The sequence below is a fragment of the Acinetobacter sp. UBA991 genome, assembly GCF_002292065.1.
Classification (GTDB): Bacteria; Pseudomonadota; Gammaproteobacteria; order Pseudomonadales; family Moraxellaceae; genus Acinetobacter; species Acinetobacter higginsii.
Map to the genome: position 1 here is coordinate 1 of NZ_DBBF01000012.1, position 103,477 is coordinate 103,477.

General features: G+C 40.5%; 97 protein-coding genes and 4 pseudogenes. 43 read left to right on the forward strand and 58 right to left on the reverse strand.

Annotation, left to right across the window (positions count from 1 at the left end; genetic code table 11):
- Positions 1-52 precede the first annotated feature (52 nt).
- From B2727_RS04430 to B2727_RS04440, 3 genes and pseudogenes are all read left to right on the forward strand, one after another.
- A pseudogene (locus B2727_RS04430) lies at positions 53-370 on the forward strand (SDR family oxidoreductase); the annotation flags it as partial.
- A gap of 81 nt (positions 371-451) precedes the next feature.
- Positions 452-1,450: a zinc-binding alcohol dehydrogenase family protein gene (locus tag B2727_RS04435; protein WP_005206904.1), complete on the forward strand. Its 999-nt coding sequence runs from the start codon at positions 452-454 to the stop codon at positions 1,448-1,450.
- A gap of 20 nt (positions 1,451-1,470) precedes the next feature.
- Positions 1,471-1,755, forward strand: a complete 285-nt coding sequence (locus tag B2727_RS04440) for a putative quinol monooxygenase (RefSeq protein ID WP_005206902.1) — start codon at positions 1,471-1,473, stop codon at positions 1,753-1,755.
- On the opposite strand, the pseudogene B2727_RS04445 reads toward B2727_RS04440, so the two are convergent.
- The 10 genes and pseudogenes from B2727_RS04445 to B2727_RS04490 form a co-directional block, all read right to left on the reverse strand.
- Positions 1,745-2,047: pseudogene (locus B2727_RS04445) on the reverse strand (hydrolase or metal-binding protein); the annotation flags it as partial. The gene B2727_RS04440 and the pseudogene B2727_RS04445 sit on opposite strands and share 11 nt — an antisense overlap.
- A 25-nt stretch (positions 2,048-2,072) precedes the next feature.
- Positions 2,073-3,101, reverse strand: a complete 1,029-nt coding sequence (locus B2727_RS04450) for a Fic family protein (RefSeq protein ID WP_005312115.1) — start codon at positions 3,099-3,101, stop codon at positions 2,073-2,075.
- Between the two features lies 1 nt (position 3,102).
- Positions 3,103-6,201, reverse strand: coding sequence for an HsdR family type I site-specific deoxyribonuclease (locus tag B2727_RS04455; protein WP_005312113.1), 3,099 nt, complete (start codon positions 6,199-6,201; stop codon positions 3,103-3,105).
- A gap of 60 nt (positions 6,202-6,261) precedes the next feature.
- Positions 6,262-6,822, reverse strand: coding sequence for a hypothetical protein (locus B2727_RS04460; protein WP_005206896.1), 561 nt, complete (start codon positions 6,820-6,822; stop codon positions 6,262-6,264).
- Between the two features lie 18 nt (positions 6,823-6,840).
- A complete protein-coding gene (locus tag B2727_RS04465; RefSeq protein ID WP_291348201.1) occupies positions 6,841-8,244 on the reverse strand; it encodes a restriction endonuclease subunit S in 1,404 nt (467 codons plus the stop codon).
- Positions 8,241-9,794 carry a type I restriction-modification system subunit M gene (locus B2727_RS04470; protein WP_005206893.1) on the reverse strand — a complete coding sequence of 518 codons (1,554 nt, stop codon included), beginning with the start codon at positions 9,792-9,794 and terminating at the stop codon, positions 8,241-8,243. The genes B2727_RS04465 and B2727_RS04470 overlap by 4 nt, the downstream gene beginning before the upstream one ends.
- Positions 9,795-9,981: 187 nt before the next feature.
- The gene (locus B2727_RS04475; RefSeq protein ID WP_005206892.1) at positions 9,982-10,884 is read right to left on the reverse strand and encodes a hypothetical protein; all 903 of its coding nucleotides are present in this window, start codon (positions 10,882-10,884) and stop codon (positions 9,982-9,984) included.
- Between the two features lie 182 nt (positions 10,885-11,066).
- Positions 11,067-12,107 (reverse strand): YqaJ viral recombinase family protein, encoded by a 1,041-nt coding sequence (locus B2727_RS04480; RefSeq protein WP_033133796.1) that lies wholly within the window; start codon positions 12,105-12,107, stop codon positions 11,067-11,069.
- A 177-nt stretch (positions 12,108-12,284) separates the two neighbouring features.
- A complete protein-coding gene (locus B2727_RS04485; RefSeq protein WP_005206890.1) occupies positions 12,285-13,328 on the reverse strand; it encodes a DUF932 domain-containing protein in 1,044 nt (347 codons plus the stop codon).
- Positions 13,329-13,387: 59 nt separating this feature from the next.
- The gene (locus B2727_RS04490) at positions 13,388-13,675 is read right to left on the reverse strand and encodes a hypothetical protein (protein WP_081400810.1); all 288 of its coding nucleotides are present in this window, start codon (positions 13,673-13,675) and stop codon (positions 13,388-13,390) included.
- A gap of 244 nt (positions 13,676-13,919) precedes the next feature.
- Between B2727_RS04490 and B2727_RS04495 the strand changes: the two genes are divergently transcribed.
- From B2727_RS04495 to B2727_RS04530, 8 genes are all read left to right on the forward strand, one after another.
- The gene (locus B2727_RS04495; protein WP_005206888.1) at positions 13,920-14,072 is read left to right on the forward strand and encodes a hypothetical protein; all 153 of its coding nucleotides are present in this window, start codon (positions 13,920-13,922) and stop codon (positions 14,070-14,072) included.
- Positions 14,056-14,274 carry a hypothetical protein gene (locus B2727_RS04500; RefSeq protein ID WP_225761790.1) on the forward strand — a complete coding sequence of 73 codons (219 nt, stop codon included), beginning with the start codon at positions 14,056-14,058 and terminating at the stop codon, positions 14,272-14,274. The genes B2727_RS04495 and B2727_RS04500 overlap by 17 nt, the downstream gene beginning before the upstream one ends.
- Before the next feature lies 1 nt (position 14,275).
- Positions 14,276-16,480, forward strand: a complete 2,205-nt coding sequence (locus B2727_RS04505; protein WP_016653071.1) for an ankyrin repeat domain-containing protein — start codon at positions 14,276-14,278, stop codon at positions 16,478-16,480.
- A gap of 186 nt (positions 16,481-16,666) precedes the next feature.
- Entirely contained in the window at positions 16,667-17,128 is a 462-nt protein-coding gene (locus B2727_RS04510) for a hypothetical protein (RefSeq protein WP_005206884.1), read from the forward strand.
- Positions 17,129-17,684: 556 nt separating this feature from the next.
- Positions 17,685-17,939, forward strand: a complete 255-nt coding sequence (locus B2727_RS04515; protein ID WP_017402032.1) for a hypothetical protein — start codon at positions 17,685-17,687, stop codon at positions 17,937-17,939.
- A 2-nt stretch (positions 17,940-17,941) separates the two neighbouring features.
- Entirely contained in the window at positions 17,942-18,070 is a 129-nt protein-coding gene (locus tag B2727_RS04520; RefSeq protein WP_005206880.1) for a hypothetical protein, read from the forward strand.
- Positions 18,071-18,298, forward strand: a complete 228-nt coding sequence (locus B2727_RS04525) for a hypothetical protein (RefSeq protein ID WP_005206878.1) — start codon at positions 18,071-18,073, stop codon at positions 18,296-18,298.
- Positions 18,299-18,310: 12 nt separating this feature from the next.
- Entirely contained in the window at positions 18,311-18,979 is a 669-nt protein-coding gene (locus B2727_RS04530) for a hypothetical protein (protein WP_005206876.1), read from the forward strand.
- A gap of 83 nt (positions 18,980-19,062) precedes the next feature.
- Here B2727_RS04530 and B2727_RS04535 read toward each other — a convergent pair whose 3' ends face one another.
- The 5 genes and pseudogenes from B2727_RS04535 to B2727_RS04550 form a co-directional block, all read right to left on the reverse strand.
- Positions 19,063-19,866 carry a GIY-YIG nuclease family protein gene (locus B2727_RS04535; protein ID WP_032811740.1) on the reverse strand — a complete coding sequence of 268 codons (804 nt, stop codon included), beginning with the start codon at positions 19,864-19,866 and terminating at the stop codon, positions 19,063-19,065.
- Between the two features lie 33 nt (positions 19,867-19,899).
- A pseudogene (locus B2727_RS19985) lies at positions 19,900-20,199 on the reverse strand (DUF6508 domain-containing protein); the annotation flags it as partial.
- Between the two features lie 182 nt (positions 20,200-20,381).
- Complete coding sequence (locus B2727_RS04540; RefSeq protein ID WP_033133795.1) at positions 20,382-21,326, reverse strand: YagK/YfjJ domain-containing protein; 945 nt, start codon at positions 21,324-21,326, stop codon at positions 20,382-20,384.
- A gap of 383 nt (positions 21,327-21,709) precedes the next feature.
- Entirely contained in the window at positions 21,710-24,154 is a 2,445-nt protein-coding gene (locus tag B2727_RS04545; protein ID WP_033133794.1) for a hypothetical protein, read from the reverse strand.
- Between the two features lie 323 nt (positions 24,155-24,477).
- Positions 24,478-25,374 carry a hypothetical protein gene (locus tag B2727_RS04550; protein ID WP_033133793.1) on the reverse strand — a complete coding sequence of 299 codons (897 nt, stop codon included), beginning with the start codon at positions 25,372-25,374 and terminating at the stop codon, positions 24,478-24,480.
- Positions 25,375-25,588: 214 nt separating this feature from the next.
- Between B2727_RS04550 and B2727_RS04555 the strand changes: the two genes are divergently transcribed.
- The gene (locus B2727_RS04555) at positions 25,589-25,810 is read left to right on the forward strand and encodes a hypothetical protein (RefSeq protein ID WP_005206861.1); all 222 of its coding nucleotides are present in this window, start codon (positions 25,589-25,591) and stop codon (positions 25,808-25,810) included.
- On the opposite strand, the gene B2727_RS04560 is transcribed toward B2727_RS04555, so the two are convergent.
- From B2727_RS04560 to B2727_RS04575, 5 genes and pseudogenes are all read right to left on the reverse strand, one after another.
- Positions 25,803-27,002: a tyrosine-type recombinase/integrase gene (locus B2727_RS04560; RefSeq protein ID WP_004890115.1), complete on the reverse strand. Its 1,200-nt coding sequence runs from the start codon at positions 27,000-27,002 to the stop codon at positions 25,803-25,805. The genes B2727_RS04555 and B2727_RS04560 overlap by 8 nt on opposite strands.
- A 220-nt stretch (positions 27,003-27,222) precedes the next feature.
- Positions 27,223-27,291, reverse strand: a pseudogene (locus tag B2727_RS20025) (hypothetical protein); the annotation flags it as partial.
- 234 nt (positions 27,292-27,525) lie between these two features.
- Complete coding sequence (locus tag B2727_RS04565; protein WP_033133792.1) at positions 27,526-28,398, reverse strand: hypothetical protein; 873 nt, start codon at positions 28,396-28,398, stop codon at positions 27,526-27,528.
- 298 nt (positions 28,399-28,696) lie between these two features.
- Complete coding sequence (locus B2727_RS04570; protein ID WP_033133791.1) at positions 28,697-30,550, reverse strand: YadA-like family protein; 1,854 nt, start codon at positions 30,548-30,550, stop codon at positions 28,697-28,699.
- Positions 30,551-30,606: 56 nt separating this feature from the next.
- A complete protein-coding gene (locus B2727_RS04575; RefSeq protein ID WP_033133790.1) occupies positions 30,607-32,340 on the reverse strand; it encodes a YadA-like family protein in 1,734 nt (577 codons plus the stop codon).
- A gap of 421 nt (positions 32,341-32,761) precedes the next feature.
- Between B2727_RS04575 and B2727_RS04580 the strand changes: the two genes are divergently transcribed.
- Positions 32,762-33,115: a transposase gene (locus tag B2727_RS04580; RefSeq protein WP_033133789.1), complete on the forward strand. Its 354-nt coding sequence runs from the start codon at positions 32,762-32,764 to the stop codon at positions 33,113-33,115.
- Positions 33,116-33,138: 23 nt separating this feature from the next.
- Here the strand turns inward: B2727_RS04580 and B2727_RS04585 are convergent, their stop codons facing one another.
- On the reverse strand, positions 33,139-33,963 hold the full coding sequence (locus B2727_RS04585) for a hypothetical protein (RefSeq protein ID WP_033133788.1): 825 nt from the start codon (positions 33,961-33,963) through the stop codon (positions 33,139-33,141).
- A 488-nt stretch (positions 33,964-34,451) separates the two neighbouring features.
- Between B2727_RS04585 and B2727_RS04590 the strand changes: the two genes are divergently transcribed.
- On the forward strand, positions 34,452-34,835 hold the full coding sequence (locus B2727_RS04590; protein ID WP_033133787.1) for a carboxymuconolactone decarboxylase family protein: 384 nt from the start codon (positions 34,452-34,454) through the stop codon (positions 34,833-34,835).
- A gap of 123 nt (positions 34,836-34,958) precedes the next feature.
- On the opposite strand, the gene B2727_RS04595 is transcribed toward B2727_RS04590, so the two are convergent.
- Genes B2727_RS04595 through B2727_RS04605 form a run of 3 tightly spaced genes read right to left on the reverse strand, consistent with a single transcriptional unit; the run spans position 34,959 to position 37,255 of the window.
- Entirely contained in the window at positions 34,959-35,369 is a 411-nt protein-coding gene (locus tag B2727_RS04595) for an SRPBCC family protein (RefSeq protein WP_033133786.1), read from the reverse strand.
- 38 nt (positions 35,370-35,407) lie between these two features.
- On the reverse strand, positions 35,408-36,202 hold the full coding sequence (locus B2727_RS04600; protein WP_291348227.1) for an SDR family NAD(P)-dependent oxidoreductase: 795 nt from the start codon (positions 36,200-36,202) through the stop codon (positions 35,408-35,410).
- Positions 36,203-36,244: 42 nt separating this feature from the next.
- Positions 36,245-37,255, reverse strand: a complete 1,011-nt coding sequence (locus B2727_RS04605; RefSeq protein WP_005205364.1) for an aldo/keto reductase — start codon at positions 37,253-37,255, stop codon at positions 36,245-36,247.
- 157 nt (positions 37,256-37,412) lie between these two features.
- Here B2727_RS04605 and B2727_RS04610 point away from each other — a divergent pair, with 157 nt between their 5' ends.
- The gene (locus B2727_RS04610; RefSeq protein WP_033133784.1) at positions 37,413-38,324 is read left to right on the forward strand and encodes a LysR substrate-binding domain-containing protein; all 912 of its coding nucleotides are present in this window, start codon (positions 37,413-37,415) and stop codon (positions 38,322-38,324) included.
- Positions 38,325-38,341: 17 nt separating this feature from the next.
- Here the strand turns inward: B2727_RS04610 and B2727_RS04615 are convergent, their stop codons facing one another.
- The 5 genes from B2727_RS04615 to B2727_RS04635 form a co-directional block, all read right to left on the reverse strand.
- Entirely contained in the window at positions 38,342-39,226 is an 885-nt protein-coding gene (locus B2727_RS04615; RefSeq protein WP_005312104.1) for a LysR family transcriptional regulator, read from the reverse strand.
- A gap of 21 nt (positions 39,227-39,247) precedes the next feature.
- The gene (locus B2727_RS04620) at positions 39,248-39,973 is read right to left on the reverse strand and encodes a helix-turn-helix domain-containing protein (RefSeq protein ID WP_033133783.1); all 726 of its coding nucleotides are present in this window, start codon (positions 39,971-39,973) and stop codon (positions 39,248-39,250) included.
- Between the two features lie 192 nt (positions 39,974-40,165).
- A complete protein-coding gene (locus B2727_RS04625; RefSeq protein ID WP_005312102.1) occupies positions 40,166-40,555 on the reverse strand; it encodes an outer membrane protein assembly factor BamE in 390 nt (129 codons plus the stop codon).
- A 70-nt stretch (positions 40,556-40,625) separates the two neighbouring features.
- Entirely contained in the window at positions 40,626-41,144 is a 519-nt protein-coding gene (locus B2727_RS04630; protein WP_050511468.1) for a YadA-like family protein, read from the reverse strand.
- A complete protein-coding gene (locus tag B2727_RS04635) occupies positions 41,104-48,318 on the reverse strand; it encodes an ESPR-type extended signal peptide-containing protein (protein WP_050511467.1) in 7,215 nt (2,404 codons plus the stop codon). Before B2727_RS04635 ends, B2727_RS04630 begins: the two co-directional genes overlap by 41 nt.
- A 263-nt stretch (positions 48,319-48,581) precedes the next feature.
- On the opposite strand from B2727_RS04635, the gene B2727_RS04640 reads away from it, so the two are divergent.
- On the forward strand, positions 48,582-49,676 hold the full coding sequence (locus B2727_RS04640) for an AraC family transcriptional regulator (protein ID WP_033133782.1): 1,095 nt from the start codon (positions 48,582-48,584) through the stop codon (positions 49,674-49,676).
- A 325-nt stretch (positions 49,677-50,001) separates the two neighbouring features.
- Here B2727_RS04640 and arsH read toward each other — a convergent pair whose 3' ends face one another.
- The 5 genes from arsH to B2727_RS04665 all read right to left on the reverse strand — a co-directional run bounded on the left by arsH (position 50,002) and on the right by B2727_RS04665 (position 52,960).
- Positions 50,002-50,706 (reverse strand): arsenical resistance protein ArsH, encoded by a 705-nt coding sequence (gene arsH, locus B2727_RS04645; RefSeq protein ID WP_033133781.1) that lies wholly within the window; start codon positions 50,704-50,706, stop codon positions 50,002-50,004.
- A gap of 15 nt (positions 50,707-50,721) precedes the next feature.
- Positions 50,722-51,747: an ACR3 family arsenite efflux transporter gene (gene arsB / locus B2727_RS04650; protein ID WP_005319279.1), complete on the reverse strand. Its 1,026-nt coding sequence runs from the start codon at positions 51,745-51,747 to the stop codon at positions 50,722-50,724.
- Positions 51,748-51,753: 6 nt separating this feature from the next.
- Positions 51,754-52,074: a metalloregulator ArsR/SmtB family transcription factor gene (locus B2727_RS04655; protein WP_005206842.1), complete on the reverse strand. Its 321-nt coding sequence runs from the start codon at positions 52,072-52,074 to the stop codon at positions 51,754-51,756.
- A 40-nt stretch (positions 52,075-52,114) separates the two neighbouring features.
- Positions 52,115-52,540 (reverse strand): arsenate reductase (glutaredoxin), encoded by a 426-nt coding sequence (gene arsC / locus B2727_RS04660; RefSeq protein ID WP_033133780.1) that lies wholly within the window; start codon positions 52,538-52,540, stop codon positions 52,115-52,117.
- Positions 52,541-52,732: 192 nt separating this feature from the next.
- Positions 52,733-52,960 (reverse strand): hypothetical protein, encoded by a 228-nt coding sequence (locus tag B2727_RS04665; RefSeq protein WP_005206838.1) that lies wholly within the window; start codon positions 52,958-52,960, stop codon positions 52,733-52,735.
- A 237-nt stretch (positions 52,961-53,197) separates the two neighbouring features.
- Between B2727_RS04665 and B2727_RS04670 the strand changes: the two genes are divergently transcribed.
- Positions 53,198-53,431: a hypothetical protein gene (locus B2727_RS04670; protein ID WP_004804338.1), complete on the forward strand. Its 234-nt coding sequence runs from the start codon at positions 53,198-53,200 to the stop codon at positions 53,429-53,431.
- A gap of 110 nt (positions 53,432-53,541) precedes the next feature.
- Positions 53,542-53,973, forward strand: coding sequence for a GNAT family N-acetyltransferase (locus B2727_RS04675; protein ID WP_033133779.1), 432 nt, complete (start codon positions 53,542-53,544; stop codon positions 53,971-53,973).
- 11 nt (positions 53,974-53,984) lie between these two features.
- Here the strand turns inward: B2727_RS04675 and B2727_RS04680 are convergent, their stop codons facing one another.
- Positions 53,985-54,188 (reverse strand): helix-turn-helix transcriptional regulator, encoded by a 204-nt coding sequence (locus B2727_RS04680; RefSeq protein ID WP_005206827.1) that lies wholly within the window; start codon positions 54,186-54,188, stop codon positions 53,985-53,987.
- The gene (locus tag B2727_RS04685) at positions 54,185-54,559 is read right to left on the reverse strand and encodes a hypothetical protein (RefSeq protein ID WP_005184912.1); all 375 of its coding nucleotides are present in this window, start codon (positions 54,557-54,559) and stop codon (positions 54,185-54,187) included. Before B2727_RS04685 ends, B2727_RS04680 begins: the two co-directional genes overlap by 4 nt.
- A gap of 221 nt (positions 54,560-54,780) precedes the next feature.
- Between B2727_RS04685 and B2727_RS04690 the strand changes: the two genes are divergently transcribed.
- Positions 54,781-55,926, forward strand: a complete 1,146-nt coding sequence (locus B2727_RS04690; protein ID WP_033133778.1) for an alpha/beta fold hydrolase — start codon at positions 54,781-54,783, stop codon at positions 55,924-55,926.
- A 66-nt stretch (positions 55,927-55,992) separates the two neighbouring features.
- Here the strand turns inward: B2727_RS04690 and B2727_RS04695 are convergent, their stop codons facing one another.
- From B2727_RS04695 to B2727_RS04710, 4 genes are all read right to left on the reverse strand, one after another.
- Entirely contained in the window at positions 55,993-58,056 is a 2,064-nt protein-coding gene (locus B2727_RS04695) for a putative bifunctional diguanylate cyclase/phosphodiesterase (protein WP_033133777.1), read from the reverse strand.
- Between the two features lie 486 nt (positions 58,057-58,542).
- Complete coding sequence (ilvC, locus tag B2727_RS04700; protein WP_004655853.1) at positions 58,543-59,559, reverse strand: ketol-acid reductoisomerase; 1,017 nt, start codon at positions 59,557-59,559, stop codon at positions 58,543-58,545.
- Positions 59,560-59,681: 122 nt separating this feature from the next.
- A complete protein-coding gene (gene ilvN, locus B2727_RS04705) occupies positions 59,682-60,173 on the reverse strand; it encodes an acetolactate synthase small subunit (RefSeq protein WP_004804329.1) in 492 nt (163 codons plus the stop codon).
- Positions 60,173-61,897, reverse strand: a complete 1,725-nt coding sequence (locus B2727_RS04710) for an acetolactate synthase 3 large subunit (protein WP_004804328.1) — start codon at positions 61,895-61,897, stop codon at positions 60,173-60,175. Before B2727_RS04710 ends, ilvN begins: the two co-directional genes overlap by 1 nt.
- Positions 61,898-62,405: 508 nt before the next feature.
- On the opposite strand from B2727_RS04710, the gene B2727_RS04715 reads away from it, so the two are divergent.
- From B2727_RS04715 to B2727_RS04750, 8 genes are all read left to right on the forward strand, one after another.
- Positions 62,406-62,753, forward strand: coding sequence for a DUF4124 domain-containing protein (locus B2727_RS04715; protein WP_033133776.1), 348 nt, complete (start codon positions 62,406-62,408; stop codon positions 62,751-62,753).
- Positions 62,754-62,896: 143 nt separating this feature from the next.
- Positions 62,897-65,521, forward strand: a complete 2,625-nt coding sequence (leuS, locus tag B2727_RS04720) for a leucine--tRNA ligase (RefSeq protein WP_033133775.1) — start codon at positions 62,897-62,899, stop codon at positions 65,519-65,521.
- A gap of 87 nt (positions 65,522-65,608) precedes the next feature.
- Positions 65,609-66,118 carry an LPS assembly lipoprotein LptE gene (lptE, locus tag B2727_RS04725; RefSeq protein WP_004804322.1) on the forward strand — a complete coding sequence of 170 codons (510 nt, stop codon included), beginning with the start codon at positions 65,609-65,611 and terminating at the stop codon, positions 66,116-66,118.
- Between the two features lie 9 nt (positions 66,119-66,127).
- Entirely contained in the window at positions 66,128-67,123 is a 996-nt protein-coding gene (gene holA / locus B2727_RS04730; RefSeq protein WP_033133774.1) for a DNA polymerase III subunit delta, read from the forward strand.
- A gap of 42 nt (positions 67,124-67,165) precedes the next feature.
- A complete protein-coding gene (locus tag B2727_RS04735; RefSeq protein ID WP_033133773.1) occupies positions 67,166-67,996 on the forward strand; it encodes an SIR2 family NAD-dependent protein deacylase in 831 nt (276 codons plus the stop codon).
- Positions 67,997-68,104: 108 nt separating this feature from the next.
- Positions 68,105-69,448: a MacA family efflux pump subunit gene (locus B2727_RS04740; RefSeq protein WP_033133772.1), complete on the forward strand. Its 1,344-nt coding sequence runs from the start codon at positions 68,105-68,107 to the stop codon at positions 69,446-69,448.
- Position 69,449: 1 nt separating this feature from the next.
- Positions 69,450-71,441 carry a MacB family efflux pump subunit gene (locus B2727_RS04745; RefSeq protein ID WP_033133771.1) on the forward strand — a complete coding sequence of 664 codons (1,992 nt, stop codon included), beginning with the start codon at positions 69,450-69,452 and terminating at the stop codon, positions 71,439-71,441.
- A gap of 11 nt (positions 71,442-71,452) precedes the next feature.
- The gene (locus B2727_RS04750; protein ID WP_033133770.1) at positions 71,453-72,841 is read left to right on the forward strand and encodes an efflux transporter outer membrane subunit; all 1,389 of its coding nucleotides are present in this window, start codon (positions 71,453-71,455) and stop codon (positions 72,839-72,841) included.
- A 57-nt stretch (positions 72,842-72,898) separates the two neighbouring features.
- Here B2727_RS04750 and B2727_RS04755 read toward each other — a convergent pair whose 3' ends face one another.
- The 4 genes from B2727_RS04755 to orn form a co-directional block, all read right to left on the reverse strand.
- Positions 72,899-74,665 (reverse strand): tetratricopeptide repeat protein, encoded by a 1,767-nt coding sequence (locus B2727_RS04755; protein WP_033133769.1) that lies wholly within the window; start codon positions 74,663-74,665, stop codon positions 72,899-72,901.
- A gap of 322 nt (positions 74,666-74,987) precedes the next feature.
- Positions 74,988-75,791 carry an enoyl-ACP reductase FabI gene (locus B2727_RS04760; RefSeq protein WP_241345574.1) on the reverse strand — a complete coding sequence of 268 codons (804 nt, stop codon included), beginning with the start codon at positions 75,789-75,791 and terminating at the stop codon, positions 74,988-74,990.
- A gap of 143 nt (positions 75,792-75,934) precedes the next feature.
- Positions 75,935-76,669, reverse strand: coding sequence for a Bax inhibitor-1/YccA family protein (locus B2727_RS04765; RefSeq protein ID WP_004804311.1), 735 nt, complete (start codon positions 76,667-76,669; stop codon positions 75,935-75,937).
- Between the two features lie 125 nt (positions 76,670-76,794).
- On the reverse strand, positions 76,795-77,355 hold the full coding sequence (gene orn / locus B2727_RS04770) for an oligoribonuclease (RefSeq protein WP_005184949.1): 561 nt from the start codon (positions 77,353-77,355) through the stop codon (positions 76,795-76,797).
- A gap of 124 nt (positions 77,356-77,479) precedes the next feature.
- Between orn and rsgA the strand changes: the two genes are divergently transcribed.
- From rsgA to B2727_RS04795, 5 genes are all read left to right on the forward strand, one after another.
- Positions 77,480-78,538, forward strand: coding sequence for a ribosome small subunit-dependent GTPase A (gene rsgA / locus B2727_RS04775; protein WP_005319238.1), 1,059 nt, complete (start codon positions 77,480-77,482; stop codon positions 78,536-78,538).
- Positions 78,539-78,632: 94 nt separating this feature from the next.
- Positions 78,633-79,049 carry a rhodanese-like domain-containing protein gene (locus tag B2727_RS04780; protein WP_005319236.1) on the forward strand — a complete coding sequence of 139 codons (417 nt, stop codon included), beginning with the start codon at positions 78,633-78,635 and terminating at the stop codon, positions 79,047-79,049.
- An 11-nt stretch (positions 79,050-79,060) separates the two neighbouring features.
- A complete protein-coding gene (gene grxC, locus B2727_RS04785; RefSeq protein ID WP_004804307.1) occupies positions 79,061-79,321 on the forward strand; it encodes a glutaredoxin 3 in 261 nt (86 codons plus the stop codon).
- Between the two features lie 32 nt (positions 79,322-79,353).
- Positions 79,354-79,812 (forward strand): protein-export chaperone SecB, encoded by a 459-nt coding sequence (secB, locus tag B2727_RS04790; RefSeq protein WP_004655889.1) that lies wholly within the window; start codon positions 79,354-79,356, stop codon positions 79,810-79,812.
- 88 nt (positions 79,813-79,900) lie between these two features.
- Positions 79,901-80,389: a hypothetical protein gene (locus tag B2727_RS04795; RefSeq protein ID WP_005319232.1), complete on the forward strand. Its 489-nt coding sequence runs from the start codon at positions 79,901-79,903 to the stop codon at positions 80,387-80,389.
- Positions 80,390-80,401: 12 nt separating this feature from the next.
- Here the strand turns inward: B2727_RS04795 and B2727_RS04800 are convergent, their stop codons facing one another.
- The 6 genes from B2727_RS04800 to coaBC form a co-directional block, all read right to left on the reverse strand.
- Positions 80,402-81,010 (reverse strand): alpha-ketoglutarate-dependent dioxygenase AlkB family protein, encoded by a 609-nt coding sequence (locus B2727_RS04800; protein WP_033133767.1) that lies wholly within the window; start codon positions 81,008-81,010, stop codon positions 80,402-80,404.
- Positions 80,997-81,242 carry an Ada metal-binding domain-containing protein gene (locus B2727_RS04805; RefSeq protein ID WP_033133766.1) on the reverse strand — a complete coding sequence of 82 codons (246 nt, stop codon included), beginning with the start codon at positions 81,240-81,242 and terminating at the stop codon, positions 80,997-80,999. Before B2727_RS04805 ends, B2727_RS04800 begins: the two co-directional genes overlap by 14 nt.
- 4 nt (positions 81,243-81,246) lie before the next feature.
- Positions 81,247-81,984, reverse strand: a complete 738-nt coding sequence (locus B2727_RS04810; RefSeq protein WP_033133765.1) for a 2OG-Fe(II) oxygenase — start codon at positions 81,982-81,984, stop codon at positions 81,247-81,249.
- Positions 81,971-82,816: a methylated-DNA--[protein]-cysteine S-methyltransferase gene (locus B2727_RS04815; protein WP_033133798.1), complete on the reverse strand. Its 846-nt coding sequence runs from the start codon at positions 82,814-82,816 to the stop codon at positions 81,971-81,973. The genes B2727_RS04810 and B2727_RS04815 overlap by 14 nt, the downstream gene beginning before the upstream one ends.
- A gap of 169 nt (positions 82,817-82,985) precedes the next feature.
- Positions 82,986-83,363, reverse strand: coding sequence for a cytochrome b562 (locus B2727_RS04820; protein WP_033133764.1), 378 nt, complete (start codon positions 83,361-83,363; stop codon positions 82,986-82,988).
- Between the two features lie 154 nt (positions 83,364-83,517).
- Positions 83,518-84,774, reverse strand: coding sequence for a bifunctional phosphopantothenoylcysteine decarboxylase/phosphopantothenate--cysteine ligase CoaBC (gene coaBC, locus B2727_RS04825; RefSeq protein WP_016543077.1), 1,257 nt, complete (start codon positions 84,772-84,774; stop codon positions 83,518-83,520).
- A 196-nt stretch (positions 84,775-84,970) separates the two neighbouring features.
- On the opposite strand from coaBC, the gene radC reads away from it, so the two are divergent.
- Positions 84,971-85,693, forward strand: a complete 723-nt coding sequence (radC, locus tag B2727_RS04830) for a RadC family protein (RefSeq protein ID WP_033133763.1) — start codon at positions 84,971-84,973, stop codon at positions 85,691-85,693.
- A gap of 44 nt (positions 85,694-85,737) precedes the next feature.
- Positions 85,738-86,649, forward strand: coding sequence for a bestrophin family protein (locus B2727_RS04835; protein WP_004655906.1), 912 nt, complete (start codon positions 85,738-85,740; stop codon positions 86,647-86,649).
- 43 nt (positions 86,650-86,692) lie between these two features.
- On the opposite strand, the gene B2727_RS04840 is transcribed toward B2727_RS04835, so the two are convergent.
- A complete protein-coding gene (locus B2727_RS04840) occupies positions 86,693-87,739 on the reverse strand; it encodes an aldo/keto reductase (protein ID WP_033133762.1) in 1,047 nt (348 codons plus the stop codon).
- 103 nt (positions 87,740-87,842) lie between these two features.
- Between B2727_RS04840 and B2727_RS04845 the strand changes: the two genes are divergently transcribed.
- Positions 87,843-88,736, forward strand: a complete 894-nt coding sequence (locus tag B2727_RS04845; protein ID WP_033133761.1) for a LysR family transcriptional regulator — start codon at positions 87,843-87,845, stop codon at positions 88,734-88,736.
- Between the two features lie 136 nt (positions 88,737-88,872).
- Here the strand turns inward: B2727_RS04845 and B2727_RS04850 are convergent, their stop codons facing one another.
- A complete protein-coding gene (locus B2727_RS04850) occupies positions 88,873-89,736 on the reverse strand; it encodes a PHP domain-containing protein (protein ID WP_005184985.1) in 864 nt (287 codons plus the stop codon).
- A 45-nt stretch (positions 89,737-89,781) separates the two neighbouring features.
- Here B2727_RS04850 and B2727_RS04855 point away from each other — a divergent pair, with 45 nt between their 5' ends.
- Genes B2727_RS04855 through mnmC form a run of 4 tightly spaced genes read left to right on the forward strand, consistent with a single transcriptional unit; the run spans position 89,782 to position 93,110 of the window.
- Positions 89,782-90,393 carry a septation protein IspZ gene (locus B2727_RS04855; RefSeq protein ID WP_004804291.1) on the forward strand — a complete coding sequence of 204 codons (612 nt, stop codon included), beginning with the start codon at positions 89,782-89,784 and terminating at the stop codon, positions 90,391-90,393.
- Positions 90,394-90,417: 24 nt separating this feature from the next.
- Positions 90,418-90,720, forward strand: coding sequence for a YciI family protein (locus B2727_RS04860; RefSeq protein ID WP_033133760.1), 303 nt, complete (start codon positions 90,418-90,420; stop codon positions 90,718-90,720).
- Positions 90,721-90,723: 3 nt separating this feature from the next.
- A complete protein-coding gene (locus B2727_RS04865) occupies positions 90,724-91,182 on the forward strand; it encodes a hypothetical protein (protein ID WP_005184992.1) in 459 nt (152 codons plus the stop codon).
- 17 nt (positions 91,183-91,199) lie between these two features.
- Positions 91,200-93,110, forward strand: a complete 1,911-nt coding sequence (mnmC, locus tag B2727_RS04870) for an FAD-dependent 5-carboxymethylaminomethyl-2-thiouridine(34) oxidoreductase MnmC (protein ID WP_033133759.1) — start codon at positions 91,200-91,202, stop codon at positions 93,108-93,110.
- 85 nt (positions 93,111-93,195) lie between these two features.
- Here the strand turns inward: mnmC and B2727_RS04875 are convergent, their stop codons facing one another.
- The gene (locus B2727_RS04875; RefSeq protein ID WP_004804287.1) at positions 93,196-93,510 is read right to left on the reverse strand and encodes a rhodanese-like domain-containing protein; all 315 of its coding nucleotides are present in this window, start codon (positions 93,508-93,510) and stop codon (positions 93,196-93,198) included.
- A gap of 90 nt (positions 93,511-93,600) precedes the next feature.
- Here B2727_RS04875 and B2727_RS04880 point away from each other — a divergent pair, with 90 nt between their 5' ends.
- The 3 genes from B2727_RS04880 (at position 93,601) to B2727_RS04890 (ending at position 95,169) form a co-directional block, all read left to right on the forward strand.
- A complete protein-coding gene (locus B2727_RS04880; protein ID WP_004655922.1) occupies positions 93,601-94,089 on the forward strand; it encodes a YajQ family cyclic di-GMP-binding protein in 489 nt (162 codons plus the stop codon).
- Between the two features lie 14 nt (positions 94,090-94,103).
- A complete protein-coding gene (locus B2727_RS04885) occupies positions 94,104-94,598 on the forward strand; it encodes a DUF4442 domain-containing protein (protein WP_005206791.1) in 495 nt (164 codons plus the stop codon).
- Between the two features lie 67 nt (positions 94,599-94,665).
- Positions 94,666-95,169, forward strand: a complete 504-nt coding sequence (locus tag B2727_RS04890) for a nuclear transport factor 2 family protein (protein WP_033133758.1) — start codon at positions 94,666-94,668, stop codon at positions 95,167-95,169.
- A gap of 54 nt (positions 95,170-95,223) precedes the next feature.
- On the opposite strand, the gene B2727_RS04895 is transcribed toward B2727_RS04890, so the two are convergent.
- From B2727_RS04895 to B2727_RS04910, 4 genes are read right to left on the reverse strand one after another with little or no spacing between them, the layout of a single operon-like run.
- The gene (locus tag B2727_RS04895) at positions 95,224-95,703 is read right to left on the reverse strand and encodes a GAF domain-containing protein (RefSeq protein ID WP_033133757.1); all 480 of its coding nucleotides are present in this window, start codon (positions 95,701-95,703) and stop codon (positions 95,224-95,226) included.
- Between the two features lie 54 nt (positions 95,704-95,757).
- The gene (locus tag B2727_RS04900) at positions 95,758-96,171 is read right to left on the reverse strand and encodes an acyl-CoA thioesterase (RefSeq protein WP_004655929.1); all 414 of its coding nucleotides are present in this window, start codon (positions 96,169-96,171) and stop codon (positions 95,758-95,760) included.
- A gap of 1 nt (position 96,172) precedes the next feature.
- Entirely contained in the window at positions 96,173-96,610 is a 438-nt protein-coding gene (gene trxC, locus B2727_RS04905) for a thioredoxin TrxC (RefSeq protein ID WP_004655931.1), read from the reverse strand.
- Positions 96,611-97,507, reverse strand: a complete 897-nt coding sequence (locus B2727_RS04910; RefSeq protein WP_033133756.1) for an alpha/beta hydrolase — start codon at positions 97,505-97,507, stop codon at positions 96,611-96,613.
- A 122-nt stretch (positions 97,508-97,629) separates the two neighbouring features.
- On the opposite strand from B2727_RS04910, the gene B2727_RS04915 reads away from it, so the two are divergent.
- Positions 97,630-97,965, forward strand: coding sequence for a TIGR01244 family sulfur transferase (locus B2727_RS04915; RefSeq protein ID WP_004804274.1), 336 nt, complete (start codon positions 97,630-97,632; stop codon positions 97,963-97,965).
- Positions 97,966-98,194: 229 nt separating this feature from the next.
- Here B2727_RS04915 and B2727_RS04920 read toward each other — a convergent pair whose 3' ends face one another.
- On the reverse strand, positions 98,195-103,297 hold the full coding sequence (locus B2727_RS04920; RefSeq protein ID WP_033133754.1) for an Ig-like domain-containing protein: 5,103 nt from the start codon (positions 103,295-103,297) through the stop codon (positions 98,195-98,197).
- Positions 103,298-103,477: the final 180 nt, after the last annotated feature.

A 103,477-nucleotide genomic window follows, 5' to 3' on the forward strand; every position in this document is an offset into this window, starting at 1 on the left:
GGGTGTACTTGGTGCTAGACGTAATGAAAAATTAGAGGCTAGTGTTGAAGACATTCGTACTGAAGGTGGGCAAACTGAATTTATTGGTATGGATATAACCAAACCACATGAAGTACAAGCACTTATTGAAAAGGCATTAAGCGCATTTGGTCAAATCGATGTATTGGTAAACAATGCTGGATTAATGTCTATTGCACCATTAAGTGAGCTAAAAGTTGATGAATGGGATCGTATGATCGACATTAATATTAAAGGTGTTCTTTATGGTATAGCAGCTACCCTACCTGTTTTCCAAAAACAAAACTTTGGACACTTTATTAATCTCGCATCTGTTGCAGGGATAAAAGTATTTAGTCCAGGAGGTACTGTTTATAGCGGTACTAAGTTTGCTGTAAGAGCCATCTCAGAAGGACTTCGTCATGAAGTTGGGGGAACNNTTAAGGACAAATCTATGAAAGCCGTATCGTATGTTATAAATAACCATGATGATTTTAAAAATTCATTGGTAGATATTGAAAAAGCAAAGCCTACGCTTAAGGAGCGTGATGTACTGGTAAAAGTTCAGGCAATCTCTGTGAATCCAGTTGATACCAAAGTGAGAAAAAATTCGTCTGAAGCAAATAATCGTATTTTAGGTTGGGATGCCGTTGGGGAAATTATCGAAGTTGGCTCAAAAGTTACCTCGTTTAAAGTAGGAGATTCTGTTTGGTATGCTGGCGATTTAACCCGAGATGGTAGTAATGCTGAGTTTCAAGCAGTCGATGAACGAATTATCAGTCTTAAACCAATTACAGTATCTAATGCAGAAGCAGCAGCATTGCCATTAACTGCAATAACGGCATGGGAAATGCTTTTTGATCGGTTTCAAATTTCAGAAACAGAAGTTGGCAGTATTTTAATTATTGGTGGTGCAGGCGGTGTAGGATCAATCGCTATCCAACTCCTAAAAGCAAAAACAAATCTGACGGTTATAGCAACTGCTTCGCGTGAAGAAACGAAATCTTGGGTGGAATCACTTGGTGCCGACCATGTCATTGATCATAGCAAAGATTTAAATGCACAAATTGAGACACTAGGCATTGCAAAACCAAAATACGTATTCTCTACAAATCATACAGAAACATATATCAAGCAAATAGTTTCTCTGATTGCACCACAAGGCAAGCTTGGATTGATCGATGATCCACAAACATTTGATATTATGCCGTTTAAGACTAAATCTATTTCTATCCATTGGGAGTTGATGTTCACTCGTTCAATGTATGAAACCGATGATATTGAAAAGCAAGGTGATCTGTTGCAACAGGTTGCCCAATTAGTTGACCAGCAAAAAATTAGAAGTACCCTCAACCAAAATCTAGGCAAAATTAACGCTTCACACTTGGAGAAGGCGCATAAGTTACTTGAATCAGGCAAGTCAAAAGGCAAAATTGTACTAGAAAACTTCTAAAACAAATTAAAGGTGAAATAATGACTATTTCAGTAATTGCGAACTTTAAGGCAAAATCAGATCAAAAAGAGAGGTTAGAAGCGCTTTTACAAAGTGTAATAGAGCCTACGCTTCAAGAAGAAGGATGCTTGAAATATGAGCTTTATATTAGCGAAAATGACTCGAGTAGATATTTCTTCTTAGAAGAATGGCGTAGCAGGGAGGATTTAGATATCCATATAGCGTCTGATTATATTCAAAGTTTATTTGGTAATATCCAATCGCTCATTGAATCAAGTGATATTGTAGAAATCAAAAAAATATAGCCTTCTTGCTCTTTTCATCAATTTGCTTGGCCTGAGTACTGGTATCATTCAGGCCAATACCCTCCCGTAAAGTTAGATCCACGTAATACACAGGTTGGCGATAGCTTTGTGTGGTGCTTTTGTCTCTTAAAGTGAGTTGCAATGGTAGGCACGACAGTAAGCCTCCTGAAGCTGCACTGTAGTAACTCAATCGTGTAGCCAAGGTTCGAATACTATTAAAGCCAGGGGTTCTAAAGATGAAGGTCCCAAATTCATCTGAGTCATCCAAATTCATATGCAAGCACCCATAGGGGATTTATCCATAATTGAAAGTATTGTTATCTTTTTAATCTATATTTTTGCTTCGGACTTTTCGGTTTATCAGGAATGGTACGTTCAATCAAATTTGCTTCTATTGCTGGATTCAAGTAATTCTTTTGGAACGTTGCTCGATGCGTTAAACCCACAAATTGCATCAACTCAGCCAAGGTATAATCATCTTGCCCTAATGCTGAAATTAAACGCTGTACTTGATCACTGAGTTCTTTATGGACATGTATGCCAGCTTGAGCGGTAACATGATCGCTAGCTTGAGCGGTGTCTTGATCGCTTTGTGTAGAGTCAAGGATTGCATCTAAAATCATCTGCAAAATGAATTCAATAAATGGTGCTGAATCAGTACGATCTGTACTTGCTTGCAATGCTTCGTAATAAGCTTTTTGATTTTGATAGATCAGACTTTCAACTGGGATATTGGCAAAGATTGAATTCCACCCACTCAGGATCAATGTTTGCCATAGTCTACCCATTCGGCCATTACCATCTGCAAATGGATGGATAAATTCAAACTCATAATGAAATACTGAACTTTGGATTAGTGGATGTATTTCTCTATCATTTAACCATTCTAGTAAATCAGCCATTAAACGTGGAACTTGATTGGCAGGTGGAGCCATATGTACCACTCGATCACCTGACATTACGCCCACACCACCATGACGATATTGACCGATTTCATCAATCAAGCCTGTCATTAAAATTTGATGTGCTTGTAATAAGTCTACTTCTTGGCTTGGCTGCCATTGTTGAAATGCTTCATAGGCTTTAATGGCATTGCGCACTTCCTGAACTTCTTTCGGAGGTGCAATCACAGTCTTACCATTTAGAATCGCCGTGATTTGTTCTGTACTTAACGTATTCCCTTCTATCGCAAGTGAACCTTGAATAGTACGGATACGATTGGCTTTTCTGAGTTTTAAGCTGTCCTGAATTTCCTCTAAAACAGTCAAACGCCCTATATTCTCACTGATCTGAGCAATCAGATGAATGATTTTTGAGGTGATGGTATAAGGCGGTTGGTATTTCATACTAAATTTTTCCCCCTACCCCTTTAAACTTTTCAACGAACGCTGCAATTTTTTGAAAAATGCTCTGCTTTTTGGTTAAGTATTGTGGGTTTAATGGACTCATTTTAGGCAGAATAGCATTGAGCTCAGTGCCATTATCACTGGCAAATTCCCGTTTCAGCGAGGTCGCAATATAACGTCTCGCTGCATCCTCATTCAGGTTCTCGGCGCCAATCAGTTCTTGTACTTCACGCTGTTGTTCTGCTTGAGCAAAGGTGAAGAAAGTATCAATCACGCTAGCCTTATCACCAATCTGATCTAAGTCTGTTTGATTAATAAAATCGACCAGTAGACTTTCTTTGGCACGGTTGCCTAGGTTAGCACGGATCACTCGGCGCACATCCTCAACTAACGTTGCCTTATCTTTCACCTTTTTATTGTTCTCAAAAATCAGCTCTAGAATGTAATCCAGATTGATTTCTTGTGATTTCAGCAAGTCTACTTCAAAAACTACATCATCCCAATCAATGGTCGATTTTTCTTTTTGTTCAGCCAATTTTTCCCGACGTAACCAATCACGAATATCATTATAAGTGGAACGGTAATCTTGGATTTTTCGTTCAGCTGGCATCTGAATGGTTTGCAAGGCTGACAGATCCTCATCGCTTAAGTAATGTTGGGTCTTGAATACTTCAACTGCCACAAGGTCATTCGCATCAACATTCTGCAAAGCCTTTAGGCTGGCGTATTCATCGTAGTTTTGCAACACATTTTCTACACGCAAGTATTCGCCAAATAATTTCGTAAAGGCTTTTTTATCTGATTCTTTAAAAATTTCATCGGGGTTAGGAAAGCGTTGTTCTAATTCTTTCACAATATCCACAAAACCGCGCCGTGCATCACCAGTCACCACATCGGTAAAGCCTTCCATGTATTCCTTATAACTTTTTTCTAGCACCACATTCTTAGTGTTTTTATCACCAAATAAAGTAATCGCATCAATGGTCGCTTGCTCTAGGTCTCGAAAAGTAACAATATTGCCGAACGTTTTGGTGGCATCATAAATACGATTGGTACGCGAATAGGCCTGCATCAACCCATGATAACGTAGATTTTTATCTACAAATAAAGTGTTAAGCGTAGGGGCATCGAATCCTGTCAGGAACATCCCTACCACAATCAGCAAATCTATTTCTTTGGCTTTGACTTGCTTGGCAAGATCACGGTAATAATTTTGAAAACCCTTACTATCAACACTAAAATTGGTTTTAAACAATTTATTGTAGTCCGCAATTGCGGCGTTTAAAAACTCTTTTGCACTACTGTTCATGGCTGAAATATCAAAACTTTCATCCTGAATATCACCTACGGCATCTTGCTCCTCATTGGCTGCAAAGGAAAAAATAGTGGCAATCTTTAAAGGCTTGTCACTGTTTTTTTGCAGGTTGTTGAGTGACTCATAATACAGCTTGGCAGCTTCTACACTACTGACGGCAAACATGGCATTAAAGCCCTTGCTACCCGCTTGTAAGCGGTGCGTTTTCTGGCGGAAATTATTCAGGATGTACTGGCTAATTTCACGGATGCGGTCGGGATGCAATAAGGCTTGTTTGTTTTCCGCTGCACTGAGTTTTTTCTCATCCTGTTCGGTTTCGATGATTTTAAACTGTGGACGTACATCATTGTAGTCCACTTTAAATTTCAGCACTTTCTCATCACGAATCGCATCGGTGATGACATAAGAATGCAACTCACGGCCAAATACGCTGGCTGTAGTTTCAGCACTAAGGGCGTTTTGTGGAAAAATAGGCGTACCCGTAAAGCCAAACTGATAGTACTTTTTAAACTTCTTCTTCAGGTTTTTCTGAGCTTCACCAAACTGGCTGCGATGACATTCATCAAAAATAAATACTACTTGCTTGTTATAAATGGGCAAGTCACCTTCACTTTTAATCAGGTTATTGAGTTTTTGGATGGTGGTGACAATAATTTTATTATCATCTTTATCCAAGTTCCGTTTTAAACCTGCGGTACTGTCTGAACCATTGACGCTATCGGGCGAAAAGCGCTGGTATTCTTTCATGGTCTGATAATCAAGGTCTTTGCGATCTACCACAAAAAAAACCTTGTCAATAAAATCCAGCTCAGTTGCTAAACGTGCTGCTTTAAAACTGGTCAAGGTTTTGCCAGAACCTGTAGTGTGCCAAATAAAACCGCCACTTTCGGTATTGTTCCAGTTTTTGGCTTGATACGAACTTTGGACTTTCCACAAAATGCGCTCGGTAGCCGCAATCTGGTAAGGACGCATCACCAACAAGGTATCGCTGATATCGAAAACAGAGTAATGCAGCAGCACATTCAGCAAAGTATTTTTTTGGAAAAAAGTAGCCGTGAAGTCCTTCAGATCTTTGATTAGGCTATTATCGGCCTTGGCCCAGTTCATAGTGAAGTCGAAACTATTTTTATTACGTGTCGTCGTATTGGCAAAATAACGACTATCAGTCCCATTAGAAATCACAAACAGCTGTAAATATTTATAGAGGGAATTTTCGCTATTAAAACTTTCTTTGCTGTAACGGTGTACCTGATTAAAAGCTTCACGGATGGCGATGCCACGTTTTTTTAGTTCGACCTGCACCAAAGGCAAGCCATTTACTAAAATGGTGACATCGTAACGGTTTGCATGGCTGCCTTTTTGCTCAAACTGCTTAATCACCTGCACTTTATTACGAGCAACGTTCTTCTTATCTAAAAGGTAGATGTTTTGAATATGCCCATCATCAAAGACAAAATCATGAATATAGTCGTCATGAATCTTGCGGGTTTTATCAACAACACTGTCACTCGGTCTATCCAAATAGATTTCAACAAAGCGTAACCATTCGCCATCAGAAAACTGTACGTTATTCAATGCTTGAAGTTGCTCACGTACATTTGCCAACAAAGCTTTAGCATTGTTTAAAATGGGCAAATATTCATAGCCTTGATTGACCAAGTCCTGAATGAATTCGCGCTCTAAATCCCCTTCACTTTGGTAGCTGTCAACCGCTTGCCATTCTTTGCAATATTTATCTAAGACAATAAAATTGTTAGTTTCGGCAATAGGCTTATAATTAGTCATGGTTTTGATTCCATTGATTTTTGACCGAGAAGATAGGTCCAAAGTGATTTTTAGAATTTTTTAGATAAAATTGCGTTTAAATTTTTCGTGATTTTCAATATTGCTTTGAATATCTTCATGATTCCAAATTTGCAATTCCCAAGGGAAATAAAAATTACTTCTGTTTTTAAAGTAGATATGCAAACCACGATAGCCTTCTTTATCCCGCAAATACCAGTTTTTAAGGTTTAGTTCATCTTGCCAGTCATCCAGCAAATCCATCACGCTCTCAATTTCTTCAGTCGTTAAAATAATACGTGCACCAAAAATATCATTAAGCCAATTGTTTACAGGATATTGGTCTTCACGAGCAGAATAGCGCTGTATTTTGTCATCAATACTTTCACGGGTTTTTACTCGGTAAAAATATTTGATGTCTATATCTGCGGTCATCAAGTAGTCATTAATGCTTTCGTGTAAGGTTAAACGGTATTTATAAATATGTGCAGCAGGCACGTGCCGAATGGTTTTAGAGAGGTTAATTTTCTCAATTTTGCCATGTTCAAAATAATCCTTGGAAAAATCACGGTGCAAACGGTTAACTTCGCGAATGAGTTGTTTGACTTGACCAATTTTTTCCATGTTGGTGCTCCACAAATATCAATGTGATGGGATAGATGACTGAGGAAAACTTAATAGCAAATCACGGTAATACTCATACTGTTTTTGGCGTAGCTCAATTTCACGTGGTAAACCTTCAGTAATTGAACTGGTTAAAGTATCGAATTTATCTAAAATAGTGACAATTCGCTTTTGCTCATCAAGGTGAGGAATTGGAACATAAAAAGAAAAGAGTTTACTACTTTCAATAGATGCTACAGATCCGCCTGTTTTCCTAGCTGCCCGCAAAATATCCTCCCCTCTTGATCTAATCATATGTGCAAGGTAACTAGGCATAATATGGTTGTGTGGTATTACAGCTTTCATGTCTTGATTAAGTGCAACAGGTACAGGAATTAGTGCACTTGGCAGTAATTTATCTAAAATACTTGAGCGAACAACTATTGCAATTGAGTTTGCTGGTACTAACTTTGTCGAAGAGTTTTCAATCGCATCTTCGGTAATATAGTCCTGAGCTGAATCAACAATTGGTCGCCCCATATCTTTAGGCGAAACCCATGGGATAGTTCCATTTTCCCAATAATCACTATGGCTTTTAGATGGAGTTCCCCCACCGTACCAAGTACCAACATCTCTCAACGTCATCCATTTAGCCTCTATCCGCCGTCCGCTCTCGTCCGCTCTCGTCCGCTCTCGTCCGCTCTCGTCCGCTCTCGTCCGCTCTCGTCCGCTCTCGTCCGCTCTCGTCCGCTCTCGTCCGCTCTCGTCCGAAGGCGATTGTGCTTCGCTCATATCAAATGTCAATAATTTATCTCTAAAATATTGATATTGTTGATTTCTCAGTTTAAGCTCCGCAGTCAGCTCCGCAGTCAGCTCCGCAGTCATAGCAGTAAATGCATCCAAAATTCGTACAATTTCGGCTTGAATTTCAAGGGATTTTTTAGGATTCTCTGGGCTTGGAATGGGGATTTGAAATTTTCTAAAACCATCCATATCTACAGAGGCAAAACTTGACATCGTTGTATTTTTTTTACACCAATCTGCCAATAAAAAACAATAATAAAAAATAAACTTCATATCAAAAACTTTTACATAGCTATCTTTCAAACTTAAATTGGTAAACCTTTGATTTGCCAAATATGGAACAGTAATTAATGCATGTTCACCAATCGTGGCCGATGTTGAAATTATGATGGAATTGGCAGGAAATAATTTCCCCCCTTTTACAGCACTTTCCGAGATTTTTTGTAATGAGTCTCCAAGGATTTGACCATTCTCGCGGATGTCATCCATCCTAAACCACGGAACAGAACCATTTTCCCAAAATTCTTTTTTTGATGTCGATGGTGTATAGCCATTTTTTAAATGAAATATTTCTGAAACTGCTTTCCATTCAACCTGTGCGCCATCAAGTAGCTTTTGCATAAAATCTGTATTACTCATACCACGTCTTCCCCTTCAATCTCTGCCACTATCGCATCAATCTCTTTACGAAGTTGATCAATTTTAGTCACAGTGGTTTTTAACTCGGCATTAAGCTGAAAAATATCCACCTTTTCACGCGTGTCTTTGGCTTCAACATAGCTACTCACGGACAGATTATAATCGTTGGATTGAATCGCCTCTAAAGGTACAGACTGGGCAAAATGGTCTAAATTGGCCTTGCTGTCAAACACCTGCATGATCTGTTCAATGTGTTCATTTGTCAGAGTATTGGTATTGGTTTCTTTTTTGAATAACCCACCAGCATCTATAAACTGGGTTGTAGTGTCTGTTTTATGTTTGGATAGAACCAGAATGGTGACAGCAATGGTGGTGCCATAAAACAAGTTCGATGCAAGCGAAATGACCGTTTCTACATAGTTATTATCTACCAAATATTGGCGAATTTTCTGCTCAGCACCACCTCGGTAAAAAATACCAGGGAAGCACACAATGGCCGCTCGACCCTTAGCAGATAAATAACTTAAGGTATGAAGCACAAAGGCAAAATCGGCTTTAGATTTGGGAGCAAGTACGCCTGCTGGGGCAAAGCGTTCATCATTGATTAAAGTGGGGTCATCCGAACCAATCCATTTCACCGAATACGGTGGGTTAGACACAATCGCATCAAAAGGTTTGTCATCGCCAAAGTGAGGTTCTCTTAACGTATCGCCTAACTGGATATTAAACTTGTCGTAGTTAATGTTGTGCAAGAACATATTCATACGCGCAAGGTTGTAGGTCGTATGATTGAGCTCTTGTCCAAAAAAACCGTCTTCTATAATGTGAGCATCAAAATGTTTTTTGGCTTGTAAAAGTAAAGAACCCGAACCACAAGCAGGATCATAAATTTTATTGACGCTGGTTTGTTTGTGCATGGCAAGCTGGGCAATCAACTTTGACACATGCTGCGGAGTAAAAAATTCTCCTCCTGATTTTCCTGCATTGGCTGCATAGTTAGAAATCAGAAACTCGTAAGCATCACCAAACAGGTCGATATGACTGCCTTGAAAATCCCCAAAATGTAACCCTGCTACGCCCTTGAGCACAGCAGCCAAGCGGATATTTTTATCTTTGACAGTATTACCCAAACGGTTACTGGTTGTGTCAAAGTCAGCAAATAGGCCTTTAATGTCCTGCTCCGACGGGTAGCCATTGGCAGAACTTTCTATAGCAGCAAAGATAGCAGCTAAGTCAGTATTCAAACTCTCGTTATTATTCGCATTTTTAGCAATATTGCCGAACAATTGACTTGGGTAGATGAAGTAACCCTTGGTTTTAATCGCATCGTCTTTGATATCTGTAGTAATAACTTGGTCAGAAAGTTCAGCATATTTAATGCTGTCGTCACCGCCTTCGATATAACTGGCAAAATTTTCACTAATAAAACGATAAAATAGCGTACCTAAAACATATTGCTTGAAGTCCCAGCCATCAACTGCGCCACGGACATCGTTGGCTATCTGCCAGATTTGGCGTTGCAGTGCTGCGCGTTGTTGGGTACTGGTCATTTACAAATCCTGTAAAAAAAAATAAGAATCAAAGTTAAAACGAATATTAACCTATAAGTTAATATTCAAATACAAGATAAATCAACAATTAGACCTGATTACCCACTCATTCATTTAGCATCAGGCAGATATAAAAAATAAAGGGAGCCGAAGCTCCCAAGTTTATCAATTCTGTAATTCAACCATCTTAATTCACCACCCTCACACTCTGCTGCAACCCCTGCTGAATATCCTGCACAAACCCTTCAGGTGAACCTTGTTGCTCTACCGTCAGGTTCTGCTCTTGTTCAGGAAAGTACTCCTCCAGCACGTCTAACCCTTCTTGTATATCCATCTCAAACCGTGCATTGGCAAAACCTCGTCTGGCAATATGATCCAGTGCCTCCTGATAAAACCCTGCCTGCTTGCTCTGTTCATCAATTTGCTTGGCTTGAGTAATGGCATCATTCAGGCTAATACCCTCTCGTAAAGTTAGATCCACGTAGTACACCGGCTGGCGATAGCTTTGTGTGGTACTTTTCCCTCTTAAAGTGAGTTGCAATGGTAGGCACGACAGTAAGCCTCCTGAAGCTGCACTGTAGTAACTCAAGCGTGCTGCCAAAGTCCGAATACTGTTAAAGCCTGTGGTTCTAAAGATAAATGTTCCAAACTCATCCGAGTCATCCAAATTCACATGCAAACGTCCATAAGGCTTGCAATTCCCTCCTTGAGCCAATGGACATAAATCAGGTGATGGACAGGGATGTTGCTCGACCCCTTGATTGGTTAAACGTTGGCAGGTTTCACCATTACCTACACAAACAGGTCGACCGGTCTGCCGATCGAATAGGCTGTACTCCGCACGTAAGTTTAAATCAGGATCATTAAAGATCATTCTAACTGGAATGGTTCTAAGTTTTTGATTGGGTGCCTGCGCCCGAAGTTGTTCATCTAATGGATGTTTTATCCAGCCACTCTCTTTACTTTGAATCTGGGAAGTAATGGTGAACTGATCATCTTTTTCAGGTAGACGTTTGCCATTCTTTTCTACCATACGGCCAATACTGATACGTCCCAGAGCCGGTGGTGTAATCGCTAAACCTTTAATCATGGTTTGTAACTCCTAATATTTTTTTACTGCTGACCCTTTGTTATGTAAACAAATACAAAACCATTTAAAGATCAGATGAAATGCAAAGACCGCCATTATTAGTCCACCGCTCCTTCGGGAGTCGGTGGATCGGGGTGGTTTTTTGCGCTTTTTGGAAGATTAGAAATATCGATGCGATGAATTCAGTCATCTGTGTAGATCTGAAAACGTCGTGTACCTGTTTTGCTTTGCGGAAACTGCTCAAGCATTTCTGGGTGAAATTTGAGTAAGGCTTTGCTGTCTAAACTGATTGAATCTTTGGATTTCTTCCATGTCACTGAACCACTGACAAAGGTTGCTCGTTCAGCATCCCTCATCAACATCTGAATTTGATGCTTAGTTTCATCAAAATTGTTTTGATGTTTTTCAATGTGATGCTTTTCTTGAATCAGTTGAGCAAACAATTGATTGGCTTGTTCGTTATGACTCAAGTCTTCAACAGTCAACGGAATATGTTGTGGATAGAGCTGCTGTATGGCTTTGGCTGCCGATTCACTGGCATCCACATCAGGTGGTGTATCATTTTCCACACATTCCCAAAAGTAGCGTTCAGCATTGACGATATGCTCAATCACTGATTCCGAGCGTGTCACTTTGAAAATACGAGTTTCATGCCCACAGATCAGTACGCAAATATGTGCTGCTTTTTTACCTGTCACCGCCAATTGATGTTGTACCTGACACAGGGCATATAAAGGCACACCATCTCGCCAAAGTTTGGCACCATATTCTCCTGCGGTTTTACATTCTAAAATTTGTACTTCATCACTGCCCACCACGGAGTAATCCAAATTAGCTAGCATGAAATGCTTATCCGCTTCGGGATGTTGCAGTACAGCATTGATACGACGGACTTTGTTGTTGGTGTGCATGCTGTAGTATTCAGCGACCAAAGGTTCAAGTTGCTTGCCCCAATATAAAGGTGCATGTCCTGAACTTTCATCTTCGATGGATTGTTTAACTCGCCCTGTTTTGATCATCCACAGTTCAAGCATCGACATATAGGGATTCAGCCCACATGCGGATGCACAGTCACTACTGCCGATTCCCTTGCGTCTTACTTCAAGCCATTCTGCCTGTGTCATATTTTTGGTATTCACTAGGCGTTTGGCTGTAAACAATTTTGGGGCAATAAAAGGTGTACTTGCTTGTTGAATGGAAGGATTTAATATTGCTGTATTCATGTTGAATTCCTGATTTTTAATTGAGCGTTATGAAGTCGTTTTGATCGAAATGACAAATTTCGGGCATAAAAAAACCACAGCCGAAGCTATGGTTTGATTATTCTTAAAATTTAATATTCCGTTTTAAAATAAGAATATAGGTCTAAATTTCCATGACTGAAAAATGTATTTGTCTCACTATGCAAGCATATTGAGTGCCTGCTCCAATCCTCGTTGTTTGATCGATGCACCAGCACCAAACCAAGCTGAATCGAGACGGTGATCAGTACTCATAGCTCTGCGTTCATGGTCAATAAATTCTGTGATGGAACACAGTAATCCATAGGCTGTTCCTTTGGAAGAGCTCAGCTCTGCACCACGCCCCTGACCGTTAAACATCTCCATCGCTTTACTCATCGATTTGGCATTCGGTTCAGATTTTTCCTTGCTATTGGCTTGGGCTTGCAAGGCTACATCACGGTAGAACTGAATGATGTTGTCCTCCTGATCTAATACGTTGTTCATGGTGTTGTTATTGAATACTGCATCAAAATAAGCAGAGGCTTCCATCTGACTAACCTTACGCTGTGTCAGTTGCTTCATTTCATACATGTGTTCATCCCATGCACGTACTGAAATACCCAATTGCTGTTTGACCTTATCTGCATCAAATTTAGTACTGTGTGGAACTTTGACCACACCTGCACTGCTATTTTGTCCTTTTAAGGCAATGGATAAAGTGTTGTTACAGACCACACGGATCGAGGTAAATTGTGCGGTGGTGGCAAGGGTTCCATCACATGCGGTTGCTAAAAGCATATAGCCATTACTGACATCTTTACCCTTTAACATAGAGGTTTGTCCAGTACGTGCCAATGCCCAGAATTTCTTTCCACCTTTCAATACACCTGCGGTTTCAAGCTCAAAGCCTGATTGCTCAGTGAGGTTGCGATAAAATTCTAAAATCTCTCTGGGTTGAACTTCCTGAAAGCGTTGACTGACGACTGACAGTGGAGCATGGGTATCAGAACGATAAAGGACTCGTTGTTCTTCATAGGGCATGATGATACTTTGCCCTCGTTCATTTTGAGCCATATAACTGACATTGGAGGATTCAATGCGCCAGTCCATGCCTGCTTGTTGTGCCCAGACTTCTATCGGTTGGTTTTGGGTGAGTTGGTTGCCGAGCCCATGCCAAGGGGTTTCTCCGACATACGCCATTTGTTCAATTTGATGTGACATCGTTTTATTCCTTTTAATTTGAAATTGAAATTTGAATCTGTGTTGATACGAATCAATCTTTAGTACAGAAGATGTGTTGGAAACTTTTGGTAGCAGTTATGGCAGAAGCATAAATTTTGCTGTGATGGTGTGCTTGATTCTGTGAATGAATTCAATACACTTCCCAAAACCGTTCCTGCGATTCCACCAATAATTGGTGGTAGATTGAATGTCTTTGCGACTGTTGTTCCTAATACTCCCAATGTGGTTGGGGTAACCAGACTAGATAAGGTTGTATTGGATTGTTGCGTACTTGCTTCAACCAACATCACATTCGTTGAATGGCAAAAGGGACAGCTCAAGCTCATAGCTCTACTCCTTAATTTTGGGCATAAAAAAACCTGCGGGGTGGCAGGCTTTGTTTTCATATATTCATGAATGGCTCGAAAAAGCTTCATGATTCTCATTAGGATGTTATGTATTTGAAATAATTTAGAATGTTATTCAGTCTACTTCGCTATTTGCATTTTTTTGATATTTTTCCGCCAACAGCTTTGCTGTGATTTTATTTAACAAATTTTATATTACCTCCATGCTGTAAAGGAGATAATCATGGCTAATTTATATCAATGTGCAGAATGTTACACAACACTCTATGGCGATGCTTTACCAGAAGGTGAATATTATAATTCTATCGTGAACGGTGAACTATGCTCTTCATGTCAAGCTGAGCAAGATGATGATTTTTATGACGATGATGATTGATATGAAGTTTTCAAACAACAAAGACATTCATCAATTCATTGTTAAACTTTTAAGGCAAGAATCTATCTATTTATCTAAAGGGAAAAAGCATAATTTTTTAATGATTAACAATAGGAAGTTAGCCATTCCATCTACGCCAAGTGATTTTAGAAGCTTTCAACAATTTAAACACGATATAAACCGATTTTTAAGAAGAAATTAACATGCAAACACCATCATTAGTATTTCCCACAGGCGCGGTACTGCTCAGAGAAATCACCAACCATTTTGGCTTAAAGAATCATACAGGTCTAGCAAAGCAAATAGATGAATATACGAATAATATTCACTATCCGCATTATTTTGAAGAGAGCTTTATCAAAGCACTTTTTAGTACCAAATATTTTTCAGCAAAAATTCAAAGTAAAATGATTCATGCATTTAGAAAAGCAATGCAGGAATTTTATGATTTTCAATTACTATTTAGCTTGAATGGTGATGCTCAGCAAAAGACCACAAATGATTTCTTGAATCTGATGATCTCAGTAAAATTTATTCCTATTCTAAAGCAACATTTAGTTTCACTTGGCCTCGTAGCCAAAAACCAAAAATCTCATTTTTTATGTGAACTTTTAAAACAAAGTTTTAACGTAAAAAAACTCGATAAAGAGCTACAAGATCGATTCAGAGTATGGGGAAATTTAGAGGAGTTACCTGATCCGCAAAACTTACACCTTATTGTTAAAAGTCATGTACATTTCACTAATCAAGCAGATGTTCTCTCCGCTCTTTTAACTGCTAGAGCTTTAGATAGTCTTTATAAAAATGGCATAACAGAGAAAGACATTTCAGATCAAGAGTTTGCGCCTTTTATTCAGCAAATGCTTAACTCAGAAAATGAATCGGCATATATGCATTTGTCATTGAATGAGTTTATTTTTTCATCTTTGTTGAAACTTCCAAAAGAAAATATCATTTTAGATAAATATACAGATAATGCAGAAGGTACTCTATCCCTCCTATATAAGCGTATTCAGAATCAATCCAATCAACTGGAATTTAGTCTCACAAATATCAACTTATTTATGGAGACCATTGATCAATATCCAGAGTTTGAAAGCCTTCGCTTTAGTGGTTATTGGGCTAAGGCTCGTTACTACTTATTTACTGGGAAACTTGAAGATGCAATTCAACCCTATACGAAATGCGTAGAAAGTTGCATTCAATATGATGGACGTAATCTTGAGCAAATTTTAACTGAGGCTTTGACGGCTTGTTCATTACAAAACTCGCCTGACAATCATTCAATCAGAAAATTCGCCAATATCGCCATTCGCTATCATTTACGTTTCTCTAAAGTTGATTTAGATTTCGACAACCTTCCGCAAAAGTTTAAATTGGAAAATGTGTTTGAACCATGGGAACTAAAGGCTTTAAAAACTAAAGTATGTGATATTTTTGATAAACAGTTATTCATTAGAGATGAATGTTCTTTTTTAAATGATCTACCAAATCAAAAGTTTTTGACTTTGAAAAACAAGATAAGAATTGATCTAAGCCAGCCGAATAAGGTCATCAAAATTGATGAACAAAAAACAGTGAAAATGCCTCAACTTTTATATGCTATTCAATTACGTGATGTTAAAACTGTGAAAGCATTACTTGATGCTGGCGCAGATATAAATAAATTAAGTTCTAGCTATGATTCTTCGCTCACGATGTGCTTATATGATCATATTATGGAGTTATCTGATGAACAGCAGCAAATATTAGCTATACTATTAAAGCATACGTTTTTACCTGTAACATTAAATGCAGTCTCAACAAAAATACGTTTAAGCGCATTGCACCTTGCCATTCAACTTGGGGATGTTAATTTAGTAAAAACACTGGTGGATATGGGTACAAATGTCAACTTACTTGCGGATATTGATCACCACACTCCATTACACCTCGCTTTAAAAATGCTTCACTGTGTAAAAAGATCATTTCATTTTGAGGACATGATTCAGCGAACCTTATTACATCCCGAGCAAAGCAAGTACAGCTTATATCAACATTCAGCAGGAAAACTCAAGTTAAATGATGTTTTGAAAAATCTGGATACGCCTACGGGCAGGATGATTGGTAAAGAAGTGTTTGAAGCAATGAAATCCAAAGCATCTGTTGAACAGCTTAACAAAATCGTATTTATCCTACTTAATGCTGGTGCAAATGTGAATCAGCCAGCCAAGTTACCTATTTCAGGCTACACACCATTTATGCTCGCTTTAGAAAGTGATGAGTATGAAATTGCTCAATATATGTTAGAGCAGTGTAAGGCGGATATGAATGGTTCTTATGTTAACCCACGTAATGGTCAGTTGGTCTTTCCGACAGACATTATAAATCACTTTAAATCAACACAGTGCAAACAACTGATTCATTAATAGAACCAACTTATATCACTGTTAAAATCTTACTGTATGTCAGTAAGATTTTTTCTAGATATTTACCGAATAATCCCACATTTCTTTACACACATTTAAAAATTTATTAAATACAGTATCTCACAAGTTGATTATCAAAATAAAATCAGTAAGATAAATCCAAAAATCACCAATGACTTAAGAATTATGACCCAAATTAGAATTGCCGAATTTTGTGAAAAATATGGATTTACCGAACATCAAATTAGACATGCGACTCGCTCAGGTAAACTTGGAAGAATTGAGAAAGGTGTGCTCAATGAAGAAGAAGCATTACAAGTTCTAGAAAGTATCCAACCTAAAAATATTGGTCTAATCACACTGCAAAATGAAATTACTGAATTAAAAAAACAATTACACAATGCACTTGATCTAAAAAACTATTATGAAACTGAGTTAAATAAATTAGGCATATTTCCACCACAAATAGCGAAAATTCCACTTCACCCTGAAACGATAAAAAAATTAAGTGATCAGCCCACTTTTTCTCAAGAGTGGATGAAAGATCAAATACAACAAACGCCTGAATCCGAAAGAATCTTCAAAGCCCGTAAAGTACCAATTCCTCCAGAAGCGTTTACTTCTAGCCTACCTGACAAAGAACAATAGAACTTGATCTGTATTCAATCAAAATGCCTAGCACTGTTGGACATTTGCAACAATCCATATCATCGATCTTTGATTTTAATTTCTTTTTCACTACAGCTTGATTGACTCAGCGAGACCTTAAATTTATCATTCCATTGCTGACCTACATCGTCAGTCGGTTTTAGCAGACCGTTCAGCCAAAGCACACTAAAAAGTTTATCTTTTTGGTGGGCGACCCTGCGTGCCCCCTCTGCGGCGGAACGGGAGGGGGACACCTTCGGGTGTGCTGATCCTTTGGCTATCAGTCTGCTAACCCCTTTTCGTTTCGCCACCATTATTTAGCAGTAATGCGGTGAAACTTCTTTCTAGCCAAAGGAGTCATACCCATGACTAAGCATTTTTTATCTTTATTGTTTTCCCTAAAACGATTTTCAATTTCCTTGTTACCCTAATAGCACCCATAAAATTTTGCTGATTGAACTAATCTAAAAGCGATTTAGCCTTAGAAAGCTTTGTCTCACCCATGATTCAGTGAGTTGAGCAAAATTGATAACACAATAAAAAATTCGGGGAATCGATGAAAATGCTAACTTCGCTTGCACTCATCTCACTAGTCATGATGACAGCAGGCTGTGCCAGTAAAACAGAACGTCAGTTTATCAGTGGTTGTAAAACAGGAGGCATTGATGGCAGTACCTGTTCATGTATCTACGACAAACTTGAAAACAAATATGGTGAGGATGGACTGAAAGAAAATATCTATACCTTACAGCAAACTGAATCTTTCCAGACAGATATGATCAATGTGTCCTATCAGTGCATGAAGGAGTAGCTATGCGAACACTTGCAGGCATTATCTGCGTCATAGCTGTGATTTGTGTACTGGGTCTACCCTTCATTGGTTTCATGATCGTGATGGGAATTTTTATTGCATTGGCAAAATTTGCAACTGGGGGAAAGTAAATGAATTCAAATATTAAAACAGGTCTGATTAGCATCTATCTAGTAATCGGCTTTTTCTTTGCAGTCTATCAACACTTTTGGGGGCAGTATAACTACAAGTCTTTTGCCTACAATATTGGACAGGGCTTTGTTTGGCCTGCGGTGATGTTTCCTGTTGTTGGTAAAATTGTAGGGGGTATTCTGATCCTGTTATTTATCTGGTTCGTTGTTATTCGTCCAAAAATATAAGGGAGTGCAATCATGAAATCTTTACTTTCCACCATTGCCCTGTGTTCCCTATTGATGGCATGTAGTCAAGGTAATCAATCTGCAAAGACTGATACTTCGGGTGAGTCTGCCAGTGCTGTTGCAAAGCATACCAAGCCTGAATCTATTTATGCACCCTATACCGAGGAAGCAGTCAAAGCCAGATTGAATGATATGCGAGCGATTGTTGATTCAGGTCATTTATATTTACCTGCATATGAGAAGGAAGCGCAGTCTTACTTGGATAAGTGGCAGACCTACCCTGATATGCTAAAAGCTATGATGGAGTCTGAGCTTGATCCAACCGATACACAGGAAGTTGCCGATATCCCGCTTGACGAGGAAGAGGCTGCTATTGATGATGTTGCCTCAATCAGTGCCCGTGGTCGTATTACCGCTCAGGAGTCTCAATCTGCATTCAATGTGCCTGGTGCAATAGATTACTTCCTTGAAATCCAATCAACCAATGAACAGCCGTTTACCTTACAAGGTTTAAAGATTAACCGTGGTCGCTGTGGCTTTAGTACAGGTGATTTTTATAGCAAAATGCCTGTGACTTTAAATTATAGCGGTACAGTGAAATATTTACTGAAATGTAAGGGTGATCAAGTCCTTGAAGCTGAAATCATTACAGATCAAGGTAATTTCAATATTACATTTTAATAATATTGAATCGTACATATTGAAAAGCTCGGCAGCTTGCCGAGCTTTTCAATTTCATCTCAGAATAAAAATTCTGAGCTGGTTTAATTCGAGTTATAGCCAAACTTTCTTGTCATTAAAGTATCTTTCCACCAACTTTCTCTACTCAATATGACTTTGTCATCCGTTGTCGATTTAAAAATATCGAGAATTGAATATCTAAAATGGTTTTCAATATGCTCTTTCGAAAGTTGTTTAAGCTGAACATTCCCACCATGTCGACTTTTCACATAATTCTGCCATCGATTTAACAACATATTTTCAGCATATGCAGATCCAACATATTGTTTCCCATTAGATGTATCCGTAATCAAATATACTGCTTTTTGATTTTGCAAAGCTGTCTTCCATGATTCTTTTTCAATAACTCGTGTTAACTCCTGCCATGATATATTTACATTTTCATATCCTGGGAAAATATCATTGTCAAAAATATCGGGAAGAAGTTGATGTACTTCGCATTCATCAATAATTGTATTTGCCCAACGAATTAAGGTTTGAGATGAATTTTTATATTTCACAACTAAGCGACCAAAGAACTTACGGTATTGTTCCAAAGCCTCAAACTCATATCCAACATCATTAAATTTATTAAGATCCTTAGTCACTCTTCCGACATGAACCAATAGCCATAAGTCTTCATTTGGTTTTATTCTGATGAGCCCAATAGTGAACTGGCCTTCTCTATAAGATTTCTTGGAATTATAATTCCAATAGTGCCCTTTAAGAATTTCGTCAATATTCCCATTTTTAAATACTTCAATCGGGTTCCAATTTCCACCAAACATGACATTCAGTCTAATTTTTGTATTATCTAAATCTTGAATTTGCAAAAGATCATTGAGCATGACCTTATGATGAGCCTCAGCTAAAATAGACAGATGCTCTATTGCTTTTAAAACTAGGCCTGAGCGAATAGTATGAGGAAGCGTACCTTCTACAAAACGCTCCATGCGAATGACTGCTGTTAAGAAGGCTAGTGTCGTATTTTTATCAAACTGAAGAATTATGTTCTCATCTATATCGGCATATACCGACAATACTTCCTGATAATTCAAAACCATCTCATTAGCCATAGCTTTAATCAGATTATCTTCAATATCATTTATAGCCAAGTCAGGATGTAACTTTAAATTCTCTAAACTCGGAATAATTTCTAAAAGTGAATGATTTAAGTTCATAAATTTTTATTAAAAATATAGTAAATTTAAACCAATAATTTACAATAAAAATATAGTTTTATCTGTCCAAAAATTAATCTTCATCAATCCTAAACGTCATATTGCGTCGCTCATTAGTATCTAGATTACACAATATAGAGAACACAATACATTAGATGTGTTCTCTATTAAAAATTCAATATTTATAAACCTCTTCGGTTTTTCGAATCGATCACACCTTTACCAAAACTACGCATATTTGACGTATCCTTGACCCTTGGATGTTGTTGCTCTTTTTCAGCATTCACCAGATAAGGGACAACGTAATTCAGAAAATTATTAAGTTTATTTTCATCATGACGATGAATCATACCAATCCCTAATGTCCCCATCGCTTCATAGATCGCCATATAGTCGGGATGGTTACAGTTAAAAATATAACCATATCCATGAGTAATCTGCTTCCAGCACTCACCGACCCACTGCCCCATCATAAAACCTTCTTGATGTATATTTCCATCGTACATAAGCAGGAGATGACAATGGTAGCCTTTGCTTACCCCATGCTCCAATGCCCAAGCATAACCTTGCAAACCACTAAAGCAAGAATCCTGATCTGCGATACGCCGACGCAAGACTTCTAAGGCTTGGTTAAATGCCTGAATGTTGTATAAGGCTTGATATTCTTTCTTAATAGATAGATCCACCCGAACAACTAACGTTCTCGCATAATGATGAATGAGTGTGGATGCATAATCAAAAAGGCTTTGTTGATTCTTCAATTCACGTTGTTGATGTTCAATTAGTTGCTGTTTTATACAACCTGATAATGATTGAATATAAGTCAGAATATGCCATACAGTCATTTCATCAAAATACTTAATAGATTCATAATCTGCCTGTGGCATTTGGCTCAGTGTGTAATCAACTGTCTTCACAATCTCAATGAATATCAGTACTGTATTGCAATAGAATAAATGAGCGTTATAGATTGGCTTAAATGACTGAACTAATTTTTGTAGGTCTATCATTAGGTTTTGATGATATAGATCATAACTACCTAAGCATACTTCTTGAATGAAATGATCTACTCCTGCCAGCACTTCTGCTTCATGGTAAAGCTGATCATATTGAACATTTTGGTACATTTAGGTTCTCACTGAAACATAAGGTTCATATGTAAGTGAGAGATGTAAAATTTTACTGATCAGGATTCTGTAGCAGGATGTTGTGGTCATCCTGCTCTACTGAATATGCTTAAAGACTTTGGAACATACTATAGGGATAATTCACAATGTCTTTAGCATTGTGATATTGATACGTTGTCTATAGCCCATTAAAGTATGGACTATACTGTACTGAGTAAATCACTACACTCACTTACTGGATAAACTATTGTTTATATTATTAATATATTACTTATAGTTAATAATATAAGATACCTGTTAAGCCTTCTGAGCTGTTGTTTAGGTAAAATCATTGATCCACAAGATGCTGATCACCAATATATCGAAATTAGCTTAGGCTAAAGTTACGCCTTAGATTTGGTTTTAACTTTAGATTTAATCACACTGCCTTTTACTAAAACTTTAGGGACTCGGACAGTCGCTTGTCGCTCATACAGCTCAAGGAAGCTGTAGTAATTTACCAATACTTCAAAGACCTGCTTTCGTCTAGATTGGTCACCAATTTCAAGTAACAATGATTGCTGATTCAACTCAGGAACTGATGGCATCAAAGGAACCGTATCGAATAATGTTTTAAATCCATCCTGTTGAACAGTATTCATTTGGTTTTTCCACATTTCCCCAAACAAATCATCCTTACCTTTTAGTTCCTCGTACTTTCTCGCATCAAAAACCAAAATCAGATCAAGATAAGCATACTGTCCAGCATATTCACGCCATGCTCCAAAATAGCCTGTCATACTGGATATTGGTTCCCTACTACGATTACGTAAAAACATTTCAGTGATATTTTTTGAGAAAATCTGCTGATTGACTTCAGCCTCATTTGACTCCAAACCAAAGCGAACTCGATAAAAAATACATTCCTTTTTAAGCAAGCTTTTTAAATATTTCTGCAAACTATTCAACCTCAGTCCACACTTTTTATAACTCGCTTCAATATGATCATTTGTAGAAATATCCTCATCACTAACACCTACTGCTTGGACATAGTCTACATATTCAATGACTTCAGCGATCGTTTCATTGTTTTCAATTGTAGTTTCGTCTAAATCCACTGCTCCTGAATGCTGCACTTGTTTCCAGATTTTAACATCTAACTTAGACTGTCTGATATTCGAGTGATAATCCAATCGAAGCTGCTTGACCAATGCATTGAATCGTTCGGCACCTTGTTTGCTGGTTTTCGCAGCTAATTGTTGCTCAACCTGCCAAAGATTTATATTCATTAAAAAGAACTGCACATTAATATTTAGCCGATACAAGTAAGGGCTTATTATCAACAGTTGCAAGTCAGGCAAATGACTGAGTATCCATAACAGTTGATGACCTATACGCGTGATTGAATGCTCAATTTCTTCAGCACTCAACTCAACATTCCCCATTCTAATAGGCAGATCAAATGCACCAACTGTGGTATCCATTACTGTCGCCATAAATATTTCAATATTCTGAATGAGTTCTATAAAATCTGGAAAATCGCTTAACTCAAGTACTAGCTCACGATTGAAAATTTGTGAAATCTTCAATCTATTTTTTGCGATGATAGGTAGATGGCGGATCGCCCATATTTTATCATCCTCATATTGCACTAAATCCTGAAAAGATTTTCGCGCCATCATCGTTAGATCGACAGGAAAATTACGTTCATCTAAAAGTTCAGAGGAATACCAAACTTGATTGATCGGGTAAATTTGGTTATTGGGGGTATATAGAAACTGAATGACACCATCCACATGCTGAAAAAAATTCAGAATCCAATATTTAAAATCTTTTACTTTTCGTTCATCCGTTAACTTGATCTCCCCATCGATTGCATTTTTTTTCAACTCTTGAGCAAGTTGCTCCCCCCAATGATGAATATGAAAAGCTCGATCAATTAGAATCTTTTTAAACTCAGATTCAAGTCTTTTAATTATCTTGGCTGCTACTTGTTCTTTTTTATTGTTCAATATCAATAAAACGTTGAGATTTAATCCTGATACAAGATCGTGTTCCACCTTGGTCATCATAAAGAATAATCCTGCAATCCCCTGCATCATCTGCTGTAACTGTGGGATTCGTATCAATCGATCTTGAATAAACGAATGATAGTCATCCATTCCACTGAACTTGAACGGAATCTGAATATTTAGAGACAGGCAATAAAGTGATTGATATCTTTCCAATAGGGTATCAAGAAGTTGCTCACTCGTGACTTGATGTACCAAGTCAGGAATTACATAATTTGGCTGATAGTTGGTTGTACTTAAATACTGTTTCAACCTAAACAAAACATCAAAATACAAATGAGGCTGAAGATGTTTTCCATTACCTACACCTGATGGCAACACTGTATTCGCATTTCCGTTTAAATGTGGATACAAGTACAGATGATGATTTAAATTTGATGACGATTGTTTCAGAAAATTCAGCATATTCCAAACTAAATAAAGTCCATCGCCTATTTTAAGATATGGGAAAAACCTTAAATTCTGATCACAACTAAACCGTTCAATTTCTTGTCTTTTAAGCAACCAATTCGTTGCCGTACTGTGCATTAAATTGTACTTAAACCGATCCAGAGTCAAAGAAGAGTTTTGCTCAACCAAACACCACAAATACTGCAACTTTTCCAACTCATCAATCAGCTGTTGAGTATGATCAAAACCACTCGCATCGTCTCCATAAGAAACTATCATTTTTAATTTTTTAAATTTCAAAATATGAAATATATCTGTAACATTAATTTTTGAATTATTCAGACTAAAATCGTCTAAAATGCCTATATATCTTGATTCTTTCATCATCTTAAAATGTATTATTACATGTATTATTTAAATTATAGCGCATAGGAAAGTTAAAAAAAAATATCTATAAAACATTATTTCATATTCTATAGACAACAATCCTTTGTATTGTTTTCAATAAAGTGATTTTCAATTTTATTATTTAATGAATAGAAGCCACAAAAAAAAACAAAAGTTTCTACTTCTGCCTTAAAACTAAAAATATCTTTTAGACTCAATTCACTAAAAATCACATTCCTACAAATACACATACATAACAAAATGTGTGGTGGATATGCTGGGCGAAACCATCCAAATCAAAGGTAGCTAAACTATAAAAAATATCAGCAAATATCTTTATGAAGAATTTCTCGCAATATCTCAGGCTGAGTTCTCAATTCATGAATAATAGTTTCGGCAATGTAGCCACCACTGTAAGGCATTTTATAGCCGAATTTTTCCATCTCTCTAGAAGGATATTTTGACTTGAGAATTTGATTGATGCTTTTCAGTTCCAGTTTTAATTTTTCTATTTTTTTAATTATTGATGCTGGCTTTCTTCGCACACCCCTAGAATCAGCAGAGGCTTGTTTAGCTGACTGCCACTCCTGCTCAAGCAACCCGAGCATTTTTTGCTTCTCTGCAAGCTCCTCCTTAAGCCACTGAATGTCATAGACCTTGAAGGCTTTGAGTAAATCATTAAGAATAAAATTAACTGCCTGATTCAAGTTCTTCCATGTACCGCGACGTGCCACTTGCTCCCGTAAAATGCGATATATAATTTCACGTCTTGGATATAAATGCTTGTCGTAACGAGCTTTGACTGCAATGATTGCCTTTGCACTTTTGGCAAGTATATGGTTCTTAATAAACTCCAATCCGCCAAGCATTTGCACATAGGCAATTAAAACATCTGAATATTGTCTTTGAAATATTTTGGTAGGTAATATGCCCACATCAGCTCTTAACTGACTAATCTGTATTAAAAGTTCAGCGAGCTGAGATGGTTTGAAGGGAATATTCAAATCACTTCCCATCATTTCAGCAAAAGAAATTCTCTCCTCATTAACTGAAAAATCATTCTGCTGCATTCTTTTTATGATTTTTTCTTTTTGATCAATATATGATTGATTCTCCGTTGCTATTAACTCATCATCCAATTCACACTGATAGTAGTAACAAAAGTTTAACCATATATTTTGCTCAAGCTGCTCTAAGCTTGATATTTTTTTATCAATCATAATTTATTAAAATACAGATAATTGTATAGCATAATACTACTATATTTCTAGATATGCGTACTGCTCTATTTTAAACATTTTCTAAATTTTATAGTTATCCCATCAATGAACTGAACTAATAGTTTTAATATTATAGGTTGATTTCCAGCCAATATTTAAGGTTAAAAAATTAGTTCTTTTATCTAATTGCGATAATCACAAAAGGATCAAAGATATGGGCTACTTAACATCTAAAGAAATTCGCCACAAACTCAAAAATTGCTCTACATCGACTTTATGGCGTTACCAACAACCTAATCAAAAAATGTTCGAGCAACCAATGCCTCAACCTATTAAGAAATGCGCTGGCTCTACTAGCCTTTGGGATGAAGAAACGTTTAACGAATGGCTAATCAAATATTTCAATAATAACCAAATGAGTAATCTGTCTAGCTAGACAGATTACTTAATTTTTTCCACCATTTTTTATAAGCCTTCGACATCTCTTTTTGATAATCATAATAGTCATATGTCCCCTGTTCCCCAGGCATCACATGACCAACCATCAGTTCCGCAACATCCCTACTTGTAAACGCACTGAAATTTGTCCTTGCTGTACGCCGTAAATCATGCATAGACCAATGATCCATTTCAATTTTATAATTCTTCCTTGCAAATTGCATGAAGTTATAAGGGGTATCTGTTGGCCCACTACGCCCCATTGGCTCTTTGCCATTTTCATGTGGGAAAATGTATTCAGAATTACTCAAATCCATTGCAGACTGAAGCCACGGTTTGATCTCATCAATAATAGGTCGAACAATGTCCCCTTTACTTTCTCCTGTCTTATGATTTTCATACGGTACTGTCCATGTATTTTTACTAAAATCAAAATCTGATTTCCGTGCAAGCCTCAACTCACTATATCGATTACCATAAAACAAACATAACTTGAGAAATAAAACATTCCTTAATGATGTTCTAGACTCATCACAAATTTTAAAAATTAAAGACAACTCATCATCTTGTAATACTCGAACAGTTTTATTTTTCTTAATATTCAAGTCACGCTTTCCAGTGATATGTCTTATGGGATTTTGCTCAATTAATTTTCGATTAATCCCCCAATCCAAACACTGCTTTGTATTAGTAAGAATGCGATCAGTTATCGATGGCGACTGTTTAAATTGCTCTTCTAGTAAATCTAACCACATATGTAATGTGATTTGCTCAGCAGGTATGCTACCTAACTTTGGGAAAACATAAAGTTCAAATGATCTCAAATATTGATCTGCATTCTTTTTATTAGGAATACTATATTTCGCATGCCACTCGCGAAATAACGCTTCAAAAGTTATAGCCTCTGTGATCTTGTGAAGCTCTACTTTTTTATGAATACGTGGGTCATGTCCCTTTTCTAAAATTGCTTTCATTTTCTGCAATTCAATACGAGCCTCTTTAAGGCTCATATTTGGGTAGGTTCCCAAGTCTAAACGAGCTTGCTTATCGTTATATCGAAAACGCATCTGAAAAGTGAGTTTTCCTTTTTGCGATACACGAACGCTCAATCCATCTTGATCAGACTCTGTATGTATAGCTGAACGTTCACGATCTAGATTCTTCTTAAGCCACGTATCTGTTAAAGGCATTTTACTCCACCTGTGTACATATTTTTTTTCAAATAGAAAATTCTAGAAAGTGTGTACACACATATGTACACAAACATACTGACTAGACTTGAAATCTATTGAATGGGGTTGAAAGATATACAAGATAAAGAATATCAATATTTTTATATTTTTACAGTACTTACAATGCTTTTATTATCATATTTGAAATAGGTTGAATGGGCTTGAATAGATATCAAATATTTGGGTGGGAAATGATCGCAAAGGTGCGACGTTGGGCAACTTGTGCCGCTAATTCATCTTTAAACATGCTAAAAATCTACAATTTGTGCACCCATGTGTATCTGCAAATGATGGCAAGAACAGATGGCGTACGAAAGAATTTAAAATTGGCGCAATTGTAGCAGATTTCTAAAATATATTTTTCGATTGTTGATATGTCTTCATTTTCCTTGACGCCTCACCTATTAATCCCCACAACTTTAGCTCTCATTAAGCTACTCAATAAAAAACCATCCTCAGATGGTTTTTTATCTCAATGCGTTTAGAGCTCATCCCCTAAACCAAAGCCCCCAAATAAGGGAGACTCTGTATCCGTTTCCTCTCCCAAATCAAACCCTCCAAAAATCGGTGGCTCAGATGATGCTGTTTCTGTCTGCCCTGAATCCGAACCATTCTCAGCTCCATGATTTGAACTAGGTGGAGCACCATCTCTGGTTGAGGGATATTCATCTAATAACAAAATTGTACTTAAGGCTGCACACTGTGTCCGTGTACTTACATTTTCATCATCATAATTTGTTGGATACAATTGTTTAGCATATTGTGCCTGATAGCTTGCCGTCCAATTTTGTAAAATGTTGGGTAAATTAAATGAATAATAATAGGTTCTAGACTCATTCGGTTGATAGGTATTCACCGTCTCATCATTTAAGCAATAATCGGTTTGCGTCTTTTTCGATGTTTTGCTACCCGTTAATTGAAAAGCAGCTTCGCAACTATTGATATATTCATAAATTGGGGCTGATGTCTTATTTTTAACCACAACTTGTATTTTATATCTCACTCTTAAATCATTATGAATACTTAAGAGATCCATTCTATCGCCCATCACCATAGGGGGAAATGGAGCATAATGACGCACAAATTGAATCGTCCTTTCCACACCACCACAATTCTGTGTAATGGGATTTGGATAGGCAACCGCATATTCTGCATCTTCTTCCATACGATCGGGTTTAACATCTGATTGAGGTTTGGGTACAGGACTCTCGGTTCCAACAGAAACACCTCCTGCCCCAGTTCCAGTCCCCCCCAGACTCACCCCTACACTAAAATTACCATTTTCATCTTTGCAGCCAGTTAAAATCAAAACCCCAACCAAGATAAAGGAAGGTTTTAAATTTAGGTGTCCCATAAAATTTTCTCATTAAAATTTATTATCAATATTTGACAAATAACATCCTATTATCTGTTTTCTTGTCGCACTGATATTTTAACAGATACCCAAATAGATAATACATTTTAATTACGCCAAACCTCTATTATTTAAGTGATTTTCATAAAAAAAGGGGCTGTCTTCATGCTGATAAAGAACAACCCAAGAGGAACATCTGTTCAAGAGAATCTAAGTTGAAGTTTTGCCAATCAATAAAACTTAGCTTCTCTTTACTTTATTATTTTTATTCGTCTACCATGTTATCTATAGTGATCAGTTAGAAGGCATAGCTCAGACCAATACGACTACCGACCTCATTTCCACCCGCATAGCCAACAGAACCACTCAGTGAAACACGATTTGCAAAAAATGAAGTGACCAAACCAACAGAGCCCGCAGTTTCACCCTCGAAATGCCCCACACCCGCAAACAATGCAACTTGACCAGAGCGAATATTCGGAACTGCTTGTTGCGCAGCTAATGCAATCGCTACACCACGATAAGCACTTTTCTCAATATCATCCAAACGACGAGTTGCTTGATTGATACGACCATCCAGACGGTTGACTTCTGCTGTACGCGCTGCTGCTTCTGCATCAATACGTTGACCTAATGCGGTATCACCAGCAATACGTGCATCTCGTTCAGCATTGACTGCTGTGATACGTTCAGCTTTGGTAGTTACATCGCCTGCAATACGATCTACCGTTTCTTGTGCATCTGCATTGGCACGAAGTACGGCTTCATTGTCAATCGCGATGATCCGAGCATCTCTCTCTGCTGCATCCCCTGCAATACGAGCTTGTTTTTCTGCCGCATCTGCTGCTACACGAAGTTTTGCTTCATTGTCAACGGCTGCGATACGTGCATCTCGTTCAGCATTCACGACTGCAATACGCTCTGCTTTGGTCGCTGCATCACCTGCAATACGTGCATCTTTTTCGGCATCATCTGCTGCTGCACGAAGTTTTGCTTCATTGCCAATTGCTGTTGAAAGGGCAATATCCGCATTAGCACGTTCTTTAGCTTCATCATCAACTGCTTTCTGACGTGCTACAACCTCGACCGCAAGTTTATTGGCTAAATCTTTATCGCCTGCGATACGTTCAGTTTTTTCAGTCGTCAGCAAAGTATCTGCATGATCTATCAGTTGTGCGCCTGCGCCAATTTTAGCGATTTCACGGTTAAGCTGTGAGACGTTAATCGCATCCAGATTGTCTACCCCATCCGCCACTTGGGTAATACGGCGAATCGCACCACCTAATAAACCGCCAACACTGACCGTATTCTCACCACTTGCGCCTTGGCCTTGTGTATCAGAGCCATACCCAATCGCAACAGAGTTTTTATCATCTGCAATCGAAGTTCCGGGAACACCTGCTGTCGCACCAACTGCGCCGCCACTGCCCGAACCCAACTGCACGGCATTCTCAACATTCCCTGTCGCATGACTGCCAATCACCACAGAATTTAAGCCAGAACCCGCAGATTCAGCCCCCATACGTACCGCATTTTGACCACCTGTCTCTGCGTTATAACCAATTGTGGTTGCATTTTCAGCATTTGCCCATGTTTGGCTACCAACCGCAGTTGCTCCATTACCACCACTAGCCCATGCCCAATCACCCAAAGAACTCGATTGGTTACCACGGACTTCACTATGCCCACCAACCGCAGTCGCATTTTCATCATAGACATTCTGGCTATTACCTACAGCAACGCTATTTGCTTTGTTTACATTAATTCCCGTGCCAACAGCTGTACTATTAGTATCATTTGCATTGATCCATGAACCTACTGCAATACTGCTCTCACCTCTGGCATGGGCCTCAGCACTTATGGCGATAGAAGAATCACCTGTAGCTTCATTGTTTGTACCCGCAGCAAAACTATTTTGCCCCATGGCATTACTGTTATAACCAATCCCAATACTGGTGTTATCTACGTCATTGAGTTGACCCAAGATAATACCGTTGGCTGTAGATGGAACATTGGCATAATTCGTTTGCCCACCCATTGCATTACTCAAACCAGAGCCTGTTCCTGTTGGCCCTTCCCATACGGGTGCTGCATAAGTATGGCTTACCATCAAGGCAGCAGCTATTATTGATAATTGAAAAGTTTTTTTCATTACATCATCCTTTTATTATGACTAAATCTCACCCAGTCTGTATCACCAAGTACGACTTAGTTCCCTCCGATGACATACGCTACGCCAGCACGACCACCCACTTTTCCACCATCAGCAACCCCAAATGCACCACTGCCTGAGAAACGGTCACTAAATGAAGTCACAGCACCCAATGCACCTGCTGCTTCCCCCTCGTAATAACCAACACCACCAAACACGGCAACTTGACCTGGTTGAAGGCTTGGAATTGCTTGTGAAGCGGCCAATGAAATGGCAATACCACGGTTTGCTGTAGTTTCAACATGATCTAAACGTGTATTTAACTGATCCACACGACCATCTAGGCGTTTGACTTCTGTGACACGGGTTGCCGTTTCGACATCAATACGATTACCCAATGCCGCATCACCTGCAATACGTTCAGTTTTCTCAGTATTAATCGCTGCAATACGTTCTGCTTTTTCGGCTGCATCCCCTGCAATACGAGCTGCTTTTTCAGTTGCATCTGCATTCGCACGTAAGGTTGCTTCATTATTAATCGCTGCAATACGAGCATTTTTCTCAGCAGTATCCCCTGCAATACGGTCTGCTGTTTCTTGTGCATCTGCATTGGCACGTAGAGTTGCTTCATTATTGATTGCTAAGATACGGGCATCTCTTTCAGTATTAATCGCTGCTGTACGTTCTGCTTTTTCGGCTGCATCCCCTGCAATACGGGCATTTTTCTCTACGCTATCCGCATCGGCACGTAAGGTTGCTTCATTATCAATCTTCACTTGTAAAGCATCATCACCTGCAATACGAGCTGCTTTTTCATTGTTCACTGCTGTAGTACGGTCCGCTGCTTCTTGTGCAATTTTGCCATCTAAAAGCGTATCACCTGCGATACGGTCAGCTTTTTCAGTATCGATCTTGGTATTAATCGCATCTAAGTCTGCTTGTGCTGGCGCATTATTAATTTTGGCAAGCTCTGATTTTAACTGTTGAACGTTTACAGCATCATTATCGCCAATACCATCAGCCATCCAAGTCATTCGACGATTCCCAAGTGCAACGGTATTTGCTTCATTATTGACCGTATTTGCACCGATAGCGACTGCACCCATTGCCGTTGCTTTTGCACCATTCCCTAGTGCAATCGCCCCTTCAGCACTGGCTTCTGTGGCATTACCAATCGCAATCGAATTAATACCGCTCGCTGCTGCACCACTACCTGTTGCAATGGCATTTTCTGCGGTCGCTTGTGCCCCATAGCCTAAAGCAGTGGCTTTTTTTCCAATCGCTTGTGATGTCGAGCCTAGGGCAGTCGCACCTTCACCATCAACAATGACAGAGTCACCAAATGCACTAGCCTGATTGCCTTTGACATCAATATTGCCACCGACTGCCGTAGCATTATTATCTGCAATGGTGATTTTATTTCCAACCGCCTGTGAGGCTTGTCCATTTACAGTAAGATCACTACCGACTGCCGTAGCATAGTCTTTATCTGTGGTGTTGCCACTTCCGAGTACAGTAGAGCGAATGCCAGTTGTACTGTTGCCATTTCCGATAACAGCGGACCAATGTCCGTTTACTGTGTTTCCTGTACCACCAGTGAAACCTTCATTACCTGTTCCAGTATTGTCTGTACCCACTACAGTTGTATTCGCCGCCGCATTATTTGTACCGACAACCGTTGTATCTGGTCCAGTCGCCGTATTTCCTGTCCCGATGTTTGTTTGGGCTGCGTAGACATTCGCGGCCAATAATGAAGCTGCTATTACCGATAATTGAAAAGTTTTTTTCATTACACGTTCCCTTCTAAATAATATCTATCTTATTGATAAGTTTAAATTTTAATAAAGATTTTATTTAAACTCACAGTTAAGCAAAGCAATTCAATAAAATCAATTTATATGTGTAATATGCACATATTTAAAAAGCTAACATAGACTACAGAGATGCGCAAGAGTTGACCAATTTATTAAAATTAGTGAGAAAATCAACACAAAACTATGATTTAAATAAATAAAATAAATTAATTAAGATGCTTTAAAGAAGAGTGAAATAAAATTTTTATAAAAAATATGTTCAATATGTACATATTTTATTTTTAATGGTAAATTTCTCAGCACAATGATCTTTACTACGCTAGCCGACATGAATACCTCTTTCTAAGTACACCGACTCAAGGTCCCATAAAATAGTAAAGGAGCTTTCGATAGATTCATGCGAGCATATTCATTAGATCTTCGTGAAAAAGTGATGGCTGCTTATCGCCAAACAGAGCATAAGTCCAATATCTGTAAACAATTTGATATTGCAAGATCAACTTTAGATAAATGGATCATGCTTGAAGAAAAAACGCAGGCATTAACTCCCTTACCTGCGATTCGCCACGGGCGTCCCTTTTCGATCAAGGATATGAAGAGTTTTGAGGAGTTTGTAAGAACGACAAAGTTTAATCAGATTCGTGATCTGATTGACCCTTTTGAACAAAGATTTGGTTATAAGATTTCCTATTCAGTCCTCTGGAGAGGACTGAAAAAAATAGGCTGTATTAAAAAAGAGAAGAAGCAATAAAGAACATTCTATTTGATCTATTTTTATTCATCGTACTGATAAATTCCAAGGCGGAATCTCTTATTTGCATCCGAAGACTGTTCATCATTCTTACAATGGTCTATCGCAGCTGAGACGATTGCCTTGGACATCATATTCCATAAATCAACACTCAATTGATTTAATTTCTCAACAGATTCTTGCGTTAATTCGTCCGCAAAAATTGCCTGCTCAAGAAAGTTTTTATTCTTGGTTAAATTACCAATACCTGCAGCAAGATGATCTGAAATATTCTGCGTAAATAATTGTTTACTTTCATCAGCTTGCGGATTTGGTGTAAAACTTGAATTTTGTAGAATGACCTGATCATGTTCTTCAGCAACAATCCCTAAACGCTTTAATTCCAATAAAATAGATTTCGGATGTTTTTCTGAAGAAATTTGTTTGACGATACTTTCAAAACTATTTTCCTCACCCTGAAATGGAATTTTCAAAGGCAGCTTCTGGTTAAGCCACATTCCGACAACACGTGCAGGCACGCTGATGGGTAATTGTAAGTTGAATTGATCTACTGGAGCATATTCACCATGCGTCTGGCAAAAGCTACGCACATCACGGCGATTTAACCCAGATAATAAACTAATGGCAGAATCTGTTTTCTTTTGCTTGATTGCATCTAATTCTTTGATCGCTTCATTATAAAACAGTGCTTTTAATGCAATACTAAATTCGCTATAACCAATCCCAGACTTAATCAGCCAATGAATCAACTGAGGCATAATACTGACAACATGCTCTAGTGTCGTTTCAGTATCGTGAGACAACAACATGTCTTCTGAAACGGTTAGAACCAATGCGTCTTTCCCCATGTAAACTCCAATATTAAGCACGACAGACAGACTTATCGTTACAAATGAGATTGATCCGTATTTTTATTCTAGCTGAATTCATCAATATAGAGGATCAAAATTGTAGCCTTTTTTTTAAAAAAATTTTTCAACTTTTTACTCGGTAGTAAAATACATAAAAACTTATATTTATTTATCAGAAGATTATAATTACAGAAAAATAATTTACAGTTACCTTCAACACAGAAACAAGATCAAAAATCATCCAGCATAGAATATCCAATAACATTGAAGCTGCCTTGTGATCCATTTCCATTATGAGCACGGTGTATTGATATCTTCTAAAGCAAAAATATGCTGGATACCAATCTCATCACTGCAACATGTAAGCGCTTAATTCAAAATTTCAATATCAGAATCAACGGCTTTAGCTTAGGTCATTATTTAGTTACTATGTGGACAATTTAAGAAACTATCTCATCTTTTCTCACCGCCAAAAGAGTAAAAATATGTCACAACAAGATTATGAAAATGGATTAAAAGTTCGTACTGAAGTGATGGGCGAATCCTTTGTCAAACGCGCACAGGATAATACCGTACCTTTTACGCAACCATTACAAGACTGGATCAATGAACATGCTTGGGGTTCAACATGGCAACGTGAAGGTGTTTTACCGCGTAAATATCGCTCTCTTGTAACCATCGCTTTCTTAACGGCACTGAAAAGTCCAACCGAGCTGAAAGGGCATATTCGTGGTGCATTGAACAATGGCGCAACGGTTGAGGAAATCCAAGAAGTGTTATTGCATAGCTTGCCATATTGTGGCGCACCTGCAACACAGGAGGCTTTCCGAGCAGCGCTAGAAGTTATCAATGAATATCAGATGCAATAAGCTGTGACTAAATAGAATCACGATTAAAAAGACCTCATCGTTGGTAAGAATTTCATTCTTGAAAAAAGTCCAAAGCATAGAAGACATGCTTTGGACTCATTCATTTAAACAATAACTTGAAATTTAAAAATTATTGCTTAAATCTTTCAAGCCATCTACATAGATCCCAGTAAATAATGAAATCACCTCTTCATCACTGACATTTACAGGGGTAAAACGCCCTTTCCATTCCACAATTGAAACATTCGGTTTATCTGTTTCCAACACGGTAATCGTAGACAGATAATCAACGATCGGGAATGGTGCCTTGATAATTGAGTAACTATAAGTACGTTGTTGCTGATCAAAAGCTTCTAAACGCTCAACCACGTTGCCGCCATCTGCCAAAATCAAGCTACGAACACGAGCGCCTTCGCTTAATTCGCTTTTTGCAACAAATGGAAGCCAGTCTGGTAAGCTGTCAAAACCACCTATTAGTTGCCAAACTTGTTCGGGTGAAGCAGGGATTTCTAAAGTAGCTACAGCATGAGCCATGAGTTTTCTCCGTATATTCAGTAAATTAGTTAGTTAACTTAAACAAGTGTATCGACCACACCGCCATCAACGCGTAACGCGGCACCCGAGGTTGCAGAGGAAAGTGGTGAGGCGATATAGACCACCATGTTGGCGACTTCATCCACTTCCGCTGCACGTTGAATAATTGAACTTGGACGAGACTGTTTAACAAACTCATCAGCTTGTTCACGTGTACTACGCCCTGCCTTTTCTACGGCATCCGCCAGCATATTTTCTAGACCATCAGTAAAAGTTGGCCCAGGCAAAATGGCATTTACAGTTACTCCCGTACCTGCTAAACGCTTAGCCAGGCCATGTGAAACTGCTAGATTGGCACTTTTAGTCACACCGTAATTAATCATGTCACCCGGTATGGCTACACCAGACTCAGATGAAATAAAGATGATTCTGCCCCAACCTTGCTTCACCATTGATGAAGCATAATGTCGGGCTAGGCGTACACCAGACAAGACATTGACTTGGTAAAAGCGCATCCACTCATCATCAGGCACCTCAAAGAAATCAATATCATTAAAGATTCCCAGATTATTTACTACGATGTCGGCCTGAGGTGCAGCTGCAAATAAGACGGCTGCGCCCTGTTCAGTGGTCAAGTCAGCTTCAACTCCGCGTAGACTTGCCTCTGGAATACTTTGACGAATATGTGCAATTGCTTCATCTACACCAGCTTGTTTACGGCCAACAATAACCACCGTAGCACCCGCAGAAGCTAGACCTTTGGCAATACCTAGACCAATCCCTGAAGTTGAACCACTTACTACGGCGACCTTATTTTGAAGATCTAATTTCATGATAAAGACTCGCTGTGGAGGGCTATCGCCCTCCTTGATAAATTAACGGATAGGTAAAGGTGCAAATTCAGATACAAGGCCTTGGCGACGCATTTCATCCCAGAATGCAGCAGGAATAAGTAGATCTAACGCAGCTAAATCTTCTGCCATACGTCCTGGACGGCTTGAACCTGGAATCACAGCAGCAACAGCCGGGTTTGCCAAAGAGAACTGGAGTGCAGCAGCTTTAACATCTACACCATAACGTTGTGCAATCTGGTTAATCTTGGCAACTTTATCCAAAATTTCTGATGAAGCTTTTTGATATTCAAAATGTTCACCACCCGCCAACACACCTGAGCTATAAGGACCACCAACCACAATATCTACATTTTGGTGAAATGCTTCTGGCATCAAACGTTGTAAGGCACGATCATGGTCAAGCAAGCTATAACGACCTGCCAATAAGAATGCATCCGGTTGCGCTTCAGCTAAATCCAGAGTCAATTCACATGGTTCAACACGGTTAACACCTAAACCCCATGCTTTGATGACGCCTTCTTCGCGTAAACGGGTTAGAACTCGGAAAGCACCAGTACGAGCAATGTTGAATTGTTCTAGCCAGCTATCACCATAGAAGTCTTGAGCGATATCATGAATCCAGACAATATCAATACGGTCTGTTTTTAAGCGCTTCAAGCTATCTTCAATTGAACGGTAAGTTGCATCGGCTGAATAATCATTCAGGATTTTATTTTTTAAACCATGTTCAAAAATCCCACCTTTATCGCCTAAGTCACGTGATGCCGTATCTTCTTCTTCATCCAACATGATGCGGCCGACCTTGGTACTCAGTACATAGTCATCACGTGAGTATTGAGATAGCGCTTCACCCATACGAATTTCTGAAAGACCTGAACCATAAAGTGGTGCGGTATCAAAATAACGTACACCTAAGTCCCAAGCGGCGTGAACTGTTGCTTGAGCTTCTTCTTCAGGAATATTACGGAACATGTTACCTAGTGGTGCACCACCGAACCCGATTTTTCCTGGAAGTAAGTGTTTAATTGCCATGATATTTTCCTCAATTTATCTATGCTCTCGAACAGTGTTCTTAAGCGAATAACTGTGGCAGTTTTTCGGACTGCCTTTGCGATGAGGAAAATATAACTTGATCACTTCTGACATGATAGGACATAATTCGACTAACTTGAGTCCCTTAAGGTCTTACATGATTGATTTACGCCAATTGAAGTATTTTGTGGTGGTTGCCGAAGAAGAACACGTTGGCCGTGCTGCTGAGCGCTTGTACATCTCCCAGTCCCCACTGAGCCGTCAGATTTCTCAGTTAGAAGAAAAGCTTGGGCTTATGCTATTTGAACGAAATCAGCAGCGTATTCGTTTAACTTCTGATGGACAAATTTTCTTGGATGAAGCTCGTGCGCTATTAGCACATGCCAAGCGCTTAGAATCCTTGGGGCGGCGTTTAGGTTGTGGTGAAGATGGGGGTTTGTGCATTGGTTATATTGAAAATGCGATGTATGCCGGTGTGCTGTCAAATACCTTGAAATCATTACGTGATTCTCGACCTGATATACATATTGCACTCTATAATCAAACCAGCTCAACTCAGTTTGAAGGATTAAAGCAACGTAGTTTGGATATTGCGATGGTTAATTACCCACCTGACCAACTTGATGTAGATTTATGCTATACCCAAGTTTTAGATGATCGCATGTTGCTTGCTTTACCCGAACAGCATCCGTTAGTAAATAAAACTGAGCTGGAAGCAAGTGACCTTGATGGTATTGCATGGATTTCTGTCATTCATGAAGAAGATGCCCATTCACGTGATGACTTTATTAGTGCTTGTGCCAAAGCTGGCTTTACCCCAGACATTAAACTTGAAGCGGGGGCACCTTTAACTGCTTTAGGTCTAGTTGCAGCAGGTTTAGGACTCACCTTAATTCAGCACAGCTTGAGAAATCACGTTCCTGATGGTGTGGTACTTCGTGAACTCCCATGGATGTCCTACAACACTCAACTTTGGGCAGTTTGGCATAAAGCTAATTTACGTCCATTGGTGGTTTATTTCCGCCAAATGCTGACCGAAAAATTCATTGTTCCTGAAGAAGAACATTAACATTAATGGTAGCTTTGCTAAAAATAATGATTTTTCACGATCTCGATAAAAGCATTTGCTTCCTCATGATCAATATGTTGGGATTTGACTACACCTACATGCAAATCGAGAGAGAAATCATTTAATTCAATGATCTCCAACCCATCATGATTAACTATAAATTTATCAAATAAAGCTTTTGGATAAATACCGAAGCCATCACCATTCAAAATACTTTGTAATTGCAACTCAACTCCATAAATTTCTTTATTGATATAAAAACCTAACTTTCTTTCATATAAAAGTTTGGCTAAGCTTTCTCTAAAACAGCAATTTTCAGGGTGGAGTACCCATCCACGCTTACTACATTTTTCTAAACTATTATATTTATAACAGTCTCCTTTTCGAGCAACGATAACTAAGGGAAGCGTACCAACGTCAACAAAAGAAACTGAAGCAGCTAAGCTCAGGGTAGGTGGTAGCATCAACACCGCTAAATCAATTTCACCCGCATGAACTTGCTGAATAAGACCACTCCCCCATCCGCTATAAATATCAATGTCGTAATATGGATTAATTTTGTTGGATTCACTCATGACTAAGTCCAACAGATCATCAATCAATACTTGTGCAATACCAATCTTTATATTTTTTTTAATAATTTCACTACTTTCAGTATGAAAATTTTTGAGTGACTCAAACTGTCGCAATATAAAGCAACTTTTAAAATAAACCTTTTTTCCTAACTGGGTTAATTGTAATGGTCGTGTACCTCGATTGAACAAAACACCTTTAACAATCTCTTCCATATTAAAAATGCGTTTTGTCACCGTCGACTGATTGACGCCTAATTTCTCGGAAGCGACGGTAATAGACTGATGATCAGCTACATATATAAAAGTTTTTAAATCCCTAATATCCAAAACTTTATACCTCAGATCGAATTACTTTAAATACTTTCTAAACTGGCAAGGCGAACATCCAGTCCATCCTCTAAATGCGCGTGTAAAAGCACTGTGCTCCGTATAACCCAATGTATATGCGATATCAGACAAACTCACATTTTCATTTTTTAATAAAAACAAGGCTTTTTCATGTCTTTTTTGTTTAACTAATAATTTAAATTCTTCGCCTTCACTTCTTATTCTTTTAGATAACACCCGCGGTGTTAATCTCATTTTTTTTGCTACTTTAATAAGATAAGGTTCTCCTTCCGATAAAATATTGCTGATTTGAATATTCACTCTACCAATAAAATCTATCTTATCCTCACTTTTAAGTGGACAAGATGCAAAGAAAGCCTGCATACATAGTTCATCGAACTTTTTGCAAATCGTAACTGAGTCAAATAAATCACTGGTATATAAGGCATATTTATAGGAATCATCCAAGTCTGGTTCAAATATAAAGTGAGTATTCTCAACAACTAAACGATCTGTTAAACATTTAAACCCATCTAACAGGTCTTGCCCAATAAAATTCTGATTTAATATTTCACAGCGATAAATTAAAACAATGCGAAAATGATCCAAAGACAAACTATTAATTAAAGAAAAAAACTTATCTATCTCCAAGAGAAAAAAAATTACTGCATGCTTTAGATCTTTATTTCCGACTTCAATAATATGCAGTCTTATATTTTTTTCACAATGTGAAAAAGTATGAAACATATTCTCCATCTCATATTTCAACTCTTAAGAGCTTATCAAACCTTGGTCTTATTTTTTTGACACTTTATATCCTATAAATAATCATTTTAGGAAAATTAAACAAACAGGTCTTTCTTCTCCTGTTTGTTTAATTTAATTTTTGATCTAAACTTGCTAGTTACAAATAAATAATCACATGATTGTCTCTTATCTTTAAACGATAGTGTTCTGACACTCATCTCCTTTCCATGATAAACGCTCTACTTTATATTTCTGATCAAAATCAATACGTAACTGGCAACGTTTGTAGTCCTGTGTATTGGGTACGCGAATATCTAATACATAGTTCCACGTTTTGACTAGCATCAATCCTTCATTGAAATGTGGATTTCCTAAAATGTGGCGAAGCTGATCTTTATTCATTCCCACACCTAAACGCGCAACGTCATTCATTTCATAACGTTTAACCAATTTCAGATAACTTTTATCGACTTCCGGAAAAGTAACATCCTGTGCATGCATGGCATCTGTTTTGCTATGTGCTTGGCTCGGCAATACAGCACCCAATAAGCTAATCATCATTAAGGCTTTCATCTTTTTCATCTCGATTCTCACTTATTATTGTTTAAGTCAGGCAGAACCCTAAACGGCTCTCCCAAAGTTAAATAAATAATCAGTCAAATACACCGCTTAGACCGACTCGGAAGCTTGGATCGCCCTGAGAAGCTGCTGCAACACCAGTTGTGAGTGACCATCGGCCGTTATCTGCGGTCTTACGCAGTGTTAGACCCACGGCATTTTCACCACCATGGTAAGCAGCCCCAACGGCATAGGTATATTTACCTGAAATATACGGCGCGGTTTCCAGTGCCATTGCTGCTGCGACCCCTGCATTGGCCATTTTTTTGACATCGTCAATCCGTTGATTGGTGTCGTAGAAGGCCTGTTGCATTTGATCGCCAAGGTTTGTGATTCGATCACCTAATGCCTGATCGGCATTGTTAAGTGCATTGAGTGCATCACCGACATTGTCATGTTTTCCACCCGCAACCTCGTAACTCGGTGCTGTCCAACCTGCACTTGGATCATAACCCGCTCCGCCACCTAAGGCCTTGGCTACATTTTCATAAGATTTATGCAATTGGCTACCGTTAATTGCATCTTTTGAATCTGCTGCAATTACCGCCTTCATTGGTCACGCCACCACCCAAGATATCGCCTGTAGAGGCAATGCTGTCATTGAGCTGACCACCATTGATTGCATCTTTTGAGCCTGCTGCAATCGTGCCATCGGCTACACCGCTGATCTTGCCTGTTGCTGCATCAATATTGACGTCACCCACTTGTACTGAATCAAAAGACACATCATCTTTGGTCGCTACATTGTAGATGTCTTGCCCATCAGCACCTGTGGTTTTAGTCACAGTAACATTCTTGCCTTCTGTCACTTCGGTTTTAGAGGCTGCTGCTTCTCCTTGGATCGCATCGGCAACTGTATCGTAGCCTTTACCACTCACTGTAAATGGACCATTCAGCTTACCGCCTTCATTGGTCACACCACCGCCCAAGATATCGCCTGTAGAAGCAATGCTGTCATTCAGCTGGCCACCATTCACAGCATCTTTAGAACCTGCTGCAATCGTGCCATCTGCAACACCACTGATCTTGCCTGTTGCTGCATCAATATTGACGTCACCGACTTGGACTGAATCAAAGTCTACATCACGTGCTGTGGCAACTTCATAGTTGGTACTGCCATCAGCGTTCTTGGTTTGCGTCACCACCATATTGTCGCCTTCGGTGACCGTGGTTTTGGCTGCAACTGCCTGACCACGAACCGAGTCAATCGCATCATGGATATTGTTTTGACCTGTGTTCCCTACATTGCCCGTAGTAATTGAACCATCTGGATTCAGCGTCGTTTCACCACCAATTGAGTTTTTAACACTGTCTGCAATACCATGGATTTGACCACCATTGACCGCATCTTTAGAACCCGCTGCAATCGTGCCATCGGCTACACCACTGATCTTGCCTGTCGTGCCATCAATATTGACGTCACCCACTTGTACCGAATCAAATGACACATCATCTTTGGTCGCAACGTTGTAGATGTCTTGACCATCGGCACCTGTGGTTTTAGTCACCGTGACGTTCTTACCTTCTGTCACCTCGGTTTTCGCAGCTGCAGCTTCACCTTGAATCGCATCGGCAACGGTATCGTAGCCTTTACCACTCACGGTAAATGGACCATTCAGCTTACCGCCTTCATTGGTCACGCCACCACCCAAGATATCGCCTGTAGACGTGAGGCTGTCATTGAGCTGACCACCATTAATTGCATCTTTTGAACCTGCTGCAATCGTGCCATCTGCTACACCACTGATTTTGCCTGTTGCACCATCAATGTTGACATCACCCACTTGCACCGAATCAAATGACACATCATCCGCTGTCGCAACTTCGTAGATGGTTTGCCCATCTGCACCTGTGCGGCTTTCAACAGTCATGTTCTTGCCCGCTTCAACTTCGGTTTTCGCTGCAACGGCCTGACCACGAACTGAGTCAATCGCATCATGGATATTGTTTTGACCTGTGTTCCCCACGTTGGCAGTTGTGATTGAACCATCAGGATTCAGCGTTGTTTCGCCACCAATTGAGTTACGAACACTGTCTGCAACACCATGCAGTTGCCCACCATTGACCGCATCTTTAGAGCCTGCTGCAATCGTGCCGTCTGTAACGCCACTGATCTTGCCTGTCGTGCCATCAATATTGACGTCACCTACTTGCACCGAATCAAATGACACATCATCTTTAGTCGCAACGTTGTAGATATCTTGACCATCAGCACCTGTGGTTTTAGTCACCGTGACGTTCTTACCTTCTGTCACCTCGGTTTTCGCAGCTGCAGCTTCACCTTGAATCGCATCGGCAACCGTATCGTAGCCTTTACCACTCACTGTAAATGGACCATTCAGCTTACCGCCTTCATTGGTCACACCACCGCCTAAGATATCGCCTGTAGAGGCAACGCTATCATTCAGTTGACCACCATTGACTGCATCTTTAGAGCCTGCTGCAACTGTGCCATCTGCAACGCCACTGATCTTACCTGTGGTTCCATCAATGTTGACATCACCGACTTGTACTGAATCAAATAACACATCGTCTGCGGTCGCTACTTCATAGATGGTTTGTCCATCTGCACCTGTACGGCTTTCAACGGTCATGTTCTTGCCCGCTTCAACCTCAGTTTTCGCTGCCGCTGCTTCGCCTTGAATCGCATCGGCAACCGTATCGTAGCCTTTACCACTCACCGTAAATGGACCATTCAACTTACCGCCTTCATTGGTCACACCACCACCCAAGATATCGCCTGTAGACGCAACGCTGTCATTCAGTTGACTACCATTCACAGCATCTTTAGAACCTGCGGCAATCGTGCCATCTGCAACGCCACTGATTTTTCCTGTAGTGCCATCAATGTTCACATCACCCACTTGAACAGAATCAAATGAGACATCGTCAGCCGTTGCAACGTTATAGATGTCTTGTCCATCTGCTCCCTTGGTTTTAGAAACAGTAATGTTCTTACCTTGGGTGACTTCAGTTTTCGATGCAGCAGCGGCTTTGTCTAATTGACCCTTGTTGACTGCATCAGTGTCGTCAACACCTGCACCGACATTGCTAATTGGGTTACCCGCTGCATTGATACCTGACTTGGTAATACTTGGGCCATTCGCAATGGTCACACCATTGTCATTGATTAAGGTATCGCCCGCACGAACGCTGTCTACCTTCAGATCACGGTTTAGGCCATATTTGATATTGTTACCATCTTTGGTCACCGTCAGATTTTCTTCGCCTGCAACTGTACCGATATCAACCGTGTCACCTGCTTTTACTGCACCCGCTTTGGCCCCGTTACTTTGTAGATTCCAGCCTTTGTCTAGTTCTGAAATGGCTGCACCAACATTGCTGACATTATTGCCATTCACGGTATAGCTTGGTGCAGTCACGGTGCCATCAGGGTTTACGGTTGAACCGCCACCTAAAGCGTCCGATACGCTCTTCGCTGTGCCTGCTAACTGGCTACCATTAATCGCTTCATCCGAAGTCGCGCTGACTTCGCCCGCAGTTACACCACTGATCTTGCCTGTAGTGCCATCAATGCTCACACCATTAGCACCACCTACTGTGACATTGTTAAAGTCAACATTGTCAGCCGTTGCAACGTTATAGATGTCTTGTCCATCTAATCCCGTGGTTTTAGTCACGGTGATGTTCTTACCTTGAGTGACTTCAGTTTTCGATGCAGCAGCGGCTTTGTCTAACTGACCTTTGTTGACTGCATCAGTATCGTCAACACCTGCACCGACATTGCTAATTGGATTACCTGCAGCATTGATACCAGACTTGGTAATACTTGGGCCATTCACAATGGTCACACCATTGTCATTGATTAAGGTATCGCCCGCACGAACGCTGTCTACCTTCAGATCACGGTTTAGGCCATATTTGATATTGTTACCATCTTTGGTCACCGTCAGATTTTCTTCACCTGCAACTGTACCAATATCAACTGTATCGCCTGCTTTGACTGCACCTGCATTGGCACCATTTGTTTGTAGGTTCCAACCTTTGTCTAGTTCAGAAATGGCTGCACCAACATTAGTGACATTATTGCCATTCACGGTATAGCTTGGCGCAGTCACGGTACCATCAGGGTTTACGGTTGAACCGCCACCTAAAGCATCCGATACACTTTTCGCTGTACCTGCCAACTGGCTACCATTAATCGCTTCATCCGAGGTTGTACTGACTTCGCCCGCAGTTACACCACTAATCTTGCCTGTTGTACCATCAATGCTCACACCATTAGCACCACCTACTGTGACATTGTTAAAGTCAACATTATCTGCCGTTGCAACGTTATAGATATCTTGTCCATCTGCTCCTGTGGTTTTAGAAATGGTGATGTTCTTACCTTGAGTGACTTCAGTTTTCGCTGCCGCGGCCGCCTTGTCTAACTGCCCTTTGTTGACTGCATCAGTGTCGTCAACACCTGCACCAACATTGCTAATTGGATTACCCGCAGCATTGATGCCTGACTTGGTGATACTTGGGCCATTCGCAATGGTCACACCATTGTCATTGATTAAGGTATCGCCCGCACGAACGCTGTCTACCTTCAGATCACGGTTTAGACCATATTTGATATTGTTACCATCTTTGGTCACCGTCAGATTTTCTTCGCCTGCAACCGTACCGATATCAACCGTATCACCTGCTTTGATTGGTGTTCCGTTAGTGCCATTACTTTGCAGATTCCAGCCTTTGTCCAGTTCTGAAATCGCTGCGCCAACGTTGTTGCTTTCTACACCATTCACGGTATAGCTTGGTGCGCTGACGGTGCCATCTGGATTAACCACTGAGCCACCACCTAAAGCATCGGATACGCTCTTGGCTGTTCCTGCCAATTGGCTACCATTAATGGCTTCATCGGAAGTTGCACTGACTTCGCCCGCAGTTACACCACTGATCTTGCCTGTGGTGCCATCAATGTTCACACCATTAGCACCACCAACAGTCACATTGCTAAAGTCAACATTATCAGCCGTTGCCACGTTATAGATATCTTGTCCATCTGCTCCTGTGGTTTTAGAAACGGTGATGTTCTTACCTTGGGTGACTTCGGTTTTGGCTGCAGCAGCGGCTTTGTCTAATTGACCTTTGTTGACTGCATCAGTGTCCTTAACACCTGCACCAACATTGCTAATTGGATTACCTGCAGCATTGATGCCTGACTTGGTGATACTTGGGCCATTCGCAATGGTCACACCATTATCATTGATTAAGGTATCGCCTGCTCGAACGCTGTCTACCTTCAGGTCTTTATTCAGGCCATATTTGATATTGTTACCATCTTTGGTCACGGTTAGATTTTCTTCGCCATTCACCGTACCGATATCAACTGTATCACCTGCTTTGATTGGTGCTCCGTTAGTGCCATTACTTTGCAGATTCCAGCCTTTGTCCAGTTCTGAAATCGCTGCGCCAACATTAGTGACATTATTGCCATTTACCGTATAGCTTGGTGCAGTTACTGAACCATCTGGATTCACGGTTGAACCACCACCCAAATGATTTGCGGTTGACTCAGCAAGGTTTCCTAATGCTTGTTGGGTTGAATAAAGTTGTGAACCGTTAATTGCATCGGTGCTAGTTTCGTTGACACGACCTGCCGCAACATTGGTAATTTGGCGTTCGTTGCCTTCACTCCCCACGCTCACCACACTGCTTGGACTGGTGCCTGCATAGTTATAAGTAATGTCTCCAACTGTACCATTCGATGTTGGATTCGCTGTGGAAGTGACTGAGCCAGAACCTAACGCCACATCATTCGCATTAGTCGCTACAGCATTAGAACCCAATGCAATACCACGTTCTGCTTGTGCATTAGCTGTATCACCCAATGCAATTGTACCTGCCGCTGCTGCTGTAGAGGTATTCCCTAAAGCGACTGAACCCTGACCAACGGCCAAATTAGTGTTACCAATCGCGACCGCACCACTCGCCAACGTTGATGCAGTATTATCACCTGCCGCAGTATTGTCTTTACCCAATGCGACAGCACCGCTACCTACAGCTCTGTTTGGATCACCAATCGCAACTGCACCGTCACCATTTGCCACCTGATTACGACCAATTGCAACGGCACCACCCTCTGCTGTCTCTGAATTAGCAGTAGTTCCATCAGAACCAATCGATACATTTTGACCAGTTGCACCTGTTGTTACGCCATTTCCCATGGCAATATTGTTCCCTCCTGCGCCCGTTGCCGTCGCAGCATCATTACCAATTGCAATATCATTGGCACTATTGGCTTTGGCCGCTGATCCCATTGCAACAGCATACTCACCCGCAGATTCTGCACCAGCCCCCACTGCAACAGTTTGCTCACCCGATGCATTTGCTTGCGCGCCAAAGGCACTAGATAATGTACCACTCGCTGTTGCATTTGAACCCGTTACAGTCGCCCCTTCTGCTAAGGCCGCTGCCTGATTACCTGTTGCAGTGGTAAAGTTTGCTGTAGCCTTAGATAAATTTCCCGTCGCAGTTGAATACTCCCCACTCGCCTGTGCTCCTGCACTCAGTGCGGTTGCTCCTTGTGCTGAAGCTATGCTGAGTTGCCCAATCGCTACAGTGCTTCTTCCTGCTCCACGAGCAGAGTCTCCAATAGCAACAGCAGCACGAACCACACCATTATCAGTCACGCCTTGTGCTGTTGCTCCTTGCCCAACTGCAATATCACGTGTATTGCCAGCCGTACTCTGTCGCCCCACTGCAATGGTTTCATTCCCTGTTGCCTTGGAACGGGTTCCCATTGCAATAGAATCAGCACCTGCAGCATGCGGAGAGGCAGCAAGGTCATAATCTCTGGACGGTGAATCACTACTACCAATCGCGATACCACGTTGACCGCTCGTTGTTGCTGAATAACCGAGTGCAATACCGCCTGTTGCCCCTTTGTTTACAGTAGCGGTGTTCCCTTGCGCAATAGCATAATCTGCATCAGCATAGCTCTGACGTCCAAAAGCAATGGCTGTCTGACCCGTTACACGGTTAGCGATACCAATCGCAATACTATTGGTTCCCACACCAGTTCCATCGGGAGTTGCATTTGCTGCATCCACCACTTGGTTACCAACCCCCATTAAGGTATTGTAACCACCCGTCCCCGCTGAACTATTACCCTGTCCAATCAAAACATTATGAAAATTACTGCTTGAACTTGAATTATTGGCAGTCCCGACTACAGTTGCCCCTCCAATCCCCCTAATCGTATTTTGGCGCCCCACTGCAGTCGAGCCTGTGAGCACTCCTCCTGTATTGCCTGTCGGCACACCAGCACCATAAGCAACACTTCCCGTACCACGACGGTTCACCACTCCTTGCTGCCAAGTTGAGTCAGTCCCTGAGATGTTATTACCACATCCCACCGCAACACTCCCACCACCATTTCCTGTTGTTCCATTGGTAATACTGGCCTGTCCCCCCATACCACTACATTGGTCATTAGACGGCGAAATGGCCATACTCGACCCATTACTGGAAGCTCCGCCTCCAGTATTCACAGCAGCAAAAGCCCCTGTGCTAAAAAACACAGAACTGAGTGCAATCGCAATTAAGCTCGGTCTAAGCAGAACCTGTTGATATTGAGAGTTAGATAATGAAACTGCTGTTTTAATTGAGGTATTTGCAGCGACATTTCGTTTTTTTGTTACGCCACGGGCGTTTTCTGAAACCACGGTCCATATATTTAGGCTTTTGTTCCAGACCAAGCGATAGATTTTATTCATAAATAGGTACTTTTATGTAGTTCATACCCGCACGAATATAAAAAAATAATACCTACAAACAATTAACAATCATGCTACATTTTTAACAATTACATCACATTTTTGGTAATTTTAATGAATTATTCCTCAAATGCATAATTAAGCACATATTCAACAAAAATAATAAACATAATGGGACTTTTTAAGAATAAATCACAACTGTATATTTAGGCTCAGGTATAAGTGTGTCATCTCGACATTCAAAACCTTTTTATTTCTATGCTATGAAAAAACAAATACTTAACATCCATAACGATTATTTAAAATTAATTGTGGATACCGCAACAACATTTGGTGTCCCAAAAGCTGAAGTCATTCGCTATTGCCAGATCCCGTTATCGTTACTGACTGATAATAACAACCATGAACGTATAAGTTTTGACCAATGGACAGATATTATTATTCGACTATTAGAACTTTTACCCGACAAAGCGGTCGGTTATCAGTTTGGCTTAAACTGTAAACTCACCTCGCATGGTGCACTCGGTTTTGTCATTATTACCAATAGCTCGATTGGTAAAGTACTGGTAGATTTACAGAAATACTATAGTATGCGTATCCATAAAATGGATTTGTCGGTACTCAGTAAAAATAATAAAATTATCATTCGCTTTAATCCACTTTATCAACTTCCTGTTCATTTAAATGAAAGTAAGAAAAATACTGTAAATAAATTTTTTATTGAAAGTGCTTTAATTGATATTGTGAATAACCTACAAATGGTCACCAACTTTAATTTAACTGGTGTCAATATTCATGTGACTTGGGATAAAGAGGCTTATCATTCACTTTATGAAAAACGCTTACCCAATTTTCATTTTAATCAAGACTACAATCAGATTACCTTTGACCAAAAATGCTTAGACCTCCCCCTGACCTTTAGTTCAAATAGTGCCTACCAACTTGCAATGGAAATGGTGAATAAGGAATACCTTTTCTATCAAGATCAGGATAATAAAATTATTTTAAAAGTGAACCAGCAATTAAAATTTACTCCAGGTTTAGGTTTTCCAAGCCTGACCGATGTTGCAGATAAATTAAAATTATCAGAAAGAACCTTAAAAAGAGAGTTATCTCTTGCCAATACGACCTTTTCCGCTCTGCTGCAATCAAAGAAGTTCGAACTTGCCAAAAAGCTGATTGACTCGAATCGTAATATTCAAGAAATTTCTGATTTACTCGGTTATAGCCATATCAGTGCCTTTTCTAGAGCATTTTTAAGTTGGACAGGAAAAAAACCGAGTGATTATATTCGGGAACAACGAGTTTCAATTAAAAATTTTTATATACAGCAATCTAAGAAGTTATATAAAGAATAAGGTATGTTGAATATTGATTAAATTAACATTCAACACCATTAACCACAAAATTATACATAATATGCATTTTTTACCTAAACTATTCCATTATTTAAAAAAGGAAGATACATTATAAAAACTCAATTTCATCCTCAGTTGTTTTGCCCTGAATGAGACAACTGAGGCTTTTTATTCAAAGAGTAAATTAATAATGAATTGCATTATTCATTATTAAATAAAATTCGCTATTTTAGATAGCACCCAGTTTACCCTCAGTTGCCGATACCCCGAATTAGGCAACTGGGGCTTTTTAATTTTAACTCGATCTATTTATTATTTATTCGCCTTATAGATTTCGTTGATTCACACGTTTTGATAACGCTTCTGCAGACTCTTTTCGTTCAGAATAGCGATCGGTTAGATAAAGACTTTGCCCACGCGTAAGCAAGGTAAATTTATAGAGCTCTTCCATCACATCTACGATACGATCGTAATAAGAAGATGCTTTCATGCGTCCATCTTCTTCAAACTCTAAAAAAGCCTTTGGAATTGAAGACTGGTTTGGGATGGTAATCATCCGCATCCAACGTCCTAAAATACGCATTTGATTAACACTATTAAAAGACTGCGAACCGCCACTCACTTGCATAAGTGCCAAGGTTTTCCCCTGTGTCGCACGAATTGCGCCGCCAGCCAAAGGAATCCAGTCAATTTGCGATTTAAAAATCGAACTCATGGAACCATGACGTTCAGGTGAACACCACACCATGCCTTCTGACCATGCTAACAATTCATGCAATTCTTTTACTTTGGGATGCTCACTATCTGCATCCTCTGGTAAAGGCAGCCCTTTGGGATGAAATATTTTTACTTCTGCACCAAATGCCTCCAAAATTCGACCCGCTTCCATCACCGCTAAACGGCTATAGGAACGCTCACGATTCGAACCATATAACAATAAAATACGGGGTGCATGATCCAGCGCTTTAGCTTGAACTTTTTCCAATGTAGGTTGATCAAGAAGATTTACATCAATATTTGGGAGCGTCATTACAATTACACCGATTTAAAAATATTTCTTTTTTAGCCACAAAGACACACTGACCAGCGCAATCAATACAGGGACTTCAACCAATGGCCCAATTACCGTGGTAAATGCGACTGGTGAAGCCAAACCAAAAGTGGCAATCGCAACCGCCAATGCCAACTCAAAATTATTACCTGCTGCGGTAAATGAAATGGCTGTCGTTTTGGCATAGCCATTGCCTATCCACTTACTCATAAAGAAACTGATAAAGAACATGAGTACAAAGTAAATGGTCAATGGAATCGCAATACGAAGTACATCTAAAGGCAAGCTCACAACCTCACCGCCTTTCAAGCTAAACATCGCCACAATGGTAAACAGTAAAGCCAACAAGCTGAGCGGGCTGATCTTGGGCAAAAACACATGCTGATACCAGTCTAAACCTTTGGCGCGTACCAAGATCAAACGAGTCAGAAACCCAAGCAAAAATGGAATACCCAGATACACCAAGACAGCATGGGTAATGGTCCAAAAATCAATATGGATCACTTGCCCTGCAATACCAAAGTACGGCGGTAAAAACGTGAGGAATAACCAAGCATAAGTACTAAAGAATAGAATCTGGAAGATACTATTGAAGGCAACCAAGGCCGCGACATATTGATTATCACCACAAGCCAAACCATTCCAGACCAGCACCATCGCAATACAACGGGCCAAACCAATCAGAATCAGTCCTGTCATATATTCTGGATAGTTATGCAAAAAAATAATGGCTAATGCAAACATCAGAACAGGCGCAATAATCCAGTTCTGCACCAAGGATAAAGTTAAGGTTTTCTTATCTTTAAACACTTGTGGCAAGGTCGCATAATCCACTTTGGCTAAGGGTGGATACATCATCAAAATCAAACCGATTGCGATCGGGAGATTGACTGAATCGACACTCATTTGGTTTAAGCTGACTGAGGCTTGTGGCATAAAAATACCAATGGCAATGCCTACAGCCATGGCGATAAAAATCCAGAGCGTTAGGTTACGATCTAAAAAGGACAGTGTTTTCATGGCATTTTAATCACAACAATTTTTGGGTGCTAAGCTGTGCAGGTCTGGAAATAGGGTCACAGCTTGCATCTCCAAAACCGATAAAATCTCATGCCCCCAAGCTGGTAGTTGTGGATTGATACGGTAATACACCCATTGCCCCTGACGGCGATCTTGCAACAAACCCGAAGCACGTAATAACGCCAAATGACGCGAAATTTTCGGTTGGCTTAATTGTAGTTTTTCAGTCAGATCACAGACGCACAACTCCTGATGCTGGGCTACCAACATCACGATATTTAACCTTGTTTCATCTGATAAGCATTTAAAAAAATCAACAGCTTGCATTTCTCGATCCCCTTTCAATCTGTAATCTCACGGCACCTATTTACTGAATTCGCTGACCATGTTCATCAATCACCTGTTCGCCATCTTCTTTGCGAAATGCGCCTTTTTGAGGGAATGGTAAAATGTCGAGTACAAGTTCCGATGGTCGACAAAGACGTGTGCCCAACGTGCTAACCACAAAGGGACGATTAATCAGAATGGGATGTTCAAGCATAAACTCGATCAGTTGAGCATCACTCCAATCTTCACGATCAAGTGCCAACGCACGATAAGGCTCAACATTTTGGCGAATTGCATCTCTGACAGTTAATTGTGCATCCCGAATCAATCCAACCAACTCATCATGGCTTGGTGGAGTAATAAGGTATTCAATAATGGTGGGTTCTACCCCAGTATTTCGAATTAAAGCCAATGTATTGCGGGAAGTACCACACGCGGGGTTATGATAAATGATGATGTCTGACATGACGTGCTAATCTGATAAATTGAATGAAACCAATATATATGTTTTACCATATATATGTAAATCCATATATTAAAGCAAAATGAAGATACCTAAAAATATATGATTAAAGTCATATGAATAAGATTTTATAAATTTTCAATGATTACTGTTTGGCGAAGAGCGCTTTAGATTGATAACGGATGAAAACGCATCCTAAAATGAGCTAAATCGTTCTAACTCATCAATCAGTTGCTTCTTTAGTTCATCATCATAAAGGTTGAATTTTAAGGTTTGGGTATAATTATCAACAAAGATGAGACGACTAAATTCACTGTTGACCAAACCTTTAGCAACTAAGAAGGCCTGATAAGCCGAAAGTAACACATTCAAACGATGATTCAGCGGTTTTTGGTCTCGTATTGTGGGCACTTTATTCTGCATATAAACAACTCCTCAATTTTCTAAGTCCCGCCCCTTTATTTAAAATAATCTAAAGTTCTATGGATAAGTCGTTCTCAATTTTTGTTATTGCAGTTTTTATTATATAAATCACGATAATGTTTTTAGATGACACTTTTATGACAGCTCTAACTTTCAGCAAAAATCAATGAACATCAGCTAGATAAGTTTTCCTGTATAGACTATGCTGCTTAAGCCACTTAAAAGCGATATCTCACAATGAACGATACATGTCTTTTAACAGAATTAGATCTCATCATTAATTATTATGTGACGAGAAATGGCTATCGGCCGACCCGAATTATTTTAGGTTATAAGACCTATGGTACACTGATGCAAGATCAGCGTTTTGCCGATGAGGTCATAAACTCAGCCCTTGATCCCAATAAGCGTAAATATAAAAAACTGAAAATTAAAGTCACCAAAGATGATCACCAACTCGAGTTAGAATAATCTAAATCACCCAGCTTCAGTATCATTTCTCTATCGGAAACGAAGCATAGAAATTCCGAATCAAATAGTAGAAAATTGATAGCTCTAAATATTTTAAATGTAGTCACGACATGATTATCAGAGCGTCTCAGGATGACCATCTTACTTTATTAAATATATGGGAAAAATCAGTCCGAGCGACCCATGATTTTTTACCAGAAACCATGATTGCTGAATTAAAACCGTTAATTTTGAATGAATATTTCCATCATGTTCAGTTGAATAAATACATGATTGATCAACAGATTGTAGGATTTCTAGGTACCAGTGATGACAATATTGAAATGTTGTTTATTCTGCCTGAGTATCGAAGATCAGGGATTGGTAAAGCCTTACTCGATTTTGCAGTCAAACAACTTCAAATCTATAAAGTCGATGTGAATGAGCAAAATCTGCAAGCGGTTAACTTCTATCAGAAAATGGGATTCCATACTGTGAGTCGTTCCGAACTCGATGGTCAAGGCAACCCCTATCCGCTTTTACATCTACAAATTACAGCTTGAACGAACTTGAGCTAAGCTGAGTCTTGCTCAAAAATAAATACTTGCTCAATCCTCAGACCAAATGCATGTGCAATTTTAAAGGCTAATGACAGACTGGGATCATAGCGACCCTTTTCTATGGCATTAATAGTTTGCCTTGACACGCTCACATAATCCCCCAAGTCGCTTTGTGACCAACCTTTGTGCTTTCTTAAATCGGGTAAATTATTCTTCATCTATATTTCCAAGTTCCAACCGCTGTAGCAATAGACCAAAGCATTGCCATCATCGGCCAAATGATAAACATGGTTAATTTTGGAAATCCAACATTTTCTAAAAATCCATAGCTAAAGCTAATGAGAGCAGTGCCAACAAAAGCAAGACCCAAGGCTTGCAATTGTATCTTTTGCTGCAACTCATCAAAACGTTTGAATTGCTTAATAATGATCAATGCAATCATCAGTGCAGGCAATATTGGCATTAATGAAACAACAATTTTAAGCCATTGTATCTCAATAAAATTTAATGCCTTTAATGATCCCACCAAAACCACGATATATAGTGCAATTGCAGCAATCAACTCAAATAAATTCCGATAGTTTTTCATAACCCACCATGTAAAGTAAACTTTACATTAATATATGAGTTCAACTCTTCAATGTAAAGCTTACTTTACATATTTTTCATTCTTAAACAGAAAACTGGTCATCTGGTTCTCGTCGAATTGATCATTTTGAAAGACAAGTTAAGCAAATGAGTCACTGAGCAAATTTACTTTTTCTTCTAATATGCGCCTACTGAATAGTAACCTTCGAGCTTTAGGTTCACATGACTCAATCGCCAAAAGTTAAACGCAGTTTTCTCAAAACACAAACCGCGCAAAAAATGCTGAATAGCCCTGCGAGCCGTCAAGCACGCAAGATCCTCTCTAATGCGCGAGATCGTATTTTACGTGGACAACAGCTTGCGCTCTCAGGCAAAACACCTTTTGATATTGTGTACCAGCGTGAAATCATCAGCCTACGTCACTACACAGCTGCGACTGACAGCACGGTCAAGCATCGTATTCCATTGGTGATCGTGCCACCCTTGGCAGCCAATATGCTGATCTACGATTTATTTCCAAATCGTAGCTTAGTCCGTTATTTTCTAGCGCAAGGTTTCGATGTTTATCTGATTGACTGGGGCACGCCGAGTCTACGTCAAGCCAAATATAACCTTGGCACTTACGTTAAAACTTTTATGCCAGACTTTATCGAAAAGATTCGAGAGCATAGTGGTCAACAACAACTGTCACTGTTTGGTTGGAGTTTGGGTGGGGCGTTATCGCTTTGCTATACAGCCTTATCACAAGATAAAAATATTCGAAACCTGATGATTTTAGCCTCACCGATTAACACGCATAAATCAGGTTATATGGGCAAGTTTTATCAGCGTCTTACCGTTCCTGCGCAATGGATTCGTAGTAATACCAAATTCCGTATTCACCAAGTACCCAGCCGTGTCTTTCATATTCATGGCTGGCAAAATACCTTGGGGTTTAAACTCACCGATCCGATTGGAAACTTTAAAAACTATTGGGAGTTGTTAAAGAACCTTGATGATCGCCAATTTGTAATTAACCATGCTACCTCAAGCTCTTTTGTGGACAATATGCTGGCTTATCCTGGTGGTGTCATGCGCGATATTATTTTGCGTTTCTGGATTGATAATGAGTTATCGACAGGTTCTGTTCAATTTGGTGAGCAAAGCGCGAATCTAAAAGACATTGATTGTTCAGTACTGGCAATTGGCGGCAGCAGCGACATTATCGTCACCGCGGAAGCAGTACGCCCACTCATGGATTTAATCAGCAGCAGCGACAAGCAATTTGAAATTGTACCGGGTGGCCATATGGGTCTGGTCTCAGGCAGTCAAGCACCACAGTTGGTCTGGCCTGTGGTCACACAATGGTTAGCACCACGTTCTGATTAAGCGAATTCATTCTAAAAACAAAAAGCTGCCATCATCGGCAGCTTTTTTAATATCGATCTCGCTTAATCATGCAAAATGCTGATAACGATGCAATACCAAACCTTCAACATTGACAGGTGTACCTAATAAATAGCCCTGTAACTGGTTACAGCCGAGACTGGTCAAAATATCTGCTTGCTGTTGGGTCTCTACCCCTTCTGCAGTGACAATTAAACCTAATTTTGCAGCCAAATGGATAATGCTTTCCAGAATCGCTTCTTCTTTTGAATTTGGCTTGAGATCAATTAAGAAACCACGATCAATTTTGAGTTCATCGACAGGTAAATCTTTTAAATATAAGAAGCTTGAATATCCAGTACCAAAGTCATCAATCGCAATGCGGATGCCAAGCTTACGCAAACGCTCCAAAGTACGAATACTGGAATCAATATGATGCATAGCCGTGGATTCAGTAATTTCAAGAATGAGATGATGCGGTTGGATTTGGTATTGTTCTAATAATTGCTCGAGGACACTAAATAGCTTTTTATTTTCGAATTGTAATGCAGAGAGATTAACAGCAATTGGATAAAACGGACTATTACTTCGTTCCCATTTCTGGATTTGCTGACAGGCTTGTTCCAGTGCCCAATACCCCATTGGAATGATCAAACCCGTTTTCTCTGCCCCTTCAATAAACATTTGCGGGGTCAGCAGTCCCAGTGTTGGATGCTTCCAGCGAATCAGGGCTTCAACACCACAGACTTCATAATTGCATGTAAATTTAGGTTGATAGAACAATACAAATTGTTGTTCATCGACGGCTTTGTACAGATCATTGATCAATTTAGACTGACTACGTACATCTTGCTGATCTGACATTGTATGGAACATGGTATAGGTATTACGGCCCTGATCTTTTGAGATCAGCATGGCAACATCAGCATTAATCAGTAAGTCTTGAACATTGGTGCCATGTTCAGGGTACATGGCAATCCCGACACTGGCAGAAATGTTAATATCTTTTGCCGCAATCAAATAGGTTTCTTGGATGCAATGCAAGATATCTTCTGAAAGCTGCATTGCTTCATTGAAATCGGTATCTTCCGAAATTAAAACAAACTCATCACCACCAATACGAAACAGCTTATGATTATCACCAAGCTTAGTGTATAAACGGTTTGCCATCTGAATCAGTAGTTGATCACCAATATGATGCCCAAAAGCATCATTCACGGATTTAAAACGGTCTAAGTCAATATATAAAAATGCTGCTTTCTGGCCATTTAAGCGATGATGATTAAACACCACTTCGGCATGTTCAGTCAGGTATAAACGATTCGGTAGCTTTGTAAGCGCATCATGTAAGGACTGAGTAGCAAGCTCTTTGTTGATGAGTGTAAGTTGCTCATTGCGTTCTTCTAACCGTGCTTCGAGTACGGCAACCGCAAAGCCTGCAACTAACACTAGACTGGTAATAAAGATAATCGTGAATAATAAGACGCTTTGTTCTGTCTGCTCAGAAGTCAGGATTTGCGCTAGGCTTTCATCAAAATAAGTCGCAGCCATACCCGTATAGTGCATGCCAACAATACTTAGCGCCATTAATATGGCAACCACTGCTTTGAGTAAAGTACGATAGGTAACTGCGGTTTTATATTTAAAAATGAAAAAGAAACTTAAGCCTGAACCACTGATTGCAATCAATACAGAACACAACACCAGTAAAGGATCATAATGCATGGCATGATTTTCAATGCTCAATGCGGCCATACCGGTATAGTGCATCCCCGATATACCGAGTCCCATAAATACAGCACCAAGGATTAAGCGTGGTATAGGCAAAGTTGGTCTTGAGGTCAACCAAACAGCAAAAATAGACGCAGCTGCGCCAATCAAATAAGAAAGTACAGTTAAATTAACATCAAAGTGATAGCCTTCCGGCAAATGGCTAGCCAGCATTCCCACAAAGTGCATTGACCATATCGCTAACCCCAAGATTAGCCCACTCGCAATCAAAATGCTTTTTTCAAACTTTTTATAAGCACCTTTAAAAACGAGTTCTTCCATCGAAACTGCAGCGTAACATGTCGCGACTGCAACCAAAATGAAAACGATGACCAATGTGCTATCGTAATCAACGTGAACCATAAAGGACTTCCATGATTATTCAGTACTTTTTTTTATATGATGAGCAAAATGCCCGAAATCCGAACGACGTTTTACACCCAAAGAAGCCATGAATATGGTATTCATAAACTTTCCTTAACAATAACATCATCTAGCATAAGGTCAAGTCTTTTTCACTTTATAAATCAATAGAATAAAAGCACATTTTCATTTCAAACCAATGAAAAATCTTGTTTTTTTATTACATTTTTTTTACCAAAAGACTCATTTTATTTTGCTAAATCATTTTAATTTTTAAGTTATTTCAATTTGTTTGTTTTTAATCGTGCAGATACCCCAAAGCATGCAACACTTTTTAGTTTAAATCATCGCTGCAAATGAGCAGCAACATGATCAAAACATAAACAATATAAGCTTATTTTTCAAGCTACATTGTTATAACTCTGTTATCACAGCCCATAAAAAAGCCCCTGTACAAACAAGGGCTTTTAAAGATTAAACTAGAACTTAGTTTTTCTCTTTATCTACGATTTTGTTCGCTTGAATCCAAGGCATCATCGCACGTAACTTATTACCCGTTACTTCGATACCATGTGCAGCATTTTGACGACGACGAGCAGTCATTGATGGATAGTTCAACGCACCTTCTTGGATGAACATCTTCGCGTATTCACCAGATTGGATACGTTTCAATGCATTACGCATTGCTTCACGAGACTGTTCGTTGATTACTTCAGTACCAGTCACATATTCACCGTACTCAGCATTGTTAGAAACTGAGTAGTTCATGTCTGCGATACCGCCTTCGAACATCAAGTCAACGATTAACTTAAGTTCATGTAAGCATTCGAAGTAAGCCATTTCTGGTGCATAACCAGCTTCAACCAAAGTTTCGAAGCCCATTTTAACCAATTCAACCGCACCACCACAAAGAACTGCTTGCTCACCGAATAAGTCAGTTTCAGTTTCTTCACGGAAAGAAGTTTCGATGATACCCGTACGACCACCACCTACGCCTGAAGCATAAGAAAGTGCAACGTTACGCGCATTGCCAGAAGCATCTTGATGGATCGCGATTAAGTCAGGAACACCTGAACCACGTTGGTATTCAGAACGTACTGTGTGACCAGGTGCTTTCGGAGCAACCATGATTACGTCTAAGTCTTTACGTGGAACAACTTGGTTATAAAGAATAGAGAAACCATGAGCAAATGCTAAAGTTGCACCTTCTTTGATGTTTGGTTCAATCACGTCACGATAAAGTTGAGATTGGAACTCATCTGGCGTCAAAATCATGACTAAGTCAGCTTGAGCAACAGCAGCTGGAACTTCAGAAACTTTAAGACCTGAATTTTCAGCTTTTTTCCAAGAAGTAGAACCAGCACGTAAACCAACAGTTACGTCTACGCCAGAATCTTTCAAGTTAAGTGCATGTGCATGGCCTTGTGAACCATAACCAATGATTGCAACTTTCTTGCCTTGGATGATTGATAAGTCACAGTCTTTATCGTAAAAAATTTGCATCTGTTTTCTCCATGAAAACTTTAAAATATGTTGGGTATTTCCCCCTCACCCTAACCCTCTCCCCAAGGAGAGGGAACTCCTTCTCCCTCTGGGAGAAGGTTGGGATGAGGGTTTTTAAAAACTTAAATTGTTAAAACTTTTTCGCCACGCGCGATGCCTGATACACCAGAGCGTACAACTTCAAGAATGGTATTTTCTGCAAGCGCATCAATAAAACCATCAATCTTGTCCGTTGTACCTGCGATCTGAATGGTATAGGTCGTTGGTGTTACATCAACGATTTGGGCACGGAAGATGTCAGCTGTACGTTTAATTTCCGCACGTGCTGCACCCAAGGCTTTCACTTTGATCAACATCAATTCACGTTCAATGTGTGAACCTTCTGACAAATCAACCACTTTTACCACTTCAACCAATTTATTCAGTTGCTTGGTGATTTGTTCAATTTTGTGATCATCGCCATATGTCGTTAATGTTAAACGAGATAAGGTTTCATCTTCGGTTGGCGCAACATTCAGTGTCTCAATGTTGTAATTACGTTGAGAAAACAATCCCACCAAACGAGAAAGCGCACCAGCTTCGTTTTCAACGAGTACAGAAATAATATGTCTCATTATGTACGCTCCCCTTTGCCTAACCACATATCTTGCATTGATTGCCCAGCAATCAGCATTGGATATACATGTTCTGTACGGTCTACCATGACATTAATGAATACACATTTATCATTAATTGCCATCGCTTCAGCTAATTTAGATTCCAGCTCATCCGCATGATCAATCTGAATACCAACATGACCGTAAGCTTCCATTAACTTGGCAAAGTCTGGTAATGAATCTACATAAGAACTTGAATGACGTCCTTCGTAGTTCATGTCTTGCCATTGCTTTACCATGCCCAAGGCTTGGTTATTTAAGCAAAGGATCTTCACATTCAAGCCATATTGCTTACATGTCGATAATTCTTGGATACACATCTGAATCGATGCTTCACCAGTAATACAAACCACTTGCTGATCTGGGAATGCTAACTTCGCAGCCATTGCATATGGCAAGCCAACACCCATGGTGCCTAAGCCACCAGAGTTGATCCACTGACGTGGACGTTTGTATTTGTAGTAGTTCGCACCAAACATCTGATGCTGACCAACGTCTGAAGTAATGATGGCTTCACCATTGGTCACACGATCTAATGCCTCAACCACTTGCTGAGGTTTCATTACACCATTTTGACCTGCTTCATAACGTAAGCCGTGTACTTTGCGCCACTCATTAATCTGAGACCACCATGCTGCAATTGCTTCAGGGTTTGGCTTAGATACATTCATTTGTTTCAATTGAGCCAACATTTCTTGAAGTACAGGTTCTACCGCACCCACGATTGGGATATGCGCCATAATCGTCTTCGAAATGGTTGCTGGATCAACATCAATATGAATCACTTTGGCATTGAGACAGAATTTTGCAGGGTTATTGGTTACGCGGTCATCGAAACGCGCACCAATGGCCAAAATCACATCTGCATTATGCATTGCCATGTTGGCTTCATAGGTACCATGCATCCCTAACATTCCCACGAATTGTGGATCGTTACCAGGGAAAGCACCTAAACCCATTAAAGTATTAGTGACTGGATAACCTAATAAATGTGCAAGTTCTGTCAATAAGCCAGATGCATTACCTTGAACAACACCACCGCCCGTATAAATCATTGGGCGTTTAGCCGTAATCAACTCATCAATCGCTTTACGAATTTGACCTGAGTGACCACGTGAAGGCGGTTGATATGAACGCATCTTCACTTTTTCTGGATATTCGTAGGCAAATTTTTCTGCAGGGTTGGTCGCATCTTTCGGAATATCAACAACGACTGGACCCGGACGGCCAGACGAAGCGATATAGAATGCTTTCTTAATGATTGCAGGAATTTCACTTGCGTGACGCACTTGGAAACTGTGTTTTACGATTGGACGAGAAATACCAACCATATCTGTTTCTTGGAACGCATCCTCTCCAATAAGATGGCTTGCAACCTGACCAGACAAAATCACCATTGGGATTGAGTCCATGTAGGCTGTTGCGATTGGAGTGACGGTATTGGTAGCGCCTGGTCCAGAAGTGACCAGTACCACACCTGTTTTACCTGTTACGCGTGAGTATGCATCTGCCATGTGACCAGCAGCTTGCTCATGACGCACGAGGTAATGGTTAATTTTGTCTTGTTGAAATAGCGCATCATAAATATGTAATACAGCGCCGCCTGGATACCCAAAAACATGCTCTACGCCTTCGTCCGCAAGCGCACGAACGAGCATTTCACCACCAGATAAAAGTTCCAACGTGATTCACCCTAGTATTTTGCACAATTTATGGGAGACATAAATTGTGTTCATTCATTAACTTTTGCACTTCTTATAAGTGTGCGTATTCTACTCGTTTTTGCTGCAATAGGAAAAATTTTCTGAGACTCATCAGCCGTATAAACTTGATGACATCTCGAATCAAAATGTGCTGGGATAAGCATATTTCAAAAAATCATTCTCTCGGCTAGAAAGAATGTCCATTGCAAGCCATGACATTTATTCGAAGGGTGATCAAATAAACACATATAAAACTTGAGAAAGCATTCTTGTTTCTTTCATAAGCAATGTCAAGAACAAAGAAAAGGATTTTAACGAATATTTTTTAGCTGCCGTTTTTTTAAACACATTTCACAGAATAATTTGGTCTTGTTAAACGCCCATTTATCAAAAAACTATTTTCTTTTTGCTTTAAAATAGGCATTGTAAACTGCTTATTTAGACACTTTGATCGAATATATTCAGCATTCTCTTGGGGAGATCAAATATGAAAATATCTTATTTAAAAACAATCTTATACACAATTTCAACAACAACATTGCTACTCTGCTCCAGCCAAAACTATGCGCAACAATATTACAAATGGGTCGATGCCAATGGTTCTACTCATTACACCACTACGCCGCCGCCCAAAGGTGCAAAGCGTTTGGACAAAGTTTCAACGTATGGCAATAGCCATCAAAGCACCAATCCAACGAATCAACAAAGCCATCAAGCGAATCCTGAAGTCACACCAAATGTAACACAGCAAACACCGCCGACAGCGCCATCTACTCCAGCGAACTCAGTTAAACCACAAAGCCCTCCGCCTGCCGCAGCATCATCAGAGCGCTAAATAGCGATCTAAACCTGCAAGGTCATCTTCAACACGGCGGCCTTGCAGATAAAATCCCGATCTAAAAACTGACATTTCCTACAATTTTGCGCTATGCTGTGCAGCAATCTTAACTTTACTTTTTTGTTGTATCGCATATCCCTATGACGACTTCTCACATTGACTCCGAATATCAAGCAAGTGCCATTGAGCCTCAAGTTCAACAAGACTGGGACAATCGCAAAGTTTTTAAAGTTGCAGACACTGTAGAGGGCAAACATCGCTATATCCTGTCGATGTTCCCGTACCCAAGTGGCAAACTGCACATGGGGCATGTGCGTAACTACACCATTGGTGACGTGATTAGCCGTTTCCATCGCTTAAAAGGCGAAACAGTATTACAACCAATGGGTTGGGATGCATTTGGTTTACCCGCTGAAAATGCAGCGATTGCTCACCAAGTTGCACCAGCAAAATGGACTTTTGAAAATATTGCCTACATGCGTGACCAATTAAAAAAATTGGGTCTGTCTGTCGACTGGGATCGCGAATTTGCAACGTGTACACCAGAGTACTACCACTGGGAACAATGGTTATTCGTACAACTTTATAAGAAAGGCTTGATCTATCGTAAGTTATCAACCGTGAACTGGGACCCCGTTGACCAGACCGTACTTGCGAATGAACAAGTTGAAAATGGTCGTGGTTGGCGTTCAGGTGCATTAGTTGAAAAACGCGATATTCCAATGTACTACTTCCGCATTACTGACTATGCACAAGAATTATTAGACGATTTAGATACGTTAAAAGATGGTTGGCCACAACAGGTCTTGACCATGCAACGTAACTGGATTGGTCGTTCAACGGGAATGGAAATTACCTTCCCTTCTGCCAATCCAGCAATCTATGCAGATGGCCTAACCGTTTATACCACGCGCGCGGATACCTTGATGGGTGTGACTTATGTTGCTGTTGCAGCAGAACACCCAATGGCGCTGAAAGCGGCTGAAAACAATCCTGAACTTGCTGCATTTATTGAAGAATGCCGTATGGGTTCAGTTGCCGAAGCGGATTTAGCCACGGCTGAAAAGAAAGGTATGGCAACAGGTTTATCTGTTAAGCATCCAGTGACTGGCGATGAACTTCCTGTTTGGATTGCCAACTATGTATTGATGTCTTACGGTTCAGGCGCTGTAATGGCGGTTCCTGCACATGATGAGCGTGATTTTGAATTTGCCAATAAGTTCAACTTGCCAATCAAACAAGTGATCGATGCCCAAAGTGCTGATGATGCAGCGTATTCTGCAACTGAATGGCAAGAGTGGTATGGCTCGAAAGATGGCAAATTGGTTAATTCGGGCGAGTTTGATGGTTTAGCATTCCAAGCTGCTTTTGATGCCTTCCTTGCAAAATTAGAACCACAAGCTTTAGCAAATTCTAAGGTTCAATTCCGTTTACGTGACTGGGGTGTTTCTCGTCAACGTTACTGGGGTTGCCCAATTCCAATGATCAACTGTAACAGCTGTGGTCAAGTCACTGTTCCAGAAGATCAATTACCTGTCGTATTACCAACCGATGTGGTTCCAGATGGTTCTGGTAACCCATTGAACAAGATGCCTGAATTCTACGAAACCAAATGCCCAAGCTGTGGTGGCGATGCGCGTCGTGAAACCGATACCTTGGATACCTTTGTAGAATCCTCTTGGTACTATGCACGTTATGCCTCTCCAGACTTTACTGGCGGTATGGTAAAACCTGAAGCGGCTCAAAGCTGGCTTCCTGTGAACCAATATATCGGTGGTGTTGAACATGCAATCTTGCACTTACTTTATGCACGTTTCTTCCATAAATTGATGCGTGATGAAGGCGTGGTACAAGGTAACGAACCATTTACTAACTTGCTCACTCAAGGCATGGTGTTGGCAGATACCTTCTATCGTGAAGCAGAAAACGGCAAGAAAACTTGGTTCAACCCTGCTGACATCGAATTAGAGCGTGACGAAAAAGGTCGTATCCTTTCTGCGAAATATTCAGGTGATGGTCAGGAAGTTGTGATTGGCGGACAAGAAAAAATGTCGAAGTCAAAAAACAACGGCATTGACCCACAGGCGATTATTGATCAATACGGCGCAGATACTGCTCGTGTCTTCATGATGTTCGCTGCACCACCAGATCAATCACTCGAATGGTCTGATGCAGGTGTTGAAGGAGCTAACCGCTTCTTGAAACGTGTATGGCGTTTGGCTGCAGGCTTCTTGGAAAAAGGCAATCAAGCAACAGCGATCGATACTGCAAACTTATCAAAAGATGCGCAAGATTTACGTCGTAAAACCCATGAAACGATCCAAAAAGTGGGTGATGACATCGAACGTCGTCATGCGTTCAACACGGCAATTGCCGCATTGATGGAATTACTCAATGCCAGCAATAAGTTCGAAGCAAAAGATGACAATGATGTAGCTGTTGCACGTGAAGCAATCACCACATTGCTCACCTTACTTGCACCATTTGCACCACATTTGAGTCAAACTTTGTTAACTCAGTTTGGTTTGGAATTAACGACGATCGAATTCCCGCAAGTGGATGAGTCAGCGTTAACCCGTAATACACAAACGATTGTTGTACAAGTGAATGGTAAACTTCGTGGTAAGTTAGACGTCGCAGTCGATATCTCAAAAGATGATTTATTGGCATTGGCAAAAGCCTTACCAGAAGTGCAACAATTCTTGACTGGCCCTACCAAGAAAGAAATTGTGGTACCAAATAAACTTGTTAACTTAGTAGTTTAATAATCCTTTCTAACCTCTCTTAAAAAAGAGAGGTTTCCCCCTTCTATAAGAAAAGGGATTAGAAGAGATTTCATTCGAGGAATAAATATGCACTTAGCGCAACGTGCAGCTGCTATCGTACTCACTTTAGGCCTAAGTGCAGGCTTAGTCGGCTGTGGCTTTCATCTAAAGGGAAGTAATCCAACAGCAGCGCCACTGGTCTATAACAAACTCACGCTCGCCATGCCTGCGAGTACCAGCGAACTTGAAAATAAGCTTAGTATTTATCTCAGCGCGACCGGTGTTCAACTGAGTAATGCCAATGATGCTTATGTACTTCGTATATTGGATTACACCCCTCGCCGCCAATTACTGAATGGTAAATTGACAGAAGTGTTGTTACGTTTAACAGTGACCTTCCAGATTGAAGACCGCCAAGGCAAAAAAATTACCGAACCCCGTACCTTAACCGCTTCTCGTACCTATCAATACGACGTGGCAACGGTCAACACTGATAACCAACAAGAAGCTTATCTAAACCGTATTGTGATTGATGATGTGGCGCAGCAAATTACGCGTCAAATCGCAGCCAATCGTTTACCTAAAGCTCAACCTTAATTTGTCATTATGAAACTAGATTATGTTCAAGCCTTAAAACGTGTTGATGAGGCTCGCGGTGCATGGATTATGCATGGACAAGAGCCTTTGCTTGAACAGAATCTGCTCGACACTTTTCGTAAAAGCTGGCAACAACAAGACGTTGAACGCCAACGTTATGACATTAGTAGCGTCAATGACTGGAAAAATGTCTTTAATGCACTCAACAGTTTATCGCTATTTTCGCAACAACTTGCAATTGAAGTACATGGCAATATCAAACCCGATGCCAACGGCTTAAAACTGCTGAAGCATTATATTCAACATAATGAACATAACCTCTTACTGATTGTTTTACCGAAGCAAGACAGCAGCAGTTTAAAGTCGGCTTTTTTCCAAGTGGTCGAAGCCAATGGTGTTGTGGTTGCGCTGACGGCGACCTACCCACAAGACCGACAACGCATCTTAAGCATCGAAGCCGAAAAACTGGGGATTCAACTGAATCATGATGCTTGGCAATGGTTGATGCAGCATCATGAACATAACTTGTTGGCTGCTAAAAACAGTTTAATGCGGGTTGCGGATACTTTCCCCGATATCCAACAGATTCAGATTGAACAATTGTATTCCTGTTTACAAGACCAATCGCGTTATACGACTTATGATTTAAGTGATGCCTTGCTTACTGGAAACTTGGCACAGTCAGTCAAGATTTACCAATATCTAATCGCTGCGGGTGAGCCTGATAGTCTGATTTTATGGACCCTAAGCAAAGAAATGCGCTTACTGATGCAGCTATTTGAACAGCCACATAATGCGATTCAACTTGGGATCTGGAAAACCAAAGTATCACAATATCAACAAGCTCTACGTCGTTTAAATCCAAGACAGTTTCTAACTTGGTCTGATTTATTGTTGCGTATTGATGCAGCGATCAAAGGTATGTCCAAAGAAAATCCAGAACAGCTGATGCTACAAGCCTTAGCTGAACTGTGTGGTACTACACTGTTTGCTCAACCTGCTTAGAGTATTCATCTCCATCACATAATAAGAATAATGGATCAACGCATGCCATTCCATTTAAGCCCCGACCAAATCAAGCAGATCAAAAATCTATTCCAACAAGCCGACAGCCTGATCATCAGTGCAGGTGCTGGTATGGGAGTCGATTCGGGTTTACCTGACTTTCGTGGCAATCAAGGTATGTGGCAAGCCTATCCCGAGCTAGGTAAACAACGCATCGATTTCACCGAAATTGCCAATCCAGCCGCGTTTAAACGGCATCCACGTTTGGCTTGGGGATTTTACGGGCATCGCTTGGCACTGTATCGTCAGACCACACCCCATTCAGGCTTTCTACAACTGAAGCAACTGGCAGAAATATTAGAGCTTCCTAATTTTGTATTTACCTCGAATGTTGATGGTCAATTTCAAAAAGCAGGATTTAATCCTGATCACATTTATGAATGTCATGGTTCGATTCATCATCTGCAATGTCTGGACGCGTGTACACAGACCATTTGGCCCGCAGATGAATTAAAGCCAGAAATCGATCATCAGGACTGTCAATGGCTGGGGCAATTGCCACAATGTCCATACTGTGATGGTCTGGCACGACCGAATATCTTAATGTTCAATGATATGGGTTGGTTAAGCCACCAACATGATCTGCAGGCAAAACACTTAAAAGCTTTTCTAAAAGATCATCAGCGCCCTGTGGTGATCGAAATGGGCGCTGGTACAGCCATTCCAACCGTACGTTATTTTAGTGAGCAATTTGCGTCAGGTCTGATTCGAATTAACCTACGTGAATATACGCTCCCTGCACAAGGTGGTATTGCCCTTGCAACAACGGCTGAACAAGGAGTGCGTGGTATTTATCAGATTTTTATAGAATAACTTATCGGCAAAAAAGCAAATAATTCTCATTCTAGATTAAAAATATTCACGCTTTATCCTTATTTCACTTTTATACTAAGTCCAGTTTTTCACTTTTGACCTGCTGCCATGCCAAAAACAAACGCAAAAAAAATCCAACCGCGTAAAATCATTATGATCGCTATCGGGGTGCTGATCATTGCAGCGCTCGGATGGATGTTCTTCAAACCTAAAGCCCAAGCACCACAATATATTAGCGCTGAAGTCTCTCGCGGCGATATCGAAGATTCGGTATTGGCAACTGGGGTACTGGAAGCCACCAAAATGGTAAGTGTCGGTGCACAGGTATCGGGTCAGGTGAAAAAAATGTATGTGCAATTGGGTGACCAAGTCAAACAAGGTCAGTTGATTGCGCAAATTGACTCGATTCGCCAAGAGAACGAACTCAAAACAGCAGATGCCAGTATTAAAAATCAACAAGCGCAGTTGGCAGTACAGCAAGCCAATTTAGCCAAGGTTGAAGCGGAATATAAACGCCAACAAGCCATGTATAGCCAAGATGCCACTTCGCGTGCTGAACTCGAAAGTGCGTTGGCAAACTTTAAAACAGCTCAGGCACAAATTACCTCGATTAATGCACAAATCGAGCAATCTCGCCTAACCTTGGCTACGGCAAAAGAAAATTTAGGTTATACCCGTATCGTGGCACCGATGGATGGCACCATTGTGGCGATTGTGACGGAAGAAGGTCAAACCGTAAACGCCAACCAAACTGCACCGACCATCGTGAAATTAGCAAAACTCGATACCATGACCATCAAGGCACAGATTTCTGAAGCCGATGTCATGAAAGTTGAACAAGGTCAAACCGTGTATTTCACCACTTTAGGCAATAGCGATAAAAAACATTACGCTAAATTGCGCCAAGTGGAACCTGCACCAAATTCGATTAATACCGAAACCAGCAGTAGCAGCAGTTCATCAACGTCGAATGCTGCGGTGTACTACAACGCTTTATTTGATGTACCGAATGAAGACGGCAAACTTCGTATTGATATGACCGCACAGGTTTATATTGTGTTGGCAGAAGCAAAAAATGCACTGACTGTGCCTGCGGCAGCCATCCAAACTCAACGTGGTAACCGTGCTAAAGGTAGCCAGGCCAATGGTGCTTCATCAGCTGATCAAGCGAAAAAACCGGATGCTGACAAGACACAACGTCCAAAACGCCTAGAGCTCAGTGAAGAAGAAAAAGCGCTGGTTGCACAAGGCAAAGCTTCAACAGGTATGGTTCGTGTCTTACAAGCTGATGGTACGGCTCAGCCGCAACCAGTATTGATTGGCCTGAATAACCGTGTCACCGCACAAGTGCTTAAAGGTTTAAAACAAGGTGATCAAGTGGTGATTGCAGATGCCTCAGACAGTTCAAATGAAGCAGCCAAACGTAGCAATCAACGTGCAATGAGAATGTAATATGACTCAAAATCAAACACATTCATCACAACCACTGCTTGAGGTCAGTCAGCTCACCCGTGAATTTCCTGCGGGTGAAGGCACCGTACAGATTCTCAAAGGCATTGATTTAAAAATTTATGCAGGTGAGTTGGTTGCGATTGTCGGGCAATCGGGTTCGGGTAAATCCACCTTGATGAACATCTTGGGTTGTCTTGATAAGCCCAGCGCAGGAAGTTACAAGGTCAATGGTAGAGAAACACGCCAATTAGAACCAGATGAACTGGCACAATTACGCCGTGAATATTTTGGTTTTATTTTCCAGCGTTATCACTTATTGGGTGATCTCAGTGCTTCAGGTAACGTTGAGGTTCCTGCAATTTATGCGGGTGTAGACAGTCATCTTCGCCAAGAACGTTCTGCTGAACTACTATCCGAACTAGGGTTAGAAGAACGTTTGCATCATCGCCCAAGCCAGCTATCTGGTGGTCAGCAACAACGAGTGTCGATTGCACGTGCGTTGATGAATGGTGGTGATGTGATTCTTGCCGATGAACCCACAGGTGCATTGGATAAGAACAGTGGTGTCGAAGTAATGCGCATTTTGCGTGAGCTGAATGCCAAAGGCCATACCATTATTCTGGTCACCCATGATCTCAATGTCGCGAAAAATGCGACCCGAATTATTGAGATCAGCGACGGTAATATTATTTCCGACCGTGCCAACACGCCTGAACATAATGACCCCGAACTGGAGCATCAAACCTTAGAGCGTAACCCGCAAAAGAAAACCTCTGCTTGGCGTTCGTTCTTCGATCGTCTTGGTGAAGCCTTCCGTATGGCATTGCTCGCCATGAATGCGCACCGTATGCGTACTTTTTTGACCATGCTCGGGATTATTATCGGGATCGCATCCGTAGTTTCGGTGGTGGCACTGGGAAATGGTTCACAAAAGCAAATTTTAGAAAATATTAGTAGTCTGGGCACCAATACCATTACCGTGTATCAAGGTCGTGGCTTTGGTGATAACTCACGAACCTCACAAGTCAAAACACTAGTCCCTGCCGATGCCGAAGCATTGGCTGAACAGCCCTATGTCGATGGGGTCAGCCCTTCTGCCAATACCAGTTTAACCCTGCGTTATAAAGATACTGAGGCAGCAGCAACGGTCAATGGGGTCAGTTCTGATTTCTTCTATGTCCGTGGTATGACCTTTAAATCAGGACAGCCTTTTGATAAGGCAAGTGTGACTGAACGCGCCCAAGATGTGGTGATTGATACCAATACTGAAAAAACCTTCTTTGCCGATGGCACCAATCCTGTCGGTCAAGTGCTGCTATTAGGTAGTGTTCCAAGTCGGATTATCGGCGTGATTGATGCCCAGCAAGGCTTTATGGGGAATTCAGACAGCCTGAATGTTTATCTGCCCTACTCGACGGTCATGAGCCGTATGCTGGGGCAATCCAATGTACGTAGCATCATCGTGCGTATCAAAGATGAATACCCAAGTAGCGCTGCTGAAAACGCGATTCTAACCTTGCTGGAACAACGTCACGGTGCTCAAGATGTGTTTACCCAAAACTCTGACAGTATTCGTGAAACCATCCAGCAAACCACTGCAACCATGACCTTGCTGATTTCAGCGATTGCCGTCATTTCCTTGGTGGTGGGTGGTATTGGCGTGATGAATATTATGCTGGTTTCTGTGACCGAGCGGACTCAAGAAATCGGGGTACGTATGGCAGTCGGTGCACGTCAAAGTGATATTTTGCAGCAATTCCTGATTGAAGCAATTCTGGTCTGTTTACTGGGCGGTATCTTGGGTGTACTGCTATCTTTAGGGATTGGACAAATCATCGGACACTTTGCCAAAGGCGTGATTGAGATGAGTTATTCAACCACCTCGATTGTCGCAGCCTTTGTCTGCTCAAGCATGATTGGTATTGTATTTGGCTTCTTGCCAGCACGAAATGCGGCACAACTCGATCCAGTTGCTGCTTTAGCGAGAGAATAAGGAATTTGAGTATGTCTTTTCAATTCACAAAATTAGGACTTGCACTGGTACTCACTGGTTCCTTAGCTGGCTGTTCTGCTGTCGTCAAAACACCCTATAACGCACCAACCGTCCAAGTGCCGCAACAGTTCCAGTACAATGCACAAAAAAGTAAAAGTATCAATTTAACTGATCAATGGTGGACGCTATTTAACGATACCCAGTTGAATCAATTGGTCGATCAAGTGTTGGCTAAAAATAGCGACTTAAGTGTCGCAGGCATCACCCTGCAACAAGCCCGACTACAAGCAGGTCTCGCTGAAAATAAACAAGGGATTCGAACCAGTTCAAGTGTCTCTGCGGGTCATAATTATGATCTGCGTTCTGGCGATGGCTCTGACCGTGGTTTATCGACCAGCGTAGGCGTCAGCTATGAACTCGATTTATTTGGTAAGCTTGCCAGTCAAACCGAAGCAAGCCGATGGGAAGCTTTAGCCACTGAGCAAGATTTACAAGCGACAGCACAAAGTCTAGTTGGCACAACAGCAAAACTGTATTGGCAGTTGGGCTATCTGAATGAACGCTATCAAACTATTCAGCAGAATCTCGCCTCAACTCAAAAAACCTACTCTTTGGTACAGTCGCAATATAAAGCAGGTGCAGTATCTGGTTTGGACCTCACCCAAGCTGAACAATCAGTGCAAAGCCAAAAAGCCAGTCTCAGTCAGATTGAACAGCAGCGTGTTGAAGCACGTACTGCCCTTGCAGTCCTGTTGCATGAACCTGTACAACAACTGAATATTCAAGAACCTGCACAGTTACCTCGCAATGCTCTACCAAATATCGCGGTCGGACTCCCTGCTGATATTTTATCGCGTCGCCCAGACCTACAAGCATCTGAGCTACGCCTACGCAAGACTTTAGCAAATAAAGATGCAACTAAAGCCAGCTATTACCCTTCAATCAATTTGACTGGGAATGTTGGTTCTTCAAGCACGTCTTTGACTCAACTGTTAAAGAACCCTGCTTTGACACTCGGTGCGAGCCTTAGCCTACCCTTTCTTCAATATAATGATATGAAGAAAGACATTGCGATCAGTGATCTTGAGTATGAAAAAGCCATTACCCAATACCGTCAAACGCTGTATCAAGCTTTTGCCGATGTGGAAAATGCGCTATCTAATCGCACTCAACTGAATCAGCAAGTACAGTTACAGCAACGTAATGTCGAGCTGGCAGATAAGACAGAACGTTTAACCGAAGTGCGTTATCGCAATGGTGCGATTGCATTAAAGAACTTACTGGATGCGCAGGAAACCACACGTAATGCACGACTCAGCTTGGTGGAAACCAAGCAGAATCAATACAATGCCTATGTGACATTAATGCAAGCCATGGGTGGAAGCCCTGTTAAAGAGTAATCCCATCTAAACGTATAAAGCCGATATTTTAAATACTCAATATCGGCTTTATATTCTTCATAAGCGTTCTAATTGCTGTATCGCTTTTTCAAAACCTTGAGATGCGGCTTGCTGATAATAGCTTTTCGCCTTTTCTTGGTCTGCTAAAACCCCACGACCATAGTAATAAAGATTGCCAAGATTAAAACTACTGTCGATATTGCCTTTCTTATTTGCTTGCTCGAATAAGGTAAAAGCTTCTGAATAATTCTGCTCTACTCCATATCCATTTTCATACATTTCTCCCATATTATTGATTGCAGAAGCATCCCCTTTTTGCATTGCTTGTATGAACCAATAACAGGCTTGTTCATAATCCTGAGTTACACCACGCCCTAAAGCATAGAATGCCCCTAGATTATTTTGTGCTTCGATCACACCAGCATGCGCTGCTTTTTGATACCAGAAAAATGCTTTGTCATCATTTTGATGAACATCTACGCCTTCTGCATAAAGTGTTGCGAGTCGATATTGTGATGAAGGATGATTGAATTGCGCGGCTCTTTCAAAATAGTCCAGTGCTTTATGGATATCTTTGTCAAAAACTTTTCCTTCAATATATACCAACCCCAATAAATTCAGTATCGATTGTTGAGAAATATCAGAACTTTGGAACTGTTCTAAATCAAGCAATGTTTTCTGAATATATCCTTGTGCTTTTTGGATATTCTCGGGGCTAGGCTCAAGTTCAACCAAACATACTGCATAGCCAACAGAACCAGCCAAGCTACCTAACTCAGCACTTTGCTGTAAATAAGGGAACGCCTTATGTGCATTTGGTTGAATGCTTTGACAACCATATAAATATAATAAACCTAAGTTATCTATAACTTGCTGATGACCTTCTGTGTCAAGCATGCTCTCCCATAATACAATTGCACGTTGAACATTTTCCCTATCCAAGTCATTTTCCATTAGCAATGCACTACCTAGATCAATTGTGGCTTGTATATGCCCTTGATCAACAGCCTTTTGTAGCCAATGCTGAGCTTGCGAAAAATCAACAGAGGTTCCTAAGCCATACATATACAACATACCTAGATTTGCAATTGCCTCAAGGTTATTACTTTCAGCTGCACGCTTGATCCAATAAAATGCTTGTTCAAAATTTTGGTTTGTGCCATGCCCCGTAAAATAACAACAGATTCCAACTAATCGCTGTGCATCTACATGTCCATTCTCGGCTAATGCCAACCATTTAATAAACGCCCTAACCTGATTTTTAGTAACGCCCAACCCGACGTAAAAAGCCCACGCCAACTGATTTTCAGCATCTACATTACCTAGATCAGCTGCTTTTTGATACAACTGAAAAGCGTATTGGTTGTCTTGAACAACATCTTCTCCGAGCTCATACAATCGAGCAATTTGAAACATCGCTTCATGACATTCTTCATTTAATTCCAACGCTTTATGAAAATATTCCAAGGCAAGTTTAGGATTTCTCTCAGCGACTAAACCATCCAGTGACATCGTACCCATTAACACATTCGACAAGGGAAAAATTTCAGCGACCTCAGACCAGAGTTCATAAGCTTTTTTATAATCTTGTGGCACGCCATCACCATCAAAATAGGCAAATGCGCTGTGATAAATTTGATAATTCTGCGTTAGAGCCTGTAACGATTCCTCGGTATATTCAATATCAGCATCTATAAGTTGTTGTCGAAGTTCATGTTCCAAACTTGATTGAGTATTTTGTTTTTGCTTTTCTGATTTTTCAATTCGGTCTACTCCCCAATAAATCATAATTGCAACAACAAAAACGACGATTAACCAAAACATTATTCCCCCTAAGTATTAATAATTATTCATTTTATTCCACCTAAATATTACATTATCAGAAACTTAGAACAATAATATTTCATCTAATTTATTTTCATTCTAAAGCTATTTAAATAGGTAGCATGAGATATTAAATTAAAATTAAACAATCCCCAATGAAATTGACTTCCCTATATAATTTAAATGCAACAATGGTTTAACAGTATAGAAAAACATAATAAATGAGTTCAAAAGATGAGTTATATTTTTAGAATTCTACTATGTTGCTAAAAAACAAAGCCGCTATAAAAGCGGCTTTATCAAATAATTTAGAGCAATCTAATTATTCATCATCCATCATGCTTTGGCTCATACCAACCGTATTGAAACCACCATCAACATACATGATTTCACCCGTAATACCCGAAGCCCATGGCGAGCAAAGGAACAATGCTGCATTGCCCACTTCTTCAATGGTCACATTACGTTTTAGCGGCGCAATCTTTTCATTGGCATCTAACATTTTACGGAAAGACTTGATGCCTGAAGCTGCCAAAGTACGGATTGGACCCGCAGAAATTGCATTGACACGAATACCATCTACACCCAAGCTTGATGCTAAATAACGAACACCCGCTTCAAGTGATGCTTTTGCCATCCCCATCACGTTATAGTTCGGCATCACACGCTCAGAACCTTGATAAGTCAAAGTCAACAAACAACCTTGGCGCGCTTGTAATAATGGCTTCGCTGCACGAGCCATCGCAATAAAGCTATAAGCACTAATGTCATGTGCAATTTTAAAACCATCACGGTCGGTCACGTCAGTAAAGTCACCATCAAGCGTATGCGCTGGTGCAAAACCAATTGAATGCACTACACCGTCTAAACCATCCCAGTGTTTTGCTAATTCAACAAAAGCATCGTCAATTTCTGCGTCTACAGCAACATCACAAGGAAAAACCAGTGTTGAACCAAACTGTGCTGCAAAATCATCGACACGTTTTTTCAGCTTTTCATTTGGATAAGTAAACGCAAGCTCTGCACCTTCACGGTGTAACGCAGAAGCAATACCGAAAGCAATCGATAATTTACTTGCAATACCAGCAATTAAAAAACGTTTACCAGCTAAAAGTCCTTGTGACATCTTATTCTCACTCGAAAAATTTTCACCACATGATGCCAATAATCAGCGCATTGCGGAATTGCATAAACCATCTTTTTTACAATCTTGCATAAAAAAATCGCCTCCACTTGAAGACGATTTGTATTTTTTACTTGGATCAGAACTTAATCATCACCGCGTAACAGACTCAATAAACGCAAGAATGAATAATACATCCACACCAATGTTGCCAATAAGGCGATGGCACAGATCCATTCAAATGCTTTTGGTGCGCGTTGTGCAGCCGCATTTTCAATCAAGTCAAAATCCAAGATCAGATTTAATGAAGCAATCACCGCAACAAAGGCAGCAAAGCCAATACCCAACCAGTTGCTTTCAAAGATATAAGGAATACTTGAACCAAAAGCCAAACGTAAAATGATTTGCACCACAAATACCAAGGCAATGGCAATCGAGGCAGAAATCACAACCGCTTTAAACTTTTCAGTGGCACGAATCACTTGGAATTTATATAAGGCAAATAAAACCAATGTGGTCACGAAAGTCGCAAGCAATGCTTGTAAAGGAACACCTGGATATTTCAACTGGAAAATAAACGATACGCCACCTAAAAACGCCCCTTCAAATAAGGCATAAGGAATGGCTAAAGCTGGTGCAGTATTGGATTTAAATGTGGTAATCAAGGCAAGGATTAAACCACCGACTGCGCCAATAATTGTTGCAGCATAGGCAATCGAAAGATTTGCTGTCATCGCACAGTAGAAAAATAAGGCCATGCCTAAAACAGCTGCAATCACCGTCAACAGGACGGATTTTTGAATCGCACCCTGAATGGTCATTGGCTCAGCCAAATCTTGATAGGTTTCTACCCGTGTTAAAATAGGGTTAGTACTTTGCATGTACGCTCTCTTTTTTATAGTTTGCAATTAAACATCGAGTTTAAGCGATTTTTTGAGCAAGCCCAAATTTTTTCACGCATTAAAAAAGGAGCCTCAGCTCCTTTTATGTATTACCCAATAATCGATTACTTATCGTTATTCATGATAAAAAAGTATTCGCGGTAGTATTTCAATTCTGCAATCGAATCACGGATGTCATCCATCGCCAAGTGAGATGCATTTTTCTTTAAACCACTCATAATTTCAGGTCTCCAGCGTTTCGCTAACTCTTTCACCGAAGACACATCTAAATTACGATAATGGAAGAATTGTTCCAATTCAGGCATCAAACGATGCAAGAAACGGCGATCTTGGCAAATCGAGTTACCACACATTGGTGATGATTTTGGACTCACCCATTTCTTTAAGAACTCAAGGGTTTGCTGTTCAGCATCTTGAGCCTTAAGTTTACTACGGCGTACCCGCTCAATCAGACCCGACTGGCCATGTTGCTTGGTATTCCACTCATCCATCGCATTTAGAATCAAATCAGATTGATGTACCGCTAAAACAGGTCCTTCAGCCAAGATATTCAAATGGTCATCTGTAATAATTGTTGCAATTTCAATAATCTTGTCGTTATCGGTATCAAGACCTGTCATTTCCAGATCGATCCAAATTAATCGTGTATCAGGGGTGCTACTCATGGATGGCGATTCTAAAGTGCTTAAAAACATCAATAGTAGCAAATTAATTACATCTTGGCTGTAATTCTATAGTGGCTTCGTGCTATTTTTGCGGTCTTCAAAGTGTGGATTTTTTGGGATATGAATGGCTTTAATTCGTAAGCGTCGTTTAACCGAACAACAGCAGCGTCGTATTGAGAAACAGCATAAATCACGTCAAGACGACATTGACACATCGCAAGATCTGGATGGACTGGTTGTTCAGCATTATGGTCGTCAACTCGAAGTACAAGCTTTATCTGTGCCTGAACAGCACCCTGAAAAACCACAAGTGGCTGAAGGTGAGCCAGAACCGTTCTGGAAACCGATTGAACTCGACAGTGTTTGGCGTTGTCATACCCGTACCAACCTAGAACTTTTGGTCACAGGCGATCGAGTTAAATGGCAGGCTGATCCGATTACCGGTTTAGGCATTATCACCGCGATTTATCCAAGACAATCGCTCCTGACCCGCCCCGATCGTTATCACAAAGTGAAACCCGTCGCAGCCAATATCAGTTTGATTGTGATTGTATTTGCACCTTTACCAGAACCTGCACCCACATTGATTGACCGCTATCTGGTCGCTTGTGCCGATGCCAATATTCCAGCACTGTTAGTCCTGAATAAATCAGATTTACTGACTGAAAATGACCCGATTCTCACCTTGCTCAGTGAATATGAATCTTTAGGTTATGAAACCTTGATTTGTCATTCGCAAGGTGACTTATCTGTGCTTTCAAACCGCATTGATAATGAAACGGTGGCTTTCGTGGGGCAGTCAGGTGTTGGAAAAAGCTCACTGATCAATACCATCGTTCCCGATGCGGCCCAGAAAACCAATATCATTTCTGAGAACTCGGCACTGGGTCAGCACACAACAACATCGACACGTTTGATTAAATTTGGAACAAACGGTGCGTTGATTGATTCCCCAGGAATCCGTGAATTTGGGCTGTGGCATCTCAGTTTAGAAAAGGTTCGTACCGGTTTTCCAGAGATTGAAGCGCATTTAGGGCTATGCCAGTTCCGTAACTGCACCCATACCCATGAGAAAAATTGTGCGCTGAAACAAGCGGTTGATGCTGGCGAAATTTTGCCGCGCCGTTTAGACAGCTATTTACGTTTACTGGATGAAATTCAGGAAGCACAGCAAAAAAGTTAATTTTCTTCGCTGCTTGCCCTTGAACTAAAGATTTTGATCACCATTGAGATAAGTTATACTCAGGGTCAATTTTGATTTTAACTTTAGGTGACTTGTGGAACGCTGGTTAGAGTTTATGGGGAATCACCCCTTCTTATTTGGTGCGCTCGGCGTGTTAATCGTGTTGTTCTTTATTTTAGAAGGGCAACGCAATGGTCGTAAAATTTCACCACAATCTCTAGGTATTTTGGTCAAGGCAAAAAATGCCATCTTGATCGACTTACGTGATGGAAAAGATTTCCGTGATGGACACATCAGTGGCAGTCGTAACATTCCATACAGCCAGATTACAAGTCATATCGATGAATTAAAAGCAAGTGATCGTCCACTGGTCTTCATTTGTAACTTAGGTCAGGTTGCAGGCTCAGCATTGCAGAAAGTTGGTCATACCGACAGCTACCGCTTAGACGGCGGTATTAGCAACTGGAAAGCTCAAGGCTTACCTTTAGTGAAAAGCAAAACCAAAGCTTAAGGAGAGATAAAATGACTACGCAAAACGTCACCATTTATTCAACGCTTTCTTGCCCATATTGCGTACGCGCAAAACAATTACTTGAGCGTAAAGGCGTTGCTTATAAAGAAATTAATCTTTCTAATGAAGCACCAGAAGTTCGTCTTGAGTTAATGCAACGTACCAATCACCGTACTGTGCCGCAAATTTTTATCAAAGACCAATTTATTGGCGGTTTTGATCAACTTTATGCTTTAGAGCGTGAAGGGAAACTCGACCAATTATTAGCTTAACAACATCTAAATCCAAGATTTAAGGAAAAACAATGAGCGAAGAACAAGTTCAACCACAACTCGCGTTAGAACGTATCTATACCAAAGACATTTCTTTTGAAGTTCCAGGTGCACAAGTTTTTACCAAGCAATGGCAACCTGAACTGAACATCAATTTATCTTCTGCAGCAGAAAAAATTGATCCAACTCACTACGAAGTGTCTTTAAAAGTTGTGGTTCAAGCAAACAACGAAAATGAAACTGCGTTCATCGTTGATGTAACTCAATCAGGGATTTTCTTGGTTGATGGTGTAGAAGAAGATCGCCTCCCATACATCTTAGGTGCTTACTGCCCAAATATCTTGTTCCCGTTCTTACGTGAAGCGGTCAATGATTTAGTGACTAAAGGTAGCTTCCCGCAATTGCTGCTTACACCAATCAACTTTGATGCTGAATTTGAAGCAAACATGCAACGCCTACAAGCGGATGCAGATGCGCAAGGTCAAGCATAAGGCTTTAGCCTTGAATCAAAAAAACCACAGCAACTGCTGTGGTTTTTTTATCATAATAAAAAAGATCCGAATAAAACGAGAATAAACCATGACCACAACACTTTATCCGCTATGCCAACAGGTCTTTCCTGAACTAACACAGGTTCCTCATCCTGCTCATGCACACGATTTTCATCAATTTATCAATTGGGCCAACACCTTACATTCCAACATTCAATATGTTGAGTTAAAAGAATACTATGACAATGACACCGACAAGTGCTATCAACTACAACAAGCCCAAGTCGATATTGAACAACTGAATAATCGTATTGAAGCTGAGGTTGAACAAGTCTTCGCTGAATATGCAGAGAGCGCTCCAGAACAGCAGAATGAAATTGATTTTGCTGAACATATCTATGCGATTTTATTTGACAATATCTATGCGGTTGCAGAACAACATGGTCTGGCCTTGCTGCTGATCTCGAATGAAAATCCTTATTGGATGCTGGTTCCCGACCAAACTCAGCAGATTAATCACCTGATTGAGGCTTTTAATGCAACGTTTTCAGATGTTGAGCTCTATCACTATGTTTAATATTGAGTAGCCTTATTCCACAATGGTTCTAAAAGTCAGATTCACCCGTGCCATACTGACTTTTTTGGTCGGCGGTAGGCGATGCAACCAATAGGTCTGCGTGGTGTCTTTCATCACCAATAAGCTACCATGTTCTAAATAAAGTTCGACTTTTTCTTTGCTCTGCTTATGTTTAAATGCGAATTTACGCTCGGCACCAAAACTAAATGAGGCAATCGCGCCATCTTTTTTTAAATCCGTTTCACCATCGCTATGCCAAGCCATCCCCTCTTCACCACTATGATAAAGATTGAGCAAACAAGAGTTAAATGTCTCCCCCGTTAAATTTTCGGCCAGTTGTTTTAACTCCAGTAATTCCTGTGTCCACGGCAAGGCATATTTATTCATATTGGAATAGGTATATTCAAAGCGTCGATCTCCATACCACGCTACTTTACGTTTAGTCGTCAATAACTTTCCAAAGATCAGTGCCTGATCATTTTCCCATGCAATGGTCTGCATCAGTTGATCAAAATAATGATCTGCCGCCGCGGTCTGCACCACTTTGCCGTAGTACTGTACCGTGCCGTCATAAGGCAAATGATTCTGCTTTGGATCAGCTTCAATATCAAATAGTTGCATCTTTCCACTTCTTATAGGCTTGCTGCATACAATGTCCACACGGTCGGAAACCTTGTGCAATTGCTTCTTGCTCATCGACAAAAAATACCCGATTCTTTCTCAGCATGCGCTTCCCTGAAGCACAGGTCAATCTGCCATAAATTTTAAGCTGTACGTTTCCAGCATACAAAATTTCCTGCTGTTTTAGTTTCAGATGCAGCTCGGTCTGCGTTAATTCTAGATGCCGCCACATCAGACTAACTCACCGCATCATGGAAAATGATGCCTAAGCTATAACGCTCCCCTTGATGAATTGGGCTGACACCATGTTTCATCTGCACCCGATAATAGCCTTGACTGCCTTTTTCAGGCTTAAATTGGGTGGTGAAAATCAACAGATCACCCTGCTGTGGCTGCATCACCATAGCCTTAGATTGAGCCCTAGGAGTTTGTTGGGTGAAGACCAGTTCTCCGCCCCTAAAATCCACATTCGGCTGACTCAATACAATCACCAACTGTATCGGGAAATACACCTCACCATATAAATCCTGATGAAGCGTATTAAAGCCGCCTTGTCCATATTTCAAAATCAGTGGCGTTGCCAACGTTTGTCCCTGTTGATGGCACTGCTGTAGAAATTCAGAATGTGATGATGGAAATGAACCTTCTAGCTTCAACACCCTAAACCATGCATACGCGATCGGTACCAAATAGGGATAGATCTCATGCCGTATCCGCTCAACCAAATTTGGCAAAGGATAAGTAAAATACTTATATTCACCTTGACCAAAACGATAACGCTGCATCTCTACCGTTTTACGATAAAGTTCAATTTGTGGATATGACTGTTTCAGCATTTCACATAGCTCGGTCGATAGAACCTGCTCAATCAGGGCAAAGCCCTGTTGGTGCATTTGCTCAGTAATATCATCCCAATCCGCTGTTTGAATCTTATCAATCACGGTTTGGATTTGTGTCAATTCAGATGGCTGCATGAGTTTGCACACCTTCCCAACCGATCAATGCTGTTTTACGCAATGTTCCCCACTCATAGCCACCAAAAGCCCCTGTAGACTGAATCACCCGATGACACGGGATCAGGAATGCCACAGGATTACTACCAATAGCGGTGCCGACCGCTCGGGCAGCTTTGGGATGCTCAATTGCCTTGGCCAACTCACCATAGGTAGAGAGCTGCCCCATCGGAATCTTGAGCAGACTTTGCCATACTTTAAGCTGAAACTCGGTGCCTTTTAAATGCAGTTTAATCTCTGCCAATTGTGGTTGCTCTTTTTGAAACAAGGCTAACGCACTTTGTTGAAATGCATCGCTCTGTTGAATAAACTCAGCCTGAGGAAATTGTGCTGTTAATTGCTGCAAAGCATCAGCCTGATTGTCCACAAAACTCAGTGCACAAATGCCTTTATGTGTGGATGCAATCAGTACTTCACCAAACAAGGTCTCTGCGAATTGATAATGAATCGTCAGGCTCTGTCCACCATGTTTATATTCGGCTGGGGTCATACCTTCAATCTGTATAAATAGATCGTGCAATCGACTGGTACTGGACAGTCCTGTGGCAAAGGTTGCATCAAAAATACTGCCCTGCTCTTGTTTTAAAATCTTCTTGGCATGCTCAACACTAATATATTGCAAAAACTTTTTCGGACTGGTACCGACCCATTCAGTAAATAAACGCTGAAAATGTGCAGGACTTAAATGAATATGTGCAGCGACTTCATCCAATTGTGGCTGTTGCTGAAAGTTCTGTTGAATATACTGAATCGCTTGAGCAATACGCTCATAATTACGTTGTTGTGAGGACATATCATCACCTCTCATCATTCATGTTTTCACTGTAGCAACTTTGCCATTCCATGAAAATCTGAATCATGCTCAGTCTCAGCTTTGTCTTTCTAGCGTCTCAAATCCCGATGAAAAAAGCCGTACTTCTTGGAAGTACGGCTCTATCATGTTATCACCTATCACTTATATATTAGTGGGTGTAATACTTATGCCCTTGGTCACGTAACTCGGCAATCTTTTTGCCTTGCTTTTTGGCGTCATCCAGCTTGCCCGCTTGAACCAGCAATTTGGCTTTATCAATTTCTACAATAATTTGGTCAAATAAAGCGGTAGAGGCTGGCACTTTTTCAGTGGTATTCGGCGCCAATTTATACTGTTTTGAATGGGTCGCAGCAGCACGCATATTATCCAAAGCTACTGTAGCGGCCTGTGGCGTTGCAGCTTGGTTAAACGCTTTATAATTCTTGCCCAGCGTTTTCATGTCATCTTCTAAACCCGCAGCCATTGCCGTATGGCTAAATGCAAACGCGGATAACATCACAACGGTGGCTAAAGTTTTTTTAATCATTAGGATATCCTATCAAAAACTGTGGCTATGCTTAATTTCTTGATGCAAAACATCGTGCTTTGACTTCAAAGCACCAATGGCAATTGCTGATTTAGCATACATAAAAAATGCAACGGAATCGTTGCATTTTGATAAAAAAGTTCGGGTTCAGACTTTATAGGCGACGGCGTAAAGCATCGGCAATCGACTCAACCAACTGCTGCGAAATCTCTTGTTTTGATGCCTTTTCCAACTCACGTTTTTTCATGTGATAAGACTGGGCAAAAAACACGGTCATGGCATTTTCATCTGAGGCAAAACCGATATCTGGACGTGACACATCATTACAGGCAATCATGTCCAGTTTTTTCGCCACCAGTTTACCCGCAGCGTATTCTTCAACATTTTGCGTTTCAGCAGCAAAGCCAACCATGAATGGACGTTGTTCCTGCTGTGCAATGGTCGCTACAATATCTGGATTTTTCACCAAAGCCACCGCGAGCTCATCACCTGCTTTCTTAATCTTATGCTCAGCCACTTGTGCCACACGATAATCCGCCACAGCTGCTGTTGCGATAAAGATGTCACAGCCCTCTTTAAGCTGATTCATGCTGACATCCAACATCTGCATTGCAGAACTGACATTCATACGTTGCACACCATTCGGTGTATCCAAACTGACAGGTCCTGCCACCAAGGTGACTTTTGCCCCTGCTGCATAACACGCCGCTGCCAGAGCAAAGCCCATTTTGCCAGTGCTGTGGTTAGAAATATAACGTACAGGGTCAATCGCTTCACGCGTTGGCCCAGCGGTAATGGTGACGCGCTTTCCAGCTAACAAACCGAATTTTTCGGCCAAGGCACGTTGTGCTTTATGGAAATAGGCTGCAACTTGACGAGCCAAATCTTCAGGCTCAGGCATACGGCCTAACCCCACATCACCACAGGCTTGCTCGCCTGCATCTGGCATGATCACATGAACGCCATCTTCGACCAAGGTTTGCAAATTGCGCTGTGTCGCTTTTGCTGCCCACATTTGCTGATTCATGGCAGGTGCAACCCATACAGGTGCTTTGGTTGCCAGATATAAAGTACTGAGCAGATCATCTGCCAAGCCATTGGCAAATTTTGCAATGCTGTCACAGCTGGCAGGTGCCACCAGAACCAAATCGGCCCAACGTGCCAATTCGATATGTCCCATGCCTGCTTCGGCTTCAGGATCAAGCAATTCGGTATGCACAGGATTGCCTGAAAGTGCTTGAAAAGTAAGTGGGGTAATAAATGCTTGTGCGCCATGGGTCATGACCACACGGACATCAAAACCGAAATCTTTTAAACGGCGCACCAAGATGGCACTTTTATAGGCAGCAATACCACCTGTAACCGCTAATATAATGTTTTTATGGGGAATAACACTTAGATCGAAGCTCACAAACAGGATACCTTACTGTTGCAGTGGCGCTCACAATAGCATTAAATAAGTGGATACCCAAGTAGCACCCTCAACATTTCAGCACGGACGATGATCGAAAATCGTGTTGACATGACGCAATATAAAAGGAAAAGACGCGCAATTATTTTTGCCTGTTAAAAAAATAATCACAATAAAATCAAAAGGAAATTGACGGTTGAATCAATCTATTAAAACTTGGCCTGAACAAGAGCGCCCAAGAGAACGACTTTTATCCCAAGGACCGCAAAGCTTATCCGATGCGGAACTGTTGGCGATTTTTCTGCGTTCAGGCTCAAAACAGCACTCTGCGGTGGAATTGGCGCGTCTTTTGATTCAACATTTTGGCGGACTTAATTTGATATTTGATGCCAATTTTGAAGATTTATCACAATTTAATGGTATTGCCTCCACCAAATATGCGCAGCTGATGGCGGTAAAGGAACTTGGACGGCGTTATCTGAATAATCATTTCCAGCAACAACGGCTTTGTCTAGATACTTCAACCTTAGTGCTCGACTATTTACGCTATGAACTGCAAGGTGAAAAACAGGAAGTTTTTGCGGTGCTGTGTTTAGATGCCGAACTCAGAAAATTGCATTTTAAAAAGCTGTTCTTTGGCTCCCATCATTCCTGCGCTGTTTCACTGAATCAAACCCTACGCTATGCCCTGCAACAACAGGCCTGTCAAATCGTGGTGGCACACAATCATCCCTATGGCACTGCCCAACCCTCGACCGAAGATATTTATCTAACCCAACAGCTCAAACAAGCCTGTAAACTGCTGGAAATTCACTTGATCGATCATTTTATTATTTCACCAGAAGGCTATTTTTCATTTTCTGAACAACAACTACTCAACCCTATTAAAACCAAGCAATCTCGCCTTGACAAAGCTTAAATCAAACAGGAATATCAAGACATAAAATTAATGATTCAAATAACATGATTGTCCGTGACCAGCCGAGTATTTTTAAAGTTTTATTCTCATGGCGAGGGACAATTTTACCCAAAATTTTGCCCTCTCTCGGTTTCGTGATGCTGATCTCTGCCATCATTGGCGGGGTCGAGTATGTCAATCTATATCGTTTCCCGGAAATTCCATTAGTCGGCTTCACGTTGATTGGTGTGGTGCTGTCCATTTTCTTGGGATTTAAGAATACCGCTTGTTATGACCGCTGGTGGGAAGCACGTAAACTCTGGGGTGTGTTGATTGCCACGGCACGCCATTTTGACCGCGATTGCCGCGTGCTGACTCAGGCACGTCGTGAACGTATCATTCAAAATGTGATTGTATTTGCCAATGTGCTGCGTGATCGTCTGCGTCATCAAACCGCCAATCCAACCGAGCTGACTGAAACCAGTGGTCTGAGCCAACAAGCCTTGACCCAACTCTATCAGCAGCATAATGCGCCGCAGTACACCTTGAGTCTGATTCAATGGGAACTGTTACAGGCGATGAAAGAAGGCGAAATCTCGGATATTATTTATACCCAGATGAACCGCCATGTGGCCGCGTTAAGTGAAATGCAAACAGGTTGTGACCGGATCGCGAATACCCCCATTCCATTCGCCTATTCGGTTTTACTGAATCGTACTGTGTATTTCTTCTGCTTTATGTTGCCATTCAGTCTTGGCTCTTTATTGGGCTTGGTGACACCACTATTGGTCGGTATTTTGGCCTATACCTTTTTAGGTCTGGATGCTTTAAGCACTGAAATAGAAGAGCCTTTCGGCACACAAAGCAACGACTTACCGCTGGATGCGATGGTCCGTTCAATTGAAATTGAACTCCTTGGAACTTTAGGTCGACCAACCCCACCGCCAATTCAGGCGCATGACCATAACCTGCTCTAATTTCAATGCCCTCCAATGAGGGCATTTTTTAACTTAACATCAGTTAAATAAATTGTGACGGGACTATGGACTTAAAGCGTTCGGTAAACTGTCCATTCCAATAGGGATAATAAGGATAAGGCGGATAGACCGCACTGACCTGATTTAAACGTTCGGTCTGTTCAATCGACAGTTGAATATCCTTGGCAACAAGATTGTCTTGCAGTTGGGTTTGATTACGCGCACCAATCAATACACTGGATACCGTTGGGCGCTGTAATAACCAATTTAAGGCAATTTGCGGAATCGTATAGCCAGTTTCAACTACAATCTGCTTTAGCACGTCAATCACAGCATAGAGATGCGCTTCATTCACTGGTGGCGCAAATTGCGCTGTATCATGTAAACGGCTCTGTGCTGGAATCGGATTCTCCCGATCAAATTTACCCGTCAATCGGCCCCAACCTAAAGGACTCCATACCACCGCACCAATTTGTTGGTCATCATTTAAGGGCATCAGCTCCCATTCATAATCACGACCGATCAATGAGTAATAAACCTGATTGACCACAAACTTTTCATAGCCATATTGCTCAGCAATGGCCTGCGCCTTCATCAGTTGCCAACCTGCAAAATTCGAAGCACCGATGTAACGTACCTTGCCACTACGGACCAGTTCATCAAGTGTTTTCATTAACTGAGGCAATGCAGTAAAACTATCAAACTGATGCAGCTGTAATACATCAATATAATCCGTTCCCAATCGAGTTAAGGACTGTTCAACTGCGGACAATAAATAATGTCGACTAAATCCTGCATCATTTAGATGCTCTGAACTACGAATACCGATTTTGGTCGAAATAATAGTATGCTGCCGTTCTGATGCAAGTGCCTTACCCAGCATTCGTTCAGACTCTCCATCTGAATACACATCTGCTGTATCAAAATAATTAATGCCTGCATCTAAACCAGCGCGAATCATCTGATTGGCCTCAGTTTGGCTGGCTTGTCCCCAAGCAGCAAAGATTTGTCCCTGCCCACCCAAGGTCCCTGCACCAAATCCCAACTCTGAAACCTTTAAACCCGAGTTTCCTAAAAAATGATATTTCATGATCTGTCTCTTAAACATATGATGGCTTAGATACAAAAATACCCCTAGGGATTTGTTGGAAAAACCACGATAATCAAGAAATACTTTTCTGATTTTATTGATAATGAATACAGAAGATTTTGAGTTTTTTATTCGAGTGGCAGACTTAGGCTCAATCAGTAAAGCCGCTCAGGACGCTAATATTTCAGTGTCAGTTGCCAGTCAGAAATTGCAGCGCTTAGAACAAAACCTACAATTGCGCTTGTTTCATCGCACCACGCGGAAACTGACCTTAACCGATGAAGGTCGTGTTTTGCTTGAACATGGTCGACATTGGATTGCTAATTTTATTCACTTGCAAGAATCATTAAAGCTTAAAGATCGGCCGCTCACAGGTACACTTCGGATTACCACCTCCGCGACCTTTGGCACAAAAGTTTTGATGCCTGTGATTGCCGAGTTTGCACTATTGCATCCTGAACTGAAAATTCATTTAGATCTGAATGATCAAAACATCGATCTTATTCAGCAAGGTATGGACTTGGCCATTCGCATTGGTCAGTTAAAAAGCTCAAGCTTGATTGCCAAACGGTTGAGTACAAATCAACGTTTACTCTGTGCTTCTCCCGCCTATTTACAACAATATGGTGTGCCAACAACCTTGTCCGATCTGAAGTTACATCGTTGTATCTTGCAACAGCATGGCCATGGTCTGACCGATCAATGGCATTTGATCAATGCAGAAGGTCAAGTGGAACAGGTTCATGTCGAGGGATATTTTGCAACCAACTCAGGTGAAGGCGTTCGGCAAGCGGCCTTAGCAGGTCTTGGCATTTCCAATCATTCGATCTGGCATGTGGCTGAAGATCTCGCTTCAGGAAGATTAGTACAAGTTCTACCTGACTATCCTGTTGAAGCTACGGCAATTTATGCAGTATTTCCGCATCGGGAGCTGATGGCGCCAAAAGTACAACGCTTCTTGGATTATTTAGTCGATTACTTTCAGCAGCGTGAATGATGAAAAATTAGTACGTCAGACTAATCTTCACCTTGCAATATTGATTAGGATACCCCTGCAAAACCATGAAACATCCATTGCACGCCCCATGCAAGCAGCATGAAAAAAACAAGGATGAGGCAAAGTTCTAATTTTTTCATATCACCGATGGTTTAAAGCTTTCCCAAATCCCTTTCTGCCCCTCTTTAAGATGTGGTGTCTGTCCCAATTTAATCCACGGCATATTCTCGCCATGAAAATCACTGCCGATCGAAACAGCTAAATCAAACTGTTGAATCATACGATCGACCATTTGACGTGTCGAAGCAGGTTCGATACTTGGTGGTAGTTCCACAGCATCGCCACCTGATTCAGCAAATAGTTCAATCAAATAACGGATATTGGTGGCAGACAGGTCATAACGGGTCGGATGAGCAAGCACGGCGAAACCCTGACTGGCATGAATCACATCAATGGTTTCTTTTAAACCCATCCCCTCAAATTTAACAAAGGCTTTTTTACCTTCTTTCAGAAAACGGTCAAAAGCCTGCTGTGGGCGACTGACAATATTCTTTTCGACTAAAGCTTTGGCAATATGGGTTCGAGTGACACGATCTGCTTCCCCCTCCACTTGGGCAATCACATCAGGATAGATATCAAAATCGATACATTTTTCTAAGAGCTGACAAATCACTTTTGCCCGTTCGGCACGGACTTTTTTCTGTTGTTCCAGCATCGCCTTGATCGGTGCTTCATCTTGCATATTCAGGGCAACGATATGTACGCCATAACTCTTCTTGGTATTTGCTCGAGACCATTGACTAGAAATTTCCACACCAGAAATGATTTTAATATCATGAGCTTGTGCATAGTCTTGCGCACGCCCCAAGCCATCCATAGTGTCATGATCTGTCACGGCAAGGGTGTGGATTTTTAAATCAACAGCAGCCTGTACCAGTTGCTCAGGAGAGAAGGTACCATCGGAAATGAGTGTATGTGTGTGTAAATCGACACCGAACATGGTTTGTATTATGCTATCTGACCTATTTCATCATCGTACTGTAACATGAAAGCGTTGCTCGACTATCTTCCAATTATTATCTTCTTTTATTTCTATAAAACCACTGATCCTAAAGATAGTCATCATCCTTTGCTACAGTTGGTGGGTAGCTCTGGAAATCTCGATCAAAATCATATCCTTGTTGCAACATGTGCGCTACTCATTTCAACCTTAGTGGTTTATGGCTGTTTGTTCTTTTTCCAAAAATTTAAATTGGAAAAAATGCAGTGGTTTATTGTCGTCATGTCGGTCGTTTTTGGTGGAATTACCCTGATCTTTAGTGATGTGACCTATATTAAAATGAAGGCGATCATCATCAATATCGGTATCGGATTAGGCTTTCTGGTTACGCCACTATTCAATAAAGAACGTATGCCAATTATCCAAAAACTTTTAGGCTCGTTGTTAGAGCTCAGCCCTAAAGGTTGGTTAAAGTTGAACTGGGCATGGTGTGGTCAATTCTTTTTACTTGCGGCTTTGCATTTCTTCTTTGGTTTTGTCTACATGCAAGGAAAATATTGGGGCGAATTCACTGCTTTTGGCGATATTATCGTTTCTATCAGTTACCTAGCTGCTATACTGTTTTTCTTAAGAAAGCATTTTAAAACCACTGAATAGATTTTAAATCATCGAGCTACTGCCATGCCATATTTTGTGCTGACTTGTACTGATCGCGAAGGTACTTTGGAAAAACGTTTAGCCACCCGCCCACAACATATTGAACGTCTACAAAAGTTAGATGATGAAGGACGTTTAATTGCGGCTGGTGCGCATCCGAAAGATCCAAATGATCCACAAGCTGGTTTTTTGGGCAGTACCATCATTGTCGAGTTTGATAGTCGTGAATCCTTAGATGCTTGGATTCAGGAAGAGCCATTTTTAAAAGAAGGGATTTACTCAAATATTGAGGTAAAACCTTTCAACAAAGCTTTTCCAAAAGGGTAAATCATGCAAGTTGTCTTAAAAAGCGTATTGGCTTTATGTTTATTTAGTTCTCCTGCATGGGCAGTTGAGCCAGCAACACCTGCGGCTCCAGCAGCCAACACAACCCCAGTGCAACCCAATGCCACAACTGCTGCGCCAACCAATGCAACCACAGCAGTAGCCAAACCTTTGACCGCTGAACAAATTGCCAAAGCCAAACAGCAGCAAGATGCAAAAGTCAAAGCCATGATTCAAGATCAAGCCAGCCGCTTGAAGCAACTGGAACATGCCAATTTAGAAGCACTTTCGCAGAACCAAGAATTACAGTTAAAAAATGACAACCTGACCGTACAAGTTCAAGTATTACAAAGTGAACGCAGTGCGCAAATGTTTTTATATGGCGCAATGACCATTGCTGTGGGTGTCATTCTCGGCTTCTTAATTGCCAGTTATGTTCACACTAAACGTCGTCGTCAGTGGTAAATCCCAACATTTTATTTATGTCTCAATCTGCAAAATTACAAACAGCCGAATTAGACTGGGAACTGGTCGATGGTATCGAAGTTCCCATTTCTAAACAGTTTGGCGATGTCTACTTTTCCAAAGATAACGGTTTACTTGAAACACGCCATGTGTTTTTAAATGGTAATGACCTAACTGAACGCCTATCAGAACTAAAAGATTTTCAATACTTTTGTGTTGGCGAAACAGGTTTTGGTACGGGCTTAAACATTCTGACCCTGTGGCAACTTTGGCAGCAGGTTCGTCCAGATAATCACAGCCACTTACATACCATCAGTGTTGAAAAATTTCCACTCAATAAAGCTGATCTGATTCGTGCACTGAATGTCTGGCCTGAACTTAAGCCACTTGCAGAACAGCTGATTCAACAATATCCCCTGCCTATCGCAGGCTGCCATCGCTTAAGTTTTCCTGAAGAACGTTTTAGTATTGATTTATGGTTGGGTGATGCTCAGGATATTTTTCCAAGTATCCCGAAGACTCAAGCCGTGAATGCATGGTTTCTCGATGGTTTTGCTCCATCATGCAATCCAGATATGTGGCAGGAAAATGTACTCAATCACATCGTGCGTTTATCTGAGTTTGGAACGACCTTTGCGTCCTTTAGTGTTGCCGGTGTGCTGAAACGTGGACTGAAACAACATGGTGTGCAGATTAGCCGTCCACGTGGTTTCGGTCATAAACGTGAAATGTTAAAAGCTATTTGGTCTGATTCGTCACAAGCGCTAACCGATTCTACTGATGCAGCACCAGAAATTAAGGTTCAATCTAAACTAGCACCAACGGCTTCCAATTCAAGACCTCGTCAAATTGCCATCATTGGCGCTGGAATCGCAGGTTTAAGCACAGCATGGGCATTTGCTCAACGTGGTCATCAAGTCACGATCTACGAGCAAAATGAGCCTCTCTCCGGGGCATCAGGCAACCCCCTTGCGCTACTCAATCCTAAGCTGTGTTCAATTGAACAGGCACATGAACATTTGATGACCTTAAGCTGGCAACATGCATTGAATTTTTATCCTAGATTCAAAGCATTTAGACCCATTCAAGTCCAACAAATGGCTTTAAAAAATGCGGATGAATTACTCAGCTTATCGGAACAGTATCCTTCGGGCGTGTTATCCACTCAAGATCAGCAAGATGCAATACCTGAAACTGATTATCCAAGCTTGACGCTACATCAGGCTGGTGCAGTTTCTCCACAGCAACTGCGTGATGAAATTTTGCACCATCCGAATATCAAAATCGAAAAGGCAAAAATTTCTCGCTTAAATAGCGCAGACAACCAAACAGAGCTTTGGCAAGATCAACAGCTCATCGCAACAGCCGATGATGTGATTGTGTGTTGTGCCAAGCAAAGTGCTGAGCTGTTTGAAAACTACCCCGTGTTAAAACCAATTCGTGGACAAGTCAGCTGGGTTGAGAATCGCGAGCACGCTTTAGCTCTAGATCAAGCCTATAGTTATGGCGGTTATTGTATGCAACTGGATGCCGCTCAATTGATTCTAGGTGCATCTTTTTATCCCAATCGAGACGATGTTGAAGTTTTAGCAGAAGATCATGTGCATAACTACGAACTTATCCACAGTGTCTTCCCTGAATATGCGCAACAGCTTCCATCCACTGAAACATGGCAAGGCCGTGCATCTGTGCGTGCACAAAGTCTGGATTACTTTCCTCTAGTTGGAAAAATGCAAAATCACCAGCAAATCTATACTTTTGCAGGTTTAGGTTCAAAGGGATTCTTGTTTGCGCCGTTGTGTAGCGAAGTATTAGCGGCTTTAGTACTCGGAGAACTTTGTCCAATTCCACAATCATTATTGGATAAACTCAATCCACAGCGTTTTCAAAAGAAGATTAAAGCAAAAAAACCGTATTATTCTGGTTAAATATCTTTTAATTTTAAAATAACTGACATCTAAAATTTTGAATTGGCCAAAATACAGCTGTATTTTGGCCAATCTTTTGAGTGCTTTAAGCGCCTTGTTCTAAAGGCAAGCCTGCATCACGCGCTGCGCGTGTGCCACCCATTAACACAACATATTCACGAGAACCATCCATACCGTCTAACAGTTCTGCTGCACGCGGTGCTTTACTTCCGCCACCACATAAAATATAAATCGGCTGATCCGCTGCAACTTGAGTCAAACTATCCGCAGTGATATCAGTAATTGGACGATTCACCGCCCCTTTAACATGAGCCTCTGTATACGCTTTGGTATCTCGGACATCCCAGATGACAGCGCCTTCTGGGAACTCAAATGTTGTAATTTCTTGTTTACGGATCATTGTGCACTCCTTTGATGTAAACAACACTTGGCAAATGAAGAAAACCCCCTTAGCATCTCAAATATTCTTTCCCTTTGTAAAGGTCTAACCATGCCTTCTTTTGATATTGTTTCTGAATTAGAGTTATTTGAAGTTAATCACGCTGTACAAAATACAGAAAAAGAGATCGCAACACGTTTTGACTTTCGTGGACAAGACGTTTCAATTGAGTTAAATGAGAAAAATAAAGAAATCAAAATCTCAACTGAAAGCGATTTCCAATGTGAGCAAGTTTATACCATGCTCGAAAATCACTTCTATAAACGTAAAATTGATGTACAAGCTTTAGATCCGCAAAAAGCCACAGCTTCTGGTAAAAATGTGGTGCAAGTGATCAAGCTGAAAGATGGACTTGACTCAGATACTGCAAAAAAAATTAATAAAGCCATTAAAGAAAGTGGCATCAAAGCGCAATCTTCTATCCAAGGAGACAAAATCCGTGTCACGGATAAAAAGCGCGATACTTTGCAACAAGTCATGAACTTTTTACGTGAACAACAATTTGGTCTGCCACTGCAATTTAATAATTTCAAAGATTAAGCAATAGGTTCACTATGGCAAAAGATAACCGCCTTTATAAGCTGGTTAAAACCACGTCTAAATTTCCGAAAGGAATCCGTAGCACGCTCTGGAGCAAAGCTTTTGGTCGTGTGGTTCCGATGGTTGGAACAGCAAATATTCGCTATTTAGAAGTGGATAAAGACCATGTTACTGTTCGCATTGAAAACCAACGCAATATGCAGAATCATATTAAAGGCGTTCATGCTGCTGCGATGGCTTTATTATCTGAAACGGCAACGGGCTTTTTAACTGGTTTACATGTACCAGATGATCGAATTTTGTTGATCAAATCATTGCATGTTGACTATTTAAAAGTTGCTCAAGGCGGTTTAACAGCAACTGCAACATTATCAGCAGATCAACAAAAGTTTATTGCGGATAATGATAAAGGCGAGTTATTGGTGCCAGTGACCGTGATTGATGATGCAGGCAATCAACCAATCCAATGCCAAATGCTTTGGGCTTGGTTACCAAAACGTAAAAAATAATAACTGACCTAGACTATTCTAGTGACAGTATTAGCATCAGGATGCAAAGATCACTTTTTGTGTTCTGATGCTAAAAATGAAAAAAATACGTCTGCTTTCTCATTTTTTTATTGCGCTCAACCTCGCGACTTATTCTGCTCAAGTGCTCGCCGCTAATGCTTCGGCTTCGATCCCTTCCAAACAGATCCCATCTTTAGCTGAACAAAACAAGAAAATCGTGGTCGATTTTTATGAAGGTGTTTTCTTAAAACACCAAGTGAAACAATATGCCGATCGTTATATTGGGGATCAATATATTCAACATAATCCGAATGTACCTTACGGTAAGGCACCATTTGTAAACTTCTTTAGCCAAAAATTTAGCAATAACCCTCAGGCAAAGAATGTCATCAAGAAAGCAATTGCTGAAGGAGATTTAGTCGTCCTGCATGTGCATTCTACAGAGAATGACAGCGATCGAGGTCGAGCGATTATTGATATATTCCGTGTAGAAAATGGAAAAATTGTAGAGCATTGGGATGTCATACAAAATATTCCTGAAAAGAGCCAGAATTCCAATACCATGTTCTAAACAGCACACAAAAAAATAAAGCCCAAACTGATTTGGGCTTTATTTTTTAAATACTTAAATAAATTTTTCAATGATCAGCATCAGCTCTTGCAAATATTCTGCATCAATCTGATCAAATTGATTCAGTTCATCACTATCAATATCCAACACGCCCACACACTCCCCTGCCTTCATAATCGGTAAAACAATTTCCGATTTTGATGCAGAACTACAAGCAATATGTCCTGGGAACTGATCCACATCAGGTACCACAATCACTTGCTGCTGTTGCCATGCCGCACCACATACGCCGCGGCCTTTGCCAATACGGGTACAGGCAATTGGGCCTTGGAATGGACCTAACACCAATTCATTGTCTTTGACTAAATAAAAACCAATCCAAAACCAGCCAAATTGCTGTTTTAACGCCGCGCAGATATTGGCGAGATTGGCAATCACATCGCTTTCATCTTCAACAATTGCCTGAATCTGAGGGAGGATACTTTGATATTGCTCAGCCTTATGGCCTTGCTGCAAAACTAATTCTTCTGCCATGCTTCATTCCAAATCAAAAATAGTCTTGGCTTCATTCACTCGATAAAAGAGAACTTAGCTTGCTGCAAATGCCTGTTTAATCTCTTCTGAGATCAAACGTTTCTTGCCATTCACATCCACCGCAACAAAGGTAAATACGCCTTCGGTAATACGTACTGGTTCACGAGAATCATCATGACTGTTCCATACCTCAATTTGGACTTGTACTGAACTACTGCCAACTTTCAAAATTTTGGTATAACAGCTAATCACATTCCCGACCTTAACAGGTACCAAAAAGGTCATCTGATTAATCGCAATCGTCGCACAACGACCTTTACTAAAACGTTCAACATGAATCGCTCCTGCGAGATCCATCTGAGAGACAATCCAGCCGCCAAAAACATCACCACTCCAATTGGTATCTGCGGGCATGGCAATGTTTTGTAGTGATAAAGTCCCTTCTGGATGAGTTGGGCGTTCGCTCATGTTAATGTCCTTGGTGTTGCTGTAATTGCTGGTCTAGCCATTGTTGTAACTCGGGTGCACGTAATGCCCCGCTGATTCTCGCTAATTCCGTGGTTTTATTCATCAAGACCAAAGTCGGAATACTCCGCACATTAAATGCAGCACTTAAACGTGGATTGGCTTCGGTATCAATTTTGGCAAAAACCACATAGGGATTTTGCTTAGCGACCTGAGCAAAGTGAGGTGCCATCATTTTACAAGGACCACACCATTCTGCCCATAGATCAATCAGTACGGGCAAATCTGAATTACTGATAAAATTACTAAAGTTCTGTTCATTCAGTTCAATCGGCTCTAAAGGCAATAACGCTTTATGGCATTGTCCACAGTTAGGATGAACTGCTAATTTTTCTTCGGGTACGCGATTTTTTGCACCACATGATGCACAGACAATAATCATCTACATCACTCCAATATGTTGATGTAAAAATTCTAATTGGGTTGTGACTGCTTTTTCAAACCAAGAACCATGATAAACATCAAAATGTTTCATTTCCCACTCATGATAGCTCACAAATGGCGCAATATTGGTCGCAGCTTCTCGACTCGATTCAATTGGAATCAGGGAGTCATGCTTGGCGGCAATAAATAAAACAGGGATATTAATTTTCCGTACAAACTGAATCGGTCGATAACGCATCAAATTAAAGAACACCCGTGCAGGAACTTCCCCACTCCAGTAATAATCTGGATTTACAATCGAGTGATATCCGTAGTAACTATCTGAAGTCGGTAGGAAACACAGTCGATATTGATCGACCACAGGTAAGGTTTTAGGTACCAAGCCCATCTTAGAGCCCATATAATCCTGACTGGAACGCTTTAATGCTTCGGGATAACGTTGCAAAGGGTAAAGCTTGGCCGTTTCAGCCCCATCAACATAGGGGACTTGTACCATGACCGCCTGAATGTTTTTCAGGTCTGTTGCTAAACTTAAGGCATATCCACCACTAAGCGAGGTTCCCCATAAAATAATCCGTCGACTATCAATCAGCTTGCAATTCGAAGCATATTGAACCATGGTTTTCCAGTCATCAAGCTGGGCACTGAGTGAAACCAATTCACGTGGTTTCCCTGTACTGCCGCCCCAATAACGATAATCAAATAAAATGACTGCATAACCTGCTTGGGCAAAACGCTGTGCATATTGAACCAGTTTAAATTGACGCAAACCTGCAAAGCCGTGCGCCATGATAATCACAGCAGCTTTGGTATTGGCTTTAGGTAAATAGAAATCCGCAGCGATGGTTTCATCACCACTTGCAACATACAACGGCTCAACGGTATAGGTATGCATGCGCGCTCCATTGCCTTATCTTTTAATTATCATCACTTATTTACTATAGACATTTAAACTCAAGATCGAGCTTAATGCTATGATAGAGCATAAAATGTTTTGTTTGTTTTTGGAGTGACAAGATGACAGAGAATGTTGGTTTTGCAGGTCAAATCGGCCCTGAGCATGTTGAGCAAGTGGTTGAAAAAGGATTTAAATCGATTATTAATAACCGTCCAGATCTGGAAGGTGGTCCTGAACAACCTACAAGTGCCCAAATCGAAGAGTCTGCGCGCAGTGCAGGTCTAGACTATGTCTATCAACCGGTTGTTGCTGGGCAAATCACTGAACTCGATGTCCGTACATTCGCCAATCATTATAATGAACTGCCAAAACCAATTTTAATGTTCTGTCGTACCGGTAACCGTTCAAATAATTTATATCAGATTGCTAAACAAATGGATTTACTGGACGACTAAATTCATTACATTTTATTACCTGATCCAAATAGTGAAACCTTTCTATTTATAAGATGATGGTTCTTTTTCAATAGATCAAGAACCATGTCAAAACTCGCCATTGTCCTGTTATGTATCCTCTCTATCTCAGCTTGTAGCTCTTTCCAAGTTCGCCCGACAGCGACGGTGAGTGTGGGTACAAGTTTATAAAAAAACAGCACCGAAGTGCTGTTTTTTTATTCTTATTTTTTTAGTCAGAACATGTCATTGACTGAGTATTGTAAGGACTGATTTCATTAGGTGCATAACTACCATCCGTAGCAAAATCAGACTTCAATGCAGGTAAAGTAAAATTGGTATAGCCACGAACTGGGGTTTGCGCAAGAGTTGCTTTTGCACCAATTTGGACATTCAACCAATGTGCATTTGCTTTAGGGTATTCAATTTGGAAGTCAAAACGCCCATAGTTATCTGTGCGGTAAGTAGCTGTTGCAGGATGATTTGCGTCACTACCTATCAAACGGACAACACGTAAAGCTTTACCATTTGCTACCCATGAAGTAGAAGCTGGATTAATTGCACAACCGTATACTGTATTATTTGTTGTACCTAAATCTGGAGTAGCTCCACTTAATGCATAGTAATCATCTCCAGGCTTAACCCAAGCTTTTAAATCATTAAATGGATATTCACCTTTTAGTTTGAATGGCGTTACTGTTCGATCCCAAGGATCTTTTTGAATAGCAAACAACCATTTACCTAATGAATATGATGTCGGACGAGTGTCTAATACAACATCCTGATTTGCGACAGGTTTACCATCTACATCTAATAATTGAACCGAACCTTCTAAGGTATAATAAATACCATTATTGGTTGAACCTATTTGTGTTGGATTCACATTAACATCAATTGAGCCAATCGTTACAGGAACCTCTGATGGGACAACATCTACTGTATAACTTTGACGACGTTCAGTATTCTGAGTATCTTTTACTACAGCTTCAACAACTAGATCATTCGTTACAAAATCATAACCAGTTGCACGTAAAGACTCGTCTATTACTACAGTAAATTTCACCCAACCATTTGTATCACTCTCAAGCGTCGAGGCTCCCTTAATATACGCTCCATTTTGTTGGTAAGCTGGAATTGTTAAGGTAACCGCCTTGCCTGATTGGCTTGAGCCATTCATATCAGTAACAAGGACTGAAACATCTACAGCATCACCACGAACATTTAACTTATCTTTAGATGCCTTAATTTTTAAATCAAGTTGTGGCGCTAGGGCTGTCGGTGTATGAACTTGAAGCTGTGAATTCTGTGAAACCGCCACACCATTTTCATTAGTATGAGTTGCCGTCAGTACAATATTTGGAATTGGAGACACTAAACCAGCAACTGCTTTCATTGAAAGTTCAAATACAGCCTCACCAAACTCATTCGTCACAATCTGTGATGATCCTTTAATTGAAGTAGCCGTTCTAGGGTCAGCAATAGATAAAGTTACAGGTTGATTTGCAACCCCACCCTGATTGCTATCTAATAATTTCACCGTGACTAATGCAGTATCTCCTGCAGAGCTAAGTGACACGCGATTACTATCAATTGTTAAATGATATGGATTGATTGCATCCTGAACAGTGAACGTTAAATTCGTTGGGATTTCATTACCACGAGGGTCGCGAATTATTCCTGTCACTACAATGGAGCTTAATGTTGCTGAACTTACCCCTTTAGGGATAATCAAATCTACTGCAACTGAACCATTTGCTTGTATAACTACAGCTTCGCTGGATAATTTTACGCCAGCGGCAGTCGCTTCTGAATTGAGACTTAAACGCATTGGAATGCCTGCTGCAGTATTAAGCCCCATTTCATCTTTAACAGAAGCATAAACTTTTACAGTTTGTCCCGCAGTTACTGTTTTTACATCAGCTACCAAACGTGGATTTAATGAATTTGCAGGCGCAGTAATACCAATTGAACTAGTTTGTTGTAGGCGATCACCATTATTCAAGTTGGTACCAACAATGGCAAAAATAATGCCATTTTTGATCAGGCTCTCATCATATTTACCTTCAGAAACAGTGACAGTAAATTCAGCTTCGCCTTTACTATTAGTTGTTGTTGGTACGCCACTTAATGACACACGACTAGAAACTAGAGAAGATAAAGCAACTGTGATTGGTGTATTCGGAATTGCATTACCTGCCGCATCTTTTGCGATTACTTTAACTCGCGTTTCACCACCTAAAACTGAAAGATTCGGATTTACAGAAGTAATTTCTAGATTGGCCAAATCTTGAAGTACTACAGTAGGTTTAGATAACTCAATTTTCTGTACAGCGGAATATTGTGTACCATCTGGACGTTTCCCCACAATTGCAACTGTCAAATCATTTGCATCTAAATTATCTATTTGAGTTGCTGTTTTTGGATCAATATTAATCTGGAATGTTGCCTTACCATTGCTATCAGTGACCTTTGAAGTCGGTGTGAGAAGTGTCACGCCATTTGGCAAAGCTGCTTCATTTAAGCCAATTCCAACGACTTGGCCTGGCAATACATTACCATCTATATCTTTAGCATCTACTGTAATGGTAATTACTTTTGCCGTACCATTTAAAGTTACAGCATAATTAGATATAGCTACATTCAAGTAATCCAATACTTTTGGCAATGAAGTAAACTTAATCCCAACTTTATCTATTTTATTTGTAATTGCTGAACTCACAGTAAATTCCACACCAGAGTGTGCTAATACTGCCTGCTCTGGCGTGCCATCATATTTATAACTATATGTAAAGGTCACATAACCTTCCGCATCTGTTATCTGCTCAGCTTGGCTCACTAAGCTCAACTGCAACGTTTTCATGTCAGCGTTCGATAGTGATGGCGTAATATTTACACGTGCGTTAACTAAAGGATTACCTTTATTGTCTAATGCCTTGGTTCTAACCACGATATTTTGATTCTGTACAGAACTATATGCATTTACAATTGGATCAATCATCAACTGTTCAACTTTGCTATCCACTTCAGCATCAACAGTTAAAGCAGATAACTCAATATGTCTCGAAACAGATTTCGTATCTGCTCCAGTAGGAGTAATCTTTATATCAATACCTTGCATTAAAGTATTAAAATCGCTTTGATTTTGAGGTTTAACTTTTAAATTGAATATAGCAGTACCATTACTGTCAGTTGTAACCTTTGTTGGCGATCCATATGACACTCCTTTTGTGAGTGAAATACTATCTGTTACGCTTAAACCAACTTCTTGATTAGTTAAGGCATTACCTTGTTTATTAACTGCTTTTACTCTTACTGTAATTAATTTTTCAACACCTAAAACAATAGATTTAACACCATCCGTATCAACTGATAGATAATCAAGTTCTGGTAAATCACGTGTAGCAAAATTTAACTTAACTGCTTGCGTCTTTGCTGAATCAGAAATAGAAGAAAACGTTAAAAGAATCCCTTCATTTGCAGCATTTTGTTGCTCTGGTTTTGTATTATATTTATATTCAAAAGTATAAGTAGTATAACCTGTATCATCAGTTTGTTTCTCAGCCTGATCCTTCAAGCTCAAACCTAAACTTTGTAACTGTTCGTTTGAGGAGTTGAAAAGAATTTTCTCATTCTTTAAAGGGCTACCTTTAATACCAATAGCTTTTACCTTAACTGTAATTGTTTGATCTTTTTTTGGATCAAATGATTCAAGAATAGGATCTATCTGCAAATATTGTAGGGCCTCTGTCGAAATTGCTGCATCCTCTACAGAAATTTCTATTTTATTCTCAACATTATTACCAGCCTTAAATGTTGCAATAATTCCAGCATTCACTAGCGCATCGATTGTCTTTTGCGTCGGTTTTGGGACTGAAGTAATTGTTTTTAATTTAAAGGTAACAAAGCCATTTTCATTTATATCTCGAGTTGCAGCGCCTTCAAATGTTACCCCATTCGATTGAGCTTCCGAATTTAAACTTAGTGTTATTTTACCCTTTGAAGCTCCTAATCCTTTAAAGTTAACTGCTTTGACTTTAACTTCAACAACACCATCAACGGCATTAACTTTATATGATGACGCAACTTCTAACCGTTGAATCGCCTCTTGATCTTCTACTGTTTCGTCTGCAGTTACAACTTGAACGGTTGCCTTACCATTAATATTCTGACTATTTTCAGTATAAGTAGCTGTAAGCTCAATTCCATGTTGAGCCAAGGCGATTGGGTAATCTGAATTACTAGTTAGCGTAAATTCTGCATAACCCTGTGTATTGGTTATAGCTTCTATCTTATCAAGTTTCACACCATAAGAATCTGCAATAGCATCAACAGCTAACTTTACTTTAGTATTTGATAAAACATCACCATTACTATTTTTAGCAAAGACACGAACTTTGGCCGTACCTGCTTTTGCTTTAATTGAAGCTTCTGGCGTAATAACCTCTAAAACATTAACAATTTTAGAAGTATCTTTAAAAGTTAAAGAAGTCACCTCTTGCTTTTCGGCACGATTTTCATCAATCAGTTTAAACGTGAGTTTCTGTGAACTTCCAATAAATGCTGAAATATCACCAGCTGTAAGTCCCGCATTTGGAATTATTTTGAAAGTTGCTTTACCTTGCGAATCAGTTGTAATAGATGAACCAGGCTCTATAGCAAACTTACCATTCATTTCCTGAGGAAGGCTTAACTCAATTGTCTGTCCTGCTTTTGCTCCACCTTTAGTATCCGTAACCACTACAGGAAGATCAACAGAACCATTTGGTAAATTTAGGGTCGCTCCCTGCGGAACACTTAGATTATAATCACTTACGATTGTAGTCGTTTTTTTAATATTTAAAGTATATGGAATAGAAATCTTGGTGCCATCAACAACAGCTGTGAGTTGAACCTTACCTGAGTCCGCTTGTAATACAGGAATATTCAGAGTAAAGACTGCAACACCGTTTGCATCAGATGTTACTTTAGAATTTGTGCTAGCTACACCTAATTTGTCAGAATCAGCAATGCTTAAACGAACATCTTTGCCAGCAACACCACCTTTATCGACATTCAGAACTTTAACGGCAACTTTAACCTGACTATTGTCCTGTGCAATTTGTAAAGTCTTGCCTTCTGTATCTTGCAATATAATATTAAGACTATCTGCTACTTTCGAAGTATCAGTTTCCGACTGATTGCCCCCTGTATTATTTCCATTACTATTATTATCCCCAGATGAATTATTATTTCCATAATATCCACCCCCTCCCCCTCCACAAGCAACCAATGCAACTGATGTTGCTAATACTGTTGTATTTACCCCGATTTTTTTTAAACCCTTGAAATATGTCATAACAATAATTTCCATCTTATTTAATATTTAGCCTTACAATACGATTAAGACTTTTGTACAAAAATTTACTCGAAATAATATATTTTATCAATTCGTAATACCAGCTTTATTCCTTAGGAAAGTGAACTGCTTAACATTAATATCTGTTATTTTTGTCTGAAAATTCCACGCCATAAAAAA

Coding starts and splice junctions, on each gene's coding strand:
- B2727_RS04435 (WP_005206904.1), top strand. CDS start 452: ATGAAAGCCGTATCGTATGTTATAAATAACCATGATGATTTTAAAAAT.
- B2727_RS04440 (WP_005206902.1), top strand. CDS start 1,471: ATGACTATTTCAGTAATTGCGAACTTTAAGGCAAAATCAGATCAAAAA.
- B2727_RS04450 (WP_005312115.1), bottom strand. CDS start 3,101: ATGAAATACCAACCGCCTTATACCATCACCTCAAAAATCATTCATCTG.
- B2727_RS04455 (WP_005312113.1), bottom strand. CDS start 6,201: ATGACTAATTATAAGCCTATTGCCGAAACTAACAATTTTATTGTCTTA.
- B2727_RS04460 (WP_005206896.1), bottom strand. CDS start 6,822: ATGGAAAAAATTGGTCAAGTCAAACAACTCATTCGCGAAGTTAACCGT.
- B2727_RS04465 (WP_291348201.1), bottom strand. CDS start 8,244: ATGAGTAATACAGATTTTATGCAAAAGCTACTTGATGGCGCACAGGTT.
- B2727_RS04470 (WP_005206893.1), bottom strand. CDS start 9,794: ATGACCAGTACCCAACAACGCGCAGCACTGCAACGCCAAATCTGGCAG.
- B2727_RS04475 (WP_005206892.1), bottom strand. CDS start 10,884: ATGATTAAAGGTTTAGCGATTACACCACCGGCTCTGGGACGTATCAGT.
- B2727_RS04480 (WP_033133796.1), bottom strand. CDS start 12,107: ATGAATACAGCAATATTAAATCCTTCCATTCAACAAGCAAGTACACCT.
- B2727_RS04485 (WP_005206890.1), bottom strand. CDS start 13,328: ATGTCACATCAAATTGAACAAATGGCGTATGTCGGAGAAACCCCTTGG.
- B2727_RS04490 (WP_081400810.1), bottom strand. CDS start 13,675: ATGAGCTTGAGCTGTCCCTTTTGCCATTCAACGAATGTGATGTTGGTT.
- B2727_RS04495 (WP_005206888.1), top strand. CDS start 13,920: ATGGCTAATTTATATCAATGTGCAGAATGTTACACAACACTCTATGGC.
- B2727_RS04500 (WP_225761790.1), top strand. CDS start 14,056: ATGACGATGATGATTGATATGAAGTTTTCAAACAACAAAGACATTCAT.
- B2727_RS04505 (WP_016653071.1), top strand. CDS start 14,276: ATGCAAACACCATCATTAGTATTTCCCACAGGCGCGGTACTGCTCAGA.
- B2727_RS04510 (WP_005206884.1), top strand. CDS start 16,667: ATGACCCAAATTAGAATTGCCGAATTTTGTGAAAAATATGGATTTACC.
- B2727_RS04515 (WP_017402032.1), top strand. CDS start 17,685: ATGAAAATGCTAACTTCGCTTGCACTCATCTCACTAGTCATGATGACA.
- B2727_RS04520 (WP_005206880.1), top strand. CDS start 17,942: ATGCGAACACTTGCAGGCATTATCTGCGTCATAGCTGTGATTTGTGTA.
- B2727_RS04525 (WP_005206878.1), top strand. CDS start 18,071: ATGAATTCAAATATTAAAACAGGTCTGATTAGCATCTATCTAGTAATC.
- B2727_RS04530 (WP_005206876.1), top strand. CDS start 18,311: ATGAAATCTTTACTTTCCACCATTGCCCTGTGTTCCCTATTGATGGCA.
- B2727_RS04535 (WP_032811740.1), bottom strand. CDS start 19,866: ATGCTCAATGATCTTTTGCAAATTCAAGATTTAGATAATACAAAAATT.
- B2727_RS04540 (WP_033133795.1), bottom strand. CDS start 21,326: ATGTACCAAAATGTTCAATATGATCAGCTTTACCATGAAGCAGAAGTG.
- B2727_RS04545 (WP_033133794.1), bottom strand. CDS start 24,154: ATGATGAAAGAATCAAGATATATAGGCATTTTAGACGATTTTAGTCTG.
- B2727_RS04550 (WP_033133793.1), bottom strand. CDS start 25,374: ATGATTGATAAAAAAATATCAAGCTTAGAGCAGCTTGAGCAAAATATA.
- B2727_RS04555 (WP_005206861.1), top strand. CDS start 25,589: ATGGGCTACTTAACATCTAAAGAAATTCGCCACAAACTCAAAAATTGC.
- B2727_RS04560 (WP_004890115.1), bottom strand. CDS start 27,002: ATGCCTTTAACAGATACGTGGCTTAAGAAGAATCTAGATCGTGAACGT.
- B2727_RS04565 (WP_033133792.1), bottom strand. CDS start 28,398: ATGGGACACCTAAATTTAAAACCTTCCTTTATCTTGGTTGGGGTTTTG.
- B2727_RS04570 (WP_033133791.1), bottom strand. CDS start 30,550: ATGAAAAAAACTTTTCAATTATCAATAATAGCTGCTGCCTTGATGGTA.
- B2727_RS04575 (WP_033133790.1), bottom strand. CDS start 32,340: ATGAAAAAAACTTTTCAATTATCGGTAATAGCAGCTTCATTATTGGCC.
- B2727_RS04580 (WP_033133789.1), top strand. CDS start 32,762: ATGCGAGCATATTCATTAGATCTTCGTGAAAAAGTGATGGCTGCTTAT.
- B2727_RS04585 (WP_033133788.1), bottom strand. CDS start 33,963: ATGGGGAAAGACGCATTGGTTCTAACCGTTTCAGAAGACATGTTGTTG.
- B2727_RS04590 (WP_033133787.1), top strand. CDS start 34,452: ATGTCACAACAAGATTATGAAAATGGATTAAAAGTTCGTACTGAAGTG.
- B2727_RS04595 (WP_033133786.1), bottom strand. CDS start 35,369: ATGGCTCATGCTGTAGCTACTTTAGAAATCCCTGCTTCACCCGAACAA.
- B2727_RS04600 (WP_291348227.1), bottom strand. CDS start 36,202: ATGAAATTAGATCTTCAAAATAAGGTCGCCGTAGTAAGTGGTTCAACT.
- B2727_RS04605 (WP_005205364.1), bottom strand. CDS start 37,255: ATGGCAATTAAACACTTACTTCCAGGAAAAATCGGGTTCGGTGGTGCA.
- B2727_RS04610 (WP_033133784.1), top strand. CDS start 37,413: ATGATTGATTTACGCCAATTGAAGTATTTTGTGGTGGTTGCCGAAGAA.
- B2727_RS04620 (WP_033133783.1), bottom strand. CDS start 39,973: ATGTTTCATACTTTTTCACATTGTGAAAAAAATATAAGACTGCATATT.
- B2727_RS04625 (WP_005312102.1), bottom strand. CDS start 40,555: ATGAAAAAGATGAAAGCCTTAATGATGATTAGCTTATTGGGTGCTGTA.
- B2727_RS04630 (WP_050511468.1), bottom strand. CDS start 41,144: ATGAAGGCGGTAATTGCAGCAGATTCAAAAGATGCAATTAACGGTAGC.
- B2727_RS04635 (WP_050511467.1), bottom strand. CDS start 48,318: ATGAATAAAATCTATCGCTTGGTCTGGAACAAAAGCCTAAATATATGG.
- B2727_RS04640 (WP_033133782.1), top strand. CDS start 48,582: ATGAAAAAACAAATACTTAACATCCATAACGATTATTTAAAATTAATT.
- arsH (WP_033133781.1), bottom strand. CDS start 50,706: ATGACGCTCCCAAATATTGATGTAAATCTTCTTGATCAACCTACATTG.
- arsB (WP_005319279.1), bottom strand. CDS start 51,747: ATGAAAACACTGTCCTTTTTAGATCGTAACCTAACGCTCTGGATTTTT.
- B2727_RS04655 (WP_005206842.1), bottom strand. CDS start 52,074: ATGCAAGCTGTTGATTTTTTTAAATGCTTATCAGATGAAACAAGGTTA.
- arsC (WP_033133780.1), bottom strand. CDS start 52,540: ATGTCAGACATCATCATTTATCATAACCCCGCGTGTGGTACTTCCCGC.
- B2727_RS04665 (WP_005206838.1), bottom strand. CDS start 52,960: ATGCAGAATAAAGTGCCCACAATACGAGACCAAAAACCGCTGAATCAT.
- B2727_RS04670 (WP_004804338.1), top strand. CDS start 53,198: ATGAACGATACATGTCTTTTAACAGAATTAGATCTCATCATTAATTAT.
- B2727_RS04675 (WP_033133779.1), top strand. CDS start 53,542: ATGATTATCAGAGCGTCTCAGGATGACCATCTTACTTTATTAAATATA.
- B2727_RS04680 (WP_005206827.1), bottom strand. CDS start 54,188: ATGAAGAATAATTTACCCGATTTAAGAAAGCACAAAGGTTGGTCACAA.
- B2727_RS04685 (WP_005184912.1), bottom strand. CDS start 54,559: ATGAAAAACTATCGGAATTTATTTGAGTTGATTGCTGCAATTGCACTA.
- B2727_RS04690 (WP_033133778.1), top strand. CDS start 54,781: ATGACTCAATCGCCAAAAGTTAAACGCAGTTTTCTCAAAACACAAACC.
- B2727_RS04695 (WP_033133777.1), bottom strand. CDS start 58,056: ATGGTTCACGTTGATTACGATAGCACATTGGTCATCGTTTTCATTTTG.
- ilvC (WP_004655853.1), bottom strand. CDS start 59,559: ATGCAAATTTTTTACGATAAAGACTGTGACTTATCAATCATCCAAGGC.
- ilvN (WP_004804329.1), bottom strand. CDS start 60,173: ATGAGACATATTATTTCTGTACTCGTTGAAAACGAAGCTGGTGCGCTT.
- B2727_RS04715 (WP_033133776.1), top strand. CDS start 62,406: ATGAAAATATCTTATTTAAAAACAATCTTATACACAATTTCAACAACA.
- leuS (WP_033133775.1), top strand. CDS start 62,897: ATGACGACTTCTCACATTGACTCCGAATATCAAGCAAGTGCCATTGAG.
- lptE (WP_004804322.1), top strand. CDS start 65,609: ATGCACTTAGCGCAACGTGCAGCTGCTATCGTACTCACTTTAGGCCTA.
- holA (WP_033133774.1), top strand. CDS start 66,128: ATGAAACTAGATTATGTTCAAGCCTTAAAACGTGTTGATGAGGCTCGC.
- B2727_RS04735 (WP_033133773.1), top strand. CDS start 67,166: ATGCCATTCCATTTAAGCCCCGACCAAATCAAGCAGATCAAAAATCTA.
- B2727_RS04740 (WP_033133772.1), top strand. CDS start 68,105: ATGCCAAAAACAAACGCAAAAAAAATCCAACCGCGTAAAATCATTATG.
- B2727_RS04745 (WP_033133771.1), top strand. CDS start 69,450: ATGACTCAAAATCAAACACATTCATCACAACCACTGCTTGAGGTCAGT.
- B2727_RS04750 (WP_033133770.1), top strand. CDS start 71,453: ATGTCTTTTCAATTCACAAAATTAGGACTTGCACTGGTACTCACTGGT.
- B2727_RS04755 (WP_033133769.1), bottom strand. CDS start 74,665: ATGTTTTGGTTAATCGTCGTTTTTGTTGTTGCAATTATGATTTATTGG.
- B2727_RS04760 (WP_241345574.1), bottom strand. CDS start 75,791: ATGTCACAAGGACTTTTAGCTGGTAAACGTTTTTTAATTGCTGGTATT.
- B2727_RS04765 (WP_004804311.1), bottom strand. CDS start 76,669: ATGCAAAGTACTAACCCTATTTTAACACGGGTAGAAACCTATCAAGAT.
- orn (WP_005184949.1), bottom strand. CDS start 77,355: ATGAGTAGCACCCCTGATACACGATTAATTTGGATCGATCTGGAAATG.
- rsgA (WP_005319238.1), top strand. CDS start 77,480: ATGGCTTTAATTCGTAAGCGTCGTTTAACCGAACAACAGCAGCGTCGT.
- grxC (WP_004804307.1), top strand. CDS start 79,061: ATGACTACGCAAAACGTCACCATTTATTCAACGCTTTCTTGCCCATAT.
- secB (WP_004655889.1), top strand. CDS start 79,354: ATGAGCGAAGAACAAGTTCAACCACAACTCGCGTTAGAACGTATCTAT.
- B2727_RS04795 (WP_005319232.1), top strand. CDS start 79,901: ATGACCACAACACTTTATCCGCTATGCCAACAGGTCTTTCCTGAACTA.
- B2727_RS04800 (WP_033133767.1), bottom strand. CDS start 81,010: ATGCAACTATTTGATATTGAAGCTGATCCAAAGCAGAATCATTTGCCT.
- B2727_RS04805 (WP_033133766.1), bottom strand. CDS start 81,242: ATGTGGCGGCATCTAGAATTAACGCAGACCGAGCTGCATCTGAAACTA.
- B2727_RS04810 (WP_033133765.1), bottom strand. CDS start 81,984: ATGCAGCCATCTGAATTGACACAAATCCAAACCGTGATTGATAAGATT.
- B2727_RS04815 (WP_033133798.1), bottom strand. CDS start 82,816: ATGTCCTCACAACAACGTAATTATGAGCGTATTGCTCAAGCGATTCAG.
- B2727_RS04820 (WP_033133764.1), bottom strand. CDS start 83,363: ATGATTAAAAAAACTTTAGCCACCGTTGTGATGTTATCCGCGTTTGCA.
- B2727_RS04835 (WP_004655906.1), top strand. CDS start 85,738: ATGATTGTCCGTGACCAGCCGAGTATTTTTAAAGTTTTATTCTCATGG.
- B2727_RS04840 (WP_033133762.1), bottom strand. CDS start 87,739: ATGAAATATCATTTTTTAGGAAACTCGGGTTTAAAGGTTTCAGAGTTG.
- B2727_RS04845 (WP_033133761.1), top strand. CDS start 87,843: ATGAATACAGAAGATTTTGAGTTTTTTATTCGAGTGGCAGACTTAGGC.
- B2727_RS04850 (WP_005184985.1), bottom strand. CDS start 89,736: ATGTTCGGTGTCGATTTACACACACATACACTCATTTCCGATGGTACC.
- B2727_RS04855 (WP_004804291.1), top strand. CDS start 89,782: ATGAAAGCGTTGCTCGACTATCTTCCAATTATTATCTTCTTTTATTTC.
- B2727_RS04860 (WP_033133760.1), top strand. CDS start 90,418: ATGCCATATTTTGTGCTGACTTGTACTGATCGCGAAGGTACTTTGGAA.
- B2727_RS04865 (WP_005184992.1), top strand. CDS start 90,724: ATGCAAGTTGTCTTAAAAAGCGTATTGGCTTTATGTTTATTTAGTTCT.
- mnmC (WP_033133759.1), top strand. CDS start 91,200: ATGTCTCAATCTGCAAAATTACAAACAGCCGAATTAGACTGGGAACTG.
- B2727_RS04875 (WP_004804287.1), bottom strand. CDS start 93,510: ATGATCCGTAAACAAGAAATTACAACATTTGAGTTCCCAGAAGGCGCT.
- B2727_RS04880 (WP_004655922.1), top strand. CDS start 93,601: ATGCCTTCTTTTGATATTGTTTCTGAATTAGAGTTATTTGAAGTTAAT.
- B2727_RS04885 (WP_005206791.1), top strand. CDS start 94,104: ATGGCAAAAGATAACCGCCTTTATAAGCTGGTTAAAACCACGTCTAAA.
- B2727_RS04890 (WP_033133758.1), top strand. CDS start 94,666: ATGCTAAAAATGAAAAAAATACGTCTGCTTTCTCATTTTTTTATTGCG.
- B2727_RS04895 (WP_033133757.1), bottom strand. CDS start 95,703: ATGGCAGAAGAATTAGTTTTGCAGCAAGGCCATAAGGCTGAGCAATAT.
- B2727_RS04900 (WP_004655929.1), bottom strand. CDS start 96,171: ATGAGCGAACGCCCAACTCATCCAGAAGGGACTTTATCACTACAAAAC.
- trxC (WP_004655931.1), bottom strand. CDS start 96,610: ATGATTATTGTCTGTGCATCATGTGGTGCAAAAAATCGCGTACCCGAA.
- B2727_RS04910 (WP_033133756.1), bottom strand. CDS start 97,507: ATGCATACCTATACCGTTGAGCCGTTGTATGTTGCAAGTGGTGATGAA.
- B2727_RS04915 (WP_004804274.1), top strand. CDS start 97,630: ATGACAGAGAATGTTGGTTTTGCAGGTCAAATCGGCCCTGAGCATGTT.
- B2727_RS04920 (WP_033133754.1), bottom strand. CDS start 103,297: ATGACATATTTCAAGGGTTTAAAAAAAATCGGGGTAAATACAACAGTA.